This is a genomic window from Lederbergia ruris, assembly GCF_018332955.1.
GTDB lineage: Bacteria > Bacillota > Bacilli > Bacillales > Bacillaceae_C > Lederbergia > Lederbergia ruris.
The window spans coordinates 1-115,343 of sequence record NZ_BORB01000006.1 but is presented as its reverse complement, the minus strand read 5'-3'; the positions used below and the strand labels follow the sequence as shown (position 1 = coordinate 115,343).

At 39.5% G+C, this 115,343-nt stretch carries 100 protein-coding genes, 2 other RNA genes, 1 pseudogene and 1 riboswitch (1 of these 104 running past the window's edge); of the genes and pseudogenes, 74 read left to right on the top strand and 29 right to left on the bottom strand.

What is annotated here, in order from left to right; genetic code table 11:
• The 27 genes from gap to KI363_RS22215 form a co-directional block, all read left to right on the top strand.
• Positions 1 to 702: the 3' portion of a type I glyceraldehyde-3-phosphate dehydrogenase gene (gene gap / locus KI363_RS05310; RefSeq protein WP_212965713.1), read on the top strand. Its footprint begins 306 nt before the window's first position; 702 of the gene's 1,008 nt are visible here — the last part of the coding sequence; the start codon falls outside the window, past its left edge; the stop codon is at positions 700 to 702.
• A gap of 84 nt (positions 703 to 786) precedes the next feature.
• Positions 787 to 1,971, top strand: a complete 1,185-nt coding sequence (locus KI363_RS05305) for a phosphoglycerate kinase (protein ID WP_212965712.1) — start codon at positions 787 to 789, stop codon at positions 1,969 to 1,971.
• A 54-nt stretch (positions 1,972 to 2,025) separates the two neighbouring features.
• On the top strand, positions 2,026 to 2,787 hold the full coding sequence (tpiA, locus tag KI363_RS05300) for a triose-phosphate isomerase (RefSeq protein ID WP_212965711.1): 762 nt from the start codon (positions 2,026 to 2,028) through the stop codon (positions 2,785 to 2,787).
• Positions 2,780 to 4,321 carry a 2,3-bisphosphoglycerate-independent phosphoglycerate mutase gene (gene gpmI / locus KI363_RS05295; protein ID WP_212965710.1) on the top strand — a complete coding sequence of 514 codons (1,542 nt, stop codon included), beginning with the start codon at positions 2,780 to 2,782 and terminating at the stop codon, positions 4,319 to 4,321. The genes tpiA and gpmI overlap by 8 nt, the downstream gene beginning before the upstream one ends.
• 28 nt (positions 4,322 to 4,349) lie before the next feature.
• Positions 4,350 to 5,636 (top strand): phosphopyruvate hydratase, encoded by a 1,287-nt coding sequence (eno, locus tag KI363_RS05290; RefSeq protein ID WP_212965709.1) that lies wholly within the window; start codon positions 4,350 to 4,352, stop codon positions 5,634 to 5,636.
• A gap of 674 nt (positions 5,637 to 6,310) precedes the next feature.
• Positions 6,311 to 6,922, top strand: coding sequence for a hypothetical protein (locus tag KI363_RS05285; protein WP_212965708.1), 612 nt, complete (start codon positions 6,311 to 6,313; stop codon positions 6,920 to 6,922).
• 36 nt (positions 6,923 to 6,958) lie between these two features.
• Positions 6,959 to 7,231 (top strand): hypothetical protein, encoded by a 273-nt coding sequence (locus KI363_RS05280; RefSeq protein ID WP_212965707.1) that lies wholly within the window; start codon positions 6,959 to 6,961, stop codon positions 7,229 to 7,231.
• A gap of 167 nt (positions 7,232 to 7,398) precedes the next feature.
• Positions 7,399 to 8,145 carry a hypothetical protein gene (locus KI363_RS05275; RefSeq protein ID WP_158320917.1) on the top strand — a complete coding sequence of 249 codons (747 nt, stop codon included), beginning with the start codon at positions 7,399 to 7,401 and terminating at the stop codon, positions 8,143 to 8,145.
• Between the two features lie 513 nt (positions 8,146 to 8,658).
• Positions 8,659 to 9,369, top strand: coding sequence for a hypothetical protein (locus KI363_RS05270; RefSeq protein WP_158320918.1), 711 nt, complete (start codon positions 8,659 to 8,661; stop codon positions 9,367 to 9,369).
• Between the two features lie 615 nt (positions 9,370 to 9,984).
• Positions 9,985 to 10,848 (top strand): ABC transporter permease, encoded by an 864-nt coding sequence (locus tag KI363_RS05265; RefSeq protein ID WP_158320942.1) that lies wholly within the window; start codon positions 9,985 to 9,987, stop codon positions 10,846 to 10,848.
• Positions 10,848 to 11,717 (top strand): carbohydrate ABC transporter permease, encoded by an 870-nt coding sequence (locus KI363_RS05260; RefSeq protein ID WP_212965706.1) that lies wholly within the window; start codon positions 10,848 to 10,850, stop codon positions 11,715 to 11,717. The genes KI363_RS05265 and KI363_RS05260 overlap by 1 nt, the downstream gene beginning before the upstream one ends.
• 34 nt (positions 11,718 to 11,751) lie before the next feature.
• Positions 11,752 to 13,293, top strand: a complete 1,542-nt coding sequence (locus KI363_RS05255) for an extracellular solute-binding protein (RefSeq protein ID WP_212965705.1) — start codon at positions 11,752 to 11,754, stop codon at positions 13,291 to 13,293.
• A 417-nt stretch (positions 13,294 to 13,710) separates the two neighbouring features.
• Positions 13,711 to 15,714: a pectate lyase family protein gene (locus KI363_RS05250; RefSeq protein WP_246516764.1), complete on the top strand. Its 2,004-nt coding sequence runs from the start codon at positions 13,711 to 13,713 to the stop codon at positions 15,712 to 15,714.
• A gap of 136 nt (positions 15,715 to 15,850) precedes the next feature.
• Positions 15,851 to 16,594, top strand: a complete 744-nt coding sequence (locus KI363_RS21965; protein ID WP_246516763.1) for a fibronectin type III domain-containing protein — start codon at positions 15,851 to 15,853, stop codon at positions 16,592 to 16,594.
• A 95-nt stretch (positions 16,595 to 16,689) separates the two neighbouring features.
• Positions 16,690 to 17,385, top strand: coding sequence for a cache domain-containing protein (locus KI363_RS05245; RefSeq protein ID WP_212965704.1), 696 nt, complete (start codon positions 16,690 to 16,692; stop codon positions 17,383 to 17,385).
• On the top strand, positions 17,363 to 18,982 hold the full coding sequence (locus KI363_RS05240; RefSeq protein ID WP_212965703.1) for a helix-turn-helix transcriptional regulator: 1,620 nt from the start codon (positions 17,363 to 17,365) through the stop codon (positions 18,980 to 18,982). The genes KI363_RS05245 and KI363_RS05240 overlap by 23 nt, the downstream gene beginning before the upstream one ends.
• A gap of 23 nt (positions 18,983 to 19,005) precedes the next feature.
• Complete coding sequence (locus KI363_RS05235) at positions 19,006 to 21,057, top strand: glycoside hydrolase family 65 (RefSeq protein WP_212965702.1); 2,052 nt, start codon at positions 19,006 to 19,008, stop codon at positions 21,055 to 21,057.
• Between the two features lie 63 nt (positions 21,058 to 21,120).
• Positions 21,121 to 21,316, top strand: a non-coding RNA gene (gene ssrS, locus KI363_RS22515) — 6S RNA.
• A gap of 159 nt (positions 21,317 to 21,475) precedes the next feature.
• The gene (gene secG / locus KI363_RS05230) at positions 21,476 to 21,706 is read left to right on the top strand and encodes a preprotein translocase subunit SecG (RefSeq protein WP_057984073.1); all 231 of its coding nucleotides are present in this window, start codon (positions 21,476 to 21,478) and stop codon (positions 21,704 to 21,706) included.
• Between the two features lie 187 nt (positions 21,707 to 21,893).
• A complete protein-coding gene (locus KI363_RS05225; protein WP_212965701.1) occupies positions 21,894 to 22,640 on the top strand; it encodes an alpha/beta hydrolase in 747 nt (248 codons plus the stop codon).
• Positions 22,641 to 22,661: 21 nt separating this feature from the next.
• Positions 22,662 to 24,974 carry a ribonuclease R gene (gene rnr / locus KI363_RS05220; protein ID WP_212965700.1) on the top strand — a complete coding sequence of 771 codons (2,313 nt, stop codon included), beginning with the start codon at positions 22,662 to 22,664 and terminating at the stop codon, positions 24,972 to 24,974.
• A 92-nt stretch (positions 24,975 to 25,066) separates the two neighbouring features.
• A complete protein-coding gene (smpB, locus tag KI363_RS05215; protein ID WP_212965699.1) occupies positions 25,067 to 25,534 on the top strand; it encodes an SsrA-binding protein SmpB in 468 nt (155 codons plus the stop codon).
• 396 nt (positions 25,535 to 25,930) lie between these two features.
• Positions 25,931 to 26,734, top strand: a complete 804-nt coding sequence (locus KI363_RS05210; RefSeq protein WP_212965698.1) for a sugar phosphate isomerase/epimerase family protein — start codon at positions 25,931 to 25,933, stop codon at positions 26,732 to 26,734.
• Between the two features lie 203 nt (positions 26,735 to 26,937).
• Complete coding sequence (locus KI363_RS05205) at positions 26,938 to 28,065, top strand: Gfo/Idh/MocA family protein (RefSeq protein ID WP_212965697.1); 1,128 nt, start codon at positions 26,938 to 26,940, stop codon at positions 28,063 to 28,065.
• Positions 28,066 to 28,119: 54 nt separating this feature from the next.
• Entirely contained in the window at positions 28,120 to 29,355 is a 1,236-nt protein-coding gene (locus KI363_RS05200; RefSeq protein WP_306345157.1) for an MFS transporter, read from the top strand.
• 87 nt (positions 29,356 to 29,442) lie between these two features.
• Entirely contained in the window at positions 29,443 to 30,180 is a 738-nt protein-coding gene (locus tag KI363_RS05195) for a type II toxin-antitoxin system Phd/YefM family antitoxin (RefSeq protein WP_212965695.1), read from the top strand.
• Positions 30,177 to 30,299 carry a hypothetical protein gene (locus KI363_RS22215; protein ID WP_281414070.1) on the top strand — a complete coding sequence of 41 codons (123 nt, stop codon included), beginning with the start codon at positions 30,177 to 30,179 and terminating at the stop codon, positions 30,297 to 30,299. Before KI363_RS05195 ends, KI363_RS22215 begins: the two co-directional genes overlap by 4 nt.
• A gap of 77 nt (positions 30,300 to 30,376) precedes the next feature.
• Here the strand turns inward: KI363_RS22215 and KI363_RS05190 are convergent, their stop codons facing one another.
• Positions 30,377 to 31,540 (bottom strand): transposase, encoded by a 1,164-nt coding sequence (locus KI363_RS05190; RefSeq protein ID WP_212965694.1) that lies wholly within the window; start codon positions 31,538 to 31,540, stop codon positions 30,377 to 30,379.
• 411 nt (positions 31,541 to 31,951) lie between these two features.
• Here KI363_RS05190 and ssrA point away from each other — a divergent pair.
• Positions 31,952 to 32,297: a transfer-messenger RNA gene (gene ssrA / locus KI363_RS05185) on the top strand.
• A gap of 330 nt (positions 32,298 to 32,627) precedes the next feature.
• Here ssrA and KI363_RS05180 read toward each other — a convergent pair.
• Both KI363_RS05180 and KI363_RS05175 read right to left on the bottom strand, forming a co-directional pair.
• Positions 32,628 to 33,053, bottom strand: a complete 426-nt coding sequence (locus KI363_RS05180) for an LAGLIDADG family homing endonuclease (RefSeq protein WP_246516762.1) — start codon at positions 33,051 to 33,053, stop codon at positions 32,628 to 32,630.
• Between the two features lie 142 nt (positions 33,054 to 33,195).
• Positions 33,196 to 33,927, bottom strand: a complete 732-nt coding sequence (locus tag KI363_RS05175; RefSeq protein WP_246516761.1) for an endonuclease/exonuclease/phosphatase family protein — start codon at positions 33,925 to 33,927, stop codon at positions 33,196 to 33,198.
• 271 nt (positions 33,928 to 34,198) lie between these two features.
• Between KI363_RS05175 and KI363_RS05170 the strand changes: the two genes are divergently transcribed.
• Positions 34,199 to 35,779: an alkaline phosphatase family protein gene (locus KI363_RS05170; RefSeq protein WP_306345156.1), complete on the top strand. Its 1,581-nt coding sequence runs from the start codon at positions 34,199 to 34,201 to the stop codon at positions 35,777 to 35,779.
• Between the two features lie 162 nt (positions 35,780 to 35,941).
• Positions 35,942 to 36,562 (top strand): hypothetical protein, encoded by a 621-nt coding sequence (locus tag KI363_RS05165; protein ID WP_212965693.1) that lies wholly within the window; start codon positions 35,942 to 35,944, stop codon positions 36,560 to 36,562.
• Positions 36,563 to 36,594: 32 nt separating this feature from the next.
• Here the strand turns inward: KI363_RS05165 and KI363_RS05160 are convergent, their stop codons facing one another.
• The gene (locus KI363_RS05160) at positions 36,595 to 38,190 is read right to left on the bottom strand and encodes a YndJ family protein (RefSeq protein ID WP_212965692.1); all 1,596 of its coding nucleotides are present in this window, start codon (positions 38,188 to 38,190) and stop codon (positions 36,595 to 36,597) included.
• A gap of 48 nt (positions 38,191 to 38,238) precedes the next feature.
• Complete coding sequence (locus KI363_RS05155; RefSeq protein ID WP_158324025.1) at positions 38,239 to 39,132, bottom strand: AraC family transcriptional regulator; 894 nt, start codon at positions 39,130 to 39,132, stop codon at positions 38,239 to 38,241.
• Between the two features lie 176 nt (positions 39,133 to 39,308).
• Between KI363_RS05155 and KI363_RS05150 the strand changes: the two genes are divergently transcribed.
• Positions 39,309 to 41,057 carry a glycoside hydrolase family 2 protein gene (locus tag KI363_RS05150; protein ID WP_212965691.1) on the top strand — a complete coding sequence of 583 codons (1,749 nt, stop codon included), beginning with the start codon at positions 39,309 to 39,311 and terminating at the stop codon, positions 41,055 to 41,057.
• 53 nt (positions 41,058 to 41,110) lie between these two features.
• Here KI363_RS05150 and KI363_RS05145 read toward each other — a convergent pair whose 3' ends face one another.
• On the bottom strand, positions 41,111 to 41,290 hold the full coding sequence (locus tag KI363_RS05145) for an H-type small acid-soluble spore protein (RefSeq protein ID WP_212965690.1): 180 nt from the start codon (positions 41,288 to 41,290) through the stop codon (positions 41,111 to 41,113).
• Positions 41,291 to 41,551: 261 nt separating this feature from the next.
• Between KI363_RS05145 and KI363_RS05140 the strand changes: the two genes are divergently transcribed.
• The 3 genes from KI363_RS05140 (at position 41,552) to KI363_RS05130 (ending at position 45,240) form a co-directional block, all read left to right on the top strand.
• A complete protein-coding gene (locus tag KI363_RS05140) occupies positions 41,552 to 42,853 on the top strand; it encodes an alpha-glucosidase/alpha-galactosidase (RefSeq protein ID WP_212965689.1) in 1,302 nt (433 codons plus the stop codon).
• Positions 42,854 to 43,210: 357 nt separating this feature from the next.
• On the top strand, positions 43,211 to 44,515 hold the full coding sequence (locus KI363_RS05135) for an ABC transporter substrate-binding protein (RefSeq protein ID WP_212965688.1): 1,305 nt from the start codon (positions 43,211 to 43,213) through the stop codon (positions 44,513 to 44,515).
• Between the two features lie 257 nt (positions 44,516 to 44,772).
• Positions 44,773 to 45,240, top strand: coding sequence for a CarD family transcriptional regulator (locus KI363_RS05130; protein ID WP_212965687.1), 468 nt, complete (start codon positions 44,773 to 44,775; stop codon positions 45,238 to 45,240).
• A 96-nt stretch (positions 45,241 to 45,336) separates the two neighbouring features.
• Here KI363_RS05130 and KI363_RS05125 read toward each other — a convergent pair whose 3' ends face one another.
• Positions 45,337 to 47,088, bottom strand: a complete 1,752-nt coding sequence (locus tag KI363_RS05125; protein WP_212965686.1) for an alpha-glycosidase — start codon at positions 47,086 to 47,088, stop codon at positions 45,337 to 45,339.
• 345 nt (positions 47,089 to 47,433) lie between these two features.
• On the opposite strand from KI363_RS05125, the gene KI363_RS05120 reads away from it, so the two are divergent.
• The 16 genes and pseudogenes from KI363_RS05120 to KI363_RS05050 all read left to right on the top strand — a co-directional run bounded on the left by KI363_RS05120 (position 47,434) and on the right by KI363_RS05050 (position 70,104).
• Complete coding sequence (locus KI363_RS05120; RefSeq protein ID WP_212965685.1) at positions 47,434 to 48,723, top strand: ABC transporter substrate-binding protein; 1,290 nt, start codon at positions 47,434 to 47,436, stop codon at positions 48,721 to 48,723.
• 475 nt (positions 48,724 to 49,198) lie between these two features.
• Positions 49,199 to 50,227 (top strand): LacI family DNA-binding transcriptional regulator, encoded by a 1,029-nt coding sequence (locus KI363_RS05115; protein WP_212965684.1) that lies wholly within the window; start codon positions 49,199 to 49,201, stop codon positions 50,225 to 50,227.
• A 318-nt stretch (positions 50,228 to 50,545) separates the two neighbouring features.
• Positions 50,546 to 51,844 (top strand): sugar ABC transporter substrate-binding protein, encoded by a 1,299-nt coding sequence (locus KI363_RS05110; protein ID WP_158324033.1) that lies wholly within the window; start codon positions 50,546 to 50,548, stop codon positions 51,842 to 51,844.
• A gap of 519 nt (positions 51,845 to 52,363) precedes the next feature.
• Complete coding sequence (locus tag KI363_RS05105; protein WP_158324034.1) at positions 52,364 to 53,650, top strand: sugar ABC transporter permease; 1,287 nt, start codon at positions 52,364 to 52,366, stop codon at positions 53,648 to 53,650.
• The gene (locus KI363_RS05100) at positions 53,647 to 54,489 is read left to right on the top strand and encodes a sugar ABC transporter permease (RefSeq protein ID WP_158324035.1); all 843 of its coding nucleotides are present in this window, start codon (positions 53,647 to 53,649) and stop codon (positions 54,487 to 54,489) included. Before KI363_RS05105 ends, KI363_RS05100 begins: the two co-directional genes overlap by 4 nt.
• Positions 54,490 to 54,912: 423 nt before the next feature.
• Positions 54,913 to 58,533, top strand: coding sequence for an alpha-amylase family glycosyl hydrolase (locus tag KI363_RS05095; RefSeq protein ID WP_212965683.1), 3,621 nt, complete (start codon positions 54,913 to 54,915; stop codon positions 58,531 to 58,533).
• Between the two features lie 619 nt (positions 58,534 to 59,152).
• On the top strand, positions 59,153 to 60,181 hold the full coding sequence (locus KI363_RS05090; RefSeq protein ID WP_158324233.1) for a LacI family DNA-binding transcriptional regulator: 1,029 nt from the start codon (positions 59,153 to 59,155) through the stop codon (positions 60,179 to 60,181).
• 75 nt (positions 60,182 to 60,256) lie between these two features.
• Positions 60,257 to 60,529 (top strand): annotated as a pseudogene (locus tag KI363_RS21960) (transposase); the annotation flags it as partial.
• On the top strand, positions 60,515 to 60,961 hold the full coding sequence (locus KI363_RS21955) for an RDD family protein (RefSeq protein WP_281414074.1): 447 nt from the start codon (positions 60,515 to 60,517) through the stop codon (positions 60,959 to 60,961). The pseudogene KI363_RS21960 and the gene KI363_RS21955, both read left to right, overlap by 15 nt.
• Positions 60,962 to 61,091: 130 nt before the next feature.
• A complete protein-coding gene (locus KI363_RS05080; RefSeq protein WP_158324231.1) occupies positions 61,092 to 61,847 on the top strand; it encodes an ABC transporter ATP-binding protein in 756 nt (251 codons plus the stop codon).
• Complete coding sequence (locus tag KI363_RS05075; protein ID WP_158324230.1) at positions 61,848 to 63,773, top strand: FtsX-like permease family protein; 1,926 nt, start codon at positions 61,848 to 61,850, stop codon at positions 63,771 to 63,773.
• Positions 63,774 to 63,796: 23 nt separating this feature from the next.
• Positions 63,797 to 64,156, top strand: a complete 360-nt coding sequence (locus tag KI363_RS05070) for a YxeA family protein (protein ID WP_212965682.1) — start codon at positions 63,797 to 63,799, stop codon at positions 64,154 to 64,156.
• A 119-nt stretch (positions 64,157 to 64,275) separates the two neighbouring features.
• Positions 64,276 to 64,986 (top strand): response regulator transcription factor, encoded by a 711-nt coding sequence (locus KI363_RS05065; protein WP_212965681.1) that lies wholly within the window; start codon positions 64,276 to 64,278, stop codon positions 64,984 to 64,986.
• Positions 64,987 to 64,989: 3 nt separating this feature from the next.
• Positions 64,990 to 66,393, top strand: a complete 1,404-nt coding sequence (locus KI363_RS05060; RefSeq protein ID WP_158324227.1) for a sensor histidine kinase — start codon at positions 64,990 to 64,992, stop codon at positions 66,391 to 66,393.
• A 166-nt stretch (positions 66,394 to 66,559) separates the two neighbouring features.
• Complete coding sequence (locus KI363_RS05055; RefSeq protein ID WP_158324234.1) at positions 66,560 to 68,284, top strand: ABC transporter ATP-binding protein; 1,725 nt, start codon at positions 66,560 to 66,562, stop codon at positions 68,282 to 68,284.
• Positions 68,281 to 70,104, top strand: coding sequence for an ABC transporter ATP-binding protein (locus KI363_RS05050; protein WP_212965680.1), 1,824 nt, complete (start codon positions 68,281 to 68,283; stop codon positions 70,102 to 70,104). The genes KI363_RS05055 and KI363_RS05050 overlap by 4 nt, the downstream gene beginning before the upstream one ends.
• 43 nt (positions 70,105 to 70,147) lie before the next feature.
• Here the strand turns inward: KI363_RS05050 and opp4C are convergent, their stop codons facing one another.
• The 7 genes from opp4C to KI363_RS05015 form a co-directional block, all read right to left on the bottom strand.
• Positions 70,148 to 71,047, bottom strand: coding sequence for an oligopeptide ABC transporter permease (opp4C, locus tag KI363_RS05045; protein WP_212965679.1), 900 nt, complete (start codon positions 71,045 to 71,047; stop codon positions 70,148 to 70,150).
• Positions 71,048 to 71,060: 13 nt separating this feature from the next.
• The gene (opp4B, locus tag KI363_RS05040) at positions 71,061 to 72,026 is read right to left on the bottom strand and encodes an oligopeptide ABC transporter permease (protein WP_212965678.1); all 966 of its coding nucleotides are present in this window, start codon (positions 72,024 to 72,026) and stop codon (positions 71,061 to 71,063) included.
• A gap of 135 nt (positions 72,027 to 72,161) precedes the next feature.
• Positions 72,162 to 73,898, bottom strand: a complete 1,737-nt coding sequence (gene opp4A, locus KI363_RS05035; protein WP_212965677.1) for an oligopeptide ABC transporter substrate-binding protein — start codon at positions 73,896 to 73,898, stop codon at positions 72,162 to 72,164.
• A 47-nt stretch (positions 73,899 to 73,945) separates the two neighbouring features.
• Positions 73,946 to 74,938 (bottom strand): ABC transporter ATP-binding protein, encoded by a 993-nt coding sequence (locus KI363_RS05030; RefSeq protein ID WP_212965676.1) that lies wholly within the window; start codon positions 74,936 to 74,938, stop codon positions 73,946 to 73,948.
• Positions 74,938 to 75,930, bottom strand: a complete 993-nt coding sequence (locus tag KI363_RS05025; RefSeq protein WP_212965675.1) for an ABC transporter ATP-binding protein — start codon at positions 75,928 to 75,930, stop codon at positions 74,938 to 74,940. Before KI363_RS05025 ends, KI363_RS05030 begins: the two co-directional genes overlap by 1 nt.
• A gap of 645 nt (positions 75,931 to 76,575) precedes the next feature.
• Positions 76,576 to 76,719 carry a lmo0937 family membrane protein gene (locus KI363_RS05020; protein WP_158324204.1) on the bottom strand — a complete coding sequence of 48 codons (144 nt, stop codon included), beginning with the start codon at positions 76,717 to 76,719 and terminating at the stop codon, positions 76,576 to 76,578.
• Positions 76,720 to 76,852: 133 nt separating this feature from the next.
• Positions 76,853 to 77,233, bottom strand: coding sequence for a thioredoxin family protein (locus tag KI363_RS05015; RefSeq protein WP_281414068.1), 381 nt, complete (start codon positions 77,231 to 77,233; stop codon positions 76,853 to 76,855).
• A 109-nt stretch (positions 77,234 to 77,342) separates the two neighbouring features.
• Between KI363_RS05015 and KI363_RS05010 the strand changes: the two genes are divergently transcribed.
• Positions 77,343 to 78,548, top strand: coding sequence for an FtsW/RodA/SpoVE family cell cycle protein (locus tag KI363_RS05010; protein WP_212965674.1), 1,206 nt, complete (start codon positions 77,343 to 77,345; stop codon positions 78,546 to 78,548).
• 52 nt (positions 78,549 to 78,600) lie between these two features.
• On the opposite strand, the gene KI363_RS05005 is transcribed toward KI363_RS05010, so the two are convergent.
• The 5 genes from KI363_RS05005 to KI363_RS04985 all read right to left on the bottom strand — a co-directional run bounded on the left by KI363_RS05005 (position 78,601) and on the right by KI363_RS04985 (position 80,982).
• Complete coding sequence (locus KI363_RS05005; protein WP_212965673.1) at positions 78,601 to 79,503, bottom strand: CPBP family intramembrane glutamic endopeptidase; 903 nt, start codon at positions 79,501 to 79,503, stop codon at positions 78,601 to 78,603.
• A gap of 26 nt (positions 79,504 to 79,529) precedes the next feature.
• Entirely contained in the window at positions 79,530 to 79,985 is a 456-nt protein-coding gene (locus KI363_RS05000; RefSeq protein ID WP_212965672.1) for a DUF2178 domain-containing protein, read from the bottom strand.
• A complete protein-coding gene (locus tag KI363_RS04995; RefSeq protein ID WP_158324218.1) occupies positions 79,982 to 80,191 on the bottom strand; it encodes a helix-turn-helix transcriptional regulator in 210 nt (69 codons plus the stop codon). The genes KI363_RS05000 and KI363_RS04995 overlap by 4 nt, the downstream gene beginning before the upstream one ends.
• 147 nt (positions 80,192 to 80,338) lie before the next feature.
• The gene (locus KI363_RS04990; RefSeq protein ID WP_212965671.1) at positions 80,339 to 80,692 is read right to left on the bottom strand and encodes a spore coat protein; all 354 of its coding nucleotides are present in this window, start codon (positions 80,690 to 80,692) and stop codon (positions 80,339 to 80,341) included.
• A gap of 20 nt (positions 80,693 to 80,712) precedes the next feature.
• Positions 80,713 to 80,982, bottom strand: a complete 270-nt coding sequence (locus KI363_RS04985; RefSeq protein ID WP_212965670.1) for a hypothetical protein — start codon at positions 80,980 to 80,982, stop codon at positions 80,713 to 80,715.
• A 329-nt stretch (positions 80,983 to 81,311) separates the two neighbouring features.
• Here KI363_RS04985 and KI363_RS04980 point away from each other — a divergent pair, with 329 nt between their 5' ends.
• From KI363_RS04980 to sufB, 12 genes are all read left to right on the top strand, one after another.
• Complete coding sequence (locus KI363_RS04980) at positions 81,312 to 83,648, top strand: 3-hydroxyacyl-CoA dehydrogenase/enoyl-CoA hydratase family protein (RefSeq protein ID WP_212965669.1); 2,337 nt, start codon at positions 81,312 to 81,314, stop codon at positions 83,646 to 83,648.
• 36 nt (positions 83,649 to 83,684) lie between these two features.
• Positions 83,685 to 84,860: an acetyl-CoA C-acetyltransferase gene (locus tag KI363_RS04975; RefSeq protein ID WP_212965668.1), complete on the top strand. Its 1,176-nt coding sequence runs from the start codon at positions 83,685 to 83,687 to the stop codon at positions 84,858 to 84,860.
• Between the two features lie 13 nt (positions 84,861 to 84,873).
• Positions 84,874 to 86,658 (top strand): acyl-CoA dehydrogenase FadE, encoded by a 1,785-nt coding sequence (locus KI363_RS04970; protein ID WP_212965667.1) that lies wholly within the window; start codon positions 84,874 to 84,876, stop codon positions 86,656 to 86,658.
• A gap of 481 nt (positions 86,659 to 87,139) precedes the next feature.
• Positions 87,140 to 87,496: an arsenate reductase family protein gene (locus tag KI363_RS04965; RefSeq protein ID WP_158322432.1), complete on the top strand. Its 357-nt coding sequence runs from the start codon at positions 87,140 to 87,142 to the stop codon at positions 87,494 to 87,496.
• Between the two features lie 113 nt (positions 87,497 to 87,609).
• Positions 87,610 to 87,993: a glycine cleavage system protein GcvH gene (gcvH, locus tag KI363_RS04960; RefSeq protein ID WP_158322433.1), complete on the top strand. Its 384-nt coding sequence runs from the start codon at positions 87,610 to 87,612 to the stop codon at positions 87,991 to 87,993.
• 117 nt (positions 87,994 to 88,110) lie between these two features.
• Entirely contained in the window at positions 88,111 to 88,419 is a 309-nt protein-coding gene (locus KI363_RS04955; protein ID WP_158322434.1) for a thioredoxin family protein, read from the top strand.
• Positions 88,420 to 88,762: 343 nt separating this feature from the next.
• Positions 88,763 to 88,915, top strand: a complete 153-nt coding sequence (locus KI363_RS04950; protein ID WP_191967478.1) for a YuzK family famiily protein — start codon at positions 88,763 to 88,765, stop codon at positions 88,913 to 88,915.
• Positions 88,916 to 89,134: 219 nt separating this feature from the next.
• Positions 89,135 to 89,920 (top strand): Fe-S cluster assembly ATPase SufC, encoded by a 786-nt coding sequence (sufC, locus tag KI363_RS04945; protein WP_158322490.1) that lies wholly within the window; start codon positions 89,135 to 89,137, stop codon positions 89,918 to 89,920.
• 17 nt (positions 89,921 to 89,937) lie between these two features.
• Complete coding sequence (sufD, locus tag KI363_RS04940) at positions 89,938 to 91,248, top strand: Fe-S cluster assembly protein SufD (protein WP_158322435.1); 1,311 nt, start codon at positions 89,938 to 89,940, stop codon at positions 91,246 to 91,248.
• Complete coding sequence (locus KI363_RS04935) at positions 91,248 to 92,477, top strand: cysteine desulfurase (RefSeq protein ID WP_212965666.1); 1,230 nt, start codon at positions 91,248 to 91,250, stop codon at positions 92,475 to 92,477. The genes sufD and KI363_RS04935 overlap by 1 nt, the downstream gene beginning before the upstream one ends.
• Positions 92,467 to 92,898, top strand: a complete 432-nt coding sequence (gene sufU, locus KI363_RS04930) for a Fe-S cluster assembly sulfur transfer protein SufU (protein ID WP_158322437.1) — start codon at positions 92,467 to 92,469, stop codon at positions 92,896 to 92,898. The genes KI363_RS04935 and sufU overlap by 11 nt, the downstream gene beginning before the upstream one ends.
• A 129-nt stretch (positions 92,899 to 93,027) precedes the next feature.
• Positions 93,028 to 94,425, top strand: coding sequence for a Fe-S cluster assembly protein SufB (gene sufB / locus KI363_RS04925; RefSeq protein ID WP_212965665.1), 1,398 nt, complete (start codon positions 93,028 to 93,030; stop codon positions 94,423 to 94,425).
• 256 nt (positions 94,426 to 94,681) lie between these two features.
• On the opposite strand, the gene paiA is transcribed toward sufB, so the two are convergent.
• From paiA to KI363_RS04910, 3 genes are all read right to left on the bottom strand, one after another.
• Positions 94,682 to 95,200 (bottom strand): spermidine/spermine N(1)-acetyltransferase, encoded by a 519-nt coding sequence (gene paiA, locus KI363_RS04920; RefSeq protein WP_212965664.1) that lies wholly within the window; start codon positions 95,198 to 95,200, stop codon positions 94,682 to 94,684.
• A 25-nt stretch (positions 95,201 to 95,225) separates the two neighbouring features.
• Positions 95,226 to 95,678: a MarR family winged helix-turn-helix transcriptional regulator gene (locus KI363_RS04915; RefSeq protein ID WP_212965663.1), complete on the bottom strand. Its 453-nt coding sequence runs from the start codon at positions 95,676 to 95,678 to the stop codon at positions 95,226 to 95,228.
• A gap of 121 nt (positions 95,679 to 95,799) precedes the next feature.
• Positions 95,800 to 97,995, bottom strand: coding sequence for a heavy metal translocating P-type ATPase (locus tag KI363_RS04910; RefSeq protein ID WP_212965662.1), 2,196 nt, complete (start codon positions 97,993 to 97,995; stop codon positions 95,800 to 95,802).
• A gap of 169 nt (positions 97,996 to 98,164) precedes the next feature.
• Between KI363_RS04910 and KI363_RS04905 the strand changes: the two genes are divergently transcribed.
• From KI363_RS04905 to KI363_RS04890, 4 genes are all read left to right on the top strand, one after another.
• Positions 98,165 to 99,529 (top strand): bifunctional metallophosphatase/5'-nucleotidase, encoded by a 1,365-nt coding sequence (locus KI363_RS04905; protein WP_212965661.1) that lies wholly within the window; start codon positions 98,165 to 98,167, stop codon positions 99,527 to 99,529.
• A gap of 208 nt (positions 99,530 to 99,737) precedes the next feature.
• Positions 99,738 to 100,040 (top strand): YunC family protein, encoded by a 303-nt coding sequence (locus KI363_RS04900; RefSeq protein ID WP_158322491.1) that lies wholly within the window; start codon positions 99,738 to 99,740, stop codon positions 100,038 to 100,040.
• 74 nt (positions 100,041 to 100,114) lie between these two features.
• The gene (yunB, locus tag KI363_RS04895) at positions 100,115 to 100,906 is read left to right on the top strand and encodes a sporulation protein YunB (protein WP_158322443.1); all 792 of its coding nucleotides are present in this window, start codon (positions 100,115 to 100,117) and stop codon (positions 100,904 to 100,906) included.
• Positions 100,907 to 101,043: 137 nt separating this feature from the next.
• A riboswitch (Lysine riboswitch) is annotated at positions 101,044 to 101,209 on the top strand.
• A gap of 387 nt (positions 101,210 to 101,596) precedes the next feature.
• On the top strand, positions 101,597 to 103,162 hold the full coding sequence (locus KI363_RS04890; protein WP_158322444.1) for a Na+/H+ antiporter NhaC family protein: 1,566 nt from the start codon (positions 101,597 to 101,599) through the stop codon (positions 103,160 to 103,162).
• Between the two features lie 45 nt (positions 103,163 to 103,207).
• Here KI363_RS04890 and KI363_RS04885 read toward each other — a convergent pair whose 3' ends face one another.
• Both KI363_RS04885 and KI363_RS04880 read right to left on the bottom strand, forming a co-directional pair.
• On the bottom strand, positions 103,208 to 104,191 hold the full coding sequence (locus KI363_RS04885) for a M23 family metallopeptidase (protein WP_191967479.1): 984 nt from the start codon (positions 104,189 to 104,191) through the stop codon (positions 103,208 to 103,210).
• A gap of 59 nt (positions 104,192 to 104,250) precedes the next feature.
• Positions 104,251 to 104,916 (bottom strand): YhcN/YlaJ family sporulation lipoprotein, encoded by a 666-nt coding sequence (locus KI363_RS04880; RefSeq protein ID WP_158322445.1) that lies wholly within the window; start codon positions 104,914 to 104,916, stop codon positions 104,251 to 104,253.
• Between the two features lie 122 nt (positions 104,917 to 105,038).
• Here KI363_RS04880 and KI363_RS04875 point away from each other — a divergent pair, with 122 nt between their 5' ends.
• Entirely contained in the window at positions 105,039 to 105,305 is a 267-nt protein-coding gene (locus tag KI363_RS04875; protein ID WP_191967486.1) for a YutD family protein, read from the top strand.
• A 321-nt stretch (positions 105,306 to 105,626) separates the two neighbouring features.
• Here the strand turns inward: KI363_RS04875 and KI363_RS04870 are convergent, their stop codons facing one another.
• The gene (locus KI363_RS04870) at positions 105,627 to 105,935 is read right to left on the bottom strand and encodes a cytosolic protein (protein ID WP_212965660.1); all 309 of its coding nucleotides are present in this window, start codon (positions 105,933 to 105,935) and stop codon (positions 105,627 to 105,629) included.
• A gap of 102 nt (positions 105,936 to 106,037) precedes the next feature.
• On the opposite strand from KI363_RS04870, the gene KI363_RS04865 reads away from it, so the two are divergent.
• Together KI363_RS04865 and nucF are read left to right on the top strand one after the other, a co-directional pair.
• Positions 106,038 to 106,475 carry a DUF86 domain-containing protein gene (locus KI363_RS04865; protein ID WP_212965659.1) on the top strand — a complete coding sequence of 146 codons (438 nt, stop codon included), beginning with the start codon at positions 106,038 to 106,040 and terminating at the stop codon, positions 106,473 to 106,475.
• Positions 106,476 to 106,505: 30 nt separating this feature from the next.
• A complete protein-coding gene (gene nucF, locus KI363_RS04860) occupies positions 106,506 to 107,273 on the top strand; it encodes a 5' nucleotidase NucF (RefSeq protein ID WP_212965658.1) in 768 nt (255 codons plus the stop codon).
• A 257-nt stretch (positions 107,274 to 107,530) separates the two neighbouring features.
• Here the strand turns inward: nucF and KI363_RS04855 are convergent, their stop codons facing one another.
• Positions 107,531 to 108,031: a phosphatidylglycerophosphatase A family protein gene (locus KI363_RS04855; protein WP_158322449.1), complete on the bottom strand. Its 501-nt coding sequence runs from the start codon at positions 108,029 to 108,031 to the stop codon at positions 107,531 to 107,533.
• Between the two features lie 190 nt (positions 108,032 to 108,221).
• On the opposite strand from KI363_RS04855, the gene yutH reads away from it, so the two are divergent.
• Complete coding sequence (yutH, locus tag KI363_RS04850; RefSeq protein WP_158322450.1) at positions 108,222 to 109,226, top strand: spore coat putative kinase YutH; 1,005 nt, start codon at positions 108,222 to 108,224, stop codon at positions 109,224 to 109,226.
• 335 nt (positions 109,227 to 109,561) lie between these two features.
• On the opposite strand, the gene KI363_RS04845 is transcribed toward yutH, so the two are convergent.
• Both KI363_RS04845 and KI363_RS04840 read right to left on the bottom strand, forming a co-directional pair.
• The gene (locus KI363_RS04845) at positions 109,562 to 109,798 is read right to left on the bottom strand and encodes a NifU family protein (protein ID WP_158322451.1); all 237 of its coding nucleotides are present in this window, start codon (positions 109,796 to 109,798) and stop codon (positions 109,562 to 109,564) included.
• A gap of 283 nt (positions 109,799 to 110,081) precedes the next feature.
• Positions 110,082 to 111,149 carry an NAD(P)/FAD-dependent oxidoreductase gene (locus KI363_RS04840; protein ID WP_212965657.1) on the bottom strand — a complete coding sequence of 356 codons (1,068 nt, stop codon included), beginning with the start codon at positions 111,147 to 111,149 and terminating at the stop codon, positions 110,082 to 110,084.
• Between the two features lie 589 nt (positions 111,150 to 111,738).
• Here KI363_RS04840 and KI363_RS04835 point away from each other — a divergent pair.
• On the top strand, positions 111,739 to 111,975 hold the full coding sequence (locus KI363_RS04835) for a YuzB family protein (protein WP_158322453.1): 237 nt from the start codon (positions 111,739 to 111,741) through the stop codon (positions 111,973 to 111,975).
• A gap of 82 nt (positions 111,976 to 112,057) precedes the next feature.
• A complete protein-coding gene (locus KI363_RS04830) occupies positions 112,058 to 112,420 on the top strand; it encodes a HesB/IscA family protein (protein WP_158322454.1) in 363 nt (120 codons plus the stop codon).
• Positions 112,421 to 112,561: 141 nt separating this feature from the next.
• Here the strand turns inward: KI363_RS04830 and KI363_RS04825 are convergent, their stop codons facing one another.
• On the bottom strand, positions 112,562 to 113,500 hold the full coding sequence (locus KI363_RS04825) for an NAD(P)/FAD-dependent oxidoreductase (protein ID WP_373306729.1): 939 nt from the start codon (positions 113,498 to 113,500) through the stop codon (positions 112,562 to 112,564).
• A gap of 334 nt (positions 113,501 to 113,834) precedes the next feature.
• Between KI363_RS04825 and KI363_RS04820 the strand changes: the two genes are divergently transcribed.
• Positions 113,835 to 115,055, top strand: coding sequence for an NAD(P)/FAD-dependent oxidoreductase (locus tag KI363_RS04820; RefSeq protein ID WP_212965656.1), 1,221 nt, complete (start codon positions 113,835 to 113,837; stop codon positions 115,053 to 115,055).
• The last annotated feature ends 288 nt before the right edge of the window (positions 115,056 to 115,343 follow it).

Here is a 115,343-nt window from a genome sequence, read left to right as displayed (position 1 = left end):
CGTGAAGATGCAGCAAAACACCTTGAAGCTGGTGCAAAGAAAGTAATTATTTCTGCTCCTGCTAATGGTGAAGACATCACAATCGTTATGGGTGTGAACGAAGATAAATATGATGCAGCGAGCCATCATGTTCTTTCCAATGCATCTTGTACAACAAACTGCCTAGCTCCATTTGCAAAAGTTTTGAATGACAAATTTGGCATTGTTCGCGGAATGATGACAACTGTTCACTCTTATACAAATGATCAACAAATCCTAGATTTGCCACATAAAGACTACCGTCGTGCTCGTGCAGCAGCTGAAAACATTATCCCTACATCTACGGGCGCTGCTAAAGCTGTCGCACTCGTTTTACCTGAACTAAAAGGTAAACTAAACGGAATGGCTATGCGTGTTCCTACTCCAAACGTATCTGTTGTGGATCTTGTTGCTGAACTTGATAAATCTGTTACAGCTGAAGAAGTAAACGCAGCTCTTAAAGAAGCCGCTGAAGGTGAACTAAAAGGCATCCTTGCTTACACAGATGAGCCATTAGTATCTACTGACTACAATGGTGATGTTCATTCTTCTACTGTTGATGGATTATCTACAATGGTAATGGAAGGCAACATGGTCAAAGTTCTTTCTTGGTATGACAATGAAACAGGTTATTCTAACCGCGTTGTCGATCTTGCAGCTTATGTTGCGAAACAAGGTCTATAATAATATAACTTTGAAACACCTTATTTGGGGGAGCGGGCATTAGACCCCTTCCCCTTTATCTTTTATTTAGAAGGAGGTACTATTATGGAAAAGAAATCAATCAAAGACCTGGATTTAAAAGGGAAAAAGGTTTTTTGCCGAGTAGACTTCAACGTCCCTATGGAAGAGGGGAATATTACGGATGACACTCGGATCCGTGCGGCCTTACCAACGATTCAATATCTCTCCGAACAAGGGGCAATTGTTCTTCTAGCAAGCCATTTAGGCAGACCAAAGGGAGAGGTAAAAGAAGAGCTTCGCCTTACACCTGTTGCACACCGTTTAACTGAACTGCTAGGAAAAGAAGTAGCAAAAGCAGATGAAGCTTATGGTGACTCTGTAAAAGAACAGGTTTCTAAATTGGGTGAGGGAGATATCCTCTTACTGGAAAACGTCCGTTTCAATGCTGGGGAGGAAAAAAATGACCCTGAACTAGCCAAAGCTTTTGCTGATTTAGCAGATGTGTATGTGAATGACGCATTCGGTGCGGCTCATAGAGCCCATGCTTCCACAGAAGGTATTGCGAAATTTTTACCATCAGCAGCTGGTTTTTTAATGGATAAAGAACTTTCTGTTCTAGGTAAAGCTTTATCGAATCCTGAACGTCCATTTACAGCCATTATTGGTGGAGCAAAAGTAAAAGATAAAATCGGCGTAATTGATCATTTACTCGATAAAGTAGATAATCTCATTATTGGCGGTGGACTTGCTTACACCTTCGTAAAAGCACTTGGCCACGAAGTCGGAAAGTCTCTATTAGAAGAGGATAAGCTCGATCTTGCGCGCCAATTTATGGAGAAAGCGAAGGAAAAAGGCGTTCAATTTTATATGCCTCAAGATGTGATTGTGGCAGATGACTTCTCTGAAAATGCCAATAAAAAAGTGGTCTCTATTGAAGAAATTCCAGCTGATTGGGAAGCTTTGGATATTGGACCAAAAACAAGGGAAACGTATCATAAAGTGATTCAAGAATCGAAATTGGTGATTTGGAATGGCCCAATGGGTGTGTTCGAAATAAATGCATTTGCTGGCGGAACAAAGGCCGTTGCCGAGGCGCTTGCGGAAGCCGCAGATACATATTCTGTCATTGGTGGCGGTGATTCGGCTGCTGCCGTTGAAAAATTTGGCTTGGCAGACCGTATGAGCCATATTTCAACTGGTGGTGGAGCTTCCCTTGAGTTTATGGAAGGGAAAGTATTACCAGGCGTTGCGGCTCTAGATGATAAATAATCGTCACAACTTGTGTCTTGGAAAATGACGATCTAAACGAAAGGGTGGTTAAACGTGCGGAAACCGATTATTGCAGGAAATTGGAAAATGAATAAAACACTTCAAGAAGCAGTTCAATTTGCGAATGAAGTAAAGGAACAGGTACCTGCTGCTGAGCAAGCAGATGCGGTGATTTGTTCCCCAGCATTGTTCCTAGGTCAGTTAGTGGAGGCTGTCCAAGGATCAGCTGTGAAAATTGGAGCACAAAATATGCACTTTGAAGAAAATGGCGCTTTTACAGGTGAGATTAGCCCTGTTGCTTTAAAAGATATTGGTGCAAGTTATGTGATTCTTGGCCACTCAGAACGTAGAGAAATGTTTAATGAAACAGATGAGGGTGTAAATAAGAAGGCACATGCTGCCTATCAACATGGTCTAGTTCCGATCATTTGTGTTGGTGAGACTTTGGAACAACGCGAAAATAATGAAACGAAACAGCTTGTTGAAGGACAAGTGGTGAAGGCTTTAGAAGGCTTATCAGAAGACCAAGTGAAGCAAGCTGTGATTGCTTATGAACCAATTTGGGCGATTGGAACAGGTAAATCCTCCACAGCTGACGATGCCAATGAGGTTTGTGCTCATATTCGCCAAGTCGTGAAGGAGCATGTGTCAGAAAGTGCTGCAGATGCACTTAGAATTCAGTATGGTGGTAGTGTGAAACCAGAAAATATTAAAGAATATATGAATCAACCAGATATTGATGGAGCGCTTGTAGGCGGTGCGAGTCTAGAAGCAGCATCTTTCCTTCAACTATTGGGGGCGGCAGCCAATGAGTAAAACAGCACCTGTTGCACTGATCATTCTTGATGGATTTGGTATCCGTAATGAAGAAAAAGGGAATGCAGTGAAACATGCAAAAAAACCAAACTTTGATCGTTATTGGAACACTTTTCCACATAACCAATTGATAGCTTGTGGAGAGGCTGTAGGATTACCTGAAGGACAAATGGGAAATTCGGAAGTCGGTCATCTAAACATTGGCGCTGGACGAATTGTTTACCAAAGTTTGACACGTGTGAATGTGGCGATTCGCAATGGCGAGTTTTTTAAAAACGAAACTTTTCAACAAGCGATTGATCATGTGAAGAAAACGGGTAAAAAATTGCATATAATGGGACTTCTTTCGGATGGCGGTGTTCATAGTCATATTGATCACCTTTTTGCTCTTTTAAAACTAGCAGCAGATGAAGGTGTCAAAGAAGTCTATATCCATGGGATTTTAGATGGACGTGATGTAGGACCGAAAACAGCTGAAAAATATATTAAAGAAACACAAGCGAAAATGGATGAGTATGGAATTGGGAAATTCGCAACAATCTCCGGACGTTTTTACTCCATGGATCGGGACAAGCGTTGGGACCGTGTGGAGAAAGCGTATCGTGCAATGGCATATGGAGATGGCCCTACTTATCCTAACCCATTAGAAATGCTTGAAGATTCTTATGATCATGGAATTTTTGATGAGTTTGTGATTCCATCGGTCATGACAGACGCAGACGGAAAACCAATTGCAACGATAGATGACGAAGATTCCGTAATCTTCTATAATTTCCGTCCAGATCGCGCGATTCAAATCTCTAATGTTTTCACAAATGGGGATTTTTCTGGATTTGATCGCGGCGAAGATCGTCCAAAAAATCTTGATTTTGTATGTATGACTCATTTTTCTGAAACAGTAAAAGGCTATGTCGCTTTTAAATCGGTGAACTTGGATAAAACAGTTGGGGAAGTCATTGCAGATAACGGAATGACACAACTGAGAATTGCGGAAACCGAGAAATACCCACATGTTACTTTCTTTATGAGTGGCGGTCGGGAAGAAACATTCCCAGGTGAAGAAAGAATATTAATTAATTCACCTAAAGTCGCTACTTATGATTTAAAACCGGAAATGAGCGCCTATGAGGTAAAAGATGCCTTAATAGAAGCGATCAATGCGGATAAATTTGACGGCATTATTTTAAATTTCGCTAATCCGGACATGGTGGGACACTCCGGTATGTTGGAGCCAACCGTTAAAGCCATTGAAGCTGTTGATGAATGCCTTGGTGAAATCGTGGATCTGATTTTAGAAAAAGGCGGAAAAGCGATTATTACAGCTGATCATGGAAACTCGGATGAAGTGGTAACACTTGAAGGAAAACCAATGACGGCTCATACAACCAATCCAGTACCAGTGATTGTAACAGAAAAGGGAATAACTGTTAGAGACGGAGGAATCTTAGCTGATTTAGCTCCGACAATGTTAGACCTTTTGGGTATTGAAAAACCAGAAGAAATGACAGGACAATCATTAATAAATCGTAAATAAAAATTATATTTTTAAGGAGAGATTGATTATGCCATTTATATCTCATGTTTATGCACGCGAAGTACTAGACTCTCGTGGTAATCCAACAATTGAAGTAGAAGTATATACAGAATCAGGTGCTTTTGGTAGAGCGCTTGTTCCGAGTGGTGCGTCTACAGGTGAATATGAAGCTGTAGAACTACGTGACGGAGATAAAAGTCGTTACCTTGGTAAAGGTGTTGAGAAAGCTGTTCATAACGTGAACGAAATCATTGCTGATGAAATCATTGGCCTTGATGTTACAGATCAAGTTGGTATCGACCAAACGATGATTGAATTAGATGGAACAGAAAACAAAGGCAAGCTTGGGGCTAACGCGATTCTAGGTGTATCCATGGCTGCTGCACGTGCGGCGGCAGATTTCCTTGGCCTTGAATTATATGAGTACCTAGGTGGCTTCAACTCTAAACAACTTCCAGTACCAATGATGAACATTCTCAATGGTGGAGAGCATGCTGATAATAATGTAGACATTCAAGAATTTATGGTGATGCCTGTTGGTGCTCCTAATTTTAAAGAAGCACTTCGGATGGGAGCGGAAATTTTCCATAGCCTAAAATCTGTATTGAAAGAAAAAGGCTACAACACAGGTGTGGGTGACGAAGGTGGATTTGCACCAAACCTCAAATCCAATGAAGAAGCACTAGAAACGATTATGGAAGCTATTGAAAAAGCTGGTTATAAACCAGGTGAAGAAGTAAAATTAGCAATGGATGTGGCTTCCTCTGAAATTTATGAAGATGGTCAATACAATCTAAAAGGTGAAGGCATTGTTCGTACTTCCGAAGAAATGGTTGATTGGTACGAAGAATTGGTGAATAAATATCCGATCGTATCGATTGAAGATGGTTTAGATGAGAACGATTGGGAAGGTCATAAGCTATTAACAGATCGTATCGGTAAAACTGTTCAACTTGTAGGCGATGACCTATTCGTAACGAATACGAAAAAACTAGAACGCGGAATTCAAGAAGGGGTTGGGAACTCCATCTTAATTAAAGTGAACCAAATTGGTACACTAACTGAAACGTTTGATGCAATTGAAATGGCCAAACGTGCAGGTTACACAGCTGTAATCTCTCACCGTTCCGGTGAAACAGAAGATAGCACAATTGCTGACATTGCCGTAGCAACAAACGCTGGGCAAATCAAAACAGGGGCACCTTCTCGTACAGATCGTGTGGCCAAATACAACCAATTGCTTCGTATCGAAGACAACTTGGGTGAAACAGCACAATACTTAGGTGCGAAAACATTTTATAACATCAATAAATAATCATTATTATTTGTAAACGGGGTATCCGAAGGCTCAGGGAAACTTGACCTTTTGGTGCCCCGTTTTTTATTTTCGCAAAAAGACTCAATACGAAACGTTCGACCGTCCCCATATTAGAGAGAAGTTCCGAAAAGGGGAACGGCGGAGCGAGAGGCCGTCCCCGGAATTGAGGAAAGCTATGAAAATGGGAATGGCGAAAGTTCACGCCTTTCCGCATTTTAATGAAAGTCATCATAAGTAATAGGACCGCCTCTCTTTTACCAACCAGTCCAATTGTCCAACCATTTCTATTATAGGATCAATACAATATATAAGTATCAGTCATAGATCGACTAAGAGTGGGTCGTTCATCTATGAAGTTTGGCCGAAAAGAAAGGATGGAAAATATATGAGAGTTAATGAGCTGTGTTGCAAAGATGATGACTCTAATTCTGTAGCATGCGATAGATGCGGATCAAAGGAATCGTCGTGCAAATGCGGCAGACCTTGCCGGCCGGATCATGAAGTTCTTGTAAATAAAGTTGTTTGCTCCAAGCAGGTGGATATCGTAGCCGAAACCATTATTGCTTTATCTTCATTGGGAATTACCCTTCCACCTAGGGCGACAACCCTTCCACCGATTACCGTGACACCGGATCGCTTAGGAATTGTTCAAAACAGCATCATTTTAAAGGATGAAGTCACAACCACTGGATTATATACCGGCAACAATCACGGTCGCGGGACTGCCAACTACTGTTACAGCCAACCTGCCATTTCAACAGCACACTCCATGCCCCGGTGCCTGCCCTGAAGACATTTTGTCCGTGGCGCCGCTGGAAGCCGAAGGCATTATTGCTGGTTCCGTCCGTCGTTTTCGAAAGGTCCGCATTATTGTAGTTATCTTGCGTACTACGATTACCGTGACTAGATCAATGATCGGTAAATCAAATCAAAAAAGTTTCTCCTATTTAAACGAAGCAGCCGGCCAACGCCGTGAAAGAATACCACACATGGTACACTCTCCGTCCCTTGGTCCGCCATGCATAGCAGCCGATGTCACGGATGAAATTCTTGTAAATAAAATCGTATGTTCAAGACCAGTTCACATCACAGGCGAAAGCTCTTTAATTGTCTTTACTCCCCCTGAATTGTTGCCTTTAGCAATTACATTAACACCGGACCTTGAGGGAATTGTACTGAACAGTACGATATTAAAAGACGCAGTAGTAACCACCGGATATGTGCCAGTATCTATTGCTGTAGGTATATTAACTACCGTAACACTTGATCTGCCCTTTCAATAGCTCACACCTTGTCCAGGTGCCTGTCCCGGGGATATTTTGACAGCGGCACCGGCAGAAATTGAAGCTATTATCATTCAGCCGATTCCAATAGGTGCTCCCGACGGAGTAGTAGAATTATCCATAATATTTAAAGTCATCCTGCGTACGAAGCTCACTGTTACTAGACCATTGATAGGTAAACGAGGCCAGAAAACCACATCGCGTTTAAAAGCTGTTTGCCGTCATCGCCCTGAAGTAGAACCTCTTCGTGGACAATTTCCAATGATAGACGCAGCAAATGCAGCAATCGCGACAGAATCCGATCTATAATAGACAAATTCCTATGAAGGGACAAGAGCCTTTTTTAATAACCATGGTAATAGTGTCCAACCTTTTCCATTATAGTATCCATACAATATATCGAATCAGCGAAAAGCAGTTCGTTAATTTATGAAGTTGGCTGACTCAAAAATCAAAAGAAAGGATGGTGTAAATATATGAGATTTGATGATATTTGGTCCAGAGATGATGAATTTGATTTCGTAGGATACCGTAGATACGGAATGGGTTCACCCCGTAGATGCGACAGATGTGGATCAAAGGAGTCACCTTGCAGATGCGATAGAAGACCGTGCCAGCCCGATCATGAGGTTCTTGTAAATAAAGTCGTTTGCTCAAGACAAGTGCAAAAAGTGGCCGAAGCAACAATCCCTTTAACAGCACTGGGAATCATAATTACACCTGGCGAACCTATACCACTTATTACTTTGACACCAAATGTTGCCGGTATTGTGCAAAACAGCATGGTTTTAAGAGACGAAGTAGTAAACACCGGATACGTGCCTGCGACAATCAATGTAGTTGGAGTTCCAACGCCCGTAACAGTAAGCCTGCCGTTCCAACAGCACACTCCATGTCCTGGCGCCTGCCCTGAAGATACTTTAACAGAGGCACCGCTGGAAGTAGAAAGTATTATCATTCAGCCGATTCCATTAGCAGTTGTAGCAGGTACAGTAGGAGTAGCCTCCGCATTATTTAAGGTCATCCTACGTACAACGATTACAGTCACTAGACCAATGGTGGGGAAACTGAATCAAAGAGATTTATCAAACCTATGCGATGTGAATCATCATCGATGTGAAAATGGCGCCCCTCGTACGATTCAATTTCCGTTGACAGGTACAGCGCCAACTCCACCACCCCCTCCAGCTGCAGCTCCAGGACCAGCCACAGAAACGGAATAGTCACTTACAAGCGTATATTAGACCCTTCGGCTGTGAGATAGTAGGGTTATAGACATTATTAAACGATTCCAATAGGAGCTGTGACGGCCTATTGGAATTTTTCATAATATAAAGCTAGCCTACGTATGAAGATTACAGTTATTAAACCAACGGTATGCAAGATCGTATGGAAGATGGTTTACCACCACTACTCCGAAGTAGAACCCCGATTACTACCTATGATAGACATAGCAATGTAGCAAGAACGGAACCGTTCCTATGTCAAAAACGGAGCAGTAACCCTCCAATGAAAAGGTGATTCCGTGAAATTGTGTCAAAATCCGGTAGATAAAATTCAAAATAGACAATTTCCTATGAAAGGACAAGAGCCTTTTTTAAAAATTAAGGTAATTGTCCAACCATTTTCGTTATAGTTTCAATACAATATATCGTAATCAACCATAATAGATTAAAAGTAGGTCTTTAATCTATGAAGTTCGGTTGAGTAAAAGCAAAAGAAAGGATGGAAAATATATGAGATTTGATGATATTTGGTGCAGAGATGATGACTTTGATTTTGCAGGATGCGACGTATGCGAAATGGAATCAACTCGTAGATGCGAAAGATGCGGATCAGAGGAATCACCTTGCAGATGTGACAGAAGACCGCGCAAGCCTGATCATGAGGTTCTTGTAAATAAAGTCGTTTGCTCAAGACAAGTGCAAAAGGTGGCCGAAGCAACAATCCCTCTGACAGCACTGGGAATCACAATTACACCTGGCGAACCTATACCTCTTATTACTTTGACACCAGATCTTGCTGGTATTATTCAAAACAGCACGATTTTAAGAGACGAAGTAGTAAACACCGGATACGTGCCTGCGACAATCAATGTACTTGGGATTCCAACACCCGTTACAGTTAGCTTGCCGTTCCAACAGCACACTCCATGTCCTGGCGCTTGCCCGGAAGATACTTTAACAGAGGCACCGCTGGAAGTAGAAAGTATTATCATTCAGCCGATTCCGTTGGCAGTTGTAGGAGGTACAGTAGGAGTAGCCTCCGCATTATTTAAGGTCATTCTACGTACAACGATTACAGTCACTAGACCAATGGTGGCTAAAGCGAATCAAGAAGATCTATCAGACTTATGCGATGTGAATCAACATCGCTGCGATAATAATGCACCCCGTACCATTCAATTTCCATTGACAGGAGCAACACCACCGGGTCCAACTCCTTAAGCGCATAAGGTTAAGGACCAGTTCTAGAAGAATAGTCAATTACAAGCGGACTTTTTGGGTCCGCTTTTTTTGTAGCTTAGCCAGGAAATTATAAAATCCTAGCTTGTGGATAAGCTGCTTATGTCGCTGTTGACATTCAGCTCCAGCGCCTAGCGACTAGCAAATTTACGCCTTCTTCCTACGATAAGTCAACATCGGCTCCTTCGTCGCCGTGTTTCCTTTATCTCGTCAGAAGTCTTTAAATTTGTACGTCGCTGAACAGGCGCTTACGCTTTTGTTCTCTAGAAAATTATAAAATCCTCGACTGTAGAAAAATTGCTTAATATCGGAACTGTCCTTCGTTTTTTAAATTTTACAATATACATATCTTACATGGGATGCACAATTTTAATAGATCCATAGATCTAGATAAATGTTCATAAAATAGAAGATTGGGCGATTGTTTCGTTTGCCTGATCCCTACTATAATAACGATGAAATTACCTAAAAATAAAAAGGAGGGGAGTAAGAAACGTGGATTCATTATTAGGGGATAATGTAGAGTCAAATTTGAATAAGGCGACGGTGATTCATAAGAAAAGAAATCAGTATATAAAAAATTTTACCAAACATTGGATGTTGTATGTTATGATCCTGCCTGGAATCATTTTTTACATTGTATTTAAATACATTCCTTTATTTGGAAGTGTGATTGCTTTTCAGGATTATCAAATATTTAAGGGAATATGGAACAGTCCATGGGTAGGTTTAGAGAATTTTCAATTTTTATTTTCTTATCAAGATTTTTTTCTTGTATTAAGAAATACGGCAACGATTGCGTTTTATCAATTAGTGTTTAGTTTTCCTGCACCGATTATTTTAGCTTTATTGTTTAATGAGGTTCGCATACTTCTCGTTAAAAAGACACTGCAAAGTTTGTTTTATTTGCCACATTTTCTATCATGGGTTGTGGTAGGTGGGATTGTATTTGAGTTATTATCCACTCAAGGGATTGTAAACGTTGTCTTAGGCTTTTTTGATGTAGAACCGATTTTGTTTATGCAGGAAGAAAAGTATTTTCGTACGATCGTTGTGCTTTCCGGTATATGGAAAGAAATCGGTTGGGGGACAATTATTTATTTAGCCGCCATCGCGGGTATTAATCCGAATTTATATGAGGCTGCTTTAGTAGATGGAGCAAGTAGGTGGAAGCAGACAATCCATATTACGATTCCGATGTTATTTCCTACTATATTGGTATTATTCTTACTCAATATTGGAAACTTCCTTGAACTAGGATTCGATCAAATTTTTAATTTATTAACGCCGATGACCTATTCAGTAGGCGATATCATTGAAACATATGTGTATCGAGCAGGTGTGTTACAAGGGCAATATAGCATGACAACGGCCATTGGACTATTCCAATCCGTTATTGGTTTTGCTTTACTATGGATATTTAATCGCTTAGCTAGAAAAACAGATCAGGGGTTGTGGTAATGAAAATATCAACAGGAGAAAAAACATTTCAGATCTTTAATTATATGATTCTTATATTAGCTGCCTCGACTATGATCGCTCCGTTACTTCAACTATTGGCTGTTTCGTTCAGTTCACCGATCGCAGCTGATTCTAAGAAAGTATTTCTTTGGCCAGTCGAATTTACAACGGGTACATGGGAACATATCCTGCAAAATACGGTTTTATGGAGATCATTTGCTGTCACTGTTTATATTACGGTAGTTGGTACGTTTCTTAGTATGTTATTTTCTGTTTTGACCGCTTTCCCATTATCACGTAGAGAATTTTTACTAAAAAAGCCAATTATGCTGGGAATCGTGATTACGATGATATTTAATGCACCAATGATTCCCTTTTTCCTGACAGTAAGAGAGTTGGGAATGATGAACTCCTTATGGGCGCTTATTATTCCAGGCTTGATTAGCACCTTTAATATGGTCATTATTCGGACATTTTTCATGGGGATTCCCAGTGATTTGGATGATGCAGCCAAAATCGATGGCTGTCATGATTTTCGGCTTTTGTTTCAAATTTATTTACCTCTTTCGAAGCCAGTGCTTGCGACAGTGAGTTTGTTTTACGCTGTGGGTTATTGGAATACTTTTATGAGAGCCATTCTCTTCATACGTGATCCAAATCTATATCCACTGCAGTTAAGATTGAGGGAATATTTCGTGGCTCCAGAAGAGTTGGCGGCCGTTAATCTTATTGTCGGAGATTTTGACTTTAATACAACGACATTAAAAGCGGCGACCATTATCTTTGCAACAATACCGATTGTACTCGTTTACCCTTATTTACAAAAATATTTTGTAAAGGGAGCGGTATTAGGCTCACTGAAAGAATAGCTAAATACTATAAAGTCTAAGTGGAGGATGACTTATGGATAAAAAAGGTAGAAAACCATGGATAATGGTCACTGTATTGTTTTTCGTTTTTACAGTGCTGCTGGCTGCATGTAGCGGTAATAAAGAAGTGAATCAATCAGAAAATGAGGAAAAGGTTGAGAACAACATCGTAAAAGTAAAAGTTTATAAAAGTCATTTAGGGAAAGGAATAATTCCGAATAGCGATGATCCGCATGTCCAACATATCGCTGAAAAAACGGGTGTTGAGTATGAATTAATGACCACTCCTGCAGGTTCTGATCCGACAGAGCAATTAAATTATATGATTGCCTCAGAAGAATTGCCAGATATTTTTCGACCGATTGGGGGAATTGAACAAACATTGATAAAACAAGGCGGCGCATTGGCTCTTGATGAGCTTTTACCTAAATATGCACCAAACGTATGGAAAAATATCCCTGATGAAGCTTGGGATGTTGTTCGCACGGCTTCAGATGATGGGAAAATATATTATATTCCAAAGGTATTTTTAGTTCCTGAAAGAGCCCCGTTAATACGTCAAGATTGGGTGGACGAAGTAGGATTAGACATGCCCAAGACGGTGGGGGAATATAAAGAATTATTAATTGCTTTTCGTGATAAGGATCCAAATGGAAATGGGGAAAAGGATGAACTCCCTACTTCAGGAAGGGAATATGGTAAGTGGATGGATCACCTTTTCGCTATGTATGGCGTTGCGATGTGGGAAGGTAATCCAGAATGGGATATTTATGGCGGTAAAATCAATTATGCGGGCACTTCAGAAAATATGAGAGCAGCGATTGAATTTATTCGAGATTTATATAAGGAAAAACTATTAGATAATGAAACATTCTTGAACAAAGGTGAGGTTTGGACAGCCAAAATAAATAATAATTTAGTAGGAAGCTGGTATCATTTGCCTGCAAACTTACATGATCGTTATGCAGCCATGAAGGTAGGTGCGCCTGATGCATATGTCGTAGGGATGCCTTTGCCAAAAGTGGAAGGGTTTGAAGGTTTTGTGACACAAAAGAGCATGGGGGAAGCGGAATGGATGATTCCAGTTACATCCGAGGATAAAGCAGCAGCAGCTCTTAAATTATTAGATTTCTTTTATAATGATGAGAATGAGGATTTTGTCCGCTTCGGTATCGAGGGGGCCCAGCATAAAGTTGTGAACGGAAAGAAAGTGTTAATTCCTGCAACCGATGAAACCCCGATTGCCTTAGGAATGAAAAACCTAACGACGGAAGAAGATATGGAAAAACGCATTGAAGAAACCATTCCAGAGGATGAGCAACAAATGGTGAAAGATATCTTTGTCGTTAGTACGAAAGATGCTAAAAGAATTGCGGGTGATGGTCTTCCAGCTACCGTGTATGATGGGTTCCCAGATATTCAATCACACAAATTATTCCAAGAATACTTAACAAAAATTGTCATTGGCGAATGGCCTCTCGAAAAGTTTGATGAATTTGTGGAGAGATGGAAGGAATCGGGCGGTGATACAGTAACAGAACGGGTTCAGGAATGGTATGACAAGGTAAATGAATAAATTGTAAATCCTTTCATGAGTTGGGGCATGAATAAAGTTCCCCAACTCATAATGAGGATTATCAATTGTTGGAAGCTTCGCGAGAGGTTTCCCTTCTTTATTTTAAAGTTAAGTGAGGAACGTCAGCAAAATATGTTGTGTTTTGGAATTTGCACAAATAAGGATGGGAAAATAAGCTAGATATGTTTTATTCTGACTATTACGATATCAACAGGTTTATTCGTATGGATGGAGGTGAATTGGAGCTGCGTGGGTGACGAGAGTAGTTAGCAAGCATGATAAGAATACAGAATATTACAGGCTATTCATTTAGACCAGACCTGCAGAGTTTACTGTCCGTCCGTTGCCAATGTTGTTTGTGAATTGATAAGATTGCCAACTTGTCAGGAAACTATTTTTAGAGGGAGGTATAAATAGATGAAAATCTTGTCGCTAATGCTATCTGTTATTTTATGCTTATCGATTTTACCGTTGTCAAGTACGAAAGCAAAAGCTGATCATGATCTGTTACGAGCCTTCCCGGGAGCAGAAGGATTTGGCTACGCCTCAGTAGGAGGGCGTGGTGGGGAAGTTTATCATGTCACTAGCCGCGAGCTTACGGGCCCTGGTACTTTCCACCATGCCCTTACTTCTGCGGGAGATGTTCCCCGTACGATTGTATTCGATATATCGGGCGAAATTACCATCCCTAAAACGGTTGTGCAGAATAAATCCAATATCACCATTGCTGGACAAACGGCACCTGGAGATGGAATCACCATACGTGGAAACACGATCCGCTTCATTAATTCTCAAGATATTATTATCAGGTTTTTGCGTTTTAGAATGGGCGCACAAGATGATTTTAGCGATGATGCGATGTATTTAGAAGATAACCAAAATGTGATTATTGATCACTGTACGTTTTCTTGGGGAACGGATGAAGTATTGTCGATCAAAAGTAAAAATTATGAGGATCCTAAATCAAAAAATATTACTGTTCAATGGTCGATTATGTCAGAGGGCCTTCTTACCCATTCGATGGGTGGGTTAATTGAAATGAATACGATTACGATGCATCACAATTTATACGCCCATAACAATGATCGAAATCCGAAAACCAAAGGCCAAATCGATTTTGTCAACAATATTGTCTATAACTGGGGGCAATATCTTTATGTAGCAGGTGGAGAATCAGGCACCAAAGGCTATGGAAATGTAGTTGGCAATTACTTTATTGCCGGTTTAAATTCAAAAAAGCCAGAATATGCGATTGTGCGAGGAAATGAAAACTATCAAGTCTTTCTCGAAAATAATCGGGTGGATCATAATCAAAATGGTATTCTTGATGGTACGGATACAGGTTCGGATATGATAGAGGCTGAAAGACCAAGTGTTGTTGTGTCAGAACGGTTCGAATATCCATTGGTGCATACACAGGAACCAGAGAAAGCCTATGATTATGTATTAGATTATTCAGGTGCATCGCTCACTCGAGATGATGTAGACAAACGTGTAATTGATAGTGTAAGAGATCAAACAGGTGTGATCATTGGACATGAGAATGATGTAGGGGGATATCCAGTCCTTAAGGAAGGTACACCACCGCTTGATTCAGATCAAGATGGGATGCCGGATGAGTGGGAATTAGCTAACGGATTGGACCCGCATGATCCAGTAGATCGAAATGGAGATATGCACGGAGAAGGTTATACAAATCTTGAATATTATTTAAACGAACTCGCGGCGCCAAGTTTTCCAACGGATTATCCCACATCACCGCCTGAGTGGGCAGGACCACCATTTACACCACCGACCGATCCTGATCCTAATGAACCTGCACCAGAACCTGTGGTGGGAATGGACGGAGAATGGATCAGAAATGCGATTATCAATGATAATAGTAAGGATGGAATAGACAATGCAAGGAAATGGTCCATCGAAAAGAATTTGCAGGTCGGAGATTTTGTTGCGGGAGATCGAATGACAGGTAATAGCGTTTACCGATTCACTTCGATACCAGATGAGCTTATAGGGATGGAATGGATTCGGTCAGCTGTTCATTCAAGAAGTTCATCTAATGATGATTTAGTCTCCTTTTATTTAGTGGGGGATGCGGACGTATATGTTGCCCACGATTCAAGAATTGGCACATTGCCTGAATGGCTAAGATCTTATGAAGATACTGGAGAATTCATAGAAGATGACCAACCCGTAAGATTTAAACTATATAAAAAACATTATCCAACAGGTTCGTTTGTCGTAATGGGGAAGAATAATAATGCAAAGCAAATGAATTATTTTATTGTTCTTAAACCTACGAATTCACATGAGCAACCACCCGAAAAAGCACCTGGAGACTTGAAAGGAGAAATGACGGAGAAGGGGGCTGTTTCCTTAAAATGGTCACCGGTAAGTGAAGCGGATAGCTATTTAATATAAAGTATCTGTAACTGGAGTTGGTGGCGAATCCGAAAAGACAAATAGTGTCGGGACTAAAACCGGTCCCCCAGTTGTACTTCCAGCAATTCCCTCAGGTTTAACGACAGGCAAAATCTCAACTTCTACTTTTGAAATTTTGTGGGAAGCAGCGGAAGGCGCTGAAAGTTATAACATCTATAGAAAGGCAAATGAAGAAAATGACTTTTCGCTGATTGCAAATACTAGTTCTAGTCGTTATGCAGACAAAAGTGTTAGTAACAATCGATCTGGTTACACTTACAAGATTTCAGCCTTAAATGAAATGGGAGAAACCAGTCCTTCAAAAGAGCTAGTGATTGATATGCCATTACCGCAAGCCCCAACTGGTTTAAAAGTTGGATTAGTTGGAGAATCCTTTGTTGGTTTAATATGGACATCAGGCGGTGGTGGTAATCAATTCAATGTTTATAGAGAAGCTAACGGGAAAGTAGAAAACGTAGGTTATGCAAAAGTAGAAACTTTTTACGACCGGACAGTCGAGCCTGGTGTTGAATATGTCTATTACCTTAAAGCAGAAAATGCTAGTGGCGAATCGGAGGCATCGACTAAGGTAACAATCACACCAGATCAAGTGAATACGGCCAGTATGAGGACTTTTGTTGAACAGTTCAAAGAATCGGGAGAATGGAATGATGAGAAATCCGCTCATGCTTTGAATCTCCATTTAACCGCGGTTGAAACGTATGAAAAGCAAGATAAAAAAGATAAAGTTGTGAAGCATATGGAGAGCTTTAAACAATTAGCGAAGGCCCAAAAGGATAATCAGTTACTCCCTATTCATCTATATAATACCCTAAAATCATATACGGATGCTATGATTAGTAAATGGAAAGATGAGTAAAAATTTATAAGCTTCTCTCTTATTCGTGTGAAAATGAGGAAATGAAGAAGCTATAATTAGGCATGTAGTATACTATAAAAAGGAGGAGGAAATACATGCCTAATTTATTTCGAAAGTGGTTTAAATACAACCTACTCAAAAGTCAGATTAGTCTGTTATTGTTTTTAACGATCACCATTTTTCTTATCATTCTGATCGTTAGTATTACATCGTACAATACATCTAAATCTGTTCTCCAAGAACAATTAAATGATCCGCAGCAACAGATGTTGCAGATCAGTATGAATTTTATCGATGAAGTAATCAATGAAAGCAATAGAATTGCCACGGAAGTCGCATTAGATGACCATGTCTATGAATTTCTTACAAGTAATGAGCAAAACTCCTATGAAAATATTACGGGAATTTATAAAATGTTATCTTCTTTCATAAATAATTCGTCCATTATTAAAAGTATATATGTCTACGATATGAATAGAGGGAGTTTTGTGACGATCCCCCATGGCTATAGTGCTACGAAAAAAACTTTTGTGGATTCCCAATGGACCGATGTTGCCGATGAACTAAAAGATAAGATGATGATCGTGAAAAAGAGAGATGTACCTGAAGGGGCTAAAAATAGTGGTTCGGAAATTACCCTTTTTCGAAAAATATTAATACATGGTAAGTTCAAAGGCTTAGTGGCCATTAATTTAAAGGAAGAAAAGTTATTCGCAAAAATCAATCCACCGACGCTAACAAGTTTAGATAGTACCCGGTTTATTATGGATGAACAAAAACGAAATCCTTAATTCAGTATCAAATTATTCAGTTGATAAAAAGAGCCTTGCAGAAAGCATCACTAATCTAAAAAAAGAAAGATTAGGAGATTTTACATATAAAGATGAAACTTTATTAGCCAGTCAGCTGCATTCTCCAGTTACAGGGTGGCAGTATGTTTCACTTGTGACCCAGGAAAGTATATTGGCGAAATCTCGCAGAGTCGGTCACATTGTATTTTTAGTATCATTGATCGCTCTTTCGATAGGATTGATGGCTGTCCTGTATATCAATATAAAGGTTTTCCGCCCAGTTTTTCGCTTAAAGCAACTCTTTATAATGAAGGAGCGGGATATTTCGAAACAAGGGTTAAACGAATTGGAGCATGTTGCAGGCCAACTAATCCATGATCATGCCCATTTAGCTAAAACCTTAGATACGATCAAACTAGAAGCATCTTCGAAATTTATTCTTGATATCTATCAAGGGGAAGTAAAGTCAAGAGAAGAAATAAAAGAAAAGTGGAACGATTATTTCAGAGACTGGGATCACCATCGTTTAGTCGTAGCCATTATCTCTATTGATAACTATTCGTCATGGTTAAGTAAATTTCCAAGTACAGATCATTCTCTTTTAAAATTTGCCCTGCAAAATATTATTTCCGAAGTTCTTTCAGAACGATCCTATCATAAATGTGTAGATTTTGGGCAGGGGAAAACAGCTGTTTTACTTCAATATGATGGAATTGGTGACACACTTGTACACAAATTCATGAAAGCGTTGTCTACAGCTGAGCGGTTATTAGGTTTTAGTGCGTCTGTTGGGATTAGTCATTCGAAACAAAAAATAGAGGATATCAAAGAGGCTGTTTTGGAAGCGGAGTTAGCGCTTGGGTATCGAATGTATAAAGGTTATGGAAGCGTTATAGATATAAATGAGTGTTATGATAATCCCCACCATTCAATTAAAATGGCGCCCATTTTAGAACAATTGGCCGAAGCGATCATTGGAGGTGATGAGACTCAAGGAATAAAAATTGTGGAAGAAATCATTCAGGAATTTCGAAATAACCAACACTTTCCAACAAGCGTTCAATCGAAAATAAATGATTTAATCCACGTAATTTGGAGTGAAAAACATACAGAAATTCAAGGCAAGACTAAGGGAATGGTATTAGATCAAGTAACCACTAGTTGTTTAGATGATATCGAAGAGCTTTTAAAAGATGGGGTTAGGGAAGAAACTGAAAAATGGAAAAAGCAAGCAGAGAATAAAGAGAATAAAGAGAGTATACTTTGTGAGAAAATGATTACCTATATGGAAGAACATTTGGCTGAAGCGATCGGGATTACGGAAATTTCCGAGTCGATTGGGATAAGTGTTAGCTTAGCAAGCCAAATTTTTAAAGAAAAAATGGATGATACGATTTATGGATATCTTACTAAATTAAGAATTGAGAAGGCAGAGGAATTACTGCTGAATACAGACAAAAAGGTTGCCACGATTGCTTTTGCTGTGGGGTATCAACATGAAAATAGCTTTATCCGCGTCTTTCGTAAATATAAAAATACGACACCAGGTAAATATCGTGAAATGTTAAGAAATAAAAAGGGAGCTTTAGCTGAATAAAAATAATATTGGAGAGTGTAGTAATGGATAGAAAACAGATCGTTGAACGACATAATCCGGTCATTAAAAAGGTTGAACCACTCTCACCATTATCGATTGGCAACGGGGAGTTTGGTTTTAGTTTTGATTTTACAGGGTTGCAGACCTATCCTGAGGCATATGAAAGTCCACTTGGGACACAATCCAATTGGGGCTGGCATTATACGGGGGGGAAAGATTTATATACTGAAGAGGATATCCGTTACCAAAGCTTTGATACTTATGGGAGACAGGTTCAATATCCAATGAAACCCGAAGATAAAGGAGAAGCTTATTATTGGTTACGCCAAAATCCTCATCGATTACAGCTAGGAAGAATAGCCTTTCGTTTTTTTACGGAGGACAATCATGAAATACCCGTAGAGAAGATCGAAAATATCCGGCAGCAACATCATTTATGGACAGGGATTGTGGAAAGTCGTTATACCGTTGATGGGGTGCCTGTTACGGTGTATACAGCTTGTCATCCTCATCAAGATGCCATTAGTGTAAAAGTATTATCCTCCTTATTAAGAAGTCAAAGGATCGAAGTGAAACTTTTATTCCCTGCTCCCGATGTGACGGACAACGCTTGGGCCAAAGCAATTTTTCCAGATTGGGAGGCAGATGATCGACATAGAACAGAAGTTGTAGAAAATACCGAGCAATTTGTACGATTAATGAGAGTTATGGATGAAGATTCCTATCAAGTAGGCTGGAGTTGGGAACAAGGGAAATGGGCGCAAACGGATCGACATGAATTTACCTTATCTGCAGATGGAACATCTTCTGAACTATCTTTTACCATATCATTCGCACCTGAAGATCCTGCCGTTGTAGAGGGAAAGGATGTCTTTTCAGCCAGTCAAAAACACTGGGCTGATTTTTGGCAACAAGGCGGTGCGATTGATTTTTCCGGAAGCCTTGATCCAAGGGCTTTTGAATTAGAAAGAAGGGTCATTCTTTCGCAATATTTATCCGCCATTCATAGTGGCGGATCATTACCACCACAAGAGACGGGCTATATGTATAATAGTTGGTTTGGAAAATTCCATCTAGAAATGCATTGGTGGCATGCTGCTCATTTCCCATTATGGGGACGTGCCGATATTCTTGGTAAAAGCTTAGAGTGGTATAATAAAATCCTTCCATTGGCACAAGATTTAGCAAAGAGTCAAGGATACGAAGGGGCAAGATGGCCGAAAATGGTCGGGATTGATGGCAAACAGAGTCCTTCCCCAGTTGCCACAGGACTTATCTGGCAACAACCTCATCCAATCGCCCTAGCAGAATTGCTTTATTTGGCAAAACCAACAGAGGAATTGTTGGAAAAATATAAGGAAATGATTTTTGCATCAGCAGATTTCATGGTCTCCTATGCTCAGTGGGATGAGGAAAAAGCTGCCTTTGTACTGGGTCCACCACTGATTCCAGCACAAGAATGCCACCGCATGGAAGATAGTATGAATCCCCCATATGAATTAGAGTATTGGAAATATGGATTAGAAATCGCACAAAAATGGGCGGAAAGGTTAACCATAAAGGCAAATCCAGCTTGGGCGACAGTGGCCCAATCAATATCTTCTCCTCCTGTCAAAGAAGGGGTTTATCTTGCGCATGAGCATTGTGAACAAACCTATACGGAGAAAAATCACGATCACCCTTCAATGGTAGGAGCTTTAGGCATTCTTCCTGGAACATTGGTAGATCATGAGGTTATGAGAAATACACTTAAAAAGATATATAAACATTGGGATTGGGAGAGTGCCTGGGGATGGGACTTTCCGATGTGTGCCATGACAGCCGCTCGATTGGGAGAAAAGGAAATGGCTGTAGATTTTTTAATGATGGAAGCGACAAAAAACACCTACTTACCAAATGGCCATAATTATCAACGGCCTGGGTTAACGGCTTATTTGCCGGGAAATGGTGGTCTATTAACAGCCGTGGCGATGATGGCATGTGGTTGGAAAGATGCGCCAAATTCGAACTGTCCCGGTTTTCCGGATGATGGCAGCTGGAAAATAAAACACGAAGGCCTCCACGCCTGGCTATAACGAAAATGATTGTATGTAAGGATTTGCTATTGATATATCTTCCGAAAAAGAGTAAGATACATTTAAAGGCTACATTGTTCGTACCTTTAATTAAGTTTTTCACCTAGTTAGAATTTAGGGAGTTTTACATTGAAACTGAAATGACAAATCTCTGTCTATAGGACATGGAGGACAAGCAGGAAGGTTTCTGCAAACACCCACTTAGTTTAAGTGGTGTATAAAACTTCTTTAAGTTAGATACGGCAAATGTGGCTTTTTCAATGTTCTATGACCCAGCTTCTATATGAAGCTGGTTTTTCGTTAGGAACGATAATATTGTCGCTATGCTTTAAAGGGCCTAAAAATAGATCTTGTTCATTTATCTCGTTTGTGTTACATTTGTGTTAACGTTTTATGTTCGTTTTAGGGAGGGAATTTGGTGCACACACTGCTCATTGTTTTATTATTGATTGATTCTATTGCACTTATAGGTGTTGTTCTACTTCAATCTGGAAAGAGTGCTGGACTCTCTGGAGCTATTTCTGGAGGCGCTGAGCAATTATTTGGAAAGCAAAAAGCGCGAGGAATGGATTTAATTCTTCAACGTACAACGGTAATCCTTTCTGTTTTGTTTTTTATCTTCGCCATTGCCGTGGTTATGTTTGAATAAATGTTTGAATTCGAAACCTGGTCGATATGGACCAGGTTTTTTAGTGCTTAACATATTTAATAAGTGTTGTGCAAAATGCACCGTTTTAGTGGAGAGCCCGATCATTTTTCTGGATTGTTCGATCGATCTTTGTTTAAACTAAATGAAGAGGTTGACCGCATAGATATACAGAAATGGAGTTATGAAAATGAAGATCAAATTACCACAGCCATTTACCTTTCAAGCAGGAAAAAGGGCTGTCTTATTATTACATGGATTTACTGGAAACAGTGCGGATGTTCGCATGCTAGGGCGTTTTCTTGAAAAGAAAGGTTATACAAGTCATGCACCTATCTATAAAGGGCATGGTGTTCCACCAGAAGAGTTGCTACATACAGGTCCAGAAGATTGGTGGCAGGATGTGATGAATGGTTATCAGCATCTAAAAGATTTAGGACATGAAGAAATTGCTGTGGCCGGACTTTCACTTGGTGGTGTTTTTTCTTTGAAACTGGGTTACACTGTACCTGTAAAGGGAATTATTCCCATGTGCGCTCCCGTGTTTTTTAAAACGGAGGAAGCGATGTATGATGGCGTTTTGCAGTATGCGAAAGAATACAAACAATTCGAAGGAAAATCTGAAGAACAAATTGAACAAGAAATGAATGAATTTCGAAAAACACCGATGAATACTTTGAAAGCATTGCAGGAATTAATTGCTGAAGTTCGCGGGTCTGTAGATATGATTTATAATCCTATGTTTGTTGTGCAAGCAAGAAATGACCAAATGATTAATCCGGAAAGTGCCAATATTATTTATGAAGAAGTGGAATCTTCCCAAAAAGATATTAAATGGTACGAAAAATCTGGACATGTGATTACCTTAGGGCCAGAAAAGGATTCACTTCATGAGGATATTTATCATTTTCTAGAGGGCCTAGATTGGACGGAGTAGGTGACCAAGGAGGGCTTGGAAATGGATGAGAATAGACAAAATTTTATCGATAAGGTATTAGATTATCTGCAAGAAAAAGCAAAACCGCTCACAGTTAGTGAAATTGAGGAAGAGTTACAAGTGACAGAGGCTGAAGATTTTAAAAGCCTTGTAAAGGCGCTTGTCTATATGGAAGAACAAGGCATGGTCGTGAGAACGCGAAGTAATCGCTATGGCTTACCAGAAAAAATGAATTTGATGCGGGGAATTCTGTCTGGGCATTCAAAGGGTTTTGCTTTTTTAATTCCAGATGATAAAAGCCTTGATGATGTCTTTATTCCCCCACATGAGAAAAATGGCGCTATGCATGGAGATCACGTATTGATCCGAATTTCCAATGAAAGTAAAGGATCACGACGTGAAGGGACAGTCGTCCGAATTTTAAAGCGTGGTTCTGAGAAAGTTGTCGGAACGTATTCGGAATCGAAATATTTTGGTTTTGTCATTCCCGATGATAAAAAGATTCCCGATGATATTTTTATCCCGAAAAATAAAAGCATGGGCGCGATCGATGGTCATAAGGTAGTCGTCCATATTACAACCTTCCCTGAAGATCGAAAAAATGCTGAAGGAGAAATTATCGAAATCCTTGGCCATAAAAATGATCCGGGCATTGATATTTTATCGATTATCCATCAGCATGAACTCCCACTGGCATTTCCAGACGAGGTCATGGAGCAAGCTAACCAAATCCCGGATGTCGTGGATGAAAATGATATTCCCAATCGACGCGATTTACGTGATCAAACCATTGTGACGATTGACGGAGCTGATGCAAAAGATTTAGATGATGCTGTCACACTAACCCGCCTATCAAATGGCCATTATAAATTAGGTGTGCATATTGCTGATGTCAGTTATTATGTGCAAGAGGGATCTCCTATTGATCGAGAAGCCTATGAGCGTGGAACAAGTGTCTATTTAGTAGACCGTGTGATTCCCATGATTCCGCATCGTTTATCGAATGGGATTTGTTCGTTAAATCCCCAAGTAGATCGATTCACGATCTCTTGTGAAATGGAAATTGATGGGCAAGGGGAAGTCGTTAGCCATGAGATCTTTCCCGGATTGATTAAGACAACAGAGCGAATGACTTATGAAGACGTGAATCGTATTTTAATCGAGAAGGATGAAGAGTTACGGGAGAAATACGAAGCCCTTGTGCCAATGTTTGAATTGATGGAAGAGCTTCAAGGTGTTCTCCAAAAGAAACGTATGAAACGTGGCGCGATTGATTTTGAATTTAAAGAAGCAAAGGTATTAGTGGACGAAGAAGGCAAGCCTACTGATGTCGTGATTCGCGAACGATCGATTGGAGAGCGAATCATTGAAGAATTTATGTTAATTGCCAATGAAACAGTGGCAGAGCGTTTCCACTGGATGGATGTTCCGTTTATTTATCGGATTCATGAAGACCCAAAAGAAGATAAACTCCAAAGGTTCTTTGAGTTTATTACGAATTTCGGATTGATTGTTCGCGGGACTGCTAATTCGGTACACCCACGTGCTCTTCAAGAAATTATCGAGACCGTTAAAGGGAAACCGGAAGAAATGGTGATTTCTACAGTCATGCTTCGCTCTATGCAACAGGCGAAATATGATCCGGAAAGTGTTGGCCATTTTGGGTTATCAACGAAATTTTACACGCATTTCACATCACCGATTCGACGCTATCCTGATTTAATCGTCCATCGTTTGATCCGGACTTATCTATTTGAAGGACAGTTGGACGAGCAAACGCGTGAAAAGTGGAATGCTGAGCTGCCAGATATTGCTGACCATACTTCGAAAAGGGAACGACGAGCGGTTGATGCAGAACGAGATACGGACGAGATGAAAAAAGCAGAATATATGGAAGACAAGATTGGGGAAGAATTTGATGGAATCATTAGTTCCATTACCAACTTCGGCTTATTTGTCGAGCTGCCCAATACGATTGAAGGCCTTGTCCATGTAAGTTATATGACGGATGATTATTATCATTATGATGAACGTCATTTGGCGATGATTGGGGAAAGAACGGGAAGTGTTTTCCGCATTGGTGACGAAATTACTGTTCGGGTCATCAATGTCAATAAAGATGAGCATGATATTGACTTTGAAATTGTCGGGATGAAGATGAAACGACCGAAGCAAGAAGAAAAGAAACCGCAAATCCTTAAATTGAAAAAGGGTCAAAAAACAAAGGGGCCGCAAGGAAATCGTGACAAAGATGAGTGGTCTACAAGACCGCCGCGAAAAAAGCAGAAAAAAGCTTATCGAAATAAAAGTAAAAAAGCAGGGAAAAAAAGATGATATCCATGGGTTAGAGGTAGCGACTTCTACCCCTTTTCTACTTCGTGTATAATAAAAAACAAGCACTCTATCGTTTAAAGGGGGAGAGACAATTGCCAAAAGGGGAAGGAAAACTAATAGCGCAAAATAAAAAGGCGCGCCATGATTATTTTATTGAGGAAACGTATGAAGCGGGAATGATTTTACAAGGAACCGAAATCAAATCCATTCGGGCAGGAAGAGTCAATCTAAAAGATTCCTTTGCACGGATTCAAAATGGAGAGTTGTTTTTACACAATGTCCATATTAGTCCATACGAACAAGGAAACCGTTATAATCATGACCCTTTGCGTACTAGAAAATTATTATTGCATCGTAAGGAAATTAATAAATTAATTGGAGAGTCGAAGGAACAAGGCTATTCGATTATTCCGTTGAAAATTTATATTAAAAATGGCTATGCAAAAGTATTAATTGGACTCGCCAAAGGGAAAAAGAAATACGACAAACGGGAAGAATTGAAACGAAAAGAGGCTAAGCGAGATATCGAAAGAGCCTTTCGAGAGCGACAAAAAATGTAATGATAAGAACACAAAAGTGCTAGTGTATGTAAATAGGATGGTAAAGATATAGGGAGGATAAGGATGAACAGCTAAGCCCACGTCGTCCTAGCGTAACGCTGTTCTTCCTCACATCGTGTGGGCAAAAATCGCGTTGTTAGGAACTTAACTGCTACAGGAGAAAAACGATAAATTTTGAAGTGATGAAAAAGTTGACCGGCGCATATGCTTATGCTGGACAACTTTTTTTGTTGATAGCTTATTTTTCTTAATCTATCATCACGACGATGCGCCATACTGTAGCGGTTTAATGCAGTTATAAAGACTGGCTTAAGTAAAACAAAAATATGGAGTAGTTTGAAAATAATGGTAAAATGAGAGAAGGCATAGCATTAATTGACAAGGGGGGATCTTTCTATGAAGTTATCTATTGGAGGCTATTCGTTTAGAAACACGATGTATGAGGGGAAAATGGATATTTACGGTTATTTGGAAACGGTTAAATATCGGTATGGCTTGGATACAGTCGATTTTTGGAATGGGCAATTTGCGAATCGAAGTTTTGAGGCCCCTGAAGAAAAGTATATATTCAACATTCGCGAGGCTTTGGATGAAAGAGAAATGACGTTAGTCAACTATGCGATTGATGGGGCGCATATATGGGATCCGGATCCGGAAAAACGTGAAAATTTATATCAAAATGCCCTACAACATTTAAAAATCGGTGAGATCCTTGGAGCCAAAACGATTCGAATCGATACGGGAGGCCATTTTGGTTCACATCCGGATTTTTCAATGAGTATGGAGGAAGAGCAGTTCGAATATATTGTAAACCGTTACAAGGAGTTCTGTGATCGAGCAGCCGATTTAGGTTATAAGATTGGTCCGGAAAATCATACAGGTCCTTCGTTAAGTCCGAAAAACTTGAAGAAAATTGCAGAAGCTGTGCATCATCCTAGCTTCGGGATTTTGTTACATATAGGGCGTTGGCAAGAGGACGAGAGTATTGGCGATGAAATGGTTGCTCCTTGGGTTTGTCATACCCATTTTGATGCTAGAACGGCTACAGCTGAAAATGGGGAAAGTATGATCCGCATGTTAAAAGATAGTGGGTATGATGGATATTGGAGCATTGAACATAACGCAGAGAAACACCAATATATCGAAATCGAATGGCTTTTAGGGACAGTGAAGCGATTGATTAAAAAAGCAGAAATATAATTTTAGCAGTGTTCAAAAAATCGGAAAAGAAGCTGCAACTAAGTACCGACACGTCATGTGTGAATGGGGAAGTCACCCACAAGCTTGTGGGTACGGTACCTTGGCTTTTGGCGTATGGAACGTATAGGGTCGGATGGTAACGATTGACATCATCGTTAATTGACTTGTTCCTTTTTGAACATATCCATTTTAGGGGGAGTATTATGCGGAAAATACGAATTGGTATTATCGGAGTAGGTCAGATTGGGAAAAGGCATTTAGAGTTATATGAATCGATAGAAGACGCACAAGTTGTAGCTGTATGTGATCAAAATGAGCAGGAAGCAAGAAGAGTTGCAGAAAAGTATAATATTGACCATATGTATACAGACTATCGTGAGTTAATTGCAAGAGATGACATTGAAGCAGTGGATGTTTGCTTGCATAATAATTTTCATGCGCCGATGACCATCGCTGCATTACAGGCCGATAAGCATGTTTATTGTGAAAAGCCGATCGCTGGCACTTATTTTGATGGAAATGCAATGTTAGAAACGGCAAAAGAAACCGGAAAAATGTTGCACATTCAATTGGGTACGCTTTATCGTAAGGAAACAAAAGCAGCGAAAGCACTAATTGATGATGGAAAACTGGGAAAACTTTATCATGCACGCTCAAATGGTTTTCGTAGAAGAGGTCGACCATTTGTGGATGGCTACGGGACTAAGTTTTTTACGAATAAAGCAACTGCAACTGGTGGGGCGCTTATTGATATGGGGGTATATCATATTGCCCAAATGTTATATCTCTTAGATACCCCAACGCCTACAAGAATTTCCGGGAAAGTCTATCAAGAGATGGAAATGGATCCTGTTAGGCGAGAGGAAAGTCAATTCGATGTGGAGGAATTAGCGCTAGGGTTCGTGAAATTTGCAGATGGTTTAACCCTTGATATAAGGGAAGCTTGGTCAGTGCATATGGGAGATTTCGAAGCATCTAGTATTTTAGGATCTTTAGGTGGTATTCGTTTACCTTCCATGAGGGCTGGAGGTGAGTCAACACCGTTTAGTTTTTTCTCGACTGTAAGCGATCTTGATTTAAATAGTACTGTTGACCTCAATGCGATGGATATCCGCCGCCATCGTTTAAGGGAAAATGAAGATGCCTATGATTCATCGCAGCAACATTGGATCGCCGCGCTGCAAGGAAGGGTGGACTTATTACCGACTGCCCATATCGCCTTACAAACGATGTTAATTAGTGAAGCGATTTATCTATCAGATCAAAGAGGCGAAGAAGTTTCTGCAGCAGAAGTGATTGAAAAGTCAATGTCGACCGCTATTTCATTATAAGATTAGGCTGGTAGCTTCTTTTTAAGGGGCTATTGGCTGCAAAATAATTCCAATTTGGAAAGGAACATTTGCTTGGCTCATGTAAATGCAGTAAACAAAAGTACTCTAAATTATGTAAAACTGTTTAATTTTTTTCTTTATGGCTCTATTTCAATTTTACTCTCTTTTTTTCCACTTTATTTTCAGAGTGCGGGGTTTAATAAAATGGCCATTGGCATGCTTATGGCTGGTGGACCGTTCGTTTCGATCTTTGCCAATCCTTTCTGGGGATATTGGAGTGATCGCCTGCAGAATATTCGCCGTATTTTAGTGATTATGTTGATAGGAAACTTAATTATTGTGCAATTTGTTTTCCAATTTGATTCGATGGTATGGGCCTTTATAGCAATGCTCTGTTTTTTTCTTTTCCAAACCCCATTATTTTCACAAAGTAATAGTTTGATTTTGAACACAATTGAAGGGACAAGTTATAAATTCGGCTCATTTCGATTATGGGGTTCCTTAGGTTGGGCGCTATTAGCTGTTGCAGTTAGTCCATTGATTGATTGGATCGGGATTGACAATCTCTGGATCGTTTATAGTGCCATGTTGTTTCTGACGATTTTGTTTACGATTAAGCTGCCAACAGGAAAACTAGAAGGGACAAAGAAAATAGCAAAAGGTGGATATGGTCAAGCGTTGTTTGGTAATAAATACTTTTTAGTGTTTGTTTTATTAGGTGTATTGATTTCTGTGCCCAATTCGATGAATCAAACTTTCAATTCTTTATATATTGACCAACTTGGAGGATCTGTTGTTCTAATCGGTTGGGCAGCCTTTTTGACCGCTATTTTTGAAGTGCCTGTGTTCTTATTGTTTGATCGCTATTTAAAACGGAATATCCCGGTTATGATTGGCTGCTTGATTGTTGTCAGTTTATTATTTGTACTACGTTGGTACCTCATGTCGATTGCGGTATCACCTGTGCAAATTATCTTTATTCAAATGCTTCATAGTATTAGTTTTGGTGGCTATTATTACATAGGGACGACTTTAACAGCTGAATTGATCCCTGTTGAACTGCGGGCAAGTGGACAGGCTGTCTATGCGCTCACATGGGGAGGCATATCAGGGATCATAGCGGGTTTTTTTGGTGGCTGGTTATTTGGAACACTTGGTCCACAAGTGATGTATCAGGTAAGCACAGGGATTGCATTATTCGGTGCTGTTGGCTTCAGTCTTTTGTGGATATGGATCCGAAAAGATGCGAGGTACCAAGTAAAAGCTGGTTCTGAGCGAGTAGAGCTATAAATAGATGAATGCGTTTGTCAATTTATGATTCATTAGCTATAATCAAGTTAGCTATTTTAGCTAATATGGATTGTGAGGTGGGATGCCGTGATTGTCAGTTCAACCGAAGTACAGAATAATTTTGGGAAGTATTTACAACTTGCTGCCCAAGAAGAAGTCATTATCACCCGTAATGGTACAGAAATAGCTCGATTGCAATCAATGAAGGATCATCCAACGAAGGAGGTTATATGGGACAGTTCAGTCAAGGAATCAGTAGAGCAGTATCATTTCAAAGGAAGAAAGGCTTCGTATGAGGAGTTTTTGGAATTAACTCGTGATATGGAGAATCGCTATGAATACATTGATGGAGAGATTTATTTATTGGCCTCACCAAAAACGGCCCATCAATATGCAGTCACTAAATTGTTTGGTCTATTTTTTAATACATTTCAAGATGAATGCATGCCGTTTGTCGCCCCTTATGATATTAGCTTAAAAAGACCTAACCGGAAGGATCCGAATGTTGTTCAACCAGACTTAATGGTGATTTGCGATCTGGATGATCACATAAATGAACAGGATTATTATATGGGCGTTCCATCACTTGTCGTTGAAGTGCTATCAGAAAGTACTAGAAGTAAAGATATGGTGAAAAAACTCGATCTATATATGGAATCGGGTGTGAAAGAATATTGGATCGTCAATCCATTCAATCGAGATGTCACGATCTACTATTTTGAAAAAAATGAAGTCAGTGAAACCAATACTTTCAAATACCCTGAGACTGCCAAATCTTTTCTTTTTGAAAATGTAACGGTTGAGCTGGAGAAGATTTTTAAGTGAACATGGAGTCAGCAAATATTGGCAGTCATGAATTTGAGTTTCCGCAAAATGCAGAGACGCAGGCTGAAAAACAAGAGTGTAATGTAGTCGCTGCGTTTTTAAGCCGTGTGATCGTTTAAAAAGGGTTTTTTGCGATCACTGAACTAGAGCCTTGGGCAGGCTCTTTTTTAAACGATTCACTTTTCACTTTTGCCATTCAACAGACAAGTTTCAACGTTAACTGCCGAGGTCCTGTGTTTCGTATAGGAATCCAGTCTTTGATTCCCGTTCTGGCGTGGGACAGCGTTGCTGATATGCCTTCAGCTAACTGGTAGTAATAAAATCGGATATCTTTGCGAAGCGCACGAGAATTATGAATAAGCCGTTGGAAAAGCCCGCTATGTTCGGATTCATCTGCCAAGAGCCCAAGCATGCCCATAGCATAGGTCAGAAGTTGATTCAGGTTATTCATAGACGTTAAACTTCTCACTCTAAAGTCTTCGAATCCAAAGTGCTGTTTTTTGAATCGGAAATATTCCTCAATCCGCCACCTAGACATATAGGCCCGCACAATTTGAATGGCATCCTTTTTACCCCTGATGACCTTGTTGGTAGCCAACATCATAGGTTTTTCGCCTAACCCATATACAAGCACAAGACGAATGGAACGCTTCCCCGCTGTGATCTTCACATTGAGGTGGCTTACGTAAATGGTTTCCTTTTTGACTTTCCCGTTTTCCTTGAAGGTGAGCGTCGTTTTGATCTTTCCTTTCCGTGAATCGCGCAGCACTGTGGATTTAAACCATTTTCCTTTCCAAAAGATCTTGCGATTCTCGGTTAATCGGACGATATACTGCTGCTTTTTTTGATGCATAAAGTCAAATAGGGCATTCATGTCGTACCCTCGGTCAAAGACAAAAGTTGCGTTCCTTTTAAGGTGACTGATCACAAAGTTCAATCCCTGAAATAGGACTTCATTGGTGGACTTGTAGCTTTTCTCCCAAGAGGAATGGATGCGGGAAAACAGACTGATGGGCTGTTTTTGATTGGCACTCAACCCGACGATTTCTGTGACGTGGTATCCTTTTTCGATTTTGTGGTCTTTGCTGGAGCCATCTCTGACTTTCCCCAGTGCTTCGAATGCCCGCCCATGTGGTTTAATGACATCCGAATCATCCACCAAAATGAGCGGCTCTTTTCCTAACGCCTTCACCACTTTTTGTGTGTAACGAGAAAGGATAGACGGGGACAGGGAACGCCCTAAATTCCGGCTTAATCGTTCAATGGTATTTTTAACCTGGACGGGCTCATTTAAAGCGACGGCAATGTCTTTGAGGATGATACTACCGGATTTTAAAATGCCGTAGATGGACTGGATCACGAACTTGGATTCCACTTGACCCGCTTTTGATACGATACTTTTCGCGAATTGAACTGATTTACGTTTTACTCGGTATACATCTGTGGTAGAATGGAACATGGAAAGGCCTCCTTAAAGTTGTTTAGTAGCGTTTTAGTTGGTGTTAAAATTATACCAAACAACTGAGGCCTTTTCGCTGTTTTCACCCCGATTTTCGCCACCTTTCCGTGTTTTTATTGAAAAATCACCTCTTGAATTGGTCCTACTCAGTCACCTCTTGATTTTTTGCGGAAACTCAAAAGTCATGAATCCTTGATGTTTTTAGTTGATGTGTTATAATAGGAAACGTAAGCAATTGGCTTCATCTATTCCGAGTTCCCGCTTGGATTGGGCCTAAGGATCATATCCTTATTCCTTTATATATGGGGACGTTACGGATTCGACAGGGATAGTTCGAGCTTAAGTTGCGAGTCGAGGGGATCGGCCTCGTTAAAACGTCAACGCCAATAATAACTGGCAAAGAAAACAATAACTTCGCATTAGCAGCTGCCTAATAAGGCACTGATGCGGTTCCTCCCTCCATCGCCCATGTGGTAGGGTAAGGGACTCACTCTTAGTGGGATACGCCGGAAGCTCTCCGCCTGGGGGCCAAGGAAGAGATCAATCAGGCTAGCACTTTGGAAGCCCGTCGATAGGCCGAAGAAGTCGCGAAATAACAATATATCGACTACACTCGTAGACGCTTAAGTGGCGATATTTCTGGACGTGGGTTCGATTAGTAATAGTCGCCTTATGTGGTAACACATAAGTGAAAACTTGGCTTTATCGGTGAAACCTACGTTGCAAAACTTTGCAATAGGGCAATACCGAGCGGTATGTGGAGCAATCCAACAGCCGTGTATCGACTTATAGGCTGCCATCCCAATGGGTAGTACTAGGATGCGGAAAGCTGTTTCGACAAGAGAAGCAAATCTAATTTCCGCATAAGACGCCAAGGGACCTGATACAACAGGTTCAAGATATAGTCAGTGCCATGAACGAAAGCATGGAATAGCACGTCCCACCGTCTCCACCAAATACATAATTTGGTGGTTTTTATTTTGCATTTTTATAACTGGAAAAACCTCTCTTCAAATAACAATTTGGAATTAAGACTTTTCGCATTATATTTTCCGTTTCTAGGAGTGACCCTTTCGTAATTTTCAAGTATCCAGAGTGCGCGGCTTCTTTTTTGATGTATTCTTAAGTAAGGGCTAACACTTCTTAATATATAAAGAACGTTTTCTTTTTTCTTTATATTTAATGTATAAGAATCCTTATGTTTATCTGGCCTATAGTTCTTTTTACTATTAATGTATCCACCTGTTAAAGTTTGAATATAAACTAAAAGTTCTTTGTCTGATGAAGAAATGGTTATACAAGGTCGTCGGAATTCTTTTTTGTGCATTCTTGTCAATGTAATTGATCCCTCTCCGTCAATAATTCCTGCTAAATAAGCTGCTTCCCAATCCTTCATAATTTCACCTCTGTTCATATGAAAAATAATTCCCCCTTAACCTATTATACCATTTTTACCTTTGCCTTTTAGGGAATTATAGCGAAATAGAACAAAAAGATTTAATCTTCAGAGCGGGTTTTGGACAAGCGTTCTAACTAAAGAATAATAAAAAATCTATTTAACTTTTGTAATGCAGCATTGCTATTACTGGCAAGTGATCAGAGGCATTTGGTATGTTTGTGACAACCTTTGCCTCCGTTACTTTAAAATCACGACTAGTAAATATATAATCCAATCTAGATCTTGGGTGAAGTGAAGGGTAAGTATAACCTGGACCTTCACCGGCAATATGCCAAACATCTTGAAACTTGTTAGTTACCTTTCTCCATCCTTTTGAGCGCGGTTTCATATTCCAATCTCCCATTAATATGATTGGTTCGGATTTTTTATCAAGATGACTGATAATAAAATCTGTTTGCTTTCTATGAAGAAACGGATTAAGACTTAAGTGCGTGACATTGATTTGGAAAGATCGTGTATGTACCTGAATGGTTGCATCTAGTAAAGACCTCTCTTCTAAACCCCCATATAGTGTATTCAGTGAATGAGATCTCTTACAAGTAATGGGAAATCGGGATAAAAGAGCATTTCCATATTGGCGTACCTCTGTCACGTGCTGTGACTCTATAGAAATAGACGGGCTAAAAGCATATTCCAGTTTTAGTTGGTTGGCAAGCCAAACAGCTTGATCCTCAAAATGACTACGATTAGAAAAATGGTTATCAACTTCATTTAGCCCAACGATATCAGCATGACAACGATCGATCACTTCCGCAATTCTGTATAGATTCGTTTGCTTATCCATTCCTTTCCCATGATGGATATTAAAAGTCATGGCCTTGATCTCCAAAGTCTACTCTCCTCAAAAATGATTTATCAAATTTTCCAAATTTAATGGTCACTCTTCTGTAAGGTTAAAAAGCGATGCTAAATGCTTTACGGTTTTCATTTAATCTGTATTAAAATAACCAATAATTCAAGTCGTATTCTAATCATTCTCTTGGCTCTCATCCTACTCCATTCCGCAATCGTTTGAAAAGTATAGAATTAGTTCCGGGAAGGTATGCTAAATATATTGCCCCCGAAATATCATTTTAATAATCGAAAAGGAAAGAAAAAGGATGAAGAAAATGTTATATATTTTAATCATTATTGTCATCTTGCTAGTCATCTTTTTTTTAATAAGAGGTCTTAAACATGAAAATCAGTCCTTGACACAGAAAAATATTACACAAACGGAGAATCCCGTTATTCTGCTAATCATTGATTCCTTAATGGACAAACCGCTGCAGAAGGCAATCAAAGAAGGCCGTGCCCCGGCATTAAAATATTTAATAGAACATGGCCACTATTATCCAAACCTGATTAGTAGCTATCCAACGATGTCCGTCACGATTGACAGCTCCCTTTTAACCGGTACCTATTCGGATAAACATCGGGTTCCAGGCCTTGTTTGGTATGATGAAAAAGAAAAGCGGATCGTGAATTATGGAAGCGCGAAAGAAGAGGTATTTAAAGTAGGAATAAAAAATGTAGTGGAAGACAATTTTTATCATTTAAATCATTCCCACTTAAGCCGTGATGTAAAAACGATCCATGAAAAATTAGCGGAGAAAGGGTTGCAAAGTGCATCCATAAACGCGTTGGTCTATCGTGGTAACGAAAAAATGACGTTAAAGCTATCGAAACTGTTAGCGAAGTTCGACGTGATGCCGGAAAAATTAAACATTGATACGCCGTTATTATTTTCTTATGGTGCATTGGCACAGTTCAGCCCGAAAAACAATCAAAATAATCAAGTTTGGAAAAAGGTTGGATTTAATGATAAATTCACCGCCCAAGAATTAATATATATCATCCAAAATGGAAAGCTTCCTGCTTTTACGATCGCCTATTTTCCGGATCTTGATCAAGAGGTTCATAAACATGGCCCTACAGATCACATAGATGCGATCGAAAAAATAGATAAGCAACTTCAGGAAGTATTGAATACGTACGAGTCGTGGGATAAAGCATTGCAGTCTGCCGTTTGGATTGCGATGGGGGACAGCGGACAAGCGAAGGTAGGGAAAGACAAAAGTAAATCTTTCATCCACTTAAACAAGATTTTGGATCATTATCAAATACACAAAATCACGGAGCCAGTAAAACAAGAGGATCAAATCGTCTTAGCCTATAATGAAAGAATGGCTTTCATCTATAATGTAGATCAAAAACTAACAAATGAGGAAATTGTCCAGAAATTAAAAAAAGATGATCGAATGAATTTGATCGCCTGGAAAAGTGAGACCAATGTGAATGTAGTAGCGAACGGTCAGCAAGGAAATTTAACCTTCCGGCCGAACGGTGATTTCAAAGATGCCTACGGCCAATCTTGGTTTTTAACAGGTGAACATTCTATTTTGGATCTTACGGTAAACAATTCCCATATCGAATATGGGAATTACCCAGATGCTCTAGCACGATTACACACTGCATTAAATTCCCATTCTGGAAATTATATCATCGTTGATGCAAAACCCGGTTTTGAATTTGCAGGTGATGGAACGCCTATTCATCCTGGAGGCGCGGCACATGGATCAATCCACAAACAGGACTCATTGATACCAATGATTGTCACGGGGACAGAAACAAAGCCAAAACATTTGCGAATTGTTGATTTATATCCCTGGTTTTTACAACTAATGAATAAGGGAGACTGAAAGCGTTGAAAAATCCATCACAAATAGTGTGTTTAGTGTGATAAAGAAAAGAAGACGGCCATTGAAGTAATCTACAATATCGTTTTTTTGATCGTTATCTTAATGATTTTCCCTTTTCTGGTTAAACTAACAAGCGATATCGATGAAAAGGAGTGTTTGTTTTTGCTAAAGATTAAAACTTTGCTTGTTGCTCTTTGTTTTTCCATAATGGGGCTTGGTACTTTTACAACGAACGTCTCGGCCCATGATTCTGTTCATTTTCAAATGAATGAAGCAGAATATCAGTCTCTAATAGAACAGGGCTATTCGAAAAAGGATATATTTCGTGCAAAAGGAATTGCTCATTTAGCCAAAAAGGATATTGGGGATGTATTGGACCACTATCAAAAGAGCGGCTCTTGGGAAAAAACAGCTGCTCATTTTGGTATTGATGTTAAAAAATTGAAGGCCAAACATAAAAAGATGAAAGCTAAGCATGAAAAAATGAAAAAGTTTTATATGGAAAATAAAGAGGAGATTTTCGCATATATCGCAGGATATTCTGCTATCTCTCAAGAAGAGCTAAGAAAGATTCAGGTGGAAAATTCCTTGAAAACTCATCATTTAATGAAGGCAGCGGTAATTGCTAAGTTAAGTAACAGTGCCTTGGTGGATGTCGTAAATGAGCATAAAGCAGGGAAAAAGTTTTATGAAATTGCGCAAAATCGAAATGTAAAAAAAGCGGAATTCAGAAAAGAACTGAAAAGAATTCATAGCAAAATCAAGGAAAGCATCAACTCCTAAGCAAAATGAGGGCCCCGCGTATGGTAGCCCTCTTATTTTTGGTGGATTTTATAATCAATTGTTAGAAATGGAAGTCGAAAAATCCACATTCTATGTTTGGCTGTCAACTCTCCTCTTTTAACCTCTTCGATCCGAAAACATTCTTCCAATGGCAATTTGAATAAATGCTTTTTCCAAGCAAGATAAATGCCAGCATCAGATTGTGGTTGGTTTCTTTTACTCGTTAATTGTAACCCTGTGCCAAGCTGCTTTACATCTAAGATTCCAATCATCGTAGACCATGGCAAAGGAAGGGCGATATTCATGTATGTTTTGGGTTTTGTCGTATGCTCCGAATAAAGGGCAACGAATACGACCTCGTCCTCGATCTTTCGTACCCATGCCCTTGGCGCAACTCTCCCATCCACGTTCTCCTGAATGGTCAAAATTCCCCCTGTCATTTCCACTTCTTTACTTGAAAGGGGCAAATTGATTTGTTGCACATATCGACTGCATAGTCGATATATTGCCGCAAACGGCTTAAACCAACTAGACCATTTTATTTTAGAAGAAAGACGATAATCAATGGTTCGCTCGTAAAAATCAATAATGGTGGGCGAGAGTGTACGAGCATTGATTTCATAGACACCCATATCGTCGACAAGTCCGTGGTAGATTGACCTGTTTTCTTCTTCTTTAACCTTTTCAAGGATTTTCTCGCCAATCACCCATTTTCCGCGAATATTGCTAATCGGAAAGGATGAATTTTTGGTTTTTGACTTTGGCACATAGAGGGACCAACCGACTACACCAAGCAGGCCAAATACAAGACAATTCAAAACGCCGTGAAAACGCAGCATAAAGTCAATATTGACAATAAAGGTATGAGATAGATTTCCGTATGCATATAAAAGCGAAAAACTAATCGAGACAGCTAATGAGAGAAAGGAAATACGCACGAGCCATTTTTGCCAATTGTTTTGGAAGGAACTTTTGAAAGCTAAAACGATTATTCCAGCAATTCCGACGATATAGATAAGGACGGAAAGCAACTCAATCCAGCGAGAAAAAGTGATTCCCATCGCGACGATCAGCGGTGATGCTAAAAGCAAACTGGTGACCCATTGGTAAGCAGGAGGCTTTGACAATCTTCCTAAAAAGCCAATAAAAATCGGCAATAAAAAAGCGGAATAATGAAAATGGATGGCTGTTAACCAAGTAAGCATTGCCGAAAAGCCGGTGTTCCATCCTGCTTCATAGGCCAAAAACCAGGCTCCGCCCATTGCCAAATAAATCAGTCCAAGATCAATAGAAAATTCCTCTAGATTAACGAAGCCTCTTTGTAAAAATCGTCCTATGCCATAGATGGCAATGATGACAGTAAAAAGAAAATAAATAGCCGCAATCCAGCCATCCCATTGTGTTTGCTCTGTCCACTGTAAAAAAGCGATAGCTCCGTAAGCCGGTATGGCAAAATAAAAATAATTCCTGCTGAACCAGTCCTGTTTCTTTATCACCAATTGTAAGACAACTGGAATATAAAGAATTTGGGCGATCGTCAACATCGTGGAAGGCCAGGGCAGTATGCTGAAAGCGGCGATTAAAATAAATAAAAGACAATGAAGAAATGTGAATTTACGTAGGCTCATGAGCGTTAAAATCTCCTTCATTCACCTCAATTAGGGGTATTAGATATTTTAATCCACAACAATATGATCAACGGGTACAGTATGCTTACTTTCACGAAATTGACCTGGAGACATACCAATCTTTTTATGAAAGACCTTGCTAAAATAGTTTCCGTTTGAATAGCCAACCAATCTAGCAATCTCTTGAATGGTCTGATCGGAGGAACGGAGTAATTCCATCGCTTTATCAATCCGAATTTTTGTTAAATAGTTTAAGGGTGTCATGGACGTTGTTTTATGAAACAGCCGGGTGAAATGATATTTGGATAATCCAGATGCTTCTACTAAATCATTCAGCCCAATGGGTTTATCATAATGTTTCTGTGCGAATAAGGCGGCCTTGTTAATGGGTTCGGGCCATTGTTGAGCAGATAAACCAATATTACGGGCAAAACGATAAAGCTCCATCATGAATGCATACCCTAAGGCTGAAGCTTGATAGGCGTCTGTGATTTTTTTCTCCACAGCCTTTTGGTAAATCGTTAATAATAATTGAATGGTGGCTGATTCGGGTGGAAAGGTAATCACATGGCCCTTTTTCTCATGGATAAATTGAAAGGCTGTTTGGATTTCCTTTCCATATAATGTAATGTGAATAAACTCCCAATGCTCACTATCCCGAGGAAAGAAATAGCGATGTCGACTAGGTAACTCGACTAGAAAAGCCTGTCCAGATGTTAAGGGGTGGCTATTTCCGTCTATCTCAATCATCCCCCGTCCTGATAATGTGTATTGAAAGACATATTTTCCAACTTCTCTACGCGTGAGGCCATCCCAATTATAATCGGGGGAATACACGTTTTCCCAGCCGATCGAATAAATTCCGACAATCTCGTCTTGATGACACCCGTGAAACCTGAAACCGAAAGATTCATATTTTTTGTTGGTGTTTTCAGATAGCAATATAATACCCTGCTTTCTATTTTTTTACCATTGAAATGATGGATGAATGATTCTTATGATGAATATAGCAATAACGCGAAAGGAATACAATTGTAAATAGGTTATTTTTATTTCTTTCCGTTACTTTTTGTGCATAGGTTTATCATAGGTTCTATTAAAATGGAGGTAGATGATCGATGACAATTCGAAATGAATATCCACGTCCACAGTTGGAAAGAAAGGAATGGCTCAATTTAAATGGAGAATGGCAGTTTGCTTTCGATCATGGGAAGAGTGGGATTGAACGTGAATTTTACAAGGAAGGCCCCTTTACGAACACGATACAAGTTCCTTTTTGCCCAGAAAGTGAGCTTTCGGGCATTGGCTATACCGATTTTATGGCAGCGGTATGGTATAAGAGAGTGGTTCAAATCCCGGAGAGTTGGTTGAATCAACGGATTATTCTCCACTTTGGGGCGGTCGATTATCATGCCCATGTATGGGTGAATGGCCAAAAGGCAGGGGAGCACAAAGGAGGATACACCCCCTTTTCATTGGATGTGACCAATTTTCTCAATGGTGAGGAAGCGATCATTGTTGTTTGTGCAGAGGATGATACTCGTTCTGGTTTGCAACCGCGTGGAAAACAAAGTGGCAGGTATTATTCAGCTGGCTGTGATTATACACGCACAACGGGCATTTGGCAGACCGTTTGGATGGAGGCTGTTCCAGAGACTTATATAAAAAAGACAGCCTATAAAACCAATCCTAAGTCAGGTACTGTATCGATTGAAGCCTATTTAAACCAATATGAAAAAGAATTGGTATTAGAACTAGAGGCGACTTACAAAGGAAAGGGTGTCGCAAAAGAAACGGCTTATGTATCCGGATCTCATATTCATGCCAATCTTTCATTATCAGAAATCCATCTTTGGGAACCAGGCAAACCTCAACTTTATGATCTGACCCTTTCCCTTAAGAAGGCAGGGCGAGTGGTTGATCAAGTGGAAAGTTATTTTGGCGTCCGGTCTGTTTCGATTGAAGACAAAGCGATTTTGATCAATGACAAGCCAATCTTCCAGCGCTTGGTGCTTGATCAAGGTTTTTATCCTCAAGGGATTTACACAGCACCAACAGATGAAGATTTAAAGAAAGATATAGAAATCTCGATGGAAATGGGATTTAATGGAGCACGGATGCATGAAAAGATCTTTGAACCTCGCTTTCTCTATTGGGCAGATCAGCTTGGCTATCTTGTTTGGGGGGAACATGGAAACTGGGGGTTAGATATTACAGGGTCCAAAGGATTAGAGCGTTTTTTGCCTGAATGGATGGAAGCTGTTGAAAGGGATTTTAATAGTCCAGCACTGATCGGCTGGTGTCCATTTAATGAAACATGGGATCAAAACGGGACACGACAAAATGATGAAGTGCTTCGCATTACGTATGAAGTGACAAAACGTTTGGACCCCACACGTCCTGTGATTGATACAAGTGGGAATTTCCATGTTGTGACAGATGTCTTTGATATCCATGATTATGAACAGAATGTGGAAAAATTCGCGGAAAAGTTTGCAGAAATGGGTCGTGGAGGAAAAGCCTATGTGACGTTTGCGGATCGTCAACAATATGAAAATCAGCCTTATTTTGTAAGTGAATACGGTGGGATTTGGTGGAACCCTGGAGAAAAAGAAGGTTGGGGCTATGGAGATAAGCCGGAATCTAAAGAAGCTTTCTTGCAAAGGTATAAGGGATTAACGGAAACCCTATTAAAAAATCCGGCTATTTGTGCGTTTTGCTATACCCAACTTTATGATATTGAACAAGAGGTTAATGGTCTATATACGTATGAGCGTAGGGCGAAATTTGATCCGTCTATAATTCGGAATATAAACAGCCAAAAGGCAGCGATTGAAATTGCATATGAACAGAAAGAAAGAGAGTAGGATTTCAAACTAAAAATTCATTTGCCACCCTTATGAAAAGAGTGGCAAATGGATTATACTTCCTCTAATTCAGTTATTTCCACGACAGATTTCTCCTCAAGTGGGCCTCGTAGATGAACGGTTGCAGTTTTGCCATCTTCATGTAGGCTATCAATCCAGACGGAAACACCATTATAGTTCACATCAATATCCGAGGACGAGGACAATATTTGTTTGATTCGGTTTACATCCATTATATTCACTTCCTATCATGTTTCCTTCTATTTTTTCAATGGAGATGATATTTATACATATGGAAATGAAAAACAGGAAGAATTCCTCTACATCTTGCTGTCGAGTCATAACAGCAATATTTCACCCTTTTTTCGCTTCTTTTTACCATTGTAACATTTTCGATTAACGTCTATCATAAAGATAATTCATATGAATCGCTTTTTCATATGGTACGAAAATAGCAATAAGTTGCTATGATTTTTTAAGGAGGCATGAATATTATGTCAAAAATCACTTTTTTAGGTGCAGGAAGTACGGTGTTTGCAAAAAACGTACTGGGAGATTGCATGCTCGTTCCGAGTATTCAAGGGTTTGAATTCGCTTTATTTGATATTGATCAAGAGAGATTGAAAGATTCAGAGGATATGTTGAATAATTTAAAAGCGACTACAGGTTCTACCGTCCATATTAAAGCGTACACAGATCGTAAAGAGGCTCTACGGGGTGCTAAATATGTCATAAATGCCATTCAAGTTGGCGGTTATGATCCTTGTACGATTACGGACTTTGAGGTACCGAAAAAATACGGTTTGCGCCAAACGATCGCTGATACAGTTGGAATCGGTGGGATTTTCCGAAATCTAAGAACGATTCCGGTGATGCTTGACTTTGCGAAAGACATGCAGGAGGTTTGTCCAGATGCTTGGTTCCTGAATTACACGAATCCAATGGCTGTGCTGACAGGAACGATGATTCGCTATGGCGGCATTAAAACAGTAGGCCTATGCCATAGTGTCCAAGCTTGTGCGCCCGGTCTTCTGAAATCATTGGATATGCCAACAGACAATATTCAATGGAAAATTGCTGGGATCAATCATATGGCCTGGTTACTAGAAATTACTCGCAATGGGGAGGATCTCTATCCGGAAATTAAAAAGCGAGCAGAAGAAAAGCAAAAAACGAAGCATGATGATATGGTGCGGTTTGAGCTGATGAAAAGGTTTGGTTACTATATTACCGAATCTTCTGAGCATAATGCTGAATACCATCCGTATTTTATCAAAGAACGCTATCCAGAATTAATTGAGAAGTTTAATATCCCACTTGATGAATATCCACGTCGCTGTGTCAATCAAATCGAGGGTTGGAAAAATATGCGCAATGATTTGGTAAACGATAAAGAATTAAAACATGAAAGAACTCATGAATATGGATCCTATATAATCGATGCAATGGAAACCGATGTCCCTTTTAAAATTGGCGGGAACGTCCTGAATACCGGTCGTTTAATTAGTAATTTACCTGAAAAAGCAGTGGTAGAGGTTCCGTGCCTTGTGGATCGTAGTGGCGTGACGCCAACATATGTTGGAGATTTACCAGAGCAACTGGCGGCTTTAAACAGAACGAACATCAATACACAGTTGTTGACCATTGAAGCCGCTATTACTCAGAAGAAAGAACATATTTATCAAGCAGCCATGCTAGATCCTCATACCTCAGCAGAATTATCCATTGATGATATTGTCGCACTTTGTGATGATTTGATTGAAGCGCATGGAGATTGGCTGCCTAAATATCAATAAGCGCGTCCCTTTGTTTCTTTAATGAAAATTGAATAGAGACGAAGTGAATGTAAAGTGTATCGTTTGTAAGGGACATTTTTAAAAAAATAGGCAGTTTAAGAAGATGATCCCTGTATCGAACAGGGGTTATCTTTTTTTAATTCCATTGAGTTTAAGTCAAATATCCAGCAGCAATATTTTACCTTTCTTTCATATCTTTTTTACTGTTATAACCGCATTTGCCTGTACGTATTATGTATATAGCGGTACATCTTTAAGCAAGAATTGGCTGTCCAATTGCGGACGGGCCAATGGAAGCAAATTTAACACCCTTTATGAAAACGGATTCATAAATTAATCTTATTGGAGGGGATGATTATGTTCATGAACAAGCAATTGTGGTTGACTGTTATGCTCCTTGTATCTCTATTTCTATTTGGTTGCAATAAAGAAAAAGTTGTCACTTCCGATCCTGGAGGGAGTGATGAACAAAAAGAGGATATCACCCTGACGATTATGATGTGGGATGATTGGGGACAAGGTTTTGACGCGAATATTAAAGAGGTAGTGGAAGAACAATTTCCCCATATTACTGTAAAAAATATCGGTGGGGATACTGGTAATAAAGATTGGATTGAAGAGGCACTTACCGCTGGGAATGTACCGGATCTTATTTTTGCTCATCGTCAATACCATGTCAATCTTTTAGAAGAATATGAGCTGAATTATGATATGACGGAATTACTAGAAAAACATGCCTTTGATTTATCTCGTTACGATCCAGCTCATTTAGATGAGTGGAGGTCTTGGGCAAACGGAGAACTTTGGTTGTTGCCTTTTATGGCTGATCGCTATGCCTTGCACTATAATAAAGACATTTTCGATTTATTTGGCGTTGAATATCCAACGGATGGGATGACATGGAAAGAAGTGATCACTCTTGCATCCCAAGTAACAGGGGAGAGGAACGGCGTTCAATATCAAGGGCTGGATATCACAGGAAATGGGCATTTGCCTATGACTCAAATCATTGGAAAAACTCAATTAATTGACCCTGAAACAGACGAAGTATTATGGACAAAAAGTCCCTATGTGAAGCAATGGCTCGAAATGGTGGAGAGTGTTTATAATATGCCAGGGAATGAAAAGCCGGAAGGGGACGCTTGGACAGAATCTAGAACATTGGCGATGAGACCTTTATGGCTGGATATGGGCACGCCTGAAGATTTAAACTTTGATATTGTCACTTTCCCACAATGGGAAGATGCGCCCAATGTCGGTCCGTTGGCAGGCGGTTGGGGGCTTGGTATTACAGAGCCGAGCCAACATAAGGACGAAGCGATGGAAGTAATGAAATTTTTATATTCTGATGAACATATTGGATTTTTAGGAGAATCACCTATCCACGCTCCATTTAAACATTTATTTGAAGAAAAAGATATCGATGGGATGCTGGTGGGTGAAAGATTGGAAAAGTTTAAAGGGAAAAATTTGCAAGCATTATACAAGCTAGAAGCCGCCGGCGGTCCTGAATCCCGCTCAGAATTTGATGTTGGTGCTTTTCAACAAATAGAGCGTTTGGGCCAGGATTTCATCGAATCAGGGCAGGATGTCAACACCTTTATCCGAGAACTTACGGAAAAGGAGGAAATTAGAATTAAGGATGAAAAAGGGGCAAGCTGACGCTGAAGCGAGGCCCCTTTGTATATTACTTGTCCTATTGTTGTTTGTCACGATAGAACAGTCTTTTTGTCTTGAACATCGTCACCAATCGATTAAAAGAACCCATTTGCAACGTCAGAGTTTTTTTATCAATTTTTTTCAAAAAGACAGCCTTTAATGGTTGACTATCATTATTTTTGTATGTTATATTGATAAATTTGTATATTTTCCCGTAAAGTGGTATCATAGAAATAGAACGAATATAGGAGTGGATCAGTTTGTTTGATATAGGTGACAAAGTATTTTATCCAATGCACGGAGCAGGGGTTATTCAAGCGATTGAAATGAAAGAAATACAGGGTCACGTGGTGGAATATTGTGTTATTACCATTCCAATTATCAATCTAAACATTATGTTACCACGGAAGAATTTGGCTAAGGCTGGCATTCGGTCTGTCGTCGATATCCAAACAGCGAGAAGAATTGTGGACAATTTTCATGACGAGAAACCAAGCAGTGACTTACCATGGAAAGAACGATACAAGCGCAACTTAGAACTGCTTAAATCAGGAGAAATGCAAAATTCTGCTCAAGTCGTACAAGACCTGTTATATCGACAAAAAGAAAAACCGCTTAATTCCACTGAAAAGCAATTGCTTAGTGATGCGCATAAAGCTTTGGTAAGTGAGATCAGTATTATCAAAGATATTTCTGCTGAGCAAGCAGACGAATTACTACAAGCTTAATATCGATTTGAAAACCCCCTCTACTATTCCATTTTTAGAAGGGGGTTTAAATTTATCTGTAAATCTTTTGTGTCATTTTTAAACTCCGAGGGAGCATCAATTGCTAAATTCCAATATAGAAAATCCTTTTGCTTCCAATTGTATCTGTTTATCGTGTAACTTATTTCCAGTCCATAAATCAATGGGAGTTTGTCTATTGAAAAGAGCAGGAAATTGGAATGATTCTGCTTGCTTGGACAAATTAAAAACCACAAGGATTTTCTTATCTTCTTTCTCTTTCATAAACGCAAAACAATTCGAATTTGACTTCACAGGCAAAAAGGAGAGAGTCCCTTCATTTGCAAGTAAAGGTTGCTCTTTACGAAGAGCAATTAACTTCTGAACATGTTCGAACAACTGACGATCTTGCTCAGTTTCATCCCATATCATACATTTTCTGCAACCAGGGTCCCCGCCACCATCCATTCCAATTTCATCGCCATAATAAATGCATGGAGTCCCAATAAAGGTTAAAAGGAATGTCAAAATTTGTCGAACCTTTCGTTTGTCACCAGCGCATTCATTTAATACTCGAGGTGTATCATGACTACCAACTAAATTGAACGCGTTCGCATTTACAGGCGAGGGATACTTATGAATAACCGCTGTCATATTCTCAACAAAATGTTGACAGTCAATGGTTTCTTTGGCAAATAAATCAAGGATATTTCGAGTAAAAGGATAGTTCATGACCGCATCAAACTGATCCCCGCGTAGCCAAGGCATCGCATCATGCCATATTTCTCCAAGGATGTATAGGTCAGGCTTTATCCCTTTTACAACTCGGTGAAAATCTCTCCAAAATTCATGATCGACTTCATTAGCTACATCAAGTCGCCAACCATCAATATCGAATTCTTCCACCCAATAACGACCAACATTTAACAAATAATTCCTTACCTCTTCATTTTGCGTATTTAATTTCGGCATATAAGGTGTGAAGGCAAAGGTATCATAATTAGGTTTTGGCTCAAAAGATAGTGGAAACTCATGGATATGAAACCAATCTTTGTATTCGGAAGCCTGTCCCTTTTCAACCACATCCTGAAATTGTGGAAAATAAAAGCCAGAATGATTAAAAACGGCATCAAGCATTACTTTTATTCCATTGTCATGGCATACTTTCACCAATTGTTTCAGCGTTTCCTTGTCACCAAATTGTGGGTCAATTTCTAAATAATCAATGGTGTCATACTTATGATTAGAATAAGCCTTAAAAATGGGAGTGAAATAGATTCCTGTTATCCCAAGCTCTTTTAAATAGGAAATATGATCGATCACTCCTTGTAAATCTCCGCCAAAAAAATTATCTGGTTTTGGTTCACGACTGCCCCATTTAAGCGTCCCTTTGGGATCGTTTTCAAGATTCCCATTGGCGAATCGTTCAGGAAAAATTTGATACCAAACTGTATCCTTTACCCATGATGGTGGTTGAAAGGCATCTGATGCATGGACGAAAGGGATCGCAAAGTAGAAATCGGTAACCTTTGGTTTTTCGTCCGAAAATCCACCCTCCCCAAAATAGATCGATTTTCTCCCATCATTAAGCTCAAATCCATAACGAAGCCGGCGGTAAGGTGGTTTGATCACAACGTGCCAATAATCGTAAAACTGGTCTGTCCCCGTTTTTCTCATAGGCGTTTTCACATTTTTCCATTCTTTGTTCGACCAATCGTAAGGATCTCCGTGAATGAGTTTGATGGATTCACAGTCCCCTTTTTGCGTTTGGATCATAATATTTACGCTACCATTAGCGCAAGCGTATGCATAATTATCTGTTGGTCTATGTATGATAGAATGCTTATTCACTCCATCTCCTCCTTTGGTTACTGTCTATTCAACTATAATGTAGGCTATATTGAAAGCTCTTGTCAATGAAAATGATAAACTTTCTAAAAAACTATTGACAGAATTTACAAATCCAATATAATTATAGACGAATTGATGAAAGCGTTTGCGCAAACTTATTGATTTACTACAAAATGGCTGTGAAAAAGGGGGAGTGGATCTACAAAGGAATGGAAAAATAAGCTGCTCGATATCGAGACTCTTAAGTTTTCGCAAAATCCAATGATAACGTGTGTCTGTTTACTTAAATGAGAATGGAAACTGCTGTAAATAAAGAAAAGGAATACATATATGAGGAGTGAATAAATGATGAGACGCTATATGGGTGGGGTAGTTTATTTGTGTTTCTTTTTACTGTTGGTCTCTTGTAGTCCGGAAGCAACTAAACAGGTAAATGAAGATCAAGAAGAGTCGGTGGTCGTCTCCATGTCAACAGCCCATGTTGATGGGGAATGGTTGGAGAAAATGAAACCTAAGGTTGAGGAAAAATTCCCACATATTACGCTCGAATTAGTCGATATGCCATCTGTGGATACGGAAGAATTTGAAGACAAAGTTTACAAAGGAGAAATACCAGATATTCTCACGGTTCTGGAACAGCGTAGAGATTTTATGATCATGAGAGAATATGAGTTAGAGTATGATTTTGAGGAGATAATCGAAGCGAAAGATTTTGACCTATCCATTTATGATGAATCTATTATGAATAGTTTCCGAAATGCGACCCCAACTGGAGGAATTGTCGCCTTGCCGATTCAATCCAATTACTTTGCCATTAATTATAATAAAGACATCTTTGACCGTTTTGGGATCTCTTACCCAGTTGAACCAATGACTTGGTCTGAAGTCATGGATCTAGCGGATGATATGACCCGTGAATTCGATGGCGTACAATATCATGGGGTCACCATTAATCCCTATCTTGCTTGGTTTATTTTCACCCAGTTTGAAGAAAACATGATTGATCCAGATACAAATGAGGTTAATGTCATCAACTCAACAGCAATGAAGAATATCTTTAAAATGCTGGACGAATATGCCTCGATTCCAGGTAATGCGCCAAGCGGGGAATGGGGGACAGCTTTTGAGGAAGGCAACGTAGCAATGGATATTAATTGGGCTAGAACCTATAATGTCGAAGAAGGCATTGAAGGAGTAAACTTTGGGTTTGCCCCATTTCCTACATGGGATGCCAATCCAGGAATTGGTGTGGAACCAAATGTCACGGCATGGATGATCACGAACACGTCAGAACATAAAGAAGAAGCATTTGAGGTTATCTCCTATCTTACCTCTGCTGAAGCCCGTGTTCCGGAGATCCGGACAGGGAGTGTCCCGGCGCTTGCAGATCCAGAAATTAAAGAACAATTTATGGCGGACATTGAACACTCAGAAGATTATAATCTAGGTGCGCTAGAAAAACTAACATCATCAAGTGGCCCCCCTAAAATAAGCCTTTATGAAAATAGTGCTCCACTTCGAGAAATGATGGAAAAGTTTGTGATTGAAAAACGAGGAACCGATGTGAATGAATTTTTGCGAGAAGTTGAACAGGAGATTGAAAATTACGTGATGGATGAAGAGAATAAGGAATAAATTATCTAAATAATAACCTAGACTCCATCTAAAATAGGTGGGGTCTATTTGATGCTTACCCAATAATCGTAAAACTGGTCTGTCCCTGTTTTCCTCATTCCATTTGGAGCATAAAATTTACGCTGTTATTGGTGCGAACGTTTGCATGATATATATATGATAGAATGCTTATTTAATTTTTCTCCTCTCATAAAAAATTAATATGACTTTTTACTATAATCTAGACTGATTGCCAATGAAAGGAGGTGAAGTATTAAAAATATAGACATGTTGACAGAAGTAAAAAAACCAATATAATAATAAGTGAATAAGGGCAATCGTTTGCACAGAATCCTTACTTCTTTTCATCTGGCATTTTTATGGCTAATAAGAAACATAGAATGAGAATTAAGAACATCCTTTTATTTGAATAGCAAAAGGAAAAGGGGATTGTATTATAGTTAATATTTTTAATAATAATGAGAGCAGGGGTAACATGTCTATAACGATCAAGGATGTAGCTAAGTATGCAAATGTTGCTCCATCAACTGTATCAAGAGTGATTGCTGATAGTCCTAGGATTAGTGAAGAGACGAAAAATAAGGTGAAAATAGCAATGGAGGAACTTGGATATCACCCTAATTTAATAGCGAGAAGCCTCGTTAGTAGAGCCACCAATGTACTTGGACTGGTCATGCCAGAATCTGTAGATGTCGTTTTCCAAAATCCTTTCTTTTCAAGTGTACTTCAGGGGCTTAGTGAAAGTGCTCATGAAAAGACTTATGCTTTACAAATGACAACCGGGAAAACAAAAGATGAAATTTTCCAAGAAGTAGTTGAGATGGTGCAAGGAAGAAGGGTCGACGGTCTCGTGTTATTAAACTCGTATGTGGAAGATCGATTGACTTCTTATCTAATGAAATGTGATTTTCCTTTCGTGATTATTGGCAAACCATATAGGAATGAAGAGCGGATTACCTATATCGATAATGATAATTTCCGTGCAGCAAAAGAGGCGACAGAATATTTATTAAGCCTTCACCATGAAAGAATTGCTTTTATTGGTGGAAGTCCTGAATTAGTTGTCACGGTGGATCGGCTTAATGGGTATGAGAAGGCGCTGGATAATGCCGGGATTAAACTGCGGGATTCTGTCTATGCAGCTTTTTTAAAAAAAGGTGGGCAGGAGGCAGTGGTGGAACTATTAAAACGAGAAGAACCGCCAACAGCATTAATCGTATCAGATGATTTGATGGCCTTGGGTGTATTGCAAATGCTAGGTGAAATGGGAATTTCTATAGGTGAAGAAATGTCTATTGTAAGTTTTAATAATGCGTTTTTAGCTCGAATGACGCAACCGCCTTTGACATCAGTAGATATTAATATTTTTTCATTAGGTTATGAGGCTGCGAAAAATTTAATTCTCAAAATTGAAAATCCGCAAGAACCAATAAAGAGAATAATTATCCCGCATCAACTGGTAGTGAGATCATCTAGTGCACCTCAAAAATTGAAAAATAAATGATTGAATTCAAGGGGGCGTTCGTAGCTGAGCCTTCGACTAGGAATAGCTTTTTTAAAACTACGAAAAACTACTGACTAATGTCTGCAATAAGCTGGAATAAATACAAATAAATGATATCATTAAACTAGTTCTATTGAACTATAACAATAGAACTTAATAAAAAATAGAAATATTAAATTACTTGTTGCTTTTTTATTTATGAGAGATTATAATGAATTTAGCGCAATCGTTTTCGTTTGTATTTACTAAACGGAGGTGCTTTATTATTTCTGTTTTGTGCAAGCGGTTGCGCTAAAAAGAGAATTCGGAGGGGTTAAAATGAAAAGGTCAATCTCATTTTTGCTAGCTATGATGTTAATAATCGGAATGCTAGCTGCATGTGGGCCAAGTAGGTCAGAAACTGGGGGGACAAATAAACCAGAAGGGAATTCGGAGAACAACTCTGAAGAAAATAAGGGAGAAGAAACCGATAAGCCTGAAAAACTTACTGTATGGGTAAATGATGAAGAGTCACAAAAAGTTGTACTTCGTGAAATTTTTGATAAATACGAAGAGGAAACAGGTATTACAATAGAAACAGTTGAGATGAACATGCTTGATCAAATCGAGGCGCTTGCACTGGATGGACCGGCGGGAAAAGGGCCAGATCTTTTCTTCCAGCCACATGATAGAATTGGTAATGTTGTACTACAAGGATTAGCGGAACCAGTAGATTTAGGAGAAGTTCAGGGCGATTATGTAGATACAGCCATTGAAGCTGTTACATATGATGGGGAAATTTGGGGTGCGCCTTTAGTTGTAGAAACATATGGGACTTTTTACAATAAAGATTTAGTTGAGAAGGCACCCGAGACAATGGATGAATTAATGGAAATTGCTGAAAGTCAAACTGATGAATCAAAAGATGAATACGGATTCTTAATGGAAGCCGCAAACTTTTATTTTTCATATCCATTTTTCGCGGCAACTGGGGCCTATGTGTTTAACAAAGATGACGGCGCTTATAATGTGGATGATATTGGTCTAAATAATGATGGTGCGATTCAAGGAGGAGAGTTGATTTCTTCTTGGTATAAGGAAGGGTATATTCCAGTAGAGGTAAATCCAGATATTATGAATGGACTTTTCACTGAAGGAAAAACTGCTGTTGTGATCACGGGACCATGGAATATTCCAACCTATAAAGAAGCACTTGGTGATAGTCTTGGAACCGCTATATTGCCCAAGATCGATGGTACAGTACCACAGTCGTTTGTCGGTGTAAAATCATGGATGCTTTCCTCTTATTCTGAAAATAAAGAGTGGGCAACAGATTTAATGAAATTCGCAACAAATAAAGAGAACTCTCTCATTTATTTTGAAAAAGCAGGCGAAATGCCAGCAAATCTTGCAGCCCTTGAAGATGAGAAAGTAACTTCGGATGAATTGATCAGTGCTTTTGCTGAACAAGTTGAATATGGTGAACCAATGCCTTCTGCTCCAGAAATGCAACAAGTATGGGATCCCATTAATAATGCGCTATCCTTTATCGCGAAAGGGGATCCGGTAAAAGAAGTTCTCGATGAAGCAGTTGAAGCAATAAAAGATAGTATTGTAGCATCAGGTAGTGGACAATAATCGTTTTTAAGCAGATATGGAATATTTAGATTGGCTACTTGTACGAAATCGTAGAGGAAGTCTTAAAACGTAGATCCAAATCGTGTTTGGATCTACGAAATCGCGGAGGAAGTGCCAAAACGTAGATCCAAGAGGCGTTTGGGTGTACGAAACCGCGAAGGACTTGCTAAAACGTAGATCCAAGAGGCGTTTGGATGTCCGAAATCGCGAGGGACTTGCCAAAATGTAGATCCAAAGTGAGTTTGGGTGTACAAAACCGCGGAGGAAGTGCCAAAATGTAGATCCAAAGTGAGTTTGGGTGTACAAAACCGCGGAGGAAGTGCCAAAATGTAGATCCAAGAGGCGTTTGGATGTCCGAAATCGCGAGGGACTTGCCAAAACGTAGATCCAACCTTTGAGTAAGGTAATATTCCAGGATTTAATAATGCTTAAATAAACAAAAAGCTGAATAAGCAGCGATAAGAGGTGGAATAGGATTGCGGTTTCCCTTTCCACCTTTTCATTAGGGGGATTGCTATTATGCAGGAAGAATCAAAAAGTATACATAACCCTAAGTTGGCAATGATCCTATCAATTATTTTTGCTGGTTTAGGACAATTTTATAATCGACGTTGGATTAAGGGATCAATATTTGTAATTGTTGAACTATTGTTTATTGTTATATGTGGTCAATTTGTGAATGATGGAATATGGGGGTTGAGAACACTCGGTACAATTCCTGGAGAACACCATTCTCTATTTTTAATAATTTTTGGTTTAATCTCTCTAATTTTATTAGGATTTGCGCTTACATTATATGTATTGAATATCATAGATGCGAAAAATGATGCAGTTAAAATTGTTAATGGAGAGGAAAAGCGAACGATAATGGAAGCGTTGCGACATACATGGGATAGGGGATTCCCCTATGTATTTGTGACACCTGGACTGATTATGCTTTTATTTATTGTAGTCCTTCCATTAATGTTTACGGTGGCGTTAGCTTTTACAGATTATAATTTATACAATTCGCCACCACGTAATTTACTTAACTGGGTAGGATTTGACAATTTTACAAACATGGTAACGTTGAAGGCTTGGAAAGATACATTTTTTAAAGTGTTAACGTGGACGATTGTATGGACAGTTTCGTCTACCACATTACAAATCGCATTAGGTTTATTCTTGGCCCTATTAGTAAATGATCCAAGAATTAAATTTAAAAAATTCATTCGCACATTTTTAATATTACCATGGGCTGTACCGGCCTTTGTAACGATTTTAATTTTTGCAGCGATGTTTAATGATAAATTTGGAGCGATAAATCGAGAAATTCTTTCTGTGTTTAATATCGTGATTCCTTGGTTGCAAGACCCATTTTGGACAAAAATTGCTTTAATTATGATTCAAACATGGTTAGGCTTTCCGTTTGTATTTGCCCTATTTACGGGTATCCTCCAAAGTGTATCGAAAGAGTGGTATGAAGCTGCTGATGTTGATGGGGGAACGCGTTGGCAGAAATTTCGTCACATTACATTTCCGCATATTATGTATGCAACAGCACCACTTTTAATCATGCAATATGCAGGGAATTTTAATAATTTCAATATTATTTATCTATTTAATAATGGGGGACCAGCTGTAAGAAATCAAAGCGCTGGAGGAACGGACATCCTTATTTCTTGGGTGTATAAACTGACATTTGAATTAAATCAGTATAATATGGCTGCAGCCATTTCACTAATACTCGGTTTGATTGTAACTGTATTTGCATTTTTTCAATTCCGACGTACGCGTTCCTTTAAAGAGGAGGGGAACATTGAATGAGACCAAAAGTAAAATCAAGAATAGAAGTGACGTTTATTTACCTTTTTCTAGCGATTATGTTTATTGTAATTGCTTATCCACTTGCTTGGACGATTGGAATGTCTCTTAATCCAGGTACAAGTCTTTACTCTGCAAGTATCATCCCGGAAAAGTGGTCCCTAACCCATTATAAATGGCTGTTCACAAGTGAAAATAGTAATTACTTATTATGGTATAAAAATAGTGTGATTGTAGCTATTACGAATGCGGTTGTGTCCGTAATTCTTACTTCCTTAATTGCTTATGCGTTTTCTCGATATAAGTTTGTGGGAAGGAAGTATGGGCTATATGCTTTTCTATTATTACAGATGTTTCCTTCATTAATGGCAATGGTCGCAATTTATGTCATGCTTAATATGATCGGACTTTTAAATACATTGCCCGGACTTATCCTAGTGTATATTGGGGGGCAAATTCCTTTTAATGCCTGGCTTGTGAAAGGATTTTTTGACACGATTCCGAAATCATTAGATGAAGCAGCTAGGATCGATGGGGCTGGACATCTCGGGGTATTCTTCCGCATTATGCTTCCATTAGCTAAACCTATATTAGGTGTTGTGGCATTATTTAATTTTATGGCTCCATTTGTAGACTTCCTGCTTCCCAGAATTATATTAAGGGATCCGGAAAAATTTACACTAGCTGTTGGTTTGTTTAATTTTATCAATAATGAATTTGCAAATAATTTTACTCGCTTTGCAGCAGGTTCCATCTTGATCGCCTTACCAATAGCGGTTGTTTATCTATTCTCACAAAGGTATCTTATTACAGGTCTAACAGCTGGTGGGACAAAAGGATAAATTTATTTATAGATTATGAAGATAAAGTGTTCGAATAGCAATAAAAAAGGATAAGGTTCTACCAAATGATAAAGGGAATAAGGAGTTAGCAATAGATACTTTCAGCTGCTATTACAGAAGAAACTTCTGCAGGAATTGACCAAACAGTTGAGTCTAGTCAACGGTCTTCTAACTCAGTGAAAGAAATTACTGATCATATTGAGTCGCTTTCTACCGTTGCCGCAAATTTAAATCAGTTAATAAAGAAATTTAAAGTAAGTTAAGATGGAGTGGGGATAAATAATGGAGTCATTTATCATAATTATTTATCCCTTTTTCTCCGACATTACATTTGATAAGCGATAAAATATGAAAGATATATGAGAACCAAATCCTTGAAGTATTAGCAATCGCTTACACAAAAATATGAAAGGGGAAATGATGATGATTAAATGGTTGGATCGGAAGCACATTTCAGTTTTTATGATTGTCCTTGTGCTATTTACCCTTTTACCAGGTTTCTCGGAGGAAACAGCAGGAAAAACGAATGTGGAAAGTCCGATAGTCCATGACGATGGAACTGTTACATTTTATTATGAGGGCACTGAATCAGATCAAGTACGGGTAGCCGGTAGTTTTACAGATTGGGAGGAAAATGCGCTAAAGATGGATGAAGTGGATGGACTATGGACGGTCACGACAGATGTTCTCACTCCTGATGTCTATCAGTATAAGCTTATTCTTGGTGATAGTGATTGGATTTTGGATCCACTTAATCCGAGTGAGATAAGTGGAAATAATAAACTAGTTGTACAGGGGATAAATTTGAAAGCGGTTCCCTCGTTGCTTGAACAAAATAGTACAGTCCAACTAAAGGGACATTTTATTGGAGAAGATGGAAACAGCAAGGAAGAATCTTCAGCTATTAATTGGTCTTTGGAGGGTGCACCTTCAAGCGTGGAATTAAATGGTGAAAAATTAACAATTGGGAAGGATACTCCAATTGGCACAACATTTTCCATTATAGCGACGTATGAATCTTATACGGCGAAAAAAGCAGTCGAAGTTTCTGGGCAGTTAAAAAAGTATACGGTAAATTATCATCGAATAGATAATAATCTAGAAGATTGGAACTTACATATTTTTGATGGCGGATATGAGCCAGAAAACTATGATTTTGACTCCACAACTACTGTACATTCGCCTGACGGAGAGGAATTTGTATTTTCGACAGGGACTTTTTCTTTTCCGAATGATAGCTTAAAGTTAATTCCACGCAAAGGGGATTGGGAGAGTCAGGATTCTGAATTCGCAGTTCACATACCTGAAGGGGAAAGCGAAATAGAAGTATGGATTATTCAAGGCTTTCATGAAGTATTTACGAGTGAAAATGCGGCAATCAGAGCCTTAACTACATCCTTATCACCTCATATTCGATTCGTATATGAACGACCGGATGAAAATTATGAAGACTGGGATGTCTGGGTTTGGGGGACTGGTGCTCAAGATGATAATATTAATTTTACTAGTTTTGAAGCGGGCAAGGCGATTGCTAATATCGGAGTGGGGCCAAATATAGAGCAGGTTGGCTTTAAGGTACGGAAAGGAAATTGGGAAGAAGAAGAACCAGGCGGAGATCGCTATATTAAAGTAAATCGGTTAGACCCGATTACAAAAGTTTATGTAAATAGTGGACAGACTGACGTTTTCACGGTGCCAGCCATGGAGTCGCCCACCGTTACAAATGGAAATGCAACCTTCTATTATCGTGATAAAGATTTATATTTATCAGATCAAATGTCGAAAATAGATAAGGTTGAGCTTGGTATTTTAGGTGAACGTTATGAAATGGTCAAAGAAGAAAAGAATGAACGATTTGTATATACGTACAAGGATTTACCTTCTGGGGAACATGAATATACCTTCTTTGTAACCATCGATGGAAAAACAACTGAGGTGGTTGATCCTTATTTTGCTATAGATGGAAAATCAGTGATCTCCTTCTTTCAATCAAATATAGAGGTAGATGGAGCCGTTTCTCCCAAAGCGATCGATTATAATGAAAATGCTGTTTTAACCTTGGATATCGTGAATGAAGAGGAAGTTGAATTCCGGGAAATCTCTGTCGACTTGTCTGAGATTGGGGGAAAATCGAATGTAGCGATTGATCCTGCACTAAAGGAAGTGACGATCTCTGTACGTGATTCGGTAACCGCAGGTGTGAAAAAACTTCCTATTAAAGTGATCGATGAATATGGTAATGAGCATGTTGGTGAAGCAGAAATAACTATAAAAACTCGTAAGTTCATTGGGGAGGATGATTTTGATTGGGATGAAGCGAGGATTTATTTTCTGTTAACCGATCGTTTTTTCAACGGAGATCCTTCGAATGATGATCCATATGGAATTGGTTATGACAAAAATGACCCTGGAGCTTACCAAGGGGGAGATTTTAAAGGGATTACAAAAAAGCTGGATTACCTACAGGATTTAGGCATTAATACAATTTGGATTAGTCCGATTGTCGAAAACATAGCCCATGATGTTCGATATTTAGATGATCCTCATCTTACTCCTTACTATGCTTATCACGGTTATTGGGCAAGTAATTTTAGTGAATTAAATCCTCATTTCGGTACAATGGAAGACCTTCACGAGTTGATTGATGAAGCACATGCGAGAGGAATAAAGCTGATGGTTGATGTGGTGCTAAATCATGCCGGCTATGGATTGAAAGAATCAGATGCTTCAATGGAAGATAAGATTCCACATTTTCCTACAGCTCAAGATAGAGAACGTTTTGCAGGTATGTTTAGGGATGGAGGTAGTGGTGATATTCAGGGTGAATTATCTGGACTTCCTGATTTTATAACGGAGGACGACCAAGTTCGTCAACAACTGATTAAGTGGCAAACGGATTGGATTGAAAAGTCAAAGACACCTCAAGGAAATACGATTGATTATTTCCGTGTGGACACAGTTAAGCATGTGGAAAATACAACTTGGATGGCCTTTAAGAATGCCTTAACAAAAGAATTGCCAACATTTAAACTGATTGGAGAAGTTTGGGGTGCGAGTCAATTTGACGATTATGGCTTTTTGAATGCGGGAATGATGGATTCTCTGTTAGATTTTGATTTTAAATATCAAGCAAGAGATTTTGTTAATGGTAAAATCGATTCTGTTGAGACTAATTTAAAGAACAGAAATGAAATGATCAGTAATACAGCTTCCTTAGGACAATTCTTAAGTTCCCATGATGAAGATGGTTTTCTCGAACAATTTAAAGAGGAAGAAGGAGCACTTGGAAAGTTGATGGTTGCAGCTTCACTGCAAGTGACGGCGAAAGGTCAACCTGTTATTTACTACGGTGAAGAGCTTGGAATATCAGGTGAAAATAATTACCCATATCTTGATAACAGAAATAACCTTCCATGGGATCAAGTGGAGGGAAATAAAGTGTTAGAGCATTACACGAAGATTTTGAATGCTCGTAAAGATTATTCGGCTATCTTTTCAAAAGGAACAAGAGATCAGTTGGCTGGTGGCGATGAATTAGGTTATTCTGTATTTGCACGGAGCTATGAAGGAGAATCCGTTGTTGTGGCTTTAAACACAAATGAAGAAATGGAAAAAATCAATATTGCTGTTCCTTTTGAATCAGATGAGAGAGTGGTAGACATATATAGTGGTCAAACAATAAAGGTAGATCGTGATCAAACGGTAACCGTTGAAATTCCTGGAATGCCAAACGGGGGAACCGTTATCCTAGTTGCTGAAAAAACAACTGATGAACCAATAGGTAATGAGTCTTCAGGAGAAGATAAGACATTGATTGTTGCGGAGAAGCCTGGCAATCAAGAAAAAACAAATGACAAAGATAACCAGATGAAGCCAGAAGGAAAAGCAGATCAGCATTCAAAGAAAACAGGGCATGGGAAAACAAATGGTACATCTGGAAAAGAATTGCCAAATACATCGACTCAGATGTATCGAAATTTGCTAGTAGGTTTTGTTTTACTCTTAATAGGTGGTTCATTGTATGCACTTAGAAGAAAAAGGTAGCTAGCAATTAGAAATGGGGCCTAGCGGGAAGGGCTCCCTTCTATTTACTGCTTAGGAATTTATAAAATCCTAGCTTGTGGATAACTGTTTACGTTACGGTTTGACATCCAGCTCCAGCGCCCAGCGACTAGCAAACTTTCGGTGCCTTCCTACGATAAGTCAACATCGATTCACCCTTCGGTGTCTAGCTACAGGCGGTAGGGGCTCGAGGTCAAATAACCCTGAACCTAGGAAGGGAAAAACCGCCCTTCCTAGGTTCAGGAACATTTGCTTGTCGCCCCTAAGCAACCGCCTTCCGCATTTCGTGGTTCATCGTGTTTCCTTTATCTCAGGCCAACAGGATGTTGGTTAGAACGGCGTTGCGCCAGGACGGCGCGATTTTAGCCGTTCAACCTTATTATCCAAGTTTGTACGTCGCTAAACGGGCGCTTGCGCTTTTGTTCTTATGCGATGAAGTCTTGACACAGGCTTGTGATTCATAAAAAATATAAGTAACCGCTAGCGTGGGTTAAAAAATTTATTTTTGTAGAGGTATGGAAAGAAAAGTGAAATATCTACTGTATAATAGATAGTAATGGAATCATTATGTAGTCACAGTATAAAGAGAGTAGGAGTCATTATGGCTATAACGATTAAAGATGTAGCAAAATTAGCAAATGTTGCCCCATCAACAGTATCAAGAGTGATTGCGGATAATCCACGGATTAGTCAAAAAACGAAAGAACGAGTGCGAAAGGCAATGAAGGAACTGGGCTATCATCCGAATGTGATTGCAAGAAGTTTAGCAAGTCAATCCACAAAAGTACTTGGCCTTGTGATGCCTGGTTCAGCAGATGTTACTTTTCAAAACCCCTTCTTTCCAAATGTGTTAAGGGGATTAAGTGAAAGTGCACACGAAAAGAACTATGCTTTACAAATGACAACTGGAAAAACGGATGATGAAATTTATCAAGATGTAATTCAGATGGTCCACGGAAGAAGAGTAGATGGTCTCGTTCTCTTAAATTCTAAGGTTGATGATAAAATAATAAAATTTCTAAGAAGTCAAAACTTCCCATTCATTATTATTGGCAAGCCCTATAAGTATGAGGCGGAAATTTCCTATGTTGATAATGATAATTTCCGGGCGGCCAAAGAAGTAACAGAATATTTATTAAGTCTTAATCATAAAAGAATTGCTTTTATTGGAGGAAATCGTGATTTAGTTCTCACAATTGATCGTATTTTAGGATATGAAAAAGCCTTGAGAGAGGCTGGGCTTGAGTTTCGTGATTCCTATATTGTGCATGCTGAGTTTTTAGAACAAGGCGGACGAGAGGCAATGGACGAACTGTTGAGGCTAGACGAACCACCAACAGCTTTGGTGGTCACCGATGATTTAATGACACTGGGTGTGTTACACATGCTTGATGAAATGGGAATATCCGTCGCCAAGCAAATGTCGATTGTCAGCTTTAACAATGTTTACTTAGCCCAGATGACACAACCTCCGTTGACATCAGTTGATATTAACATTTTTTCATTAGGTTATGAAGCTGCCAAAAACCTTATTCTAAAAATCGAAAATCCAAAAGAACCGATCAAAAGGATTATTATTCCGCATCAATTGGTGATACGTTCATCCTGTGAAAAACTAGAAAGAAAATAAGGAATTCCCCCTCAGTTGAAAATGGGCTGCTCCCCTAATGTTGGACACTCCATCCAACATTAGGAGGTCTTGAAAATGTCCAAGTATAGTAATGAGTTTAAGCTGCTAGTAGCCCAACGATATGAAAATGAAATCATTAGTTATCGTGACCTGGCAAAGCAATCCGGCATTGACGAATCGGTAATCCGTTATTGGGTATTGTTATTTCAGCATCATGGAGACCAAGCGTTTAATTTTCCCTATACAAATTATCCGGCAGCCTTTAAACTAAGGGTAATTCAATTCATGAACGAGACGAATTATTCCATTCGAGAGGCATCAGCCCTTTTCCATATCCCGGATCTAAGTTGGAACCTTACAGTTGGACTTTTTACAACAAGTGGATTCACAGAATTTGTGTATAAAACGATTTGCTTTTTTATTCTTTTCTTTGTCATTCCACTTATTTGGAATGGAAAAACAATTGGAACAAATATCCTGCGTTTTAAACTAACTCATGTTGATGGGGGAGTACCTAGGTGGCAGTCCTTGCTAAAAAGATTCTTTGCCCTATATTTACCTTTTGTAACATCATGGATCCTAAATATATTTACTGATATTGAGTTAGATATAAATTCATCTCTTTACCTTTATAATGTATGGATTACGGTGATAATATTTGCTTTCCTCATCATTATGTGGACCGTATTATTTATCCATACGATGGTCATCCTCATTAAAAGGGGGAAACGGAACTTTTACTTTGACTATGTAGCAGATTTAGTGCCAAGGAAAAAATAGACCTTAAAAATAACAGCAAATCCCACTTAGGGTTTGCTGTTATTTTTTAAGGTTTATTTAAGGTTAACATTAAAATGGTTTAAGGTTCGGGACGTATAATCATCTTTGTAGTCACAGGGAGGATTAAACAATGAAAACAATATTACAAGCAAAAAATGTTCAAAAAGTATTTGGTGCAAAGGGAAATGTTTATAAAGCATTAGAAGATATTGATTTGGAAATTAAAGAAGGAGAATTTATCGGAATCATGGGGCCTTCGGGTGCTGGGAAATCGACATTATTAAATGTTTTGTCGACTATAGACATACCATCTTCAGGGGATATTATCATCAACGACCAACATATCGTCGGCATGAAGGAAAAACAACTAGCCGACTTTCGCCGAAATCAGCTAGGCTTTATCTTTCAAGATTATAACCTTCTTGATACGTTAACTGTTAAAGAAAATATTATCCTGCCACTTGCATTATCAAAAGTTCCGACTAGTGAGATTGAAAAAAGGGTTGAAAGAATTGCGGGGACATTTGGAATAAGAGAAATACTAGATAAATATCCGTATCACATATCAGGTGGTCAAAAACAGCGAACAGCAGCTTCTCGAGCAATTATTACGAACCCAAGCCTAATATTGGCAGATGAACCAACAGGTGCATTAGACTCCAAATCTGCAACGAGTTTACTTGAAAGCTTATCGATGTTAAACGAACAGAATCACTCTACCATTATGATGGTTACGCATGATGCTTTTGCTGCTAGCTTTTGCAAACGAATATTATTTATTAAAGACGGAATGATTGATGCTGAAATTCATAAATTGCAACAAACTCGTCAGGAATTCTATCAAAAAATATTAGATGTTCTCGCTTCACTTGGAGGTGGGAATTAAATGACACTGTTCCGGATTGCTAGAAAAAATATAAAGAAAAACTTTACCAATTACTTTTTATATTTTTCTTCCATGATTTTTAGTATTGTCATTTACTTCACATTCGTTTCTTTAAAATATGATGAAACGATTGCTGCTACAACGGAATCATCGCAAAAAATCAGCTCTGTCTTCAATGCTGCATCGGTCGTCTTGATCATCTTTGTCGCCATTTTTATTTGGTATTCAAACTCTTTTTTTACAAGGAAACGAAAAAAGGAGATCGGACTTTATTCATTACTAGGTGTACGTAAGAAACAAATCGGTCGATTGCTATTTTATGAAAACTTTTTAATGGGGATTAGCGCCCTTTTGATTGGTATTTTACTTGGTTCAGTTTTATCCAAATTTTTTGCGAGCGTTTTGATGAAGGTGATGGGCTATGATGTGATGGCAAATTTTGCTGTTTCATCTGCCGCGATGATCAACACAATTATTGTATTCACACTTATTACAGTCATTACCTCGTTTCATGGATATAGATTAATTTATCGATTTAAACTGATTGATTTATTTCAAGCAGACAAAGAGGGAGAAGAAAGGCCAAGAGCTTCTTTTTTCATTGCAGTATTTTCCATTATCTTTATAGGGATTGGTTATTGGCTTGCACTGCAAAATATATTGGAGTCGGAAGCTTGGAGAAAAATCGGGATCATGCTAACACCACTTGTTATCATCTTATCCGTTATTCTGGGTACTTATTTATTATTTAATACTTTCATTGTCTATCTTTTGAAGCTTTCAATAAAGAATAAAAGGAAGTTTTGGAGAGGGATCAATTTAATTAGTACATCGCAACTTCTCTATCGTATGAAAGGAAATGCCCGTACATTAACGATCATTGCTATTCTCAGTGCGACCACATTGACGGCTGTCGGGGCATCTTATAGTTTGTATTATAACAGTAAAAGCAATGCCGAGTTGGCAAATCCAAATAGCATCATGTTTATGAATCATGATGAACAGCTAGCGAATAAGGTGAATGAGAAGCTTTTACAAGATGGAAACCATGAGATCATTTATCATAAAACGATTCCGACAGTGCCAATAAAGGTAGATACAGCTAGTTTGAATGGCATGATGGGCGAAATCATACAGGAATATACCATCATCTCTACTAAAACATTCAATGAAATGGCAGGACTGCAAGGGAGAAAAGATCATCTTTCACTGGAAGGCAATCATGCAGCTGTACTAGATGCAGGCTATTATGAAGGATTATCACCAGAATATGTCGGTTCTAGCATTCCATTGCACGTAGATCATCTAGCAGAAGACATTACGTTTAAAAAATTGCTGAAATATAACGTTCTTAATTCCAAGACAGCAAATATTACTGTGGTGCTAAGCGATGAGTTATTTTCTAAGTTGGAAAAAGAAACAGACCATGTAAACATGGAAGCTTACAAATTTACGAACGAAAATCAGGCCAAAGAAATAAATAAGGAAATTGAATCGATTCTACCTGATGATGCAAGCTTTTCTAGCTTTTACAATGATTACGCGCTTGGAATGGAGTCAACAGGGTTACTGATCTTTATTGGTGCCTTCTTAGGATTAGTATTCCTTGCTGCAACAGGGAGCATTATCTACTTTAAACAGTTGACAGAAGCAAATTCTGATAAAGAGCGTTATGTCATTTTACACAAAATCGGTGTGAACAAACAAGAAGTAAGAAAATCGATTGCGAAACAGGTATTCTTTATATTTGCCTTACCGCTAGTCGCAGGTATAGCTCATTCCGCGGTCGCTTTAACTGCCTTATCTAGGCTATTGCAAACAAACCTGGTTATTCCTGTATTCATATGTATAGGCATATATATTTTAATTTATGTGATCTATTACTTCTTAACAGTGCGTACCTACTACAAAATTGTAACAAAATAAAATAGGGTGGGGAGAGTATATAAATGAAAAAATCAATGATAGCGATTGGAATCGTATTGGTGATTTTAGTTGGTGGTGTCATTTTTCTACAAAATGTAAATCTTAATCGGGTTGGTGCTGATGAATATTTCACACAAATAAATGGAGAAGGAACAAAAACGGAGGACAAAATGAGTGATGGAGGCATTCATATACGTTATGAATATGAATTACCAGCTTATGATAAAGATGGCAACCAAAAAACACTCACATTTTCTGCCGATAAACAGCTTCGCGAAAATGCATATTTACTTCTGTTTGTGAAAAATGGAAAAGATGTTACATCGTATCAGGAAGTAAAGGATGAAGAACTACCTAAAAAAGTCGCTGAAGTGTTGGAATAGCCATAATTAAGGAAGAACTCTTTTCAAAAAGGGTTCTTTTTTGGCATGTAGCTTAAGATTATTATCGGTCTTGGATTATTTCCTTTATAATAGAGAAAACAGCTATGGAGGTATTTTGGATGTCGGTCAGTAACAAAACCGTGTTAATTATCGATGATGAAGAAGATATTTTAAGACTTATTAAAACAGTTCTAATAAAAGAAGGAATCAATCATGTAGTGACGTCTACTACTGCGAAAGAAGGTTTTGCTGAATTCCAACGCACACAACCGGATCTTGTTTTATTAGACATTATGTTGCCAGATGGCGAAGGGTATGATGTATGTAAACAAATAAGACATATCTCGAATGTGCCGATTTTATTTTTATCAGCAAAAACAGAGGAAATTGATAAGATTTTAGGCTTTGCCATAGGCGGAGATGATTATATCACAAAGCCATTTAGTCCTAAGGAAGTTGCTTATCGAGTAAAAGCACAGTTGAGAAGGGCAGACTATATGCGGACGGATGTAATAACAGATTCCATTATAAAGGCTGGTCCCTTTGAATTAAACGAGCAAAAAGCGCAAATTTTAAAGAATGAGGAAATCATTGAATTAAAGCCAAAGGAACTTGGATTAATGAAGTATTTCCTCCAAAATATCAATAAGGTGATTAGTAAAGAAAGGCTTTATGATACAGTCTGGGGTGAAGACTATTTTGGCTCTGATAATACGGTAATGGTTCATATCCGGCGACTCCGAGAAAAAATCGAAACAGATCCCTCTCACCCAAAGTTTTTAATGACCGTAAAAGGCTTGGGCTATAAATTCACTGTAGAGGATGAATAGGTTGTGAAGTGGAAGCTGACTGGAAGATATATCCTTTCTATCGTCTTAGTCGTTACTCTCGTTGTTTTCATAAACATTTTTATTATGCTTGCTTTATTAATAGCCCAGTCTATCTTTGACATACCAATATTTCAAGGAAACAAAACAACTCCTGAAGATTTTGCAAGACAATTTCAAGAGAATATAACTGTAGTAAATCATGATGTGACGATTACCGAGTCAGGAAAAAAAGCGTTAATTGAAAAAAATGCCTGGATCCAAATTTTAGATGAAAATGGTAAGGTCATGTATAGCTATAGAACGCCTAAGGGTATTATGGAAAAATACACGCCAGCGGATATCGTTCAAACGTATAAATATCAGGAAATAGCGAACACAACGGTTTTTGTTGGTGGGAAAAAAGAAAAATCCATTGATTATAGTTATTTTATTGGGATAGAGAATCCCGGTTTAAATCGCTATGCTATTTCTTTTGATAATCGCGACATCTATCGAGTGGTAAAGGTTGTTGGCATTATTTTAGTAATAGACGTATTCATTGCCTTACTAATTGGCTATTTTTTTAGTAAACGACTGACACAACCCTTACATGCACTTATTTATGGGATCAAAAGATTGGCAAATAAAGATTATACTGTCCATTATGAGCCTAAAGGAGTTTATAAAGATGTCTTTCACAATGTCAACTTTCTATCCAATCAGTTAACAGCCAATGAAAAGGAAAGAAAGAAATTGGAGATAATGAGGGAAGATTGGATAGGAAATATCTCCCATGATATTAAAACACCACTAGCATCGATACAAGGATATGCTGAATTGATTAAAGATCAAGATTATCATTTTTCATTAGAAGAAATTAGGGAGTATGCTGAAATTATTGAACAAAAGTCATTATATATCAAAGAAGTAATGGAAGATTTAAATTTATCCACAAGATTGAAAAATAAAGCATTATCGTTAAATAAAAAAACGGTTAACCTTGTTGCTTTATTAAGAAATATTGTGATTGATATATTAAATGATCCTAAATATTCTAATCGTAATATTGTTTTCCATGTAAATCAAGAGAATATTCCTGTGGAAATAGATGAAATTCTCTTTCGAAGAGCCATCAATAATTTACTTTATAATGCAATGGTTCACAATGATGAAAATGTCCAAATAGATGTATTGGTAGAGAAACAAGAACGAACACATATAATGATAAAAGATGATGGAAAAGGCATAAGGAAAGAAGAACTCGAGAGAATTTTTGACCGTTACTATCGAGGAACAAACACTGGAGATGCACATAGAGGCTCTGGGCTAGGAATGGCGATTGCCAAAGATATCATTCAGGAACATAATGGAGAGCTTACCATTAACAGTGAGATTGGTCACGGGACAACGATTGATATTAAATTATAAAGCCTCCTAGTAAATGGCAAGGGGGAAATAAAGTGGGTTGCCTTTTTAGGAGGGCAATCCCTTTTTAAAATATTTTATATTGACAGCCATAAGATTCCGCTCAACAAATCGTTGACCAATAGGTTTAGAAACCATACTATTAGATTAGGAATTTAGGAGGGAAGTGATTAGAAACGTGTTCAGGCATTTGAAAACTTATAGCTGGCAAATTGGGGCGGTCATTATTTTAACGCTCGCTGGCATTCTATTAGAATTACTATTACCAACTTTAATGGCGAATGTCGTGGATATTGGGATTGTGAAAGGAGATATTTCTTACATAGTAAAAGTCGGCTTATGGATGATTGTCGCTGCATTGGTCGCTGTTTTGATTACAATTGGCGTGTCGTATTTCGCATCGAAAACCGCCCAAGGCTTTGGACGAGATGTAAGAAAAAGTTTATTTGTCCAAGTGGAGGATTTTTCTCTACAGGCTTTTGATAAAATTGGACCAGCTTCCTTAATCACAAGATCAACCAATGACGTGAAACAGGTGCAAGATGTATTAAACATGGTTTTGCGAATGATGACACGCGCTCCTTTAATGCTTGTGGGGGGAATTATTTTAGCTGTGACAAGAGATCCCGGCTTATCACTTGTTTTTCTGGGTGCCCTGCCCATTTTAGTGATCGTGATTTTTATTATTTCGCGCAAGGCCATCCCCCTATTTGTCTCCTTACAGAAAAAGACGGATCGACTTAACTTGATTGTTCGGGAAAACTTAACCGGAATTCGAGTCGTCCGTGCCTTTAATAAAGTTGATTTTGAAAAAAGTAGATTTAATCAGGCGAATGAAGATTTCCGTGATACAGGAATTAAAGTGAATCAAATGATGGCGGTACTGTTTCCGATCATGATGATCATTATGAATTTTACCAATATCGCGATTGTGTGGTTTGGGGCGATTCGGATTGATGAAGGCATGATGCAGGTAGGGAATCTAATGGCGTTTTTGCAATATGCGATGATGATTCTTATGTCGCTTGTCATGCTTTCGATGGGATTTATTATGATTCCAAGAGCGCAAGCCTCTGTGAAGAGAATTAATGAAGTGCTTGCGATGGAAAAGGAGATTGAAGATCCGCAAACGGTGAAAACAACTCAGTCCCATGGATACGTCGAATTTCGGGATGTTAGCTTTCGCTATGAAGGGGCGGAGAAGCCTGTTTTACGACATCTATCCTTTCAGGCAAAGCCAGGAGAAACAACCGCGATTATTGGCAGTACAGGAGCGGGAAAATCCACTTTGCTAAAATTAATCCCTCGTTTTTACGATCCAGAAGAGGGAGAGATTGTCATTGATGGCGTGGATGTAAAAGACATGTCTCAAGCAGAATTACGGCAAAAAATTGGCTATGTTCCTCAGAAAGCAACCTTATTTAGTGGTTCGATAGCAGAGAACCTCCAGTTTGGGAAGGAACAAGCAACAGAGGAAGAAATGAAGGAAGCTCTTGAAATTGCACAAGCTTCGGATTTTGTTTTTAAACAAGAGGAAGGCCTGCACGCGAAAGTGGAGCAAGGCGGTGCTAATTTCTCGGGCGGACAAAAGCAGAGATTGTCCATTGCCCGTGCTTTAATCCGCAAGCCGGAAATTTATTTATTTGATGATAGTTTTTCAGCATTAGATTATAAAACAGATGCAAAATTAAGAGTTGGTCTCAGCCACATGCAAGAGAATAGTACAATTATTATGGTGGCACAGAGAGTCAGCACAGTGATGCAAGCAGACCAAATCATTGTTTTAAATGATGGAAAAATCGCCGGGATTGGGACACATGCTGAATTGATAGCGGAAAATCAAATTTATCGGGAGATTGCGGCATCACAGGGAATCGGGGTGGAAGGAGCATGAGTCAACAGAAGATGCGTCAACGCGGTCCAGCACGTGGACCAGGTATGCATGGAGAAAAGCCAAAGGAATTTAAAAAGACACTGTTTCGCTTAAGTGCTTATTTGAAGCCACGAAGACTGCAAATTATTCTTGTCGCGATTGCCGCCATTTTTGCTACATTATTTAATGTGATTAGCCCGAAATTCCTTGGAGATGCGACATCCTCTATTTTTGCCAGTATAAAAAATGGCGTAGGTGTCGATTTCCCTTTCCTCGCAAAACTAGTGTTTATTTTATTAGGACTGTATATTTTATCTGCGATTTTTTCTTATTTCCAACAGTATGTGATGGCGGGAATTTCGCAAAAAACAGCGGCTGAGCTGCGGAAAGAAGTGAATGAAAAATTAACACGTCTTCCACTTCGATATTACGATCAGCATCCGCATGGAGATGTTTTGAGTCGAGTGATTAATGATATTGATAATATTAATAATTCGATTCAACAAGCTCTATCGCAACTGATCACATCCGCGATCATGATCATCGGAACAATTATTATGATGCTCGTAATTAGTCCTTTACTTACGCTGGTCGTACTGATTACGTTTCCTTTAAGCGCCTTGGTTGTGCAATTAATTGCTTCTCGCTCGCAAAAGCATTTTGTTCAACAGCAAACGGAGCTTGGCAATGTGAATGGTCATATCGAAGAAATGTTTTCTGGTCATCAAGTTGTCAAAGGATTTGGCTATGAACAAAAAGCCATTCGTGATTTTGAGCAAATGAATAACCGACTATATGAGTCAGGGTGGAAAGCGCAATTTATTAGTGGAATTATGATGCCACTTATGACTTTTGTTGGGAATCTCGGTTATGTGTTTGTGAGTATTGTCGGGGGAATTCGCGTGTTAAGCGGGAATATTCAAGTAGGGGATGTACAAGCGTTTATTCAGTATTCTCAACAATTATCACAGCCGATGGCACAAGCCGCAGGAATTGCCAATATGATTCAGACGGCTCTTGCTTCAGCGGAGCGGGTTTTCACTCTTTTAGATGAAGAAGAGGAGATCAAAGAAGAACCAGCTAAGGTGAATCTTGCTGGATTAGAAGGACGAATCAGCTTTGAACATGTGCAATTCGGTTATGAGAAAGAGAAAATCATTATTCAAGATTTAACGTTAAAAGTAGAATCAGGTCAAACGATTGCGATCGTTGGACCGACAGGAGCAGGAAAAACAACGATTATTAATTTGTTAATGCGATTTTATGAACTGGACCAAGGAAAAATTTTAATCGATGGTAGGGATCTCGCTGAATTATCGCGGGAACAGGCCAGATCACTCTTTGCGATGGTGCTCCAGGATACGTGGCTATTTAAAGGAACCATTCGTGAAAACATTGCCTATGGCCGAGAAGGGGCGAGCGAGAAAGAGGTCATTCAAGCCGCACAAAACGCCTATGCGGATGAGTTTATTCGCACATTACCTGATGGCTATGACACGGTTTTAGGAGAAGATGCATCCAATATTTCGCAAGGACAAAGGCAACTGATCACGATTGCCCGCGCGATTTTAGCAGATCCTAAAATTTTGATACTGGATGAGGCAACAAGTAGTGTCGATACCCGTACAGAAATGAATATTCAAAAAGCGATGAATAAACTGATGGAAGGACGAACAAGCTTCGTAATTGCCCATCGGCTCTCGACAATTCGCGATGCAGACTTAATCCTAGTCATGAACGAAGGAGATATTATTGAAAAAGGAACCCACGATCAATTGATTGAACAAAACGGATTTTATGCAGATTTGTATCGTAGTCAATTTGTTGGGGCAACAGGTTAAAAAAAGACCGTAGAGCTATTTAATTGCTCTCACGGTCTTTTTTCTATCTTCTCGATTTCGGATTTAAGGCATCCTTTAGCCCTTCTCCGATAAAATTGATTGATAAAATCACTAATGTAATCATTGTTGCAGGTGGTACCCACATCCAGAGTTTATTCTTAAGTACATCGGAATTGCGTGCTTCAAATAACATGTTTCCCCAGCTTGGGGTATCTGGTGGAACCCCAAATCCTAAGAAACTCAAACCTGACTCGATGACAATGGTCGAAGCCATTAATAATGTTGCTTGGACAATAATCGTGGAAGCTACATTCGGCAACAAATGTTTGATAATCACTTTGGATGGTTTACCACCGATCGACTCGGCTGCTAATACATATTCATTTTCCTTTTCAGCAAGGACTCGACTCCGGACAAGTCGGGCCACCCCTCCCCAGCTTAAAGCAGAGATAACGAGAATTAACGTCCAGATCCCTGAAATTTTCCCAACAAAGATGGAATTTAAGACAATCACAAAAATTAAAAAGGGAAAGGTTAAGATAAAGTCAGTTAGACGCATTAAGATTGTCTCTATTGCGCCGCCGAAATACCCGGCAATCGCCCCAATGACTGTTCCAACTAATACAATCAAAAACATACTAGCGAAGCCAATAGTTAAGGAAGATCGCCCTGCATAAAGCATACGTGCAAACACATCTCGACCATTGGTATCCGTTCCTAGCCAGTGCTCACTAGAGGGCGGCTGACTGATTTTCATAAAATCAACCCGGGCGATATCTTCATTTGTTAGTAATGGGGCAAAAATAGAAAGAAGGATAACGAGAACAACAAAAATAAGACTCGTCATCGCTAATTTATTTTTAACGAACTTTCTTCTCGCAATCTTCCATGGAGAGGGGCTTTTTTGCGGTGTTGCAATTTTGTTATCTGTAATCATTTCCATACGTTTCCCCTCCTCAATCTAGCCTAATCCGCGGGTCAACGATCCCGTAAAGTAGGTCAGCGATTAAATTTCCAAGAAGTGTTAAGAATGAAAGTAACATTGTGATCGACATGACAACGGCGTAATCTCTTCTTTCAACAGATTCTAAAAAGAGTTGGCCAATTCCCGGATAAGTAAAAATAGTTTCTGTTATAACGGCGCCACCAATTAAAGTGGCAATATCAAAACCTAAAAATGTAACTAGTGGAATAATCGAATTTCTTAAAATATGTTGATTATAAATTTTTGATTCTTTTGTTCCTTTTGCCCTTGCTGTTCTGACATAGTCTTTACGGCTATTGTCAATAATGTCGTTACGTAAAAATTGTGTATAGGAAGCTGTTCCCATTAAGCCTAAAACAGCTGCAGGTAGTAAAACGTGTCGCAGCCGACTCAAATAGTAACTCAAAGTTCCTTTATCTAGGCCAATTGCGACTGAACCACTGGATGGGAACCACCCTAATTTAAAGGAGAAAAAGTAAATAGAGACAATCCCAGCGACAAACGAGGGAATGGCTATACCTAAATAATTATATGTGCTAATTACATTATCTCCCAATGTGTATGGCTTTCTTCCAGCGAATAATCCCATTGCAAAAGCGAATATATACGTAATGACTAATGAGGTAACCGCCAAAAATAAGGTGTTTGGTATTCGCTGCGCAATAAGATCTGCTACAGGTTTTTTATAGACAGTGGATTTCCCTAAATCTCCTTGGACAAAATTAGAGATCCATCTACCGTATTGTACGTAAATAGGATCATTATAACCTAATTTTTCTCTCATTTCTTCAATATATTGTGGGTCTGTATTTGAAGGATCAATTTCGCCACCAAACGGATCGCCTGGCATCATTAAAGCTAAGGTGAACACCACGAATGAAATAAGGAGCAATAATGGGATCATGCCAAGTATTCTGCGTAATGAGTATTGAAGCATGTGACTTCTCCTTATCAATAATAAAGTTTATCTACTATTCTGGGTCCCCTACAAGGAGGACCTAGAATAGTAGGATAGATAGTTTCTATGGAACGTTTATGTCGATAGAAAACTATGGATTATCAGCACTTATATTTAGTCAGTAACATACCACTTGTGAACATCCGTTTGGAAACCGACAGCATTTATATGGACACCTTGTAGGCGTTCATTAATTGCATATAGGTCTAAGTTTTCCCATAGTGGAAGAGCAGGTAGTTCTTCGTTGAAGTGTTTTTGCCAATCGACATACACTTGTTTACGATAGTCTTGATCGTCTGCAGCCTTTTCACCTAAGGCCTCATCCAATAGTTTTTGGTTTTCTTCATCAACCCAACGACCAAAGTTCCATTCAGCATCATTGCCCCATAATCCGGATGGATCTGGGTCAGCACCTGTGCTCCAAGAACCAAAGAACGCTTCTAACGCCTCATCATCATTGTCTTTCATATCATTATATAAGTTAAACTCAATCAGAGAGCCTGTGGCGAGTTCCGTTTTCACACCGATATCATTCCAAGCTTGTACAATGGCTTGAGAACGTCCTTCAAATGCGGCGGGTCCTGCATAATGACCAAAGGAAATTGTAAATGGTTTGCCATCCGGATCTTCTACAAAGCCATCGCCATCGACATCTTTATAGCCAGCTTCTTCTAAAAGTTCTTTTGCTTTATCTTGATCAAATTCATATTGGTTTAATTCTGATTCATCTGCAGCTGTCCAGAATACAGTTGGGATCACGGTATTGGCTACGTTAGCCTTATCTTCAAGAAATGCTTTAATCATCGACGGACGATCGATCGCATGTAATAGGGCATGACGTAATTCTTTTGATTTGAATTTATCGAAATCAGCAACATTCTTATGTTTTTCCTTATCACGATGACCGAAACGAAGGCCAATATAGGAATAACCGACACCTTTGGTTTCTTCAACACGAACATTATCTAAATTAGAAAGTTCAGCAATATCTTGTGGCTTAATATCCATAATATCGATTTCGCCATTTTCAAATGACCCAGCTGTCAATGATGGATCAATGATCTTGACAACGACACCATCAAGTAGTGGTTTGCCTTGCCAGTAATCATCAAAACGTTCTAATTCTGAGTATTCACCATCAACCACTTTTTTCACTTTAAATGGTCCTAGGCCAACAGGCTCTTCACGAACTTGTTTGGATTCTTCTAGATCTTTTACGGCAATGCCTTCATAATGTTTTTTCGGCATTGGGCTAGACCAAAGATTTTCTAAGTTATTTGCTTTTGCTTTTTCAAAGGTGATTTTTACAGTATAATCATCTACTTGTTCGATTCCTTCAATGGAATCGGCTTTTCCTTCTTTTTTCGCTTTGGCCCCTTTTATATCAGCAACATAATTGTAACGAGGTCCTGTGTAATCGGGATCTGCTAAAGTTTCCAAAGCAAATACCCAGTCATCAGCGGTTAATTCCTCGCCATTATGCCATTTTACGCCTTTTTCAAAGGTGAAAGTATAGGTTTTATTATCATCACTTATTTCCCATTTAGCTAAGTTTGGAACATATTCTAGGTCATCATTGACCGTATAAATACCTTCTGTCATAAAGTCTTGAATATAGCTATCTACGATACTACCAGAGAAAGCTGGATCATAAACCCCTTCTGGAGCTGTGGCAGTACCGAATGTAACCTTGCCGCCTTCCTTAGGTTCAGAACTTTCCTTAGCTTGCTCATTGCTCTTATTTTCGTTATTTGTTTCTTCTTTTCCGCTTTCCTTTTGGCCACCACATGCTGCCAAAAATAAGGACATGGTCAGCAGGACGACGAAAGACCATAATACTGATTTTCTCATGAGATTCCCCTCCATATTTTCCTTTCATTTTCCTAAAATAGTAAACATTAATTATATAAGTGACAGGCTACTTGATGCCCTGGCTTCACCTCCTTTAATTGAGGCTTGGTTAACGCACATTCCGCAAATGCCTTTGGACATCTTGGGTGGAATGGGCAACCCTTAGGAGGATTGGCTGGACTGGGCACATCCCCTTGTAGCACGATCCGCTCTTTTTTCATCCTTGGATCAGGTGAAGGAATAGCTGAAATTAAAGCTTGGGTATAAGGGTGTAGTGGCTCAGCATAGAGACTGTCTTTCTCCCCAATTTCAGCCATATTTCCTAAATACATGACCCCAATTCGATCACTCATATGCTTTACGACGCTTAAATCATGGGCGATAAATAAGAAGGTTAAATCAAATTCTTCTTGTAATTCTTTCAAAAGATTCAGAACTTGAGATTGTACGGATACGTCGAGCGCCGAGACTGGCTCATCGGCAATGATTAGTTTTGGTCTAAGCGCCAAAGCCCTAGCGATCCCAATCCGTTGTCGTTGTCCTCCGGAAAATTCATGCGCATATTTATAATAGGCATCTTCAGGTAATCCGACTCTTCTTAATAAATCGATCACTTCTTCTTTTAAAGCTTTTTGCGATTTATTCGTGTAATTGATAATCGGTTCTGACACAACATCTCCAATCATCTGCATCGGGTTCAATGTTGCATACGGATCTTGGAAGACCATTTGGATATCTTTTCTTATCTCTCTTAGTGATTTTCCTTTTAAAGAGGTGATATCTTGATTGTTAAATATTATTTTGCCGTCTGTTGGATTTAATAGCCTTAAAATGGTCCTACCTGTTGTTGATTTACCACAGCCGGATTCCCCAACTAATCCTAATGTTTCACCGTTTTTGATTGTAAAAGATACGTTATCAACAGCTTTGACATTTCCAACTGTTTTCTTGAAAAACCCGCCTTTAATAGGGTAATACGTTTTTAAATTTTGCACTTCCAGTAAATTCTTTTTCTCTTGCTTGATGGATGTTTGGTTCATTATCTTACACCTTCTTTTGGATAGCTACTTTCATATAATAAGCAAGAAACCTCGTGTCCAGGCTCCACCTCTGCAAGTTGAGGGGAGATAGTCTTACAATCTGGTTTGGCAAATGGACATCTGTCGACAAAACGGCAGCCTGTCTGCGGCATGTTTTTTAAGGAAGGGACAATTCCTTTTATTGTTGCAAGTTCCTCTACTTCCTCTTCGATTCGTGGAATAGAGGCCATTAATAGTTTCGTATATGGATGTTGAGGATGATGGAATAAGCGATCCGCATTTGTGCGCTCAACAATTTTCCCAGCATACATAACAATCACTTCATCACACATCTCCGCTACGACACCTAAGTCATGAGTGATTAATATAATCGACATGTCATTTTCCTCTTGAATGCTTTTGAGCAATTCAAGAATTTGTGCTTGTACAGTCACATCAAGGGCAGTTGTAGGTTCATCAGCGATTAAAAGCTTCGGTTGACAAGCAATGGCAATGGCAATCATCACCCTTTGGCGCATTCCACCTGAAAGCTGATGCGGGTATTCGTCAACAACGGTATCAGCCCTCGGAATCCCGACCTTTTTTAATAATTCAATCGCCTTTGCTCTTGCTTCATCTTTCGTTATATTCTGATGGTTCAATAAGATTTCTTTTATTTGAAACCCAATCGTAAATACTGGATTTAAAGATGTCATCGGCTCCTGGAAAATCATACTAATCTCTTTTCCTCTAATCTTATTCATTTGATTATCGGATAAGCCCGCGATATTCTTACCATCAAAGAGAATTTCCCCGTTTGTAATTTTTCCGATCCCTTTTGGAAGTAAATTCATAATGGAAAGAGACATGACACTTTTGCCACAACCAGATTCCCCAACAACTCCGACAATCTGTCGAGGTTTTACAGAGAAAGAGACATCATCGACGGCATTGTAAATCTTTCCGTCTATATCAAACCCTGTTTTCAGGTTCTTCACTTCGAGCATATTCATCTCATACACACCTTCAAATATTTTATTATTTTTCTTTCAATCTATAAATTCCGACAATTTAAAGTACTTGTCTCTCTAAGAAAAAAATATTTCAAAATATTCCTTTTCATAACTTTATTACTAAGTATTTTATAATAGAATAGATTGTATTACAATAACTTTTTTATATTTCAAGGAAGTTACGAACATAGGTAGGGGCGTCTAATGTCGGCAGCAATGAAAAGCGGTACAACGTTAATGTGATAAAGGGAAGTTCGGGCAGTTCGAAATAAACAATTTTGTCGAAAAAAACATGGGTGATTATGTAAAATTTTGTATTTTCTCCAATTTTAATATTATACGAATATACTGTTTTGCTGGCAAGTGGATGCGTGATGAGAAATGAAAAAGGAAAATCCCGCTGATTGGGACTTTCCCTTTTTTGTAGCTTAGAAAATTATAAAATCCTAGCTTGTGGATAAGCTGCTTATGTCGCAGTTGACATCCAGCTCCAGCGCCCAGCGACTAGCAAACTTTCGGTGCCTTCCTACGATAAGTCAACATCAGTTCGCCTTATTAGGCTCACTGTGTTTCCTTTATCTCGTCAGGCCCCTAAAAAGTTTGTACGTCGCTAAACGGGCGCTTGCGCTTTTCTTATTATCGCAGCTAATTTGCCCGTCCTCTAAAAAGGTTGATGATAAATACAATGACGGCAAGTACTAGTAAAATGTGAATAAGGGCACCGCCGATCTTTGTGACTAGTCCTAGAATCCAAAGGATCACTAGAAGACCGATGATTGTCCAAAGCATAAGGAAGCTCCTTTCCTTTTTGTGTCTTTCTACATAATGTACCCAATTTTTTCTGGATCAAACTAGGGGGGAGGAAAGGGCAATATAAAAAGACTCCCAAATATTTCAGGAGCCTTGTAAGATAGGAAGAGCCTTATTTATTTTGCTCTAAAAATGCTGTAACTTCTTCAGGTGTTTTGGCATTGGCACTGTGTAGATGAGCTAGTTTCTCACCGTTTTGGAACAGGAGCAGACTTGGAATTCCCATGACTTGATATTGATCTGCAAGCTCAGGGAATTGGTCACGGTCGATTTGGTACCAAGTGAATTGCGGGTTTTCTTCTATGATATCGCCAATAAACATGTCCAGACGTTTACAATCTGGGCACCAGCTCGCTTCAAATTTGACGATGACAGGTTTTTCACTAGCAATCACTTGCTCAAACATTTCTTGACTTTGTATGTTTTCCATTCGGATAACCTCCGTTTCGTTATTCTGTTCTTTATTGTACGGATGTTGGGCCTTATTTTTCAAATATCTCGACTTGGAAACAAAAAGTCCAAAATTTGTTCCTTTTTTAATCGCTAGATTTTCAGTATAATGTTAAGATGGAATTCTGAACTAGAAAAAGAGGAAGAGATTAATGACAACATCTAAAAAAACGATTCCGAAAATAGATTACGGCATTATTTTAACGTTAATGCTGATGGCATTGGTTAGTTTAATTGCCATTTATAGTGCGCAGAAAACGGGACAATACAAAGTGGGAGAGCACAATATGAATTTTGTCCCTAAGCAAATCCAATGGTATGTGATTGGCTCTGTTGCCGCATATGTTATGATGCGGTTTGATTCTGATCAATTGAAAAAGGTATCTTGGTATGCCTATGGGATCTGTGCGTTTTCCTTATTAGGTCTTTTGGCGATTGATGCCTTACATTTTCCAAAAGAGTTCTTTTTAGCACCGGAAAGAAACGGGGCCCGCAGCTGGTATCAAATTCCTGGCGCAGGGTTAATCCAACCCGCCGAATTTATGAAAATCTTTTTAATTATGGTGTTGGCCAAAGTAACATCTGGTCACCATGTGAAATTTGTCCATAAAACGCTCAAGTCGGACTTCTGGTTATTAATAAAGTTGAGCGTTGTGACAGGTGTTCCCGCTTTATTAATTCTGAAACAACCCGATTTAGGAACCGCCCTTGTTTTTATTGCGATTTTATTAGCGGTTATTTTAGTGTCGGGGATTTCATGGAAGATCTTAGTTCCCTTGTTCACCGTTTGTGGGATTGTCGGAAGTGTCCTTCTATATATAGCGATTTATCATCATGAACTTTTACAAGGTGTTTTAGAGGCGCACCAATATAAGCGAATTTATTCTTGGTTAGATCCGTGGAATTTTCGAACAGACGAAGGGTATCAGCTTGTGAATGCTTTACAATCGATTGGTTCAGGGATGACTACTGGAAAAGGATTTTATAACGGGGAAGTGTATATGCCGGAAAGCCATTCAGATTTTATTTTTACGACGATTGGTGAAGAATTCGGTTTTGTTGGGGCGAGTATTGTGATCAGTCTCTTCTTCCTGTTAATTTATCAAATTACGAAAACAGGTTTAGATACGAAAAATCCATTTTATTCCTATATGTGTGCGGGTGTTGTGGCGATGATCGCCTTTCACGTTTTCCAAAATATCGGCATGACGATTGGTTTAATGCCGATTACAGGAATTCCACTTCCATTTATTAGTTACGGGGGAAGCGGGCTGCTGGCTAATATGATGGTAATTGGCATTGTGCTCTCTGTGCGTTATCATTATAAAAGGTATATGTTTGCCTCGGATGAGGAATAAAAAAAGCTGTCTAGAACTTTTTCTAGGCAGCCTTTTTGTATATAGAATGGTCTTACATGCTTTTTTCTATGTTTCTATTTTTCGTGTATAACCAGGTTATAAGGAAGCCAATTAGAATGAAAATGGTTGCGAATAACCCGCCTTCAAGACCAAAGGCTCCGCCTGTTAAAAGGGCATTTCCGTTTGTGATGTCAATTTGATAAAGGCCATGAGGAGAAATGCCACTAACCGCAAAGCCAAACACACTTCCTTGAAAGTAGTTCCACGTAATATGATAGCCGATTGGAAGCCACAAACGATTGGTTTGCTCAAACATATAGGCAAATAAAAGACCAACAAATACAATATTGATTAAACCGATGATACTGACATTCGGATTGGCTCCATGGACAATACTAAAGACAACGGCTGAAACGAGATAAATGACCCATTTTTTATTTTGCCGTGAGGCCATTGTTTTGATGACATATCCACGGAAAAACATTTCTTCAAAAAAACCAACCAAAATAAACATAATCAGAAAACTAAGTGTAAAGGCATTGAAATCGGGCTGTGAAAAAGCGTTCAACAGCTTGATATTTCCAGTTGCAAGTAGCAAAAGGAAAATCAATGTTATGGAAATCGCACCGAGGAACAGGCCGAAAAGGAAATCTTTCCATGATCTCTTAAATCCCAACTCTTTTAGCGTTTTTTTGTTTAGAAATTTCCAAAGTAGAATGGTTGCCAAGATGCCTCCGATTGTCCCTCCCCCTTGGGTAAGCAGCAAAACCCATGGCCGATTTTCAAAAGCTGATATCATATCAATTGTAATGGCAGCAGATTGATTCGTAAATTCGGTCACCGCCAAAAAAATCATACCGGGAATGGAAAAGATACTTTGGAAAATATATATGGCGATTAGGCCGATAAGAATGATCCAGCCGGAGCGGATTTGGTCTTGAGAATTTTTAAACAAACTGTTTCCTCCTCATACTTGTAAGTTTAAATTTTTCGAATATGAAAGAAATAGGTTAAGATCTGAATGATCGGAATCAGTAATACAATGAATATAGGAAAGTGGCGGAACTGTTCCTCAAATAATGGATAAAAGACAAGAAGAGATGCGGCAATAGGTGCTGATATCCAAGTGGATATAAACGCTTTACGGCAAGCTTCTCCTGATATTTCTCGTTCCCGCTCATCCCTTTCTGAAAATTGTAAGGGGAAAAGCCACGATGTTTTTTCTTTCTTTTTATAGCGATAGAGAAAATACAAGAGGATGCCGTATAGAAAGATTATCAAGAACGGCCAAACAGAAAATGTTACCTCCCATGGAGGGGTTGGATTTTTCATGATAAACGCAAACTGCGTATACGCATCATATAAAGTTGTCAGCGCCCAACCGAATAAAACCAGGGTGAAAATACTTAATAACATGGAAAGAATTGACGATCTCATACCTTTTCCTCCTTTTCTACTAACCAGAAGACGTCTTCCATTGGCAGATCAAAAACTTTACAGATCGATAAGCCTAATAATAAAGATGGTGCATAATCGCCCTTTTCGATGGCCGCGATCGTTTGGCGCGTAACCCCGACTCGATCAGCTAGATCTGTTTGTGAATATCGAAACCTGGCACGCAACTCCTTTACGCGATTTTGCATGATCACTTACCATTCCTCCTTATGTTAAGTAAACTTAACATTGTTAAATATATTGTAAAGTATATTTAACGATATGTAAAGCCCATTTAACATATTTGCTAAAAAAAAGAACAGACCGTTTATAAGTCTGTTCTATTCGCTATTCTGTTATTGGATATTTCCTTGGTAAGGGAATTGATTGGTGTACCCTTGATGTTGCTGATAGGATTGCTGAATTTTTTGCGTTTGTTCCGCTTCCAACTTATACCAACCTTTTTCAAACATTAAATTAAACAAGTCATGCTGCATATTTTGTGTTTCATTAAAAATTTCTAATAAATCTCCGTATAAATGTTGGTGGCTTGCTTCATTTAAAGCTACAGAATAAGCATGGGCCATGTATTTTTCCTGACTTAATATATCATTGACAAAATCGCGCTCATTCATTTGCGGTGTTTTGGGAACTTGGGTGTTTGGATTCTTGATTTGCTGCATGTTTTGGTTTTGATTTGAATTTTGCATAAAGAGAACTCCTTTCGAATTTATTGGGTAATCGAATTATTTTGTTGTTTTTCTTCTAAGTGACTTAAAATTTTCATATAATGTCGTTGGTGCATTTGCCCACAAGCTTCCAACTTATTTTTGATTTGCTGATCCTGACAATAAGATGCCGCATGATGAGCTTTTTTCATGGCTAGTAAATTCCAAGCAAGCATGTCATTGATATAAGAAAAATCTTTGGTTGTTAGGACATGGGGTGGCTGCGGCATAATCGGTTGTTGATTTTGTTGATTCATTGGTTGATTTTGCATTATGTTTTATACCTCCTTTATTTTGACATTTATAGTTTGTCTTGCTATTTGAATAATTATGTATTGGAAACATGCGAAATAGGGAGAGTTTGGAGGTTACGCAATACAGGCTAGTGAGCTGCAGATCAGTCAACTTTAAGGTAGTGTTTAGAATTTTCCGTCAAGTCATAAAAAAGCTTAATGGCATCTGAAAGGAAATGGATAATATTTTCCCGTTGCAAACGGATACAAATTTCGATATATTGGTAATATCAACTAGATTATCATTCTTATATTTTTTTGCGGAATAATGAATGATCATTCATTCAAAAATCAAGGAGGAATGTTCTTTGATCGACCGAATTAAAAAGGTAGCTGTCATTGGGTCAGGTGTCATGGGAGCGGGAATTGCAGCTCATTTGGCGAATGTCGGGATCCCTACTTTACTATTAGACATTGTGCCAAAAGCAGAGAATGCGGATCGGAATCAATTGGCCAATACGGCTCTGAAAAGATTATTGAAAGAAAAGCCAGCCCCTCTTACACATCGGAAACGCTTGTCTTTTATTACTCCAGGAAATATGGAAGATGATATCGAGAAGTTAGCGGAAGTCGATTGGATTATTGAAGTGGTAGTTGAAAATCTGCAAGTGAAAAAGCAGGTAATGAAATTGATTGACGAACATCGGCGTACTGGGAGTATTGTCAGTTCGAACACATCAGGGATTTCTGTTGAAGCAATGGCAGAAAGCCGATCTGAGGATTTCCAAGCACATTTTCTAGGTACGCATTTCTTTAACCCCCCACGTTATTTGAAATTGCTGGAAGTGATTCCGACAACACACACCAATCAAGAGGTCTTGGATTTCATGAAACAGTTCGGGGAAGATGTGCTCGGAAAAGGAGTTGTGGAGGCGAAAGATACACCTAATTTTATCGCCAATCGTATCGGCACCTATGGATTGCTTGTGACCGTACGTGAGATGTTGGCAGCGGGATTCAGCATCGGAGAGGTGGATTCCATTACAGGAACCTTGATTGGGCGCCCGAAGAGTGCTACTTTTCGCACCCTTGATGTTGTCGGGCTCGATACATTTATCCATGTGGCGCAAAATGTTTATGACCACGTGGAGGGGGCGGAAAAACAAGTTTTTGCCGTGCCGGAATTTATGAAGAAAATGCAGGAACAGCATTTGTTGGGAAGTAAGGCAGGAAAAGGCTTTTATTGGAAAAAGGGAAAGGATATTTTGGAGTTAAACCCGGAAACTTTCCAACATGAACCACGTAAGAAATTAAAAACAACAGGACTTGAGATGGCGAAACAGGCAAAGGGGCTTGAGAACCGTTTGAAAGCCTTGCTTTATTCCGATGATCGGGCAGGACAATTTCTTTGGAACATCATCGCCCCAGTTCTAGCCATTTCCGCTGAATTAGTCGGGGAGATTGCCGATGATCTGGTGGCGATCGATCAGGCGATGAAATGGGGGTTTGGTTGGAAGATCGGTCCATTCGAATTATGGGATGCGATCGGTGTTGAAAAAGCGGTGCAAAAGATGGAAGCAGAGGGGATTGCTGTTCCGGGATGGGTAAAAACCATGGTGGAAAGCGGACATTCCTCCTTTTATCATGATGAGCAGTTTTATGGTAGAAACGGAGAATATCAACCTATTAAAAGGAACCCGAAGGAAATTGATTTACGTTTATTAGAAAAGCAAGGAAAGATCGTGAAGAAAAATAGTGGAGCTAATTTAATCGATATTGGGGACGGCGTGCTTTTATTAGAGTTTCAATCTCCGAATAATGCGATTGGCTTCGACATTATTCAAATGATCAACTATGCCATTGATGAAGTGGAGAAAAATTATAAAGGTCTTGTCATTGGCAATCAAGGCAAAAACTTTTGTGTGGGCGCCAATATCGCGATGATTTTAATGGCCGCTCAGGATGACGATGTGTTTGAAGTCGACCTGGTGGTGCGGAAATTTCAGGAGGCAATGTTACGGATTAAATATAGTGAAAAACCGGTTGTTGTCGCCCCATTTGGCATGACGCTTGGTGGGGGGGCGGAAGTGAGTTTACCCGCTGCTCATATTCAAGCCTCGATGGAAACCTATATCGGCCTTGTGGAAACCGGGGTCGGCCTGATACCAGGTGGCGGTGGAAATAAGGAATTATACCTGAAGATATTAAGAAACATCCCAGAGGGGGTGGAGGTGGATTTACAAGCGGTCGCGAATCGTGTTTTTGAAACGATTGCGCTGGCCAAAGTGTCGACGTCGGCGGAGGAAGCGATCGAAAATAACTATTTATCCCATACAGATGGCATTAGTGTGAATCATGATCATTTGCTGTGGGATGCCAAGCAAAGAGTGATGACATTATATGAACAAGGCTATCAACCACCTGCGCCTGAGAAAATTCCTGTGACAGGAGAAACAGGCTATGCCGCTTTATTAGTAGGGGCGGAAGCGATGCGATTATCTGGATATATTTCCGACCATGATATGAAAATTGCCAAAAAGTTGGCTTATGTAATTGCAGGGGGAAATCTTCCGTACGGAACATTGGTGGATGAACAATATTTATTAAATCTTGAAAGAGAAGCTTTTATCCAACTTGTCTCTGAACCAAAGTCGCAGCAACGGATGCAACATATGTTAATGAAAGGAAAACCATTGAGAAATTGATAGATTCTTAATTTAGCCAAAGTGAGGAGGAATAACATGCAAGAAGCTGTGATTGTTGCTGGAGCCAGAACTCCGGTCGGAAGAGCCAAAAAAGGGACACTCGCTTCGACACGTCCGGATGATCTTGGGGCGCTAGTCGTAAAGGAAACGTTGAAGCGGGCAGGGAATTATGAAGGCAAGATTGATGATTTGATTATCGGTTGTGCGATGCCGGAAGCAGAACAAGGGATGAACATGGCTCGATATATTGGTGCTTTGGCCGGTCTACCTGAAACGGTTCCGGCGATCACGATTAATCGTTATTGTTCATCAGGCTTACAATCCATCGCTTATGCGGCAGAACGAATTATGCTTGGGCATGCTGATACGATCATTGCTGGTGGAGCGGAATCAATGAGTTTAGTGCCGATGATGGGGCATGTCGTGCGTCCAAATCGAAAAATCGCGGAAACTGCTCCTGAATATTATATGAGCATGGGGCATACAGCAGAGGAAGTAGCTAGAAAATACGGGATTACCCGTGAGGAACAGGATGCATTTGCTGTTCGCAGCCACCAAAAAGCGGCGAAAGCAATAGAAGAAGGTAAATTTGTAGATGAAATCATTCCCGTTGAAGTGACCTCACGAAGGGTCGATTCAGATCATAAGCTCCAAGAAAAGACGGTTTTATTCGCAGAAGATGAAGGGGTGCGAGCCGATACAAATGCAGAGGTATTAGCAACACTCCGTCCGGCTTTCTCTGTGAAAGGAACGGTGACAGCTGGCAATGCTTCACAAATGAGTGATGGCGCAGCGGCGGTGCTGGTTATGGATCATGAAAAAGCAAAATCGCTTGAACTTCAACCGATTGCTAAATTCCGTTCTTTTGCTGTGGCGGGGGTTCCACCAGAGGTGATGGGAATCGGCCCGATTGAGGCTGTTCCGAAAGCATTGAAACTGGCAGGGCTTGAATTATCAGATATCGGATTATTTGAATTAAATGAAGCTTTTGCTTCCCAATCGCTCCAAGTTATTCGTGCTTTAGAAATTGATGAGGACATCGTGAATGTGAATGGGGGCGCGATTGCCCTTGGGCATCCGCTTGGATGTACAGGGACGAAATTAACTCTTTCTTTAATCCATGAAATGAAACGAAGAAATGTTCAATTTGGCGTTGTAACAATGTGTATTGGCGGGGGAATGGGCGCAGCAGGTGTTTTTGAATTGATCTAAGGAGGGATTTGGAATGGAAAATAAGGTTAGGAAAATCATGAAAGGTGGAGCCTTTCTAATCGAAGAACTGACTCCTGAACAATTATTTACTCCAGAAGACTATACAGATGAGCATAAAATGATTTACAAAACGAGTGATGATTTTGTCAAGAAGGAAGTGTTGCCCCAAGTCGAATACTTAGAAAATCATGAGTTTGATCGTTCTGTCGAATTGCTGAAAAAGGCAGGAGAACTTGGCCTTTTAGGAGCTGATGTTCCCGAAGATTATGGTGGATTAGGATTAGATAAAATCAGTTCCTCCTTGATTGCGGAGGCGATGTCGCAAGCGGGTGGTTTTTCGATCTCGCACGGGGCTCATGTAGGAATTGGTTCTCTACCGATTGTTTTGTTTGGCAACGAAGAGCAAAAGCAAGCCTACCTGCCAGCCCTGGCAACAGGGGAAAAATTAGCCGCCTATGCCTTAACAGAACCAGGATCAGGCTCAGATGCATTAGGCGCAAAAACAACGGCTGTACTGAATGAAGCTGGTACTCATTATCTTTTAAATGGAGAAAAACAATGGATCACGAATTCCGCTTTTGCCGATGTATTCATTGTCTATGCCAAAATTGATGGAGAGCATTTTTCGGCTTTTATCGTGGAACGTGATTTTCCTGGTGTGTCTACTGGTCCAGAGGAAAAGAAGATGGGGATTAAAAGTTCATCTACTCGGACGTTAATTTTAGAAGATGCCCAAGTGCCAGCCCGAAATCTTTTAGGGGAAGCTGGTAAAGGACATCGGATTGCTTTCAATATCCTCAATATTGGCCGCTATAAGCTTGGAGTGGGGGCAGTTGGCGGATCAAAGCGTGCGTTAGAAATTACATTGAAATATGCGAATCAACGGAAACAATTTCAAACACCAATTGCCCAATTTAATTTAACGAAAGAGAAATTTGGTACATTAGGTGCGGAACTTTATGCAGCGGAAAGCTCTGTTTATCGAACGGTTGGCTTGTTTGAGGAAAAAATGAGTCAATTAACAGAAGAGGAAGTGAAGGACGGTAGTAAAGTAGCGGAAGCGATTCGGGAATATGCGATTGAATGCTCTTTGAATAAATTTTTTGCTTCAGAAGTGCTGGATCATGTGGTCGATGAAGGGGTGCAAATTCATGGTGGCTACGGCTATATGGAAGAGTACGAGATTGAAAGAGCTTATCGGGATTCGCGGATTAATCGGATCTTTGAAGGAACGAACGAAATTAATCGCTTGCTTGTCCCAGGAACATTTTTAAAAATGGCCTTTAAAGGGGAGCTCCCCTTATTGGAAAAAGCCCAAACCTTGCAGGAAGAACTAATGATGTTAATGCCTGAGGAGCCGGGGAATGAACCATTAGAGCAAGAGAAATACTTAGTCACTGGAACTAAAAAGGTTGCCTTAATGATCGCCGGGTTAGGGGCACAAAAATTCGGTGCTAAGCTTGAGGAGGAGCAGGAGATTTTAAGTAAAATGGCAGATGTTGTTTCATTGGCCTATGCGATGGAATCGGTTGTGGTTCGGACCGAAAAAGCGATAGCCAAAACGGGGATCGAGAAAAATAAGCAGAAACTTCTCTACACAGAAATCTTTTGCCAAGAAGCGATTGTAAAGGTAGAACAACTGGCGAGGGAGAGTCTGGCGGCGATTGAAGAAGGGGATACCTTCCGCATGATGAACTCTGCTTTGCGGAAATTGATTCGTCATACACCGATTAATAGCATTGCCAAGAAAAGAGAAGCAGCTGATCACTTAATTCCTGCCGAGCGGTATATCGTATAATTTGAAAACACCGGATTGGAGAGTATCTTCCATTTCGGTGTTTTTTATTGCTTTAGGGAATGGTCTATTTCATAGGATAGGAAAGTATAAATTTTGGCTAATGCTGGATCTAGCTCCAGCGCCCAGCGGCTAGCAAATTTACGTCTTCTTCCTACGATAAGTCAACATCGGTTCGTCCTTCGTCCTCACCGTGTTTCCTTTATCTCGTCAGAAGCCTTTAAATTTGTATGCCGCTAAACGGGCGCTTGCGCTTTTCTTATTAAACGGGCCAAATTTTGGGTTAAATGGTCCAAACTTTTGGTTAAACGGGCGAATTAATAGATTAAATGGGCCAAAGCGTAGATTAATCGGGCCAAACTTTCAATTAAACGGGCGAATGGACGAGTTATCTGAAGTACCTTGAGGTAGGAAGCTTTCGTTCTGTGTGAATCATGTTATTATGTTATAATCAGGGCAATCTACTTGGATTGGAGAGATAGGAGTGGCTTTACGTTTTTATTGGTATCCCAAGTGTGGGACATGCCGAAATGCTAAAAAATGGCTGGATGAACATGGGCTAGAGTATGAAGAAATACATATTGTCGAGCAGCCCCCATCCCGTGATGAGTTAGAAAAGCTATATCAAACAAGTGGTTTGCCGTTAAAAAAGTTTTTTAACACAAGTGGGAAAAAGTATCGGGAACTTGGGCTAAAAGACAAGGTTGGAACGGCCTCGGATAATGAGTTACTTGAAATACTTTCTAGTGATGGCATGTTAATCAAAAGGCCGATCGTAACAGATGGTCAGACTGTGACCGTTGGTTTTAAAGAAGAGGAATTCAACAATACTTGGGGCTAAGTGAGCGTTGTCTTATGGAGATGGATTGAAATCAGATTGCAGCAAACAATATTTTCTTGATTTTATGAAACTCTTTTTGTACATTACTAATATTAGTGCTTGGAGGGATCAAGGTGAACATACCAAAGGAATTACGATATTCAGAAGAACATGAATGGGTGAAAGACGAGGGAGATAAGGTAAGGATTGGGATTACAGAATTTGCTCAAGACGAATTGGGTGATATCGTATTTGTAGAACTTCCTGAAGTCGGTGATGAAGTAACAGTGAATGAACCATTCGGAAGTGTGGAATCTGTTAAAACCGTTTCAGAGCTTTATTCACCAATCAGCGGGAAAGTGGTTGAAGTCAACGAAGATTTAGATGATAGCCCTGAATTGGTCAATGAATCTCCATATGATAAGGCGTGGATGATTGTCATCGAACCAGCGGATAAAAGTGAAATGGACAACCTTATGTCCGCAGAAAAATATGCGGATATGACAAGTGAGGAATAGAAAAAAACTTGTTATTTTATAGAACCCACATCATGTGGGTTTAGACTTTTTAATAAGAAAAAATGCACTGTGGTTCAAGTACCATAGTGCATTTTTTCCAAAAGGATGATTGGTTTCATGAAAGAATGTACAAAAGATGAAATAATCGATGCGTTAGAAAATAAGGAATCAGTGGTTCTCTATTTCTACACGCCTCTATGTGGAACGTGCCAGGTGGCAGGAAAAATGTTGGGGATCGTGGAACAGATGATGGATGAACTCCCGTTTAAAAAAGCGGACCTCAACTATTTACCAGAAATAGCTGAACGATTTTCCATTGAAAGTGTCCCCTGCTTAATCCAACTGAACGAAGGAAAAATCCAAAATAAAATCTACGCCTTTCATTCTGTCCCTTATTTATATGAGAAACTACGGAAGTCCAAATGAAAATACTTGATTACAAAAAGTCCTAGGTGCCTGGGGCTTTTGCTTTAGTTATCTGGTACTTTCGGTAGAGTTTTTCAAATGAACATTTCCGCACAAAAATGCTGTTTAACCTATAAGCCATGCGGATGAAAGCATGTATTTTCCCATATTTTCTATTTTGTTATTTGTTTTCTTTCGTTTATAATGGGGTACGTGACAAGGGCAATAAAAAATGACCTTTTTTAGAGGATGTTTAAAAAGTCCGGTAAATTATCCTCCTTTTTAAACACGCACCTTTGAAAGGGTCAAAAAATGAAAGGATTGGTCCCTTATTAATCCCTTAAAGATTGAGTACACAGATGGTATGGAAAAAGCGATGCATGCGGCGCATGGAGTTGGCTACGAAATTTATAAAAGAAAACATGACATTCGGATGACGATTGAGAAAAAACGAGAAAAAGACTACTTGCGTTCTCAAAGAGTGGCATCGGATTTAGAACGGAAAATACATGTTTAAAAAAACATTAAAACTTAACCTAATAAACGTAAAAACCTAGAATTACAAGGTTGGCCTATTAAATGGCCAACCTTTTTTAATATCTTTTTTTAAAAGAATAAAACGAGTGAAAAATCCCCCCTAGTTGATAATAATTTTAAAATGGTTTAAGATGGGAGAGGAGTAAAAGGGAAAAACACTCATTAAATAAGAAAATCACAATCTCGATACGGAGGTATGATCATGGCTTCAACATTAGTTATTAAAGATCTTCATGTGGAGATCGAAGGTAAAGAGATTTTAAAAGGTGTAAACCTAGAAATAAAGGGTGGAGAAATTCACGCAGTGATGGGTCCAAACGGTACAGGTAAATCAACCTTGGCATCCGCGATTATGGGACATCCAAAATATGAAGTGACAAGTGGTTCTATTCACTTGGACGGGAAAGATGTATTAGAAATGGAAGTGGATGAGCGCGCGCTTGCGGGACTTTTCCTAGCCATGCAATACCCAAGTGAAATCAGTGGGGTTACCAATGCCGATTTCCTTCGTTCTTCCATCAACGCACGCCGCGAGGAAGGAAACGAAATTTCTTTGATGAAATTTATTAAAGAAATGGATAGCAAAATGGAAGTATTAGAGATGGATCCTGATATGGCACAACGCTATTTAAATGAAGGATTCTCTGGTGGGGAAAAGAAACGGAATGAAATTTTGCAATTGATGATGATTCAACCGGCGATTGCGATCCTTGATGAGATTGATTCAGGCCTTGATATTGATGCCTTGAAAATTGTTTCGAAAGGGATTAATGAAATGCGTTCCAGTGATTTCGGTTGCATGATCATTACTCACTATCAACGTCTTCTAAATTATATCACTCCTGACAAAGTGCATGTGATGATGCAAGGTCGTGTTGTGAAATCTGGTGGTCCAGAACTTGCCCAAAAACTAGAAGCAGAAGGTTATGACTGGATTAAAGAAGAACTAGGCATTGAAGACGAAACAGTTGGTCAAGAAGCATAAGTGTTAGGAGGATCATAATGACAATTGATACGAAAATGGCAATCGATCAAGACTACATCCGCTCCTTCTCGACTGAAAAAGGCGAGCCTGCTTGGTTAACAGATCTTAGAGTAAAAGCTTTCGCCCTTGCGGATGAAATACCGATGCCAAACCCTGATAAAACAAGAATTACTAAATGGAATCTCACAGAATTTAATAAGCATCAGGCTGATGGAGAGGTATTTCAATCCTTAAACGACTTGCCTGAGATTGCAAAAAATGTTGTCCATATAGATAATGCCAATAAGAATCTATATATTCAACATAATCAAACAGCTGCCTATTTAACTCTTTCAGATGAATTGAAGGAGCAAGGGGTTATTTTTACAGACATCCAGACGGCTGCCAAAGAACATGGCGAGCTTTTGCAAAAATATTATATGAAAGATGCTGTAAAGGTTGACGAGCATAAATTAACCGCTCTTCATGCCGCTTTAATGAATGGAGGGGCATTCCTCTACATTCCTAAAAATGTCGAAGTCAAAGAACCGATTCAATCCGTGTTTATTTTTGATGATCAGGAAGCGGCGATGTTTAATCATGTGCTTGTTGTAGCGGATGATAATAGTTCTGTGACCTATGTTGAAAACTATCTTTCTGTGACAGACGAGACAAACGGTCTTTTCAATATTATTTCTGAGGTTGTAGCAGGAAACAATGCCAAAGTGATTTATGGGGCTGTTGATACCCTTGCAAAAGGCTCTACAACCTATGTGAATCGTCGTGGTATTACTGGTCGTGATGCTACACTTGACTGGGCATTGGGCATGATGAATGATGGTGATACGATTTTTGAAAATATCACCAATCTCATTGGCGATGGTTCAAATAGTAATGCCAAGACGGTTGTAGTTGGTACTGGTAAGCAAACGCAAAACTTTACAACCAGTATCGTTCACCATGGAAAAGAGACGGAAGGCTTTATTTTAAAACATGGTGTGATGAAAGATTCGGCTTCTTCGATCTTTAACGGTGTGGGAAAAATCGAAAAAGGCGCATCTGGTGCCAATGCTGAGCAAGAATCGCGAGTCTTGATGCTTAGCGAAAAAGCCCGTGGGGACGCGAACCCGATCCTGCTGATTGATGAAGATGATGTCATGGCAGGACATGCTGCTTCTGTTGGGCGAGTAGACGAATTACAACTTTACTACCTCATGAGTCGCGGAATCTCTAAAGCAGATGCAGAACGATTGATCATTCATGGCTTCCTTGCACCTGTTGTCGAGCAATTGCCGATTGAAGCGGTTAAAAATCAGTTAACAGAGATTATCGAGAGGAAAGTTAAGTAATGAAAATTTCAGAGGTTCGCCAATACTTTCCGATTCTCGATCAAGAAGTCAATGGACACCCGCTTGTGTACTTGGATAGTGCCGCGACCTCACAAAAACCAGTGCAAGTGATCGAAGCACTGGATCGATATTATCGAGAGTATAATTCAAATGTGCATCGAGGAGTCCATACATTAGGTACTCGAGCTACCGATCAATATGAGGGAGCACGAGAAAAAGTTCGCCGATTCATCAATGCCTCATTAGTGGAAGAAGTTATTTTTACAAGAGGAACAACAACCGCTTTAAACACGGTTGCAGCAAGCTACGGAAGGGCCAATCTGCAAGAGGGTGATGAAATTGTCATTACCTATATGGAGCATCATAGTAATGTCATTCCATGGCAGCAGATTGCAAAAGAAAAGAAGGCTATTTTAAAATATCTTCCGTTACAAAAAGATGGAACCATTGATCTTGAGGATGCGCGTAAGACGATTACCCCGAAGACGAAAATTGTTTCCATCGCGCATGTTTCGAATGTATTAGGGACGATTAATCCCATTAAAGAATTAGCCGCGATTGCTCATCAAAATGGGGCGATTATGGTTGTGGATGGTGCGCAAAGTGCTCCTCATATGAAGATTGATGTGCAAGAGTTAGATTGTGACTTCTTTGCCTTCTCTGCCCATAAAATGTGTGGCCCTACAGGAGTTGGCGTTCTGTATGGAAAGAAGGCATTGTTAGAGGGGATGGAACCAGTAGAATTTGGCGGCGAAATGATTGATTTTGTCGGCCTTCAAGAATCTACGTGGAAGGAGCTCCCTTGGAAATTTGAAGCGGGGACGCCGATTATTGCAGGTGCGATCGGGCTTGGGGCTGCAATCGATTTTCTTAATGAGGTTGGCCCTGATGAAATTCTCGCGTATGAACATCGCTTAGCTGCTTATGGGATGGAAAAGTTGTCTTCTGTAGAAGGTTTAAAGATTTATGGACCGGAAGAAGCCGAGCAACGTGCAGGAGTGATTACGTTCAATTTGGATGATGTTCACCCTCATGATGTCGCCACTGTTCTAGATGCAGAAGGGATTGCGGTTCGAGCAGGTCATCATTGTGCACAACCTTTGATGAACTGGTTAAATTGTTCTGCTACAGCAAGAGCGAGCTTTTATTTATATAACACGGAACAAGACATTGACAGGCTCGTAGAAGGCTTAGTCAAAACAAAGGAGTATTTCACGAATGTCTTTTAGTAACCTTGATCAACTCTACCGACAAGTCATAATGGATCATTACAAAAATCCGCGTAATAAAGGCAGCCTAGAGGATGGAAATCTCACTGTTGACATGAATAACCCAACATGTGGAGATCGAATTCATCTTACCATGAAGGTTGAGGATGGCAAGGTGACAGATGCTAAGTTTGAAGGGGAAGGTTGTTCCATTTCAATGGCATCTGCGTCGATGATGACGCAAACGATTATTGGAAAAGATGTGGAAACAGCATATAAACTTTCTCATATTTTTTCTGAAATGATTCAGGGCAAGGATTATGATGAAGAAGATCTTGATCTTGGTGATATGGAGGCTTTACAAGGAGTTTCCAAGTTTCCAGCCCGAATTAAATGTGCCACCCTTGCGTGGAAGGCGATGGAAAAAGGATTGAATGAATAAACGAAACTCATTCAGTGTAGATAATACTCGCTGAAGCAGCAAAGGCGAGATTCGAAATAGGCAAGGCAAACCGAAACGCCTTTGTGACTGCTTCTTGCAGGGAAAATTTCAAGAATGGAGGAATGAAGAATGGCGAAAAAAGCACCGGTAATTGGCGATTATAAATATGGTTTCCGTGATAAAGACGTTTCCATTTTTCGTTCAGAACGGGGATTGACAAGAGAGATTGTAGAAGAAATCTCCAAAATGAAGGAAGAACCAGAATGGATGCTAGAATTTCGCTTGAAATCTCTTGAGCAATTTTACAAAAAGCCAATGCCTCAATGGGGCGGAGATTTAAACGGATTGAATTTTGATGAGATCACGTATTATGTGAAACCATCTGAACATACAGAGCGTTCTTGGGATGAAGTTCCGGAAGAAATCAAGCAAACCTTTGATAAATTGGGAATTCCGGAAGCCGAACAAAAGTATTTGGCTGGGGTATCTGCTCAATATGAATCAGAAGTTGTCTATCATAATATGAAAGAAGATCTTGAAGAGATGGGAATCGTCTTTAAGGATACGGATTCTGCCCTCAAGGAAAATGAAGATATTTTCCGTGAGCACTGGGCAACTGTCATTCCACCGGCTGACAATAAATTTTCCGCATTGAACTCAGCTGTTTGGTCTGGGGGATCTTTCATTTATGTTCCACCAGGTGTAAAAGTGGATACACCACTTCAAGCGTATTTCCGTATTAACTCGGAAAACATGGGGCAGTTTGAGCGGACACTGATCATTGTGGACGAGGGAGCATCTGTTCATTATGTAGAAGGATGCACAGCGCCTGTTTATACAACGAACTCGCTTCATAGTGCAGTTGTTGAGATCATTGTGAAAAAAGGTGGCTATTGCCGTTATACAACGATTCAAAACTGGGCGAATAACGTGTATAACCTAGTAACGAAGCGTGCTGTTTGTCATGAAAATGCGACAATGGAATGGATCGATGGTAACATTGGTTCTAAATTAACCATGAAATATCCATCCGTTCTATTGATGGGTGAAGGGGCACGTGGTATGACCCTTTCCATTGCAATCGCTGGAAAAGGGCAACACCAAGATGCTGGAGCGAAAATGATGCATTTAGCACCAAATACATCTTCTTCGATTGTTTCTAAATCCATTTCGCAACATGGTGGAAAAGTAACCTATCGTGGGATTGTACACTTTGGCCGTAAAGCGGATGGTGCTCGTTCTACGATTGAGTGTGATACCATCATCATGGATGACAAATCAACTTCTGATACAATTCCATACAATGAAATTTTGAACGACAATATTTCATTGGAACACGAAGCGAAAGTATCGAAAGTTTCCGAAGAACAACTCTTCTACCTTATGAGCCGTGGCATTAGTGAGCAAGAAGCAACAGAAATGATCGTCATGGGCTTCATTGAACCATTTACAAAAGAACTACCAATGGAATATGCCGTTGAAATGAACCGTCTGATTAAGTTTGAAATGGAAGGTTCGATTGGTTAATAGCCCTAAACCCTTAGATATGACAAGAGTTAGGGTGAAATAGAAATAGAAAAAGAAAAATACGACTGCGTGCCAACTCTCTGCCAAGTCAGATTTTCTTTTAGTGTAGAAGGCGAACTTTGGAAGTTCGTCTTCTTCTATTTTTCAGTGATATCAATGTAGATAAGGATTCGACTCAAATCCCCATCGGATACCCTTATGATTATTTTAAAATATCGTGGAAAATATATAATCATCTACCTCCTCTAAAAAGAAGTTACCCAAGTGTTTTGACCATTATAAAGTCTACTTGTTCTTCATCTCCCATATAAAAAGAGTGGGCGCCTAATTGCACAAATCCCATTTTCTTATAAAAAGCAAGGACATTTTCATTTTTTTCCCATACGCCTAGCCAGATTTTCTTTTTATTATGTTCCATTGCCATATCCATTGCTTTATTGAACAGATATTTGCCAAGCCCATGTTTTTGAAAGTTGTTCTTTACATAAATCCTTTCGATTTCAAGGGATTCATCCCCCATCTCTTCAGTCTGAGCATCATCGGTATTGACTTTTAAATAGCCTGCAATTTCGTTATCAACATAAATAAAAAAGAAGTGTGAAGACGGATTAGATAATTCTTTTTCTACTTGTTGCAAGTTAAAAGCCTTTTCCAAATAAGCCTCCATATTTTCTGGTGAATTTTGATGCTTAAATGTCTCATTAAATGTTTCATAACTAATTTCTTGAAGTTTACGTAAATCTTTAAGCCTGCATTTTTTTAGATGTGTTGTCATTTTAATCAGTCGCTCCTTTATGTCATCAATAATGTCTCCTGTTGCCCTTTTTTACATATTCCCAGTCTTTTTCTATATTATTTTTAACTCTTTGCAGAAGATGGAAAATGGTTTCTGCTTCTTTTTCCGAAAACCCCTCTAATGCGACGGTATTGGAATAATCATTTTCTCTTTTTATAAATGGATACACCTTTTTCCCTTTCTCTGTTGGAAAAAGTTTTTTTATTTTTTTGTTATGTGTATCTTCTTTCTTTTCAATAAAGCCATTCATTTCAAGTTTTTTGATAGCCCGAGAGGCTGTGGTTCGATCTACTTTGATCATCTCAGCTAACTTTTCTTGAATGATTCCTGGATCTTCACATATGCGCACAAGATACAAATACTGCCCTTTTGTAAGGTCATATTCTTTAAATTCTATATTACTGATAGAATCTAATGCTCTTGCTATCACGCCAATTTCACGAAGAATTTCCTTCATAATAACCTCCTATCAGTACGTTTTTTGTTGCAACTACAACAAAATAAGATACTTATTAAATGTAAGCTATTTTTGTTGAGTTTGCAACAAAAATAACAACCCTACTAATGGAAGTTACACACTATGAATGGAATTTGATCCTTTTTAGTCTCAGGGCATTTAGCACAACGGACACAGAGCTAAACGCCATAGCAGCACTAGCTAGCCATGGGGCTAATAAGCCAAACATCGCAAATGGGATCATGACGATATTGTAGAGAAAGGCCCAAAGGAAGTTTTGTTTAATATTGGTCATCGTTTTTTTGCTGATCTGAATGGCATCCACGAGGCGCCGTAAGTCTCCTTTGATAATCGTGACGTCTCCGGATTCGATGGCGATATCAGAGCCAGTGCCAATGGCGATGCCGATATCAGCAATAGCGAGAGCAGGCGCATCGTTCATGCCATCTCCCACCATAATGATTTTTTCTCTCTTTTTCTGTAAATTTTTGATGATGGTTGCTTTATCCATGGGGCTGACCCCTGTTTGTAGTTTTTTGATGCCTACTTGTTTGGCCACTGCCATGCCAGTGTAGCGATTATCCCCTGTTAATAGTATTGGTTCTAGACCCATTTGCTTTAAACGAGAGATGGCCGCTACGGAGGAACTTCTTATTTCATCGGCAACTGCGATAATCCCGGCAAAACGAGCGTCGACCCAAGCGATCATCACGGTTTTCCCTTCTGACTCCCATTTGTTCACTTGTTGCTTGTTTTTGGGGGATAAGGAATGAAGTTGATAGGCAGGATTAGCAATGACTACCTTTTTACCGAGAACGATCGCTTCCACACCATGACCCGGAATGATTTGTACTTGCTCAGCGGTTGGAACAGAGGGAAGGGTGGACTGGATATGATTGACAATGGCTTTCGCTATGGGGTGATGAAATCCTTGTTCCACAGCACCTATAAGCCTTAATACCTCTTCTTTCTGCCAACTATCAATCTGAATGTCTGTCACATGTGGCTTTCCTTTTGTCAAAGTGCCTGTTTTATCTAAAATGATCGTGCGGCATTTTCCTAATACTTCCAGATATTTCCCTTCCTTAAACAAAATTCCCATTTGGGCGGCCCTTCCACTTCCAACCATTACAGAAGTAGGCGTGGCCAATCCGAGTGCGCACGGGCAAGCAATGATCAAAACAGCGATCGTTTTTTCCAATGCAGCGCCTAATTGATCTGGTTGTAAAAATAAATACCATCCTAAAAATGTCGCCATCGCGGTTAGGATCACAATCGGAACGAAGACAGCTGTGATTTTATCGGCCGTCTGTTGGATCGGGGCTTTCGAGCCTTGCGCTTCTTCGACAATTTGAATGATCTGCGATAGGGTTGTCTCATTATCTTTTTTCGTTACTTTCACCCTTAATAATCCATGTTGATTGATCGTTCCCGCATAAACAGAATGACCGATCGTTTTCTCAATAGGAATACTTTCTCCTGTTAATAGGGACTCATCAATCATCGTGGAGCCCATCAAGATTTCCCCATCAATCGGTATTTTTTCTCCTGGTTTAATAATTAAAATATCACCAAGGGCAAGTCGATTTACCGGTGTAGCTAATTCTCTGCCATTTTCATAAAGAGTCGCTGTCTTCGTTTGTAATTGGTAAAGTTTTTTGAGGGCTTCGGTCGTTTTTAATTTTGTCTTTGCTTCAAGTAATTTCCCTAATAAAATAAAAGTGATAATAAAAGCACTTGTTTCAAAGTACAAGACAGGGGTAGGCATGGACGATTGTAAGGTGGTAAACGTTAGATAATGACTATAGAAAAACGCGGCAGATGTACTTAAAACAACTAAAACATCCATATTCGCGTGTCCACTTTTTACAGCCTTCCAAGCCCTTTCGTAAAATGGAAAGCCAATGACAAACTGAATCGGAATGGTGAGAATCAATTGCAATAAAGGCTGAGTTAGGAAATCGGGGGCCTTAATAAATGGAGCCCATGTGAAATGATCGAACATCGCCCAAGCCAAAGGCATGGTTAGTAAAGCGGATAGGAAAAATCTCCGTTGTAGTTTTTGGATTTCCTTGTATGGATTGCCTTCCGTAGAGAGCTGCTCGATTGCTTTTACATCGAAACCAATGTTGCGAATTTTATCGAAGACCTCTTGAAGGTTTGTCCGTTTTCTATGAAAGGTCACTCTGCCTTTTTCGGTTGCGAGATTGACATGAATGTCGATCACCCCTTCTATCTTAGACACGACCTTTTCAATTCTTGTTGCACACGCGGCACAGTGCATCCCTGTAACAAAAAAATGTTGGGTTTCTTCCATGATCTTTGTTCACCATCTTTTCTTCTATCCTATTGTTATAGTCTATTGGCGACCTAAGCAGGTTAGAACAAGCTTGCACTTTGGTTCTAAGAGGCTTACCTTTCAATTTTTCTTGTTTTTTGCTATAGTTTTTAGTAATTATTTTTAGGATGAGCTAGGAAGTGGATCGATGATTGAAAGGATTCATATTTACCATACAAATGATATACATAGCCATTTTGAATATTGGCCAAGAATTCAATCGTTTTTACTAGAGAAACAAAAATTGCATCAGGCGGCTGGAGAGGAAGTTTTGCTATTTGATATTGGCGACTTCTCTGATCGCTGGCATCCTTTCACAGAAGGAACAAGGGGGAAAGGGAATACCGAGTTGTTAAATGAGACGGGCTATCGGGCTGTGACGATTGGCAATAACGAAGGGATTACGTTCCCACACGAAGATCTAGCCGCATTATATAAAGAAGCTAAGTTTGATGTGCTTGTTGCGAATTTGTACGAAGCCGAACAAGTGCGTCCTGATTGGTGTCTCCCTTATAAAATATACGAAACAGGAAAAGGTACAAAAATTGGTGTAACGGCCGTGACGACTTATTATCAGAAATTATACAACCTTCTTGGTTGGGAGTTGACCGAGCCTTTTACAGAACTGGAAATACAATTGAATCGGATGAAGGAAGAAGCGGACATTCTGATCGTTCTGTCTCATTTAGGGATTCATGACGATAAAAAACTAACGCAATTATTTCCGCAAATTGATCTTATATTGGGATCCCATACACATCATTATTTTATGGAAGGGGAAAAAGTAGATCATACATTGATGGCGGCAGGGGGAAAACATGGCCGGTTTGTTGGGTATGTAGAGCTTCATGTTGATCATGAAGCTCAATCTATTCCTTTGCTTAAAGCGCGGCTGTTTGAATCTCAATTATTGCCGGCTGTGCAGGATGAAGAGAAGGTCATTCAACATTTTATGGATAGGGGCAAAGCACAATTAGATGAGACCGTGGCGATTATAGATGAGCCGTTTTTCTATTCATGGAAGGAAATATCGGAGCTGGCTTTGTTGCTTTGCGATGCGGTACATGAATGGTGTGAAGCAGAATGCACCATCATTAACTCTGGTTTGGTGTTAGCGGACTTACAAAAGGGGAGAGTGACGAAGTTTCATTTGCATCAGATGCTTCCCCATCCGATTAATCCTTGTACTGTGGAGCTTTCAGGGGCGGAATTAAAGGAAATCATTCTCGAAGCAGAAAGGGAAGATTGGCCAGAGGTTGAAGTGATTGGTCTTGGGTTTCGCGGAAAAGTGATGGGGAAATTTGTGTATCGTGGGATTGAGGTAGATAAAGAGAAGTTGCAAATCCAAATCAACGGAGAACCGATTGATTCAGAGCGGATGTATAAGCTGGGGACCGTTGATTTATTTACTTTTGGGAAATACTTCCCTGGTATTAAACGCTCTCCAAATAAAACCTATTTTATGCCAGAATTTTTACGTGACATCATGGCATGGAAGTTGAAGCGTCTCTAGCGAGGGAAAGCGCAAGTGCTCGTTTACAAGACATTGAAAAGCGAATGGATGTTGACTTACGCATGCGGGCACCGAAAGTTTGCTAGTCGCTGGAGCTAGATCATGCATTAGTCATTTTCTTTTTTTATCCTCTACGAGTGGATGGTATTTTGGGTTCAACTAATGCACGCTTTTCTCATACATATAACTATGAGAAGGGGTGATAATGATGGTGTCGATTGAGCCTGTTATGATTGATGGTAAGACTTTTATCGCAACATCCGTGTCCTTGCCGAAAACAACCTTGCTGACGATTTCGAATGACAAGGGGTATATCATGTGCGGGGCGCTTGATGTTGGTTTGCTAAATGAGAAATTAGTAGATCGAAAAATAATCGCCGGGCGTGCAGTGGGCGTGAAGACGATTGATCAATTACTGCATGCCCCATTAGAATCCGTGACAATGGAAGCGGAAGCATTAGGGATTACAGCTGGGATGATTGGAAAAGATGCCTTATTAAAAATGTGTTAAATAGCTGAGAAAACTAGATGTATTTGCGCTAAATCCTTTCTCTTGTGCATATATTGACGAGAGGAGGGATTTCTTTGGCTCGATTCAAAGCAAAGTATAGACAACGGGGACCACTACCTTTTCGATATGTTTTATTGCTATCTTTTGTTTTCTTTGTTTTTTCAACCGTATTGGGATTGTGGATTGTCAATAAAGGAATTAAACCGACTTTAGTTAGTTATGCCGAATCCCAAACCGGAAAAATCGCCCCAATGGTTGTGACTAAGGCTGTTGAAGATGTCCTTCCCCAAGTGAAGGATCTCTCAGAAGTGACGGAAACGATTCCCGATGGGGCGGGGCAGACTTCGATTCAGTATCGAATGGATGTGCTCAATCAAATTCAAGCTGATTTATCCAGAGAAATTCAATTCAATTTAAATGAAGCGGAGAGAGGGAATTTAGAAGATCTTGAAATGAAGACAGGCATTGAGATTGACTACGATAAATTGGATAAAGAAGAAGGAATTTCCTATTCTTTTCCAATAGGTCAAGCAACGAATAATGCTTTATTAGGAAATTTAGGACCGAAAATTCCGATTCGCTTTTCTGCGGTTGGGAATGTAAAAACAAATGCAGAGCATAAGGTAGAATATTACCCTATTAATAATACATTTATTACTGTCTATGTAGCTGTTGAAGTGAATGTGCAAATCATCATTCCATTTTCGACCGAAACAGCCGTGGTCAAACAGGATATACCTGTTGCGAAGGGATTCTATCGAGGAGATGTACCAGACTTTTACAACGGAAATGGTGGAGGAGTAAATCCTTCCATTCAATTGCCTGGATCAAATACACAGGGTCCTTTGCCAAAGCCAGCAGAGTAAGTCCCCTACTGATTGCCAAATAGTATGTTATAGTGCTATAATAAAGATCAAAATCAAAGGCTAAGTTCCAGACAACAGCTGCCACGCCTTTGTGACCTGCGTTCTGCAGGCCTAATTAAATAAAACCTTATCAAATCGGATGAGGTAGAGGCGCAAAAGGAATCAGTAGGATGTGTGAGGATGACAACGATGAACACATGTGAAAGGTTCTTTTGCCGAAGTCAAACTTGTGTCAGCCAAGTTTTGATTGGTGTTGCTTTGAAAAAAGGTAACACTCTCATATTTGGACGTGTTTTTAGTGCGTGTTCAAAAAGGAGGATAAAAAGGACCCGTCGGCTAAAGGCGCTGACGTCCTGTCAGCAACGCCGACACTAGCACATCCTGTGCGTCGAAAGTTCGAGGCGGCGCAGTTTCGAGCAGCGGACTTGTACAGGATGTACTGACTTCCGTGTTGCCCACAGGACGTGGGCGATTTTAAAAAAAACGGAAGATCTTTTCCCTGATACATGAACAGCGGAGAACAAGCCAACGAAGAAATTCGCAGTGTCATTTTTACCGGACTTTTTGAACATCCATTTTGGCTAAATATGGGGAGCTACAGATCACGATGGAGTTAACCCATACAAGAGTAATGGTAGTCCTCTATCATTACTCTTTTTTATTTTGTAGAAAAGAGGAGCACAACAAACAATGGAACATTCTATTTTATCGATTATCCCGCCGATTCTGGCGATTGTGATGGTGATTTTAACTAAAAGGGTTCTACTGTCCTTAGGTTCAGGTATTTTAGCGTCGGCTTTATTATTGGGGAAAGGAAATATAATGGAGACTTTGCAGATACTATGGTCTGCTGTGAAGGGGATTTTTGTTGAGGCAGAAGGCTTAAACACATGGAATATTAATCTCATATTATTCTTACTGTTATTAGGCGTTATTACGGCTCTTATTAATATGACTGGTGGGAGCCGTGCTTTTGGTGAGTGGGCTACTACGAAAGTGAAGTCACGCGCAGGGGCGCAATTATTAGCTGCATTTTTAGGCATTATTATTTTCATTGATGACTATTTCAATGCGTTAGCCGTTGGGCAGGTGGCGCGCCCGATTACGGATCGTCATCATATATCGAGAGCTAAGCTTGCTTATATTATTGACTCGACGTCTGCGCCAATCTGTGTGATTTCACCGATTTCGAGCTGGGGCGCCTTTATTATTGGGATTATCGCAACGGTATTGGCCTCCCATGGTCTCACTGATCTATCGGCTTTTACCGCTTTTCTTGAGATGATTCCGATGAATTTGTATGTATGGACAACCTTGCTTTTTGTTTTTATTATTGCGCTTCGTAATCTTGATTATGGAAGTATGAAAAAGCATGAGGAACGAGCAATTAAGACAGGGATTCCTTATGATCCGGATAAAACGATTGCGGGAGAAGCAAAAGAAAATTTGCCTGTAAGTGACAATGGGAAAGTTCGCGATTTAATCTGGCCGATTATTGCTCTGTTTGTAGGTACCCTTTCTGCGATTGCGATTAGTGGGTTGCATGAAACAACAGGAAAAGCAACCTTGATGGATATCTTCGGTAATGCGGATGTATCCCTTGCGTTAGTTGGTGGTGGTCTATTGGGATTGTTGGTTGGAGTGATTTCTTTTTACCGTCAAGTTTTTAAACATAGGGCTTTACAAGCAAATTGGATTGTTAAAGCTTTAAAATCGGGTGTACAGTCGATGATACCAGCGATTATGATTCTGCTGTTTGCCTGGGTGATTATTGATTTAATTGAACAATTAGGGACCGGTTTATATTTAGGTGGTTTGGTTGAAAAGTCAAATTTAAATCCGGTCTTTCTGCCCGTCATCTTATTTATCGGTGCGGCAGTAATGGCCTTTGCAACAGGGACATCATGGGGTTCTTTTGGTATTTTACTGCCAATCGCTGGACAAATTATTGCGGTCACGGATATGGCTCTCTTCTTACCAGGTTTGGCTGCCGTTTTAGCAGGAGCTGTGATGGGGGATCATTGTTCACCTATTTCTGATACGACAATTTTATCGGCTACAGGCGCAGGATGTAATCTGATGGATCATGTGTTAACCCAGTTACCTTACGCAATATCTGCCGCGATCATTTCTTGTATTGGTTATTTAGTGATTGGTTGGACAGAGAAAACCATATTTGGTTTACTCACAATAGGTATTTGCGTTTTTCTATTCTTTTTTGTTCTAGATCGTCGAAAAAAGAAGGTACAGGTATAGAGGTCGCAAAAAGAAGAGGAGTTGGGGATGAATTTCCAAACTCCTCTATTGATTCTTATTGGAAGAACGTTCCCACATTTTTAAATGAGGAAAAGGATCAAAGGACCATTCACGAATGCCATTATCTTTGTACATACCGAAATGAAGATGAGGGGGGAATTTGCCGGCCGTTCCAGGTGGTCCATAACCGGAGCTGCCAACACTTCCGATCACATCACCAGGTTTCACGACATCACCAATTTTTAAATCTTTGGAAAAACCATTTAAGTGAGCGTAGTAGTGGTACGTATTATTTAAATCACGAATGCCAACGCGCCAGCCTCCATATTTATTCCAGCCTTTCAATTCGACTACACCATAGGCAACAGCGCGTACAGGGGTTCCATATCCTGCGAAAATATCGGTTCCTTCATGGATTCTTCTCCCACCCCAACCACGGCGGTCCCCCCATGTGTTTTTATAGGTGTAGTTATAGCCTTTCGGAAGAGGAAAGGCCTTTTCACTTAAATCCACTTGCCCAAATGTTCGGTAAATTTTGGCGTTCGTCATGATTGAACGAACGGTTTGGTCTCTTTTGTAATAATCCCAAAGAGCGAGTCGAAAAGATTGATCATCCACCCCATATGCACGCAAATATTGTGCTAATGTATAAAGCAAATCTTCTCCATTGGTTTGATCGATTTTTCCATCGCCATTCCCATCTTTCCCGATGCCACCGAATAATGCGATTGTGAATGGGTTGGTATCTTTTGGGTTAGGATTAAGCGGGCCAGCCCACTGCTCAGGTGGAACATAATAGCCGATGATCGCCGGAGGATCAGGTAAATCCTTTCGTACATCCCGAATACTTCTTTCAAACTGGTCAATAGCCGCAAGATAATACCAGGGGATAGACGTAAGAGCTTCGGTTTTTTTGTATAAATCCATTCGCTTCCTATAGATTTCTTCTTGACTTAATTCCTTGGCATGAACTCCTTCGAAGCTAAAAAATAGAAAGAAGAAGAGGATCCAAGGGATGATTTTTTTCAAATGATGCCCTCCTTTCACCAATGGCTAGGGGGAATCACCCCCTAGATTAAAATGTAGCGCTATTGATTGTCACGATCGTATTGTTGTTTGTATTTTGTTTTATCTACATGATCATTTATTTCACCGTTCTTTTCACCATTCGCGTTTTCCCCCTCACCTAATGCTCGACCTTGAGGAGAACGTTCGAGCATACGATCGACCACCATTTTAACGGTGCGGTCTTTATCAGGTGATTGTGTTGTCATGGAGCCGATATTTTCAACATCTTGTCTCAATTTGGGGTCATCTGTTACATAAACGTGATACCAGCGTGGAACATAATTTAAGACTGATTTTTTCACTTGATCAGCTGTTTCAAAGCGGCCTTTTTCGTCATTTGCGTCTGTTGTATAAGCAACCAAGATTTCTTGATCAGTTACAATCACACTAGCATCTGATACATGCGGCAAGACCACAAGTAATTCACTAATATGAAGGGCTGCTTTCTCACGATCCATCCATTGAATGGGTTTCGCATCCTTTGGGTTATTGGGAGTTGGGCTTTTTACCTGACGAACAAAGCCAAATTGTTCATCAGAGGCCTCTTCGTTATAGACATCAGCTTGTTCCTCTTTATTAATAGAATTTCCACTTTTTGGGTAGAAATCATCATTTTCCGCAACATTATTCCCTCCACATGCTGCAAGGCTGGCAGTTAAAAGGATAAGCGACCATTTTGCTTTCATTTAAACACCTCCTTATCTGTTAGCCTGCTCAGAAAATATATTTTTTTCTTAGTAATTGTTGGGGATTACGCTATAATCAAGGATAGAAAGTTTATTTTGTGGAGGGACATAGCGTGCTTATAATGAATAATCGGAAATATGAGTTGATTAGCGAATTCCGCGATGGGTTTCAGGAAGAGGCCTTTAAAGAGCGATTTAGTGATATATTAACGAAGTATGATTTTATTGTCGGAGATTGGGGATATGGCCAATTGCGGTTAAAAGGCTTTTTCTCTGATCAAAATCAAAAAGCGAGTCACGATAGTAAAATTGGTTCCTTGTACGAATATCTTTATGAGTATTGTAATTTTGGTTGTGCCTATTTTGTGTTGAAAAAAGTGGATAATTAAGAAAAGCGCAAGCGCCCGTTTAGCGACGTACAAACTTGGATAATAAGGCTGAACGGCTAAAATCGCGCCGTCCTGGCGCAACGCCGTTCTGACCAACATCCTGTTGGCCTGAGATAAAGGAAACACAGTGAGCCTAATAAGGCGAACTGATGTTGATTTACGCAAGCAGGCACCGAAAGTTTGCTAGTCGCTGGGCGCTGGAGCTAGATCCAACATTAGCCAAAATTTATACTTTCCTATCCTGTAAGAAAAGCGCAAGCGCCCGTTTAGCGACAATAAAAGTGGGGTGACCCACATCATCATGTGGGCCCACTTTTCTAATCAACTATCTTCATATGGTGTTTGCGTGTCCGTATCAGGGTCATCATGGGTTGGATGGGCACCTGGAAATTGTCGTGGGAGATTTTGATGCATCGATTTAAATTCATAGTTAAAAGCACTGTATTTTCGCTGCCCCTCTTTCCAAGGGGTTGATTTGTTTTCAACAGGCGTATCCTTTCCTCTTGGTGCTCCATATCCCCCTTCTGGGAATTCCTCTGCTGTAAGGAAATTTTGCTGTGTCTCCACATTCGAGACATCCGTATAAGGTATCCCTGTGATATCATCTTTTTCACGATCTTTCGCTGCCAAATGTTTCAACCACCTTTCCTAGTTATTAAGAATAGATTCCCCCAATGTTTTTAGGACATTCATATGCTAAAATAAGAAGAGTACAATCAGGAGGGAAAAGGGATGTATTTTGTTGATCGTGAAAAGATAGAAGAACGTCTCCAATTTATGGAAAAGCAATTGGAATTATTGAAATCCCAACAACTTTGGGAAACAGATTTTGAAAAAGCTGCTTTAGAGCGATTCGCCCATACGATCATTGAAGCGATATTAGATACAGGAAATGCGATGATTGATGGTTTTATTATGAGGGACCCAGGCAGTTATGAGGATATTGTCGATATTTTAACAGATGAGCAGGTGATCACTTCTGCTTTCTCGAGAATACTAAAAGACGTGATTGGCTGTCGGAAAATGCTCGTTCAGCAATATGAAGCAGTGGATCATAATCTGATCATCGAAAATATTGTTCAGCAAGGGGAACAGTTAGCGACTTTTCCTGACGCAATTCGTAATTATTTAGTTCATGAATTAGGTCCAGTTTCTGCCTTTAAAAAATGATGTGGGGTTAGGAGAAAAGGAGTTTTGACTTTGAAAAATTATGGTGGATATTTAATCGATCTTGACGGTACCATGTATCGAGGATTAGAAAAAATAGAGGAAGCTTTACAGTTTGTGGAAGAATTAAAGGGGCGAGGGATTCCATATTTATTTGTGACGAATAATTCCTCGAAGCGTCCTGAACAAGTTGCCCAAGTGCTAGAAGATTTCGGCTTGGAAACAAAGAAGGAGCAAGTATTTACAACATCGATGGCAACAGCGAATTTTTTGCATGAGAAAAAGCCAGGAGCTTCTGTGTATGCGATTGGGGGAGAAGGGCTGCAATCCGCCTTGACGGAAAAAGGTTTCGATTTGGTTGATGAAGAGCCTGATGCGGTCGTCATTGGGTTAGATCGCGACATTACATATGAGAAATTAGCGAAGGCTTGTTTAGCCGTTCGAAATGGGGCGATGTTTATTTCTACGAATGGGGATATTGCGTTGCCCACTGAACGCGGTTTCCTTCCTGGAAATGGTGCCTTAACTGCTGTTATTTCCGTGTCCACGCAAACAGAGCCGATTTTTATTGGGAAGCCACAGGCGATTATTGTGGAGCAGGCGCTAACAGAACTAGGAACTAGCAAAGAAGCCACTTTGATGGTGGGAGACAATTATGATACAGACATCTTGGCGGGGATTCAAGCGGGCTTAGACACGCTCCTTGTGCACACTGGTGTAACGACAAGAGAAATGTTGATCGAAAAAATGGTCCAACCAACCTATGTGCTTGATTCGTTAGCAGAATGGAGATTTAAATAGAAAAAGGTCGAAAACAGTTTGTGCTTCTGTTTTCGACTTTTTTTATGGTCTGGGAAATTATAAAATTCTCGACTTGTGGATAACTGTTTACGTTGCTGTTTGACATCCAGCTCCAGCGCCCAGCGACTAGCAAACTTTCGGTGCCTTCCTACGATAAGTCAACATCGATTCACCCTTCGGGTTCATCGTGTTTCCTTTATCTCGTCAGGCCCCTAAAAAGTTTGTACGTCGCTAAACGGGCGCTTGCGCTTTTGTTCTTATATTTCGCCTTTACTACTATGCGCTAATCGGCTGGAGGCGGCTGCGGCGATGGCCCCGACAATGTCATCAAGGAAGGTATGACATTCTCCAGTGGAATGGTCATTTAATCTTTCTAAAATACCTGGTTTTTGTTTGTCAATGTACCCATAATTTGTAAAGCCAATGGAACCATAGACATTCACGATGGAGAAGGCTAAAATTTCATCCACCCCATATAAACTTTCATCATCTGCAATAATTTGTTGTAAAGGTTCATCCAAGAGTCCTTTTTCCGCCAGTTTATCTAATTGGATCCCTGTTAATACCGCATTTTGTACTTCCCTCTTTTGCAGGACGCGTTCAATATTTTCGATACATTCCTCTAATTGAAGATCTGGGTGATATCTTTTTTGAAGATACATTACCAACTCGGCAATATCATCAATCTGTACCCCTCTTTCTTCTAATAAACGACGTGCAGTCTCTTCGGTTTTTCCAACTTTTCTCGCTCGGTCCATTATTTAACATCCTTTCTTCTATAAATAATGCCTCTTTTTACCATGAATGTGCAGTCCGGGTGAAAGATGGTTACCGCACGGTATTATCTAGTAGATTGAACAAATTTTAACGATCACTTTATTCTTACACCCATAAAATGAGTTTAGCACACATATAAATAAGATAGATCAGTAAAAAGAGGGATGTAGCATGTCAGAAGATATTTTACGAAATTACTTTAATATTCACCCTGAAAATTCCATAGGTATAGACGGTCAGATTTATTACCTTGCTGAAGGTTCTGTATATAGTACGATTCAAGTTACCCACTGGGAAGAAGATGCGTTATTAGAATTATATGAGATGTCAGAGCATATGGCAAAGTTTGGGGATAAAAAAGTTTCAAGATTTGTTCCAGCAAACGATCAAAAATTCCTAATTACACTTAATGATCAAGATTATGTCGTGCTGCATAACCATTATGTCAATGGTTCCACTAGGAAAAACCGCGGGAGACAATTGGCAAGATTTCATGAACGTGGAAAATATTTGCAGGCCTCGATCACGAAATTAAATCGTGAAGGACAGTGGAAAGAGTACTGGATACAAAGATTAGAGCAAATGGAAAAGGTTTGGTCAGGACTTGTTCGAGAGCCTAGTAAGGAACGGTTCAATCAATTATTTGTGGATTCATTTCCTTATTATTTAGGAATTTGTGAAAATGCGATTCAATATGTAAAAGATACGGAGCTTGATGAACGATTTACAGAGGTAGATCAGCGAACGATTTGCCACCAGAGTTTTAAGGAAGGTACATGGGATTCAAGTCAATTAGCGATACGGAATCCTTTTGATTGGGTAGTGGATCACAGAGCAAGGGACGTCGCCGAATGGATTCGTGAATGTTATTTTCTGCATCAACGGTCTTATAAGCCATTGATAACAAGGTTTTTAGAGGGATACCAATCGATTGCCCCATTATCTAGGTTCTCCTGGCGATTGATCTATGGCCGACTATTATTTCCACTGCATTATTTTATTTGTGTGGAAAATTACTTTTTGAGTTCCTCAGAAGCGTCGAAAAAGCAACTGGAGGAAAAGCTAAGTTGGTATACGCGAAATGCTCGTGATTATGAACTTTTTTTAAGGGAGTTTTTTCATATAGCCAATCAACAAATTGGGGAAATTCCTCCGGTTGAATGGTTGAATATGTAGATGAACATAAAAAAGAACCGAAGCTAACTCCGGTTTTTGATGAATAAGCTTGGCGCTGACGACGAAAGCAGACGTCAGCGCGAACACCAGGAAATTATAAATAGTACCTTGCGGATAAGTTTAAATGCAGACTGTAATCGTCCAGCTCCAGCGCCTATCGGCTAGCAAATTTACGTCTTCTGATTGCGTAAGTCAACATCGGTTCGTCCTTTGTCCTCACCGTGTTTAGGCCAACAGGACGTTGGTCAAAACAGCGTTGCGCCAGGACGGCGCGCTTTTAGCTGTTTATCTTTTAAATTTGTACGCCGCTAAACAGGCGCTTGCGCTTTTGGTTCTTAAAATACCTGCTCCACTTCTAATACTCCAGGTACTTCTTCAATTAAGGCACGTTCAATGCCGGCTTTTAGAGTGATGGTCGAACTTGGACATGTTCCACATGCACCAAGCAAGCGGAGCTTTACAATACCCTCATCCACATCAACGAGTTCACAATCGCCACCGTCTCGAAGGAGAAAAGGGCGTAATTTATCTAGGACTACTTGAACTTGATCTAACATTGTTTCTTCGTTCATTGTGATCGACTCCTTTCCTAATAGAGGATGTTCAAAAAGTCCGGTAAAAATGACACTGCGAATTTCTTCGTTGGCTTGCTTCTCCGCTGCTCATGTATCTAAATGCATACATTCCGCTGCTCGAAGGCTGCGCCGCCTCGAACTTCTTGGTCCTTTTTATCCTCCTTTTTGAACACGCACTACTACCATTATAATCAGATTCAGCGAAAAAATCTAGGGAATGAAACGGCAAGGGGAGAGGAATGGTATGAGGAGGATAGTCCTCACAGAGTGAGGAGTTTTTTTATCCCTTATGAAATTTATACATCCATAAGACGCCTGATTTTAAAATACGGGCAATTCTTCCCGTAATCGGTCTGTCTGCCATCATGCCAAATCCTTTTTTCTTACCTAAAGAACCGAGTGTTCCTTTTAATTTGATGGATGGCATTTCTTCTGGTAATGGTTGGCCATTCCATCTCTTTCTCATGACTTCTACAATTTGTTCTGCTTGTCCTTCCGCCAGCTGTGCACTAGGCGCATGGGGAAGACTTGCACAATCCCCTACTACATAAACTTCTTCATGTTGGGGAATATTATGATAAGGTGTGAGAATGGCGCGTCCTTGCCGATCTTTTTCAATATCCATGGCTTGGACAATTTTATTCGGTTGAATCCCAGCCGTCCAAACAATCACATCTGTTGAAACAGGTTGATCATTATTGTAGAGAACGCCTTCTTCTACCTTTGTAATGTTGGCCTCATTGACTACTTCCACACCATTAGAAGCAAACCAATTTTGTACATAGAGACTGATTCTTTCTGGAAAAGAAGAAAGAACGGTTTTTCCCCGATCAAAAAGTTTAATCGTTAAATCTGGACGACTTTCCCTTAATTCACTTGCAAGCTCAATCCCACTTAATCCTCCACCGACAATGCTGACGACAGAATTGGCCGATAGATTATTTAACTTCTGGTATGTATCACGTGCTTTGCCAATTGATTGAATGCTATGTGTGTAGAGATCTGCCCCAGGAATATTGTGATATTTGTCCTCACAGCCTAGGCCAATCACTAATTGGTCATACGAAACTGGTTCCGAATGGGCTACATGCACTAACTTTTCATCCAAATTAATCTGGGTGACCTCTCCGTATTGCACGTTTAACTTTGACTCTTCCGGAAAAGAAACACGTACATCTTGATCGGAAACCGTTCCAGCTGCAAGGGCATAATATTCGGTTTTTAAAGAGTGATAAGGAACCTTATCAATTAATGTAATGGTCCAATCTTCAGGGAGATGGTGAGGAAGGAGTTCCCGAAGCACCCGCATATTTCCGTATCCTCCGCCGAGCAGTACTAGTTTTTTCATAAAAATATCTCCTTTTGCCAGCTTCTTGTGAGTAAAATAAGTTCAATTTTGCAGAACAATAGATAAAGATACACAAATGATTCTCCATAAAAAAGGCTTTTCATATTGAAGTTTTTAAGATTCATTCGAATAATATGTATGGTTAATCCCATGGTAAAGTATACCGAATTCAGAAGGGATATACAACCGTTCATGCCGAGTTTCTAGAGAAAAATAAATCGCTTTATATAAAATTTTGAAACGGAAATGAGCCATCATTTTTTCCGGATAGGAAAGTATAAATTTTCGCTAATGTTGGATCTAGCTCCAGCGCCCAGCGACTAGCAAACTTTCGGTGCCTTCCTAGATAAGTCAACATCAGTTCGCCTTATTAGGCTCACTGTGTTTCCTTTATCTCGTCAGGCCCCTAAAAAGTTTGTACGTCGCTAAACGGGCGCTTGCGCTTTTCTTACCGTCATCCGTTTCTTTTATTATAGATGCTCGTGTATTTTGCGCTATAATGGTCAATCCTAAAAGTCTCTATAGAGGTTTTGATTTTTGACTATTGGAGCGAATGCGAGTAGGATAATCATGAGGATGAGGTGATCGTGTGAATCCGATTATTGAATTTTGTATTAGTAATCTTGGGATGGGAAGTTATGAAGCATTACAAATTTTAGAGGAAGATCCCAATTTAGATATTATTGAATATGGCTGCCTGGATCATTGTGATTTATGTGCCGAATCTTTGTATGCTCTTGTGAATGGGGAGGTTGTGACAGGCGATTCTCCAGAAGCGCTTGTGCAGAACATTTACCAATATTTAGAAGAAAACCCGATGTTTTAAAACCAGTTGCATTGGTTGAGAATATTGGGTAAGAGGTATATACTGAAAGGATACGAAGCACAAAAAGATGGGGGTGCAAAGAATGAGTGAAATTATTACGCTTACGGAAGCAGCGGCATTACAAATTAAGGATATGATGAAGCATAATGGGGAAGAAGATGCTTATTTTCGTTTTTCCATCAATGGTGGCGGATGTAGCGGTCTATCTTATGGAATGAGTTTAGATCATGAGAAATCAGAATCTGATCGTTTCTTTGTTGCTCATGATATCCCAGTCGTCATCGATGAAGAAAGTGCGCCAATTGTGACGGGAACCGTGATCGATTATAAGGAATCCATGATGGGTGGCGGCTTTACCATTGACAATCCCAATGCCCTAGTTTCTTGTGGCTGTGGTTCGTCTTTCCGCACAGCGAAAGTGACAGGGACACCGGAGAAGTGTTAAGGATTATTTAATCGAATAACATAAAAAAAGATTGCTTTTGGCTTTTCGCTATAGCAATCTTTTTTTGGATAGCAGAATTCACGATAACGCTACGCTTAAAAAATCAGTGAAGTATACACACTTCACTGATTTTTTGCTTCTTTACTCAAATAACGAAGTACTATGCATCGGCTGTAGACGCGCTTTTGGATCGATATAGGCTTTTGCATTGCTGACCGCTGTTGGGGCTTCCCCAAAACCAGTTGCAATTAGTTTTACTTTACCAGGATAGGTCGTAATATCGCCTGCCGCATAGATTCCTGGAATATTGGTTTCCATTCGGCTGTTAACAACAATTGAGTTCTTTTCAATCTCTAATCCCCATTCTTTGATAGGGCCTAAGGAAGAAATAAAGCCATAATTACAGATAAGGGAGTCCAATTCAATAGTATGTTTCCGGTCTCCTCTTACTTCCTCGAGTTCGAGTCCACGTATGGCGATTTGATCGCAAATAAGGTCTGATGCAACGAAAGGGGTTAATATTTCGACTTTCGAGTTTTGTAACTGGGTCACACTACTTTCATGGGCACGGAATTTATCCCTGCGGTGAATGAGGCTAACTTTTTCGGCAATCGGTTCAAGCATTAAGGCCCAGTCGACGGCCGAGTCGCCACCACCTAAAATCGCGACACGCTGCCCTTTAAATTGTTGCATATCATCGACAAAATAATGCAGGTTTTTTCCTTCAAACGGAATCGCACTGTCAAATTCAAGACGACGTGGTTGGAAAGCGCCAATTCCAGCTGTGATAATCACGGATTTGGAATAATGAATCTCTTCATCCGTTGTTAATTTAAACGTCCCATCTTCTAGTTTTTCAAGATTGGAAACAGCTTGACCAAGACACACAGTAGGAGAAAACATCGCCATTTGTTCTTTCAAATTTTGGACAAGATCATGGGCCTTAATTTTTGGAAAGCCTGCAACATCGTATATATATTTTTCAGGGTAAAGGGTTGAAAGTTGTCCACCTAATTGCGGTAAGCTTTCAATCACCTTCACACTGCAATCGCGTAAGCCGGCATAAAACGCGGTGAACATTCCTGCTGGTCCACCACCTAAAATCGTAATATCATATATTTGTTGATCTTCTTTCACAGAAAATCCCTCCTGTACGAACTAAGAAAATTCATCTTTTCTATCATACCATATAGTTCATTCCCGATAAAACAACAGGGAGTGACAAAATAATAAAAAAATTCACGGATTTAAATAACTGCTTGAAAAAGATGAATAAAAGCATATAATGTAATTGAGACTTATGTTAAGAATTTGTGACAATATTCTGGGTTTCTAGTGTTGTACGTGAATAGAATCACATTATATAATCGTACATGCTCCCATTATTAAGATGTAAAAGAGGAAGGGATATAATATGAACAGGCCAAAAATTGTGGTATTAGGTGCTGGATACGGTGGACTTATGACCGTAACTCGATTGCAAAAGCAGCTTGGAAATAATGATGCTGATATCGTATTAGTAAACAAGAATGACTATCATTATGAAACAACATGGCTTCATGAAGCTTCTGCTGGAACACTTCATCATGACCGAGTACGCTATGATATTTCGAAAGTGATTAATCCTGGGAAAGTAAATTTTGTCCAAAAAACCGTAACAAAAATAGAGCCTGAATCGAAAAAAGTGATTCTTGAAGATGGAGAGCTTTCTTACGATTATTTAGTTGTCGCTCTAGGTGCGGCTCCTGAAACATTTGGTATTCAAGGTTTAGACAAATATGCATTCTCCATTGTGAACGTGAATGCAGCGAGACAAATTCGTGAGCATATTGAATATCAATTTGCGACATATAAAGTAGAAGGAGAAAAAAATCCAGAGCGCTTAACGATTGTAGTTGGGGGCGCAGGTTTTACTGGAATCGAGTTCCTAGGCGAACTTGGTAATCGTATTCCAGAGCTTTGTAAAGAATATGATATTGACCAAAAATTAGTGAAGATCATTTGCGTGGAAGCTGCCCCAACTGCCTTACCAGGATTTGATCCAGAGCTTGTTCAATATGCGATGGCAAATCTTCAGAAAAAAGGCGTTGAATTCCGGATTGGAACAGCGATTAAAGAGGCGACTCCAGATGGAATTATCGTGGCAAAAGGTGAGGATGAAACGGAAGAAATCAAAGCGGCAACGGTTGTATGGGCTGCAGGGGTTCGTGGTAATCCAATTATTGAAGAATCTGGATTTGAAAATATGCGTGGCCGTGTAAAAGTAGATCCATATTTACGTGCACCTGGATATGAGGACATCTTTATTATTGGAGACTGTGCGTTGATTATTAATGAAGAGATCAATCGTCCTTACCCACCAACTGCACAAATTTCTATGCAGCAGGGAGAACTACTCGCAAGTAATCTTACAAAATTGATCAACGGCAATTCCGATCTTCACACATTCAGCTTCGATAACAAAGGAACGGTATGTTCACTTGGTGATGATGATGCGATTGGCGTGGCCTTTGGTAAAAAAATAACAGGAACGAAAGCTTCTTTCATGAAGAAAATGATTGATAATCGCGCATTATACATGATCGGCGGCGTTCCATTAACATTGAAAAAAGGGAAGTTTGATTTGTTCAAATAACCGGTAAGAGAAAGCAGAGTTCTAATAGGAATTCTGCTTTCTCTCTTTTTTAAAGGAAGTTCAAAAAGTAGGGACCTAATGGGTGAACAAGGGATAAACGGCTAAAGACGCCACATCCGCATGTCTTCGCCGTTTTGACCAACGTCCTGTTGGCCTAATTTCGCGACAACAATCGCCACGCCTTTGTGACCTGCGTCCTGCAGGCCCCCGTTTGACGCCCGCCTCACAAAAATAATTTCCACAATATGTGACCAAATTTTTAAGATATTAAAGGGGATTTTAATTTAA

What these genes read in the sequence shown, in the direction of transcription:
- KI363_RS05305 (WP_212965712.1), top strand. Translation starts at nt 787, where the DNA reads ATGGAAAAGAAATCAATCAAAGACCTGGATTTAAAAGGGAAAAAGGTT.
- gpmI (WP_212965710.1), top strand. Translation starts at nt 2,780, where the DNA reads ATGAGTAAAACAGCACCTGTTGCACTGATCATTCTTGATGGATTTGGT.
- eno (WP_212965709.1), top strand. Translation starts at nt 4,350, where the DNA reads ATGCCATTTATATCTCATGTTTATGCACGCGAAGTACTAGACTCTCGT.
- KI363_RS05285 (WP_212965708.1), top strand. Translation starts at nt 6,311, where the DNA reads ATGAAGTCACAACCACTGGATTATATACCGGCAACAATCACGGTCGCG.
- KI363_RS05275 (WP_158320917.1), top strand. Translation starts at nt 7,399, where the DNA reads ATGAGATTTGATGATATTTGGTCCAGAGATGATGAATTTGATTTCGTA.
- KI363_RS05270 (WP_158320918.1), top strand. Translation starts at nt 8,659, where the DNA reads ATGAGATTTGATGATATTTGGTGCAGAGATGATGACTTTGATTTTGCA.
- KI363_RS05265 (WP_158320942.1), top strand. Translation starts at nt 9,985, where the DNA reads ATGTTGTATGTTATGATCCTGCCTGGAATCATTTTTTACATTGTATTT.
- KI363_RS05260 (WP_212965706.1), top strand. Translation starts at nt 10,848, where the DNA reads ATGAAAATATCAACAGGAGAAAAAACATTTCAGATCTTTAATTATATG.
- KI363_RS05255 (WP_212965705.1), top strand. Translation starts at nt 11,752, where the DNA reads ATGGATAAAAAAGGTAGAAAACCATGGATAATGGTCACTGTATTGTTT.
- KI363_RS05250 (WP_246516764.1), top strand. Translation starts at nt 13,711, where the DNA reads ATGAAAATCTTGTCGCTAATGCTATCTGTTATTTTATGCTTATCGATT.
- KI363_RS05245 (WP_212965704.1), top strand. Translation starts at nt 16,690, where the DNA reads ATGCCTAATTTATTTCGAAAGTGGTTTAAATACAACCTACTCAAAAGT.
- KI363_RS05240 (WP_212965703.1), top strand. Translation starts at nt 17,363, where the DNA reads ATGAACAAAAACGAAATCCTTAATTCAGTATCAAATTATTCAGTTGAT.
- KI363_RS05235 (WP_212965702.1), top strand. Translation starts at nt 19,006, where the DNA reads ATGGATAGAAAACAGATCGTTGAACGACATAATCCGGTCATTAAAAAG.
- KI363_RS05225 (WP_212965701.1), top strand. Translation starts at nt 21,894, where the DNA reads ATGAAGATCAAATTACCACAGCCATTTACCTTTCAAGCAGGAAAAAGG.
- rnr (WP_212965700.1), top strand. Translation starts at nt 22,662, where the DNA reads ATGGATGAGAATAGACAAAATTTTATCGATAAGGTATTAGATTATCTG.
- KI363_RS05210 (WP_212965698.1), top strand. Translation starts at nt 25,931, where the DNA reads ATGAAGTTATCTATTGGAGGCTATTCGTTTAGAAACACGATGTATGAG.
- KI363_RS05205 (WP_212965697.1), top strand. Translation starts at nt 26,938, where the DNA reads ATGCGGAAAATACGAATTGGTATTATCGGAGTAGGTCAGATTGGGAAA.
- KI363_RS05180 (WP_246516762.1), bottom strand. Translation starts at nt 33,053, where the DNA reads ATGAACAGAGGTGAAATTATGAAGGATTGGGAAGCAGCTTATTTAGCA.
- KI363_RS05170 (WP_306345156.1), top strand. Translation starts at nt 34,199, where the DNA reads ATGAAGAAAATGTTATATATTTTAATCATTATTGTCATCTTGCTAGTC.
- KI363_RS05160 (WP_212965692.1), bottom strand. Translation starts at nt 38,190, where the DNA reads ATGAGCCTACGTAAATTCACATTTCTTCATTGTCTTTTATTTATTTTA.
- KI363_RS05150 (WP_212965691.1), top strand. Translation starts at nt 39,309, where the DNA reads ATGACAATTCGAAATGAATATCCACGTCCACAGTTGGAAAGAAAGGAA.
- KI363_RS05145 (WP_212965690.1), bottom strand. Translation starts at nt 41,290, where the DNA reads ATGGATGTAAACCGAATCAAACAAATATTGTCCTCGTCCTCGGATATT.
- KI363_RS05140 (WP_212965689.1), top strand. Translation starts at nt 41,552, where the DNA reads ATGTCAAAAATCACTTTTTTAGGTGCAGGAAGTACGGTGTTTGCAAAA.
- KI363_RS05135 (WP_212965688.1), top strand. Translation starts at nt 43,211, where the DNA reads ATGTTCATGAACAAGCAATTGTGGTTGACTGTTATGCTCCTTGTATCT.
- KI363_RS05120 (WP_212965685.1), top strand. Translation starts at nt 47,434, where the DNA reads ATGATGAGACGCTATATGGGTGGGGTAGTTTATTTGTGTTTCTTTTTA.
- KI363_RS05115 (WP_212965684.1), top strand. Translation starts at nt 49,199, where the DNA reads ATGTCTATAACGATCAAGGATGTAGCTAAGTATGCAAATGTTGCTCCA.
- KI363_RS05110 (WP_158324033.1), top strand. Translation starts at nt 50,546, where the DNA reads ATGAAAAGGTCAATCTCATTTTTGCTAGCTATGATGTTAATAATCGGA.
- KI363_RS05105 (WP_158324034.1), top strand. Translation starts at nt 52,364, where the DNA reads ATGCAGGAAGAATCAAAAAGTATACATAACCCTAAGTTGGCAATGATC.
- KI363_RS05100 (WP_158324035.1), top strand. Translation starts at nt 53,647, where the DNA reads ATGAGACCAAAAGTAAAATCAAGAATAGAAGTGACGTTTATTTACCTT.
- KI363_RS05095 (WP_212965683.1), top strand. Translation starts at nt 54,913, where the DNA reads ATGATTAAATGGTTGGATCGGAAGCACATTTCAGTTTTTATGATTGTC.
- KI363_RS05090 (WP_158324233.1), top strand. Translation starts at nt 59,153, where the DNA reads ATGGCTATAACGATTAAAGATGTAGCAAAATTAGCAAATGTTGCCCCA.
- KI363_RS05080 (WP_158324231.1), top strand. Translation starts at nt 61,092, where the DNA reads ATGAAAACAATATTACAAGCAAAAAATGTTCAAAAAGTATTTGGTGCA.
- KI363_RS05075 (WP_158324230.1), top strand. Translation starts at nt 61,848, where the DNA reads ATGACACTGTTCCGGATTGCTAGAAAAAATATAAAGAAAAACTTTACC.
- KI363_RS05070 (WP_212965682.1), top strand. Translation starts at nt 63,797, where the DNA reads ATGAAAAAATCAATGATAGCGATTGGAATCGTATTGGTGATTTTAGTT.
- KI363_RS05065 (WP_212965681.1), top strand. Translation starts at nt 64,276, where the DNA reads ATGTCGGTCAGTAACAAAACCGTGTTAATTATCGATGATGAAGAAGAT.
- KI363_RS05050 (WP_212965680.1), top strand. Translation starts at nt 68,281, where the DNA reads ATGAGTCAACAGAAGATGCGTCAACGCGGTCCAGCACGTGGACCAGGT.
- opp4C (WP_212965679.1), bottom strand. Translation starts at nt 71,047, where the DNA reads ATGGAAATGATTACAGATAACAAAATTGCAACACCGCAAAAAAGCCCC.
- opp4B (WP_212965678.1), bottom strand. Translation starts at nt 72,026, where the DNA reads ATGCTTCAATACTCATTACGCAGAATACTTGGCATGATCCCATTATTG.
- opp4A (WP_212965677.1), bottom strand. Translation starts at nt 73,898, where the DNA reads ATGAGAAAATCAGTATTATGGTCTTTCGTCGTCCTGCTGACCATGTCC.
- KI363_RS05030 (WP_212965676.1), bottom strand. Translation starts at nt 74,938, where the DNA reads ATGAACCAAACATCCATCAAGCAAGAGAAAAAGAATTTACTGGAAGTG.
- KI363_RS05025 (WP_212965675.1), bottom strand. Translation starts at nt 75,930, where the DNA reads ATGAATATGCTCGAAGTGAAGAACCTGAAAACAGGGTTTGATATAGAC.
- KI363_RS05020 (WP_158324204.1), bottom strand. Translation starts at nt 76,719, where the DNA reads ATGCTTTGGACAATCATCGGTCTTCTAGTGATCCTTTGGATTCTAGGA.
- KI363_RS05010 (WP_212965674.1), top strand. Translation starts at nt 77,343, where the DNA reads ATGACAACATCTAAAAAAACGATTCCGAAAATAGATTACGGCATTATT.
- KI363_RS05000 (WP_212965672.1), bottom strand. Translation starts at nt 79,985, where the DNA reads ATGAGATCGTCAATTCTTTCCATGTTATTAAGTATTTTCACCCTGGTT.
- KI363_RS04995 (WP_158324218.1), bottom strand. Translation starts at nt 80,191, where the DNA reads ATGCAAAATCGCGTAAAGGAGTTGCGTGCCAGGTTTCGATATTCACAA.
- KI363_RS04990 (WP_212965671.1), bottom strand. Translation starts at nt 80,692, where the DNA reads ATGCAAAATTCAAATCAAAACCAAAACATGCAGCAAATCAAGAATCCA.
- KI363_RS04985 (WP_212965670.1), bottom strand. Translation starts at nt 80,982, where the DNA reads ATGCAAAATCAACCAATGAATCAACAAAATCAACAACCGATTATGCCG.
- KI363_RS04975 (WP_212965668.1), top strand. Translation starts at nt 83,685, where the DNA reads ATGCAAGAAGCTGTGATTGTTGCTGGAGCCAGAACTCCGGTCGGAAGA.
- KI363_RS04970 (WP_212965667.1), top strand. Translation starts at nt 84,874, where the DNA reads ATGGAAAATAAGGTTAGGAAAATCATGAAAGGTGGAGCCTTTCTAATC.
- KI363_RS04955 (WP_158322434.1), top strand. Translation starts at nt 88,111, where the DNA reads ATGAAAGAATGTACAAAAGATGAAATAATCGATGCGTTAGAAAATAAG.
- KI363_RS04950 (WP_191967478.1), top strand. Translation starts at nt 88,763, where the DNA reads ATGGAAAAAGCGATGCATGCGGCGCATGGAGTTGGCTACGAAATTTAT.
- sufD (WP_158322435.1), top strand. Translation starts at nt 89,938, where the DNA reads ATGACAATTGATACGAAAATGGCAATCGATCAAGACTACATCCGCTCC.
- KI363_RS04935 (WP_212965666.1), top strand. Translation starts at nt 91,248, where the DNA reads ATGAAAATTTCAGAGGTTCGCCAATACTTTCCGATTCTCGATCAAGAA.
- sufU (WP_158322437.1), top strand. Translation starts at nt 92,467, where the DNA reads ATGTCTTTTAGTAACCTTGATCAACTCTACCGACAAGTCATAATGGAT.
- sufB (WP_212965665.1), top strand. Translation starts at nt 93,028, where the DNA reads ATGGCGAAAAAAGCACCGGTAATTGGCGATTATAAATATGGTTTCCGT.
- paiA (WP_212965664.1), bottom strand. Translation starts at nt 95,200, where the DNA reads ATGACAACACATCTAAAAAAATGCAGGCTTAAAGATTTACGTAAACTT.
- KI363_RS04915 (WP_212965663.1), bottom strand. Translation starts at nt 95,678, where the DNA reads ATGAAGGAAATTCTTCGTGAAATTGGCGTGATAGCAAGAGCATTAGAT.
- KI363_RS04910 (WP_212965662.1), bottom strand. Translation starts at nt 97,995, where the DNA reads ATGGAAGAAACCCAACATTTTTTTGTTACAGGGATGCACTGTGCCGCG.
- KI363_RS04905 (WP_212965661.1), top strand. Translation starts at nt 98,165, where the DNA reads ATGATTGAAAGGATTCATATTTACCATACAAATGATATACATAGCCAT.
- KI363_RS04900 (WP_158322491.1), top strand. Translation starts at nt 99,738, where the DNA reads ATGGTGTCGATTGAGCCTGTTATGATTGATGGTAAGACTTTTATCGCA.
- KI363_RS04890 (WP_158322444.1), top strand. Translation starts at nt 101,597, where the DNA reads ATGGAACATTCTATTTTATCGATTATCCCGCCGATTCTGGCGATTGTG.
- KI363_RS04880 (WP_158322445.1), bottom strand. Translation starts at nt 104,916, where the DNA reads ATGAAAGCAAAATGGTCGCTTATCCTTTTAACTGCCAGCCTTGCAGCA.
- KI363_RS04875 (WP_191967486.1), top strand. Translation starts at nt 105,039, where the DNA reads ATGAATAATCGGAAATATGAGTTGATTAGCGAATTCCGCGATGGGTTT.
- KI363_RS04865 (WP_212965659.1), top strand. Translation starts at nt 106,038, where the DNA reads ATGTATTTTGTTGATCGTGAAAAGATAGAAGAACGTCTCCAATTTATG.
- KI363_RS04855 (WP_158322449.1), bottom strand. Translation starts at nt 108,031, where the DNA reads ATGGACCGAGCGAGAAAAGTTGGAAAAACCGAAGAGACTGCACGTCGT.
- yutH (WP_158322450.1), top strand. Translation starts at nt 108,222, where the DNA reads ATGTCAGAAGATATTTTACGAAATTACTTTAATATTCACCCTGAAAAT.
- KI363_RS04845 (WP_158322451.1), bottom strand. Translation starts at nt 109,798, where the DNA reads ATGAACGAAGAAACAATGTTAGATCAAGTTCAAGTAGTCCTAGATAAA.
- KI363_RS04840 (WP_212965657.1), bottom strand. Translation starts at nt 111,149, where the DNA reads ATGAAAAAACTAGTACTGCTCGGCGGAGGATACGGAAATATGCGGGTG.
- KI363_RS04830 (WP_158322454.1), top strand. Translation starts at nt 112,058, where the DNA reads ATGAGTGAAATTATTACGCTTACGGAAGCAGCGGCATTACAAATTAAG.
- KI363_RS04825 (WP_373306729.1), bottom strand. Translation starts at nt 113,500, where the DNA reads ATGTTCACCGCGTTTTATGCCGGCTTACGCGATTGCAGTGTGAAGGTG.
- KI363_RS04820 (WP_212965656.1), top strand. Translation starts at nt 113,835, where the DNA reads ATGAACAGGCCAAAAATTGTGGTATTAGGTGCTGGATACGGTGGACTT.